The following is a 115,343-nucleotide window of genomic DNA, read 5'->3' as shown; positions in this document are numbered from 1 at the left end:
GAACCGACGAGTCGTTGCCGGTGATGTCGCTGCCGGTGATGTAGCTGCTGTCGATGTCGCTGCTGTCGATGTCACTGTGTCACCGCTTCTTCGTTGTCGCGCACCAGGAGTGCGACCGGGAGTGAGGCGAACATCTCGGCCACGGACACGGTGCCGGTGTGTTCGACGTCGGTGATCCGATCGCGCCATCGGCCGTCGGGCAGGGTCACGGTTGTCTCGCCCCAGCCCTGTTCGGACACCGCGAGCGAAAACCTGGTGGCCAGTGCGATGACGTCGGAGTTGCCCGGCAGCGGGCCACGTGCGAATCCGACGAGGTGCTCGGTTGCGGATCCGTCCGCGACGATGGGGGTGTAGCTTCCGCCGACGAAACTTTCGGGTCGCTCGCGTCGCACGTGCAGTGCGGAGCGAACGACGGCGAGCTTGGCAGCACCCGTATCGACCGAGAGCGCAGCGGAGTTCGACGCGGCGAGCATCGATCGACGGACCGAGTAGTCGACGGGCCTTCTGTTGTCGGGGTCGACGAGCGAGTCCTCCCACAACTCGGTGCCCTGGTAGACATCGGGGATGCCGGGTCCGGCCAAATTCAACAGTTTCTGACCCAGTGCGTCGGAATGGCCGTGCGGAGCGAGCTTCTCGACGAGCATCGACATCGACCGCGCGACGGCACCGTCGAAGATCGCGTCGAGCCAGCCGTGCACCGCGGACTCGAATTCCTCGTCCGGGTCGGTCCACGTCGTGCGAAGCGCCGCCTCGCGGATCGCCTTCTCCGCGTAGGCGTGGACGCGTTCACGCAACGAGGAGGTGACCACTCCGTCCGTCGGCCAGACTCCGAACAGGTTCTGCCACAGGAACATTCCAGTGGTGCCGTCGGGACTCGGGGCAATCTCTTCCCAGTCCGTGATGCAGCGGGCCCACAGTTCGGGAGTCTGCGACAGTACGCCGATGCGCGCCCGTACATCCTCGCCGCGTTTGGTGTCGTGAGTCGACAGGGTGGTCATCGCAGCCGGCCAGCGGCGCGCTCGATCGGCATTGGTCAGGTGGTAGTACGCTGTGCTGCAACCGAATCGGCTCGGGTCGCCGCCCACCTCTTGCAGGGAGATCAACCGGTTGGCGCGGTAGAACAGGCAGTCCTCTACGCCCTTGGCCGTGACGGCACCGCAGACCTGGTCGAAGCGGACCGGCGATTCTGCACCGGTGACGAGGGCGGTCGCCAGTGCGCCCAGGCCGCCGGCCAGGTCCGGCTGCTCCTCGCCGACAGCAGCGATCACGCCCGGCAGCACGCCGGCGAGCGGTGCATAGTCGGTTCGATAGACCGGGACGGCCGCGACGACGGCAACTATCGCGTCGATGATGGACTCGAGTTCGACGGTGGTGGCGGATTCGCGAACGACGGCACGCGCGAGGCGTCGTACCTCCGGGGACAGATCCCCGCGGGCGACACCGGTCTTGAGGTCGAGTTCCGTCTCGTGCAGCGTCTCGCTGTCGTAGGCGATGCCCGAGCGCACCTGGGACAACGCGGTGAGCGCGTGCACGCCCTCGGGGTCGACGAACACTCCGCCGACTGCGGCCAAGGCGTCGTACCCGGTCGTTCCGTCGACGGGGAGCGATTCGTCCAGTGGTTCGCCGTCGGCCAGGATCTTCTCGATGACCAGCCATCGGTCGGGTCCGAGCAGTCCGCGCAGTTCGGTGAGATAGCCGGCGGGGTCGGCCAGGCCGTCGGGATGGTCGACGCGAAGTCCGTCGATCAAGCCGTCCTCGATCCAACCGGCCACCTGGCGGTGGGAGTCGGTGAAGACGTCCAGGTCTTCCTGCCGAATTCCTGCCAGGCCGTTCACGGAGAAGAACCGTCGGTATCCGATCAGTCCGTCGGACCAGCTCACCAATCGGTAGGACTGACGGTCGTGCACGGCCTGCGCATCGTCACCATCGGTGCCGTCTGCGATGGGGAAGCGGTGCTCGTAGAACGCGAGCAGAGGCTGCTCCTCGGAGCGGTCGACGGTCAGCTCACCGACGTCGCTCGCGCTGCCGAGTACGGGGATCGCGATCTTGCCGTCGACGCCGTTGTCGGCTCCGAAGTCGATGTCGAAGTACGTCGCGTACTCGGAGTCACGACCGCGGCGTAGTACGTCCCACCACCACGCGTTCTGCCGCGGGTCCTCCACTCCGACGTGGTTGGGGACGATGTCGACGATGATCCCCATGCCCAGCTCTGCGGCACGAGAATGTAACTGCGTCAATGCTTCTCGGCCCCCCAGCGCGGCCGAGACCGTCGAGGTGTCGGTGACGTCGTACCCGTGCGTCGAGCCGTCCGTTGCCGTCAGGATGGGCGATAGATACAGGTGCGTGACCCCGAGGTCGTGGAGGTAACCGACCACGTCGGTGGCGTCGGCCAGGGTGAAGGCATCGCCCCGCAGTTGTAACCGGTATGTGCTGGTGGGCAGCGGCATGTGTCAGGCAGTCTTTCGTAGAACGAGTAGGGAACGAGCGGTGACTTCCACCGGTGTACCCGCTTCGATCGTTTTCTCACTTGTCCCGGTTCGCGACGCGGTGTTCAGCGCCACCGTCCACTCCTTGGCGTAGCCCCCGTCCGGGGTCACGAACTCGAGGGTCTCGTGATGGGCGTTGAAGCACAGCAGGAACGAGTCGTCCACCACGCGCTCGCCGCGCTGATTCGGTTCCGGGATGCCGTCACCGTTGAGGAACACCGTGAGCGACTTACCGAATCCGCTGTCCCAGTCCTCGGGAGTCATTTCCTCGCCCGCGGGGGTGAGCCACGCGATGTCTCGTGCCTGCTCGCCGGTGCGGATGGGGCGGCCCTCGAAGAACCGTCGACGCCGGAAGACCGGATGTTCGGCGCGCAGCGCGATGGTGTTGCGAGTGAACTCGATCAGTTCCGCATTGGTCTCGGCCAACGACCAGTCCATCCACGCCAGTTCGGAGTCCTGGCAGTAGACGTTGTTGTTGCCCTGCTGTGTTCGTGCCATCTCGTCGCCGTGGGCGATCATCGGCGTGCCCTGGCTGAGGAGCAGCGTTGCCATGATGTTGCGGATCTGGCGGGCACGCAGATCCAGGATCTCCGGATCGTCGGTGGGTCCCTCGACGCCGCAGTTCCAGGATCGGTTGTGACTCTCGCCGTCGTTGTTGCCTTCACCGTTCGCCTCGTTGTGCTTGTCGTTGTACGACACGAGATCGTTGAGGGTGAATCCGTCGTGGGCAATGACGAAGTTGATGCTGGCTCCGGGGCGACGACCGTTCGACTCGTACAGATCCGAGGATCCGGTCAACCGCGACGCGAACTCGCCCAGCGTCGCGGGCTCACCACGCCAGTAGTCACGCACGGTGTCGCGGTACTTGCCGTTCCATTCCGTCCACAGCCCGGGGAAGTTGCCGACCTGGTAGCCGCCCTCACCGATGTCCCAGGGCTCGGCGATCAGCTTCACCTGGCTGACGACCGGATCCTGTTGAACCAGATCGAAGAATGCGCTGAGGCGATCGACATCGTGCAGTTCGCGAGCCAACGTAGATGCGAGGTCGAATCGGAACCCGTCGACGTGCATCTCGGTCACCCAGTAGCGCAACGAGTCCATGATCAGCTGCAGCGTGTGCGGATGTCGCGCGTTGAGACTGTTGCCGGTACCGGTGTAGTCCATGTAGTGCTCGAGGTCGCCGTCGACGAGCCGGTAGTACGCCGCGTTGTCGATGCCGCGGAAGCTGATGGTCGGGCCCATGTGATTGCCCTCGGCGGTGTGGTTGTAGACCACGTCGAGTATCACCTCGATTCCCGCTGCGTGGAAAGCGCGAACCATGGCCTTGAACTCCGTGACCGCCGCGCCGGGGGACTGCAGTGAGGAGTATTCCGCGTGCGGGGCCAGGAAGCCGAACGTGTTGTAGCCCCAGTAGTTTCGCAGTCCATTGTCCAGCAGGACCTGATCCTGCATGAACTGGTGCACCGGCATCAACTCGATGGCCGTGACCCCGAGGTGGTTGAGGTGGTCGATGATCACCGGATGTGCCAGGCCCGCGTAGGTGCCGCGCTCGGCCTCGGGGATCTCTGGATGGTTGATCGTCATCCCCTTGACGTGGGCCTCGTAAATCACCGTCTCGTGATACGGGCGCTTGGGGGCGCGATCGGCCTGCCAGTCGAAGAACGGATTGATCACGACGGTGGTCATCGTGTGACCGAGCGAATCATGCTGAGGGAAATCGTTGTTCGGCACGTCGTCGTGCGCGATGGGAGCTTCCTCGATGATCTCGTCGTCGGGATCGGCGAGATCGGTGGCGTCCTCGAACGGGGCATCGGTCTCGAGCGAGTCCGCCGGTTCCTCGTCGGTGGGGACCTCTGGCTCGGCCTCTGCCTCGGGAGCCGGCGCGTCCATGTTGTAGGAGAACAGCGATCGGTCACCGTCGAACGATCCCTCGAACGCCTTGCCGTACGGGTCCACGAGCAGCTTGCTCGGGTCGCAGCGATGCCCGGCTGCCGGATCCCAGGGGCCGTGAACGCGGTAGCCGTAGCGCTGACCCGGTACCACCGTGGGCAGATATGCGTGCCAGACGTAGCCATCGGACTCTTCGAAACGAATGCGTGTCTCGGTGCCGTCCTCTGCGATCAGGCAGAGATCCACGGCCTCCGCGACCTCGGAAAACAGTGCGAAGTTGGTTCCTGCTCCGTCGTAGGTCGCGCCGAGCGGATAAGCGGATCCCGGCCATACTGCGATGGCAGGCGTGTCGTCGGAGGCTTCGTGCAGCATGGATCAACCCTACTGTGGCGGGTGGGCCCGGGCTTACCGAGCGCGAGCCGCTCGGCTCACGGTCCGGCCCACCAGCCGGTGGCCGTTCCGAGCTGCCGTCCCAGCTCGGAGGTCAGAGTTCGCACGTAGGTCGCGGTGAGATGATGCTCGTCACGGTAGATGAGCACGTTGCCTTGCTCGACGCGGCACACGGTGGTGTCGCAGACCGCATCGGACAGGTCGAGAGCGGAGAATCCGGGAAGCTGGAACGAGGCCGCGAGCGCCGGATTGACAGGGTCGAGTGCCTCGTCCCTCCATATGCCGCACGAGGTGGCATCGCCACCGTCGGCCAGGCAATCGATCGCCCGGTACGCCAGCCACGGAGTGTCCCGAACGCCCAGTATTCCGACACCGTCCGCAGCGAGTTGTCGCCAAACCTCGGTGTAGAAGGCGGGGGTGTAGTCGCCCGGGAACCCTTCCCGAGGTCGGGTGGCCGTGGTGAACACGTAGGCGGGTTTCATCGCCGCAACCTCGGCCAGCACGGTCTGCGTCCAGTCGAGGCAATCCGGGTATTCGTTGGCACCGAGCATCGGCATCGTGTCCACACTCAATGGACAACCCATTTTGAAGAACGTGACGACTTTGAACCCGTGCCTGCTCCCGAGCGGGTCGAGGGCCGACAACCAGTGTTCGGCGTGTGAGCCCCCCGCCAGCACAATGGTGCGGTTCGCGTCGAGGTCACCGTACGTACACGAGATCGCATCGCGAGTTTCGAAATCGGCGATGCACCCTTCGAGAGTGCTGGCGGGGAGATCCTCGGGAGCCGAGTACAGCGGGGGACTGAGGGCGGTCGGCTCGGCGCGAATGCCGTCGGTCAGTTCGAGTGCCCCCGGGTGGGTCATCTCGTCGACCGATCCATCGGCCTGTACCTCGGTGATCGACCGGCTGATGAAGGCGTTCCATCCGATCGAACTCGCCGTGACGGCGATCGCGGCGAACACGGCGCACGCGGTCACCGCGATACGTCCCGGGGTGAACGTCGTCGACTGCGTGGGTCTTTCGACCAGCCGGACGGTGAGGAACGCGAGTGCGATCGAGGCAACGACGATGCCGACGCCACCCGAGAGGTCGACCTGGGACCGACCGGTGGCCGAGAGGTAGAAGATCAGCAGCGGCCAATGCCACAGGTACAGCGGAAACGCGATCGATCCGAGCCAGGCGAAGAACCGATTGGAGAGCGTGGTCGCGACGGCGGTCTGTGAGCCGGCGACGATCAACGCGAGGGTGGCCAGCACCGGAATCAGGGCCAGGGGACCGGGAAAGGCAGCCACCCCGTCCACGAGAAATCCGCACGCCACGATGACCGCCATCCCGACACCGGCAAGGGCCCCGCGTGCCGTCGACCACGCTCGGGAGTCACGGGCCGACGGCTCGCCCGCCGGGTTGTTGCTCCGTGCGGCGAAGACGGCGGCAACGGCGGCTCCGAGCATGATCTCCCACAGTCGCGCCCCGGTGTCGTAGTAGTTCCACGCCTGGTTGCGTCGCACACCGTCCGCTGCGTACACGAAGGACAGCACTGCCATGAGCGCGAAGATCACCGCGAAGGTACGCGGCCGAAGACTTCGCGGTCCCTCCGGACGCGCGATGCGTCGGACCCAGGCGAGACCGAACACGACGGCAATGGCAAGCAGATAGAACTGGAACTGCACGGCCACCGACCACAGGTGCTGAACGGGACTCACCGAGGGGTCGGCCGCCAGGTAGTCGTTCGCTGTCGTCGCCAGCTGCCAGTTCACGTAGTAGAAGACACCGGACACCAACTGATCGCCCAGATCGGCCCATCGGGTGCGTGGGAGCAGGAATACCGATGCGACGCCCACTGCGAGCAGGGTGATCAGCAGGGGCGGCCCGAGTCTGCGCAGCACCCGGGTGATGCGAGTGATCGGGTTCAGGCTCGCGCCGGACTCGGCCGATCGCAGCAGGGATGCGGTGAAGAAGAAGCCGGACAGGGTGAGGAACACATCGACGCCGCCCGACACCCGACCCATCCAGATGTGGAAGACGACAACGAGGGCGATGGCGACGCCGCGCAGGCCGTTGAGATCGTGTCGCTGGGGTGGTCGGCTACGCCCGTCCGGCGGCGCAATGATGTGCCCCTGAACCGATACCGGGGCCGAGGTACCGGCGACCGAATCGGTGTCGGTGCTGCTCTGGGGTGCGTGCATGAAAGAGAGATGACTTCCCGGCTGTGTATCGACCACTCGGTCGGGGGTCGTGGACGGTGGTACCCGATTCCGGTGAGAACGGGATTCAGGGGCAAACAATACGTGTACGCGGGGTGAAGTACCCCTCGGAGTCTGCTTTGCAGTGATATGCCCAGTTCGGAGACGGTTTCGAGCGCCCGGCCGCAGCTACACCCGGCCCATCCGGGCCGGATCCGGCATCACCGTGCCGGCCGTGCTTGTTCTGTCGTTCGCGGCCGGTGTGCTGCGTCGCCTCGAACCGGGTTCGGTGTCGGGGGTAGGCCGGGTGAGCGCTGCAACCAGTGCTGCGGGATCGTCCATGTGCAGGCAGAAGGTGTGGGCGTTGCCGTCCAGCCGCCATTGCTGCAGTGGTGCCGGCACGGTAACCGTTGTAGCGCAGGATAATTGGACGTCGACGGTGGTACCGTCCTGATTCGGCAGCACGAGTCGGCCGCCGTCGAGAGTCGGTGAGACGACGCCGTACCGGCGGTGAATTCGGGCGGAGGCGATGGCCGATCGGTCCACCGTTGCGACGACCTTCCCCGAGGTTCGCAGCGTGAGCGTCGTCGGCGAGAGGACGTGCGGATGGACGTGGGCCAGCGCGACCGACGATGTGAGCGCCACCAGTGACGCCACCGACAGGGCCGCAACCACTGCGCTGATCCATGGCACCGGAATCAGCAGATGCAGCACGACCATCTCGATGACGGTGACGACGCCGAACATCACGGGCATCGCGCGAGTCCCGCGGACTGCTGTGAACATCACCGAGTCTGCGCCGATCGGTGCGTGTCGTCCCCGCGCCCACAGCAGCAGAGCGCGGCATCTCCCGACCTGGACCGGGGTGTCGACCGTCATCGAGTATCACCCGATCGGCTCGATTCGGTGGTCCGCAGCCGTGCGGTGGCACGGATGATCACTGCGCGCTGAGCGGGATCGGGCACGATGTCGTCGATACCGAACGGGCCGGAGCTCTCGGTATTCTGTCCTGCTGTGCCGAGGGACTCGATATCGAGCAACGACGTCAATTCTGCTGCGAGCGAGTCGATGTCACGTTCGGCAACGCCCGGGTCTCGACCTTCGAGCGCGCTGAATCTGCGCAGGATGCCCAGGTAGTTCTGCCGGCTGCCGGGATCGGCCAGCGTCGCTGTCATCGTCTCGAAGAACGACGTGGGGACGGTGCCCGAGATCGCCATCACCTCGAGCAGGTCACGCTCGCGGAGCAGTGTTTCTCGGTCGGTGTCGTCGGCGGCGTCGATCACAGCGGCCAGCGTGTCCGCCGCATCGCGCGGTAGGGCCGTCAGTGCACGATGCTCGACGGCGTCGTCGAGCAGGGCCGACAGTCGGGCATGTCTGTGCGCCAACGCTTTCTGCTCCGACTCGATTCCGGCCAGCAGTGCTCGCAGATCGGCGACCACGTCGCTGTCGTCCGTCGGGGACCGGTCGAGGGCGGCCGCTATCGCGCCGAGAGGCATTCCGGAGTCGGCGAGCCACCGGATTCTCATCAGTCGAATCACGTCGTCGATCGTGTACTCGCGATAGCCGTTGGACAGTCGGCGTGGCTCATCGAGCAGGCCGATCCGGTGGTAGTGACGCACGGTTCGGCGTGTCGTTCCGGCGGCGTCGGCCAGAGATCCGATTCTCATGCGTTCAGTGTGAACCCTGACGTTACGTCAAGGTCAAGACCGGCTGCCCGTGCTCGGCCGCACTCCGGTGCAAGGCGCCGCGTATTCTCGGTGGTGCGTGCGAGCCGACGTGGCTCGTACTGTTCGAGGAAGAGACCTGGCTGAAGATGGTCGACACCGATCGTTGGTATCGGGAGATGTTCGAGGCCAGCACAGTCGGATTGGCCCTTGCCGACGAGAATGGACTGTTGGTTCTCGCGAACGAGGCGTATGCAGCCGTTGTCGGTTGTCCACGCCATCTGTTGCCCGGCCGGTCCTCCCGTGAATTCACCCACCCCGACGATCTGGCGCAGCACGCCGCCATGGAACAGATCATGAACGACGCCAGGGCGCGTGGGGAAGCGGTCCACCTCGAGAAGCGTTACCTGCATCCGGACGGCACGGTCCGGTGGGGCTGGATCTCGGCCAGCGAGGTTCCCGGCCCCGACGGCATTCGGTGGACGATGGCCGTCGTGCACGACGTCACCGACCGGCGGCGGGTCGAGGACGATCTCCGGCAGGCCGCGCAGACCGATGCTCTCACCGGGTTGCTCAACCGACGTGGATGGCGAGATCGGTTGCATCAGTTGACGACACCGCGAGGTGCCGATGTCGCGTTGGCTCTGGCGATGGTCGACTTCGATCGGTTCAAGTCGTACAACGACCAGTACGGACACGGACGAGGGGATCGGCTGTTGGTTCAGTTCTCTGCTGCTGCCGTGGGCCTGCTCGGCGGGCGCGCGTCCATCGCGCGGTGGGGCGGCGAGGAGTTCGCCCTCGTGATGCCCGGTGTGGGTTCGACGACCATGTCGGCCGTGCTGGCCGAGTTGTCGGCGGTCGTGCCCGACGGCCAGACCTTCTCCGCGGGCTACACGACACTGCGTGCGGGGGAGTCCGTCGACGACTGCTTCGACCGTGCGGACATGTTGCTCTACCGAGCCAAACGCGACGGTGGTGCACGTTCCTACGGCGACGTGGACGCGATCCCGAGGTCGTGACCTCAGCTCTGCAGACGACCGAATCCGACGACCCCGGAGTCGGAAGCGTAGTGCAGCGTGTGCACTCTGATCTTGCCGGCTTCGTTGCCGCCGACGGTGACGGCCTCGTCGCCGTCGACCGCCACGATCACGTTGGTGTGTTGGCCGGCCCAGCTGGTGTTGTCGTAGAGCACCACATCGCCCACCGACGGCGTGTAGTCGCCGACGGTCTCGAATCGTCCCTGCTCCTGGTAGTACTCCTGCAGGGTGTAGACGCCCGGTATGCGCCACGAACCCGAATGGGGGTTCGACAGCGGCATGTCCGCCTCCTTCATGATCCAACTGACGAAGTCGGCGCACCAGGCTTCGTCGATCCCTTCGGCGTAGAACGTTCCCGGACGTTGCTGCTCGTGTTCGGTGCGCAACAGTTCCACCACCCGTGCCTGACCGGCGGTCAGTTCACCGGTGTTCACCTCGGGAAAGGCCTCGGTGTCCCAGGGGAGGTATCGGCTCGGTGCCAGCCACAGAACACCGACGGCTACGACGATGACAACGGCCGTGCACGCCGCTACCCGCAGCGGCCACCGCCGACGCGTGCGCGAGGTGGTCTCGATGCTCATGCGACCCACGGTAGCGCGACGTGGCACACCGCTCGGCACAATGACCGGGTGACCACTTCCGAGAATCCGTCGCCCGTTGTCGTTCCGAAGCCCGTCGTGGACTCCGCGCGAGAGGCATCGCGGATCACCGTACTCACCGGCGCAGGCATGTCTGCCGAGTCGGGGATCGCGACGTTCAGGGACGCGCAGAGCGGGTTGTGGAAGGACTTCGACCCCAAGGATCTCGCCAGCCCCGAGGGGTGGCTGGCCGACAGCGATCTGGTCTGGGGCTGGTATCGGTGGCGAGCGGAATTGGTCCGACGCTCCGAGCCCAACGCCGGACACGTCGCACTTGCGCGGTGGCAGCAACAGGCTCACGTCGATATCGCTACCCAGAATGTCGACGACCTCCACGAGAGAGCCGGAGCCGAGGTTCTCGCGCACGTGCACGGCAGTCTGTTCGAGCCGTATTGCAGCGACTGTGGGACGCGCACCCACCTCGATACCTCCGGCTGCACCGAGACCGACTCAGAGCAGCGAATACCGCCGCCGGAGTGTTCGCTGTGCGGTGGGCTCGTTCGGCCGGGGGCGGTGTGGTTCGGCGAATCGCTTCCCGAGGACGCCTGGGCGGCGGCCGAGGCGTCCGTCCGCGAGGCCGACCTCGTTCTCGTCGTCGGCACGTCGGGAGTCGTCTATCCGTTCGCAGGACTGCCCGCGATCGCTCGCAGCGCCGGAGCCACCGTCGTCGAGATCAACCCGGTCGAGACCGAGATCTCCGACATGGCCGATCACCGGTGGCGCACCACGGCCGCAGTGGGATTGCCTGCGTTGGTTGCGCAACTGTGATCCTGGTGGCTACCCGTCGCTTCGCAGGGTGACGGACCTGCCATCACGGCCGCAGTCTCGTGACCAGGAGGAGTGACAGTCCGCCGAAGAGGCCGGCGATCGCCAACGACAGACCGGTCTCGATCGCCTGGAATCGCCAGAACAATCGATCCTCGTGGTACTTCGTCTCGAAGGCCTCGGCACCCTGTCCGCGGACGCATTCGAGGATCATTCGAGCGTCCTCCGCGAAACGGCGGTCGGAGTACTCCTCGAACTCTGCGATCGTCTCGAATTCGCTCATGTCCCGGTAGTTGTCGTACCGCGTGCACTGCTGCAGTTCTATGGCTACGGCATCACCGTGTCGATCGACGTAGTCCGACGAGACGTTCCACCGCGGATAGATCCTGATCGAATCCGCCGGTAGATAGAAGTCCGGGGTTCCGCCGAACATGGAGCCCACTTTCTGCTCCACCGTTTGCCGCTCGACCTCGGGGCTCGCGTAATGCTCACGGATCTGCGTCGGCAGCAGCGCCAGGAACGCAGTGGACACGACGACGGTCGTGATCATTGCGGCGATCGTGTTCCTCATGGCCAACGCGCACGCTGCGCCGAGCATCAGTCCCACGGCCGTGTACGCGCCCGCTACGAACCCTGTTGCGCCGAAGGTGGGGAAGTCCAAGCGCGATTCGCCAGTACTCATGAAAGCGAACGACCCCGGAGAAGTCCGGTACTTTGCCCAATACAGCGCACATCCGAGTAGGGCCACGGCGAGCATCGTCGGAACGAACACGACAAGCACGCGCACTCCGTACCACCGTCGTCGGCTCACCGACTGGGTCAGACCCAGCACATGGGAACGGCGTTCGAGGTCGCGAGAGAACACGGTGACCCCGACGAAGGCCCCGAGCACGACCGGTAGCGCGATCGTGAGAAGAATCGCCATGGTCTGCGCGGTCTCCGCCGTGCAGTAGTCGTCTCCGATCCCGAGGCACCCCTGGAGCACCGGAATCGGTGCCACACCACCGTCGAGCAGAGTGATGGCAATCGTGATGGCCGCCACCAGCAGTGGGGTCAGCACCCCGAACAGAATCGTTGTGCGGAACTGTCTCCACGTCACCCAGATCATGCCGCCACCGCCGCGCCGAGGTGGGCGAGCACGACGTCGTCCAGGGTGGCGTCTTCGGCGGTCCAGCCCGGTCGCGTTGTCTTCGGTCGGGTGCCATGGACAACGAATGCCGCTGCGCTGGAGCCCGATACGTCGGAAACGATGGTTCCCTCGTCGACGGTGGGTTCGGCGTCGGTGCTACCGATGAGGAGGTAGTGCTCGGCCGTGATGGTGTCGAGTTCGCCGTCGAGTCGAATTCTGCCGTCGCGCAACAGGAGTAGTCGATCGGCGACGTCGACGAGTTCGGACAGCACATGCGAGGAAAGCACGATGGTGGTGCCGTTCTCTGCTGCGTCGCGCATCAGTGTTCGGGCCACGGCGCGTCGAGCGACCGGATCGAGGTCGGCGAGATGCTCGTCGAGCAGAAGTACTTCCGGGCGTCGTCCCAATGCGAGTGCGAGCGCGACGCGGGTGCGGTGACCGGGAGAGAGCGATTTGACTCGGGCGGAGACAGAGATTCCGGCCGCATCGACGAGTTCCGCCGCATAGGCGGGGTTGTGCGGCGATTGCCGAGCCGCAGCAGACCCGAGAGTTCTTTCGGCAGGGGCAGACCTACTACAGGTCGCGCGGAATCCACGGTGTTCGGGCCCGCGACATCGTCACCGAGGTAGAGGTGCCGGGTGTCTGGGTCGGGCATCTACTTCTGGAGAACCTCGACTCCGACGGTTCGCCGGTGGGAACCGAGCGCAATGCCTATCAGGTGGTGACAGCCGAGGACGGCACTCGTCGGATCGCGGTGACGACGCCCCTCGACGCCTAGGCCTGGGCGGAGCCGCACTCGGTACTGTGGGACCGAACGGTTCTTCTTTCTCAGGTAGGGATAACAGATGGCTTTGGGCTCCGACCGATTCTGGCGTGTACTCGGCCGCTCTGCGCAGAAGGCGCAGAGCACCTCGCGTCAGCGCGTCGACCGAGCCCAGGAGCATGCGGAGTGGGCAGCTGCTCTGACCGAGAGCGAATTGGTGACCGAGGCGACCGCGCTGCGCGTCGAGAATGCTGCGCGCCTCGACGTTCCGCGGTATCTGGCGCTGACGCGCGAGGCGAGCGAGCGTGCCCTGAAGCTCCGGCCCTTCGATGTGCAGCTGCACGGTGCCGTGCGCTTGCTCGCGGGCGACGTGGTGGAAATGGCGACCGGCGAGGGCAAGACGTTGGCCGGTGCCATCGCTGCCGTCGGATACGTGTTGTCCGGGCGTGCGGTGCATGTCATCTCGGTCAACGACTTTCTCGCCCAACGTGACGCGACATGGATGCAGCCGCTGTTCGAGTCCCTCGGCATCACCGTCGGTTCCATCGGCGAGTCGTCGACAGCACAGGAGCGTCGCGCCGCCTATGGCTGCGACATCACCTATGCCTCGGTCAACGAGATCGGTTTCGACGTTCTGCGTGATCATCTGGTGAACGACCGAGATGATCTGGTCGCGCCCGTGCCGGACGTCGCCCTGATCGACGAGGCCGATTCCGTGCTGGTCGACGAGGCGCTCGTTCCGCTGGTGTTGGCCGGTTCGGTCTCCGGCGACGTCTCCACATCGACGGTCATGGACGCAGTCCGGTTGTTGGACAGGGGTGCTCATTTCGACACCGATGCCGAAGGGCGCAACGTGTTCCTCACCGACGAGGGAGCGCTGCGGATCGAGAAGGAGCTCGGCGGCATCGACCTGTACTCCGAGCATCACGTCGGGACGACGTTGGTGGCGGTCAACGTGGCACTGCACGCCCAGGTGCTGGTGCAGCGCGACGTCGATTACATCGTCCGTGACGGACGGGTGCAGTTGATCAACGCCTCGCGTGGCCGCGTGGCCGAACTACAGCGCTGGCCGGACGGGTTGCAGGCCGCGGTCGAGATCAAGGAAGGCCTCGCCCCCACCGAAACGGGGGAAATTCTCGACACGATCACCGTGCAGGCGTTGATCAATCGGTACGCCACGGTGTCCGGTATGACCGGTACGGCCATGGCGGCGGGGGAGCAGCTTCGCACGTTCTACGGTCTCGGGGTCTCGGTCATCGCGCCCAATGTGCCGACGGTGCGCGTCGATGAGCCGGACCGCGTGTACGACACGACCGAGCACAAGAATGCAGCAATTGCCCTGCAGGTGAAAGAGATTCACGAGACCGGTCAGCCTGTTCTCATCGGGACCCACGATGTCGCCGAGTCCGAGGCGCTCGCCGAGACGCTCGTCGCGTCGGGCGTGGAGGTGGTGGTGCTCAACGCCAAGAACGACGCCGAGGAAGCGGCGGTCATCGCCGCGGCGGGTGTACATGGCGCGGTGACAGTATCGACGCAGATCGCCGGTCGCGGAACCGACATCAAGCTCGGCGGTCCCGACGGTGCCGATCGCGAACGAATCGCCGAGCTCGGTGGACTGTACGTTCTCGGCACCGGTCGCCACACCACCGAGCGACTCGACAACCAGCTTCGAGGACGAGCGGGTCGGCAGGGAGATCCCGGGCGCTCGCTGTTCTTCGGCAGCTGGGAGGACGACGTCGTCACGAACAACATCGGCGACAAGGATGCTCCGAAGGGCATCGACGAGAGCGGAATGTTCACCTCGTCTGCTGCGGCCGACCGCGTCGATCATGCGCAACGCATCGCCGAGGGGCAGATGCTCGAAATACACTCGCGCACGTGGCGTTACAACCAGCTGACGGCTCAGCATCGTGAGATCCTGGATCGCCGCAGGGCCACCCTGCTCGACTCCGACGAGGCGTTGACGCTGCTCGAGCAGCACGCACCGACGCGCTCGAAGGAATTGCGCGAGACCGTGTCCGAGGAGACTCTGGTCGAGGTCGCCCGCCAGATCGTCCTTTACCACCTCGATCGGTCGTGGTCGGACTACCTGGCGCACCTCGCCGATGTGCGCGAGAGCATTCACCTGCGCGCGCTGGGTCGCGAGAATCCGCTGGACGAGTATCACCGGATCGCGGTCGAGGCATTCAAGACGGTCGCCTCCAAGGCGATGGATCTCTCGCACGCTACGTTCGAGTCGGCCGAGATCACCTCGGACGGAATCGATCTGGACGAAGCCGGCTTGCGTCGACCGACGTCGACCTGGACGTACATGGTGCACGACAACCCGTTCGCGTCCCGCGGAAATGCCGGTGCGGCCGGTCTGGGGCCGATCTTCGGTGGCTGACGCGCGGCGCGCTCTGGTCGCTCTCGCATTCGGTGCGAGCGCGGTGGCGTCGGCGTGTGCCGACTCGTACGGCGAGTTCCCGGCCGACAAGACCTACTCGTCGATCGACGCACCAGACTCCTACACGCCGGTCGCCGGAACGACCGTCAAGCTCGAATTCGTCGACGACCGAATCTCGGCCGAGGCCGGGTGCAACAGATTGTTCGGCACCGTGGACACCTCGCAGGGCCGGATCACCATCGATTCTCTCGGGTCGACGCGGATGGCCTGCCCGGATGCGCTGATGGAGCAGGACCGGTGGCTGTCGGCGTTCCTGACCTCCACACCACAGTGGTCTCGGGACGACGGCACCATGACCCTGGACAACGGGAGCGAGCGCATCGTCTTCGAGGAATTCTGATCGACTAGTGGCGGATGCGGTCCGCGGCGGTGTGGCGTACTCCGTCGAGAAAGAGTTGCAGTCCGAATTCGAATCTGCTCGTCGGGTCGGGGCTCTCGAACAGGGGAGACGCGTCGGGGGTGAGGGCTCCCACGGAGTCCATCTGGAGCCGCGCCTGCTCGTCCACGGTCTGGCCGAGTATGTAATACAGCACCGTGTCGGCGGTGAGTTCCGCATCGCGACGCGGCAGTCCTGCTCGAATGCACACGGCAGCGATTCGTTCGCGAATGTGGTTGGTGGTCAGCCTCGACGCGTAGGTTGCGGCGACCAGTTCGGCACCGTCGCGTCGGGACAGTAGGGCGTCGCGCAGTCGGTGGGCGATCTGCCCGATCTGGGTGTCCCACGAGTCCTCGGTGGGCGGTGCATCGGCCCCGGAGAGTATGTGGTCGGCGATGGCACCGAGCAGCGTCTGCTTGTTGGGAAAGTGCCAGTACAGCGCGCCCGGCTGTACGTGCAGGGATGTTGCCAGGCGCCGCATCGTCAGGTCTGCCAGGCCGTACTCGTCGAGAATGGCGATCGCGCCGTCCAGGACGTCCTGCCTGTTCAGTTGCACTGCATCCCTCCTTCGGTCGACGCCTCGTCGCTTTGACAGTAGCCGAGCGTGGTGCCTAACGTGAACAACGTTCAACTTGAACGGTGTTCAATGACGATGCCGTTCGACTACGAGGGGACCGGAATGGACATTTTGCGCACGGCGCGTACACAGGTGCTCGACGACGGCATCGCGCTCGATCGATCTCAGGTTCTCGAGGTTCTCGAACTCGGCGACGACCGTCTCGAAGAAACGATGTTGTTGGCCCACGAGGTGCGGATGAAATGGTGCGGGCCCGAGGTCGAAGTCGAGGGAATCGTCAGCCTCAAAACCGGCGGATGCCCCGAGGACTGCCACTTCTGTTCGCAGTCAGGGCTTTTCGCTTCCCCGGTTCGTGCTGCGTGGCTCGATATCCCGTCGCTGGTCGAGGCAGCGAAGCAGACCGCGAAGACCGGAGCGACGGAATTCTGCATCGTGGCGGCGGTGCGCGGACCCGACGCCCGGCTGCTCGCGCAGGTTGCCGCCGGAATCGACGCCATCCGGAACGAGGTGGAGATCGATATCGCCTGCTCGCTGGGCATGCTCGATCAGGATCAGGTCGATCAGCTCGCGGCGATGGGCGTGCATCGCTACAACCACAACCTCGAGACCTCCCGCTCGTATTTTCCGAACGTGGTGACCACCCATACGTGGGAGGAACGGTGGAACACGCTGCGGATGGTGCGCGAGGCAGGAATGGAGGTGTGCTGCGGCGGAATCCTCGGCATGGGGGAGACACTCGGACAACGGGCCGAGTTCGCAGCCGACCTCACCGCACTCGAGCCCGACGAGGTGCCCCTCAACTTTCTCAATCCCAGACCGGGAACCCCGTTCGGAGACCTCGATGTGCTGCCCGCATCCGATGCTCTGCGAGCCGTCGCCGCGTTTCGTCTCGCGCTGCCACGCACGATTCTGAGGTTCGCCGGCGGCCGCGAGATCACTCTCGGTGATCTGGGTGCCGAGAAGGGAATTCTCGGCGGTATCAACGCGGTCATCGTCGGCAACTACCTGACGACGCTCGGTCGTCCGGCAGAACAGGATCTCGATCTTCTCGGGGAGCTTCGGATGCCGATCAAAGCGCTCGGCTCGACTATCTGATGGGCGTATTAGGGTGGGTCGAATGACGAGCGAGATCCACTACGACCCGTACACCGGTCGGCCTGTCGACGCCCGAGCCGAGGTGGGTACGGATTCGTTGTCGGTAGCCGTCCGCCTCGGGTTGGAGCCGCCGCGGTTCTGCGCCGAGTGCGGTCGCCGCATGGTGGTGCAGATCGTTCCCGACGGGTGGACGTCGGTGTGCTCTCGTCACGGCCTCGTCGATTCGGCCGCGACGAGTAGGCGCTAGGGCGTTATGTCGGAAGTTGTGGAAGTCCCACCGCGGAGCAGCACCGTCCGCGTGCTGTCGATGGTTGTCGGAATGTCGGTGGCTGTGTCGGCTCTGGGCGGGATGCTGTGGGGGTTCCTGGCACCGGCGCAGCACTTGCTCGTGGTGGCGCAGGACCGCGGGTCGGCCCTGACCGGGGAAAGTCTGCACCGCTTCGACGGCCTCGCGTTGTTCTCGTTCGTCTCCTTGGCTCTGGGGATCCTTCTCCCGATCGGGTGGTGGCTGTGGCGGTCGGAGCGAGGGCCGCGGCTGTTCGGTGCCGTCTTCGTCGGCGCTCTCGTCGGCTCGGTCGCGGCGATCCTGGTGGGGAACGGGATTGCCGCACTTCGATTTCCGAAGGCCACCGACCCTGCAGTCGGGTCCATCGTCACCGTTGCGCCCAGTATCGAGACTCCGCTGGTGTTGATCGTTCAGGCGCTGACGGCATCGCTGGTGATCTTGCTGCTGGCGGCGATGAACCCCAACGACAATCTGCAACACGCCGATCCCGACCCGGACGATCCGGAGGTCGAGTTCTTCCCACCGCCACCGCCACCGTCGTTCGACTCGAATCGAGCCGACTGACAGCAGTCGTTCACGCCTGTGGCGGGCGTAATGCGGCGAACTCGTCGGTGACTCGAATGCTGTTGTCGGCGAAGCGGAACAGAGCCGGCGGCCTGCCACCGGCCTTGCCCGACGGCGCTCGTCGTCCGGTGGGTTCGATGACGCCGCGTCGGCTCAACACGCGCTGCAGGTTGGTGGCATCGACCTGATAACCCAGTGCAGCACCATAGATTTCGCGCAGCGAGGAGATCGAGAACTCGACCGGCGCGAGTGCGAAGCCGATATTGGTGTACGAGAGTTTCGCGACCAATCGGTGTCTCGCGTGAGCGACGACTGTTCCGTGATCGAACGACATGGGGGGCAGGGCCGAGACAGGGTGCCACGTGGTGTCCCCGGGCAGTGTCGGCTCTGTCGAGATCGGTACCAGGCCGAGGAAGGTCGACGCGATGCGCCGGTCCCCGGGAACCCGGTCGGGTTCGCTGAATATCGACAGTTGTTCGAGATGCGCCACCGAGCGCACGTCGACCTTCTCGGCGAGTTGGCGACGTGCGGATGTCGCGAGATTCTCGTCGTCGCGCAGAGTGCCGCCGGGTAGCGACCACGTTCCGGCCTCGGGATCGAGTGCACGCTGCCACAGCAGCACCGCAAGTTCCGGGGAGTCGGGGTCGGAAAAGGCTCGAACTTGGAACACCGCAATGAGCACTTCATGGACGGTGCTACGATGAATCATGTTTTCGATCATAGGTCGAAAACTCCCTCGGAGGAAATTCGGTCACCGACGACCGGATGATCGGTGAAGGAGAACCGTCATGACCAGCAGCGCTACCCGGGTGAACATCCTGGACTCGGCTTTCGCCGGAGTTCGCGACATCGTCGACGGAGCCGGTGGCTACGGGGGAGTCGAGCCGACACCGGAATGGGCCGCCGAGGTTCGACGGCTCGCCGATCTGCGCGGTGCGACGCTGCTCGCGCACAACTACCAACTACCTGCGATCCAGGACGTCGCCGATCATGTCGGTGACTCTCTCGCGCTCTCTCGCATCGCCGCCGAGGTGTCCGAGGACACCATCGTGTTCTGCGGCGTCCACTTCATGGCCGAGACGGCGAAGATCCTGAGCCCGCAGAAGACGGTGTTGATCCCGGATCAGCGCGCCGGCTGCTCGCTCGCAGATTCCATCACCGCGGATCAACTCCTCGAATGGAAGGCCGACTTCCCGGAGGCCGTCGTCGTCTCCTACGTCAACACCACCGCCGAGATCAAAGCGCTGACCGACATCTGCTGCACCTCGTCGAACGCCGTCGAGGTCGTCGAGTCGATCGATCCGGGCCGCGACATCCTGTTCCTGCCCGATCAGTTCCTCGGCGCGCACGTCAAGCGCGTCACCGGGCGCGAGAACCTGCACATCTGGGCCGGAGAATGCCACGTGCACGCCGGAATCAACGGCGACGAGTTGGCCGAGAAGTCTCGCACCCACCCCGATGCAGAGCTGTACGTTCATCCCGAATGCGGTTGCGCCACATCGGCTCTGTATCTCGCAGGCGAAGGATTCGTACCCGCCGACAAGGTCAAGATTCTCTCCACCGGCGGCATGCTCGACGCCGCCCGCACCACCGCGTCCAAGCAGGTCCTGGTCGCGACCGAGATCGGCATGCTGCACCAGCTGCGGATGGCGGCACCAGACGTCGACTTCCTCGCCGTCAACGACCGCGCATCGTGCGGCTACATGAAGATGATCACCCCTGCGGCCCTGCTGCGCTGCCTCGTCGAAGGGCGGGACGAAGTGCACGTCGACCTCGAGACCGCGAACATCGCGAGCAAGTCGGTGCAGCGGATGATCGAGATCGGTACCCCCGGCGGCGGCGAGTGACCCCAACGGTCGCATGGGAGACCGCGGCTGATCTCGTCGTAATCGGTGGCGGAATCGCCGGACTCACCGCGGCCCGCACCGCGACGGCCCGCGGCCTGCGGGTGCTGACCGTGAGCAAGGGACGTTCCGCCGATACGGCGACTCAGTACGCTCAGGGCGGGATCGCGGTCGTCGGTCCCGAACTCGAGGATTCGATCGAATCTCATGTGGCCGACACCTGCGTTGCCGGTGCCGGCTTGTGCGACGAGGACGCGGTTCGCTCGATCGTCTCCGGCGGCCGCGCGGCGATCACCTCGCTCGAAGCTGCGGGCGCACAGTTCGACCTGGCGGCGGACGGCGCGGTTGCGCGGACCCGCGAGGGCGGCCACAGCGTTCGACGCATCATCCATGCCGGCGGAGACGCCACCGGGGCCGAGGTGCAGCGCACGTTGGACGCCTCCGTGCCCACGGTGCAGTTCGACACGACCGCGCTTCGGGTACTGACCACCGACGGCGAGGTCGTCGGTCTCCTCGTGCGCGGACCCCGCGGCATCGGCGTCGTTCATTGCCCGACGGTGCTGCTCGCCACCGGTGGACTGGGACAACTCTTCTCGTGCAGTACCAACCCGTCGGGCGCGACGGCCGACGGCATTGCGCTCGCACTCGACGCCGGTGCCCGGATCGCGGATCTGGAATTCGTGCAGTTCCATCCGACCGTGTTGTTCGCCGCCGGGTCCACGGGCCGCCGTCCGTTGATCAGCGAGGCAGTGCGGGGCGAAGGAGCCCGCCTGGTCGATCGCACCGGTCGTGCGTTCATGGAGGGCGTGCATCCGCTCGGTGACCTCGCGCCACGTGACGTGGTCTCCCGCGCCATCGCCGAATTGCTGCATGCCAGTGGCGACGACCACGTGCTGCTGGACGCCCGCCGCGTCGAGCATGTGCGCGAGCGGTTTCCGACCGTGACGGCATCGTGCCTCGAGGCCGGAATCGACCCGGCGACGGACCTGATTCCGGTGGCACCCGCAGCGCATTATTCGTGCGGGGGCGTGGCGACGGATACATCCGGGCGCACGTCGATTCCCGGTTTGCTCGCCGCAGGCGAAGTGGCGCGCACCGGCTTGCACGGTGCCAACAGGTTGGCATCGAACAGTCTGCTCGAGGGTCTCGTCGTCGGTGAGCGTGCGGCCCACGTGGCAGCCGAACGGGTCGGCCGAAACAGCAGCATTTCGGATGTCGCATTGCCCACGTATCGCCGTATCGACCGCGCGGTGCTGCAGCGCACCATGACCGCCGAGGTCGGCGTCGTGCGAGATGCAACGGGTCTTGATGCAGCGCAACGTATTCTGTCGCACGGCGTGGTATCGGAACCGCCCGTGGATGCGTCTGCAGTCGAGGACGCCGCGTTGACCGCCGCGGCGGAAGTGATCGTGCTGGCCGCGTCGGAGCGCCGTGAGAGCAGAGGGTGCCATACCCGACGCGATGTCCCGGGTAGCGTACCGGCGCAACGCCGAAGCCTGTTCATCGAACGAGATCTCGACGGACGGTTGGCGATCGTGAACGACGATGTGATGACGGGAGCACGCTGACATGACCGATACCCCGAACGAGGTGAACCCGGGCGTCGATCGCGCCGAGGTACTCGCTCTGATCCGGACCGCGCTCGACGAGGACCTGCGGTACGGACCCGACATCACCACGCTGGCAACGGTTCCCGAGTCTGCTGTTGCCACGGCCTCGGTGGTCTCGCGCCAGTTCGGCACGATCGCCGGGATCGATATCGGACTCCTGGTTCTCGACGAGGTGATCGGAACCGACGGGTACTCCGTCGTGCATCGCCTCCAAGACGGATCCGATGTCGAGCCGGGACACGCTGTTCTGACGGTCGAGGCTCCGACTCGGGGTTTGCTCACCGCCGAACGCACCATGCTCAACATCGTCTGCCATCTCTCGGGGATCGCTACCGCAACCGCAGGCTGGGTCGCCGAGGTCGCCGACACCGAGTGCAAGATCCGGGACAGTCGAAAGACATTGCCGGGGATGCGTTCTCTGCAGAAGTACGCAGTGCGCGCAGGTGGCGGCGTCAATCATCGGATGGGTCTGGGCGATGCCGCGCTGATCAAGGACAATCACGTCGCTGCGGCGGGTTCGGTCGTTGCTGCCCTGAATGCGGTGCGCGCTGCTGCCCCCGACATCGCCTGCGAGGTCGAGGTCGACAGCCTCGAGCAACTCGACCAGGTGCTGGCGGAGAACGTCGAACTGGTTCTGCTGGACAACTTCGCGCTGTGGCAGACGCAGATGGCCGTGCAACGTCGCGATACGGCCGCACCGCAGACGAAGTTGGAATCCTCGGGCGGGCTGACCGTCGATGTGGCACGGGACTACGCGCGCACGGGGGTCGACTTCCTCGCGGTGGGCGGTCTGACACACTCGGTGACAGTGCTCGATCTCGGCCTGGACATGTAGTCGAGCCTCGCAATGTGAGGAAATTCGTTCGAAAATGGAAGTTCAGAGTGTCCGTCTCGACAGTTGGATCTGGGCGGTCCGGTTGTTCAAGACGCGGTCTGCCGCTGCTGCTGCCTGCCGCGGCGGGCACGTCCGCGTCAACGGCACCCCTGCCAAGCCCGGCCATCGCATCGGTCCGGACGACGAAATCCGGCTTCGGGTCGAGGGTGTGGAGAAGATCGTCGTGGTGGTGCGAGCGATCACCAAGCGCGTCGGCGCATCCGTCGTGCCCGAGTGCATGATCGATCGCAGTCCACCGCCGCCACCGAAAGAAGTTCTGGCCTCCGTACCGAGGCGTGATCGAGGGGCAGGGAGACCGACCAAGCGCGATCGTCGTGAGATCGACAGACTGCGGGGCCTGGGCCTCTAGTGCGCCCGGCTCCTTTCAGTTACCTTCGGTAACGACAAGCAGTTCGTACGCGCAAGGGAGGTGGGAATGGACTCCGTCCTGTGGACTCCACGTTTCGCAGCAGTGTATTTCCTGGCTGCAGCGTTGCTGCTCATTCTGTTCTTGGCCATCGACGCTTCCCTTGCCATCGCCGCACCGCTTCTGTTGATGTCGGTGGGACTCGGAGTAGCTGTTCTGATTCACAATCGACAGCGTCACTCGGTTCGCTGAAGCATTCCGACGCGGGTGTAGGCAGGGCTGTGCCATGACACTGGTGTGGGTCGTCAGACGGGTTGTCGCAGTTCCTCGTCCCCGGGGTCGTCGTGCTGGTCGGGTGGGTACAGGACTTCCTCGGGGTGGTGTGCGTGATTGATGAGGCCGCGGCGTTTGGGATCCATCCCCGCCGGTGGGTGCCAGAGGGTGCGGCCTGGGTAGCGATGTGTTGCTGTGGTTTTGGTGGTGGCCCATGTGTTCGGTCCGGTGCCGACGAGTGCGTGGTGCATGTCGCAGCCTAAGGTCAATCCGTCGATGTCGGTGTAACCGCCGTCGACCCAGTCGGTCACATGATGGGCTTGGCACCAGGTCGCGGGACGGGTGCAGGACGGGAAGCTGCAGCCGCGGTCGCGGGCGATGAGCACGATGCGTTGGTCGGCGGAGGCTATGCGTTTCGATCGGCCGAGGTAGAGGGCTCTGCCGTGGTCGTCGAAGATGGTCAGGTAGTGGTGGGCGTGGGAGGCCATGCGGATGGCGTCGCGGATCGATACGCGTGATCCGGTGGCGGTCTTCGCGTATCCGCAGCCGGCTTCGAGGTCTTTCAGGGTCATGGTGACGATGGCGGTGACGGGTAGGCCGCGGTGGGTGCCGAGGGTGCCGGAGGCGAGCGTGTGTCGGAGCGCCAGTTTCAGGGCGTCGTGACGGCGTTCGTTCTGGGTGCGGATGTCACGCTGGGCTGCGGCCTCGCGCGTTGACGCCGTCGCCTCGTCCCGTGCCTCACGGCTCTCACCTTGCCCGGCGGTGTCCCCGCCAGCGCTACGCCCGGCAGCAGGGCCGTCGGAGGAAGTGTCCTCGGAGGAGGTGTCTTCGGAGTCTGTGCCGCAACCGCATTCGAGGCCACCTCCGCAGTCGTCACCGCAGTGGCCACCTCCGCAGTCGCCGCAAGGGCCGTCACCGCAAGAGCCGTCGCTGCAAGAGCCGTCACTGTCACATGGACCGTCGCCCCAGAGTCCTGCATCATCTCGCCACCCGTGTTTCGGCTCTGGTAGCGGTGGTGTCTCGACATTGGAGGTGTCACCCGATCCTGCATCACTCGCCCCTGCTTCGTGGGGCGTGGTTCCGGGCTGCGGTTGTGCGGCAGCATCCTCGCCGGAGGTCTTGTAGTCCTCGTCGCTGCTGGTCTCGTCGTCGGTGATCGGCTTGCCGTCGGCAGGGTTGTACATGCCGGGTTTCGCGGCTTTGGAGAACAGGGCTTCGAGGTAGGCGCGTAGTTCGGGGTCGACACAGAATTTGCCTTCCGACATCCCGTCTGCACCTTGTTCGCCGAGGTAGAAGAAGGCATCCCGTCGTTTGGACGGCTTCGGCGGTTTCCCGTCCTCGTCCTCGTCTTCGTCGTAATCGCCGTCTGGGTTGAGGATCGAGTCCAGGTTCGCCACCAACGGCGCAAAATCGTCGGGCCGCCTGGTCGACGCGTAACCCACCAACTGCTCCTCGGCGAGATCGCGGGTCTGCGGATCCACACTGGCAGGCAAGTGCTTGAAGAATTCGCGGATCATCTGCACATGCTTGGCATCGAGCAACCCGGCCCGTAATGCTTCGGCGGTGTGCGGCAGCAACGGCGGCAGAACCTCGCCCGACAGTGCGGTGCGATCCCCCAACTCCGCAGCCAGTCGCACTCGTGCTCCTGCTGTGCGTGGGGTGATCCGCAGCATCCACGCCACCGAGGACGGCACCGACCCCGGATACACATCGAGGCCGTGTTGGGTGATCAGTTCGTTGAGCCAGGTGTACGAGTAGGCAGTGACAGACCTGGTGAGCGTTTCCATCCGTTGGATCACCGCACGCCGGTCGGCATTGGTCCACGACACCGACGCCTGTTCCGCCAGCTCCGCGACCGCGGACTCCACACGATCCACCAGCACCGATAGGTCGGGATCGGACACCTCAGGGGCGGGCGGCACCGTCTCGATGCCGTCCACCCCTGATCCGCCGTCCCCCGAAAGCATGAACAGAATCTATCGCGACCCACCGACAAACTTTCGAACACACGTTCCCATGGACTGGGGCCGCGGGAGATGCAGACGTCAGCGACGCTTCCCGCTGCGTCGGGTATTGGTCTTCGTCTTGGCAACCGGGCGAGCAGGTTTCGAGGGGTGCGCTTTCTTCTTCTTGACCGGTGCCTCGTCCGAGGGTCCGCGTGAGCTGCGGGTCGAGCGGCCGCGGACGATGCCGATGAAGTCCTCGATACGGTCGTCCTCGCGTTCGGCTACCCAGGCCAGTGCAATCTGTGACTGCTCGACGTCGGTCACCGGGCGGTAGACGAGGTCCTTACGGGCGTTGAACCGGGCGACCGAGTGGGGCACGATCGCCACTCCCAGCCCGGCGGCCACGTACTCGAACGTCTCCGCGACGGAATTCATCGGCGGAAGTTCCGGGCGATTGCCGACCACGAGTTCCGTTGCGACCGCTGCCCATTCGGGCACCGCCGCGGGATCGGCCAGCAGATGTTCGTCGGCGAGATCGGCTGCGGTGACCGAATCGAACGCTGCGACCGCGTGGTCCTTCGGAACCACCACGACCTGCACTTCCTGATACAGACCGATGGCGTTGAGGCCCTCGCGATCGATCGGCGGACGAACGAAACTGACGTCGACCGTGCCGTCGTGCAGCGCAGACACCTGTGTCTGGGGCGTCGTCGCGACCACGGACAGCGCGGCGTCGGGGAACCGCTCCGCCCAGATCCGTGTCCACTTCGTCGTCGTCACTCCCTCGGCGTATCCGATGGTGAACGTCGTCGGCTCCGCTGCGGCAACCTGAGCGAGCTCCGACAGTCGATCGTCCTCAGCAATCTCCACCAGCGCCCGCTCGAGCAGGTCGCGGCCGTCCGCGGTGAGCTCGGTGGGGGATGCCCCCGGTACGAACAGGTCGACGCCGAGCTGTTCTTCGAGTTCCACCACCGTCTTGCTCAGGCGGATTCGCGAGATTCCGAGCGACTGAGCAGCGCGCGCGAAATGCAGTTGCTGCGCCACCGCCGAGTACCAGCGCAGTGTCTGCACATCGATGTTCACGGTGTCGAGCCTATGGGACGACGCGGGCCGCGAGCGACTGTGGCGTCGAGAGCTCTCATGGCCGGATAAGCTGTTCCGGTGAGCCCGGAGAACAAGCAGCAGACCATGAAGCCATTGACCGCGGCGAACAAGCTCGGCATCTACCTTCCCGCAACACCCGAGGAATTTCAGAACTCGATGGTCAGCAGGTCCGACCTGGACGCCTTGCGCAGCGATCCGCCGCAGTGGTTGACCGAACTGCAGACCAACGGACCCTTCCCCCGCGACGTCATCGCGAAGAAGCTCGGCGTGTCCATCGCAGGACTGGCCCGCGGAGGCGTTACCGAAGCGCTGACCACCGAAGCCATCGACGAGCTCATCGCGAGCCCGCCGCAGTGGCTCGTTCGCGAGCGTCGCACGCAGATCCAGGTGCGCAAGGACGCCGAGCGGATCAAGGAGAAGCAGGAAGCGCGTCGCACGGCGAGCAACCGGCCGACCAAGCTGCGCAACCTCTAGGCCGAGACGATCCCGTCGAGGTAGAGCCACCGGCCGTCCACTCGGACGAAGCGGCTCACCTCACTCATCGAGCCGGCCCCGTCGGGATGCTTGTATCGAGCTCGGAACTCGACGGTTCCCGCGTCGTCGAACAATCCACCGGCGTCGGTTGCGAGAATGTCGAGTCGATACCACCGCTGATCGGAGTCCAACTCCAGCTCGGCCGGCGCGGTGTCGGGATGCCACGACGCGCGTAGATAGTCCACATCTGCGACAGCGAACGCGGTGAACCGAGATCGCATCAGCTTCTCCGCCGTCGGCGCGCTCGCATCCCCGCGCAGATACGGCTCACAGCATGCGTCGAACGTGTCGCCACTCGAACACGGGCACCGTCCACTCACTCCGCCGCTTCCACTTCCACCGTGTAGGTACCGAGTTCATGTTCATCCCGCTTGCCGACATCCTGGATCCAGGTGTTGGCCTCGAGCAGAGTGTCGAACAATCCCAGCTGAATCGGGTCGCCGCCGAGGGCATTCTTCATGATCACGCGGTACTTCCTCACGGCGTCACGCGCCGAACGGTCGCGAGAAACGTTGCCGCAGCGAAAAACATCCCGGCGAACGTGCGATTCATCGTCTTCTGTTGACGCTGCGATTTCATCAGCCGCAGAACCCGCGATGCCAGCGAGGTGTATCCGGTCATCACCAGCATGTCGACCGCGACCATCGTGGCCGCGATCACGAGGTACTGAGTGAGCAGCGGTCGCGCTGGATCGAGGAACTGGGGAAGGACGGCGACCATGAACACGACGGCCTTCGGGTTGCTGGCGTTGACCAGGAATCCTCGGGCCAGCATCGTCGTTCCGCGATCGGCCACTGCCGGGGCGTCGGCGACATCGGTCGGGGCTGCACGCCACTGCCGGATGCCCAGGTAGACCAGGTACGCAACACCGAACCACTTGATGGCAGTGAATGCGAGGGCCGAGCTGGCCAGGACTGCACCCAGTCCGACGGCGACGATGCCGATCTGCAGGAGCAAACCGATCTGCAGACCGAAGATGTTCCAGTATCCGCGACGCAGGCCGTAGCGGAGCCCGGTGGACATCGACGCGATGGCACCGGCACCGGGGGAGAGACTGATGACGATGCTCGCACCGAGAAAGGCGAGCCACACTGACCAGGACATGCGTTCATTGAACTACGGCCGTCAACTCCGATTCGGTCCGGCCGTAGGTGTCGAACGTGCCGCGGCAGGGTAGGCCACCGAGATGGCAGACATCAGAAGTATCGACACCGGCCCTCAGCAGGTCACCCGCCAGACCGAAGTGCGGGCACCGGCGTCCGAACTGTTCGACATCGTGGCCGATCCCACCAGGCACGGCGAGCTCGACGGCTCAGGGACGGTCAAGGACACCGTCCGCGGTCCCGCTCGACTCAGCACCGGTGCGAAATTCTCTGTCGGCATGAAGCAATACGGCGTGCCCTACAAAATCACCAGCACCGTCACCGAGTTCGTCGACGCCGACAAGCACAAGGTCGTCGAGTGGCAGCACCCGATGGGACACAGCTGGCGTTGGGAGTTCGAGGAGAAGCAGCCGGGGCTGACCACGGTCACCGAGAGCTTCAAGTACGGCACCGCCAAGGTCCCGAAGGTGCTCGAGCTGTTCAAGATGCCGCAGAAGAACGCGCAGGGAATCAAGAGCACTCTGCACAACTTGGCCGCCCGCTACGCCTGACGGCCGTAGCGACAGCACTCGCTGTCCACAATTCGCGTTCGGACGCCGAATCGGATGTCTCCGACGCGAATTGTGGACACTCAGGTGAGTTGCCCTGATCTATTCTGACCGGCATGCCCATCGATCCCGACACCAAGAACTGGACCTGGGTACTCGAGCGAGCGTGCCCGGACTGCGGGTTCGACTCGAGTGCCGTCGATTACGACGACATCCCGGACCTGATCCGCGCCGACATCGAGCGATGGCATGCCGTTCTGCGGCGGGACGACGTTGCAGTCCGCCCCGACGACTCGACGTGGTCTGCGCTCGAATATGCCGCGCACGTACGTGACGCGCACCTCATCTTCCGCACCCGGCTGGCACTGGTGTTGACCGAGGACGATCCCGAGTTCGCGAACTGGGATCAGGATGCCACCGCGCTGGCCGAGAACTACAACGCACAGAATCCCGCGACAGTCGCATCGGAACTCGGTGACGCCGCACGCGCCCTCGCCGACGATTTCGCTGCCGTTCCGCCGGGGAATCGGCAGCGGACCGGTCGACGAAGCGACGGGTCGAACTTCTCGGTCGAATCACTCGCCGCCTACTACATTCACGACCCTGTCCATCATCTGTGGGACGTGCGGGGCTGAGCCGAATTCGGTGGAACTATCCTGGGTGTTCGGACAACACTGATTCGACCGAACCCCGGCACCGAACCGACTCCACGAAGGGGCCCATTATGCCTGCCCGCATCGAGCTCGCCCGCGTCGATCTACGCGGACGAACTCCATCCACCGCCGAACTACGCGGCGCACTTCCCCGAGGCGGAGTGGATGTCGATTCGGTGCTGCATCAGGTTCGACCCGTCGTCGAGGCCGTCAAGGAACGTGGCACCGACGCTGCGCTCGAGTTCAGTGAGAAGTTCGACGGCGTCCGGCCGGACCGCATTCGCGTCCCGCAGGAAGCGCTGCTCAAGGCCCTCGCCGAGCTCGACTCCGACGTCAGAGCCGCCCTCGAGGTCGCGATCGAACGAACCCGCCTCGTGCACTCGGACCAGCGCCGAACCGACCACACCACCCAGGTGGTACCCGGCGGCACCGTCACCGAACGCTGGATCCCGGTCGATCGCGTCGGTCTGTACGTGCCCGGCGGCAACGCCGTGTACCCATCGTCGGTGGTGATGAACGTCGTGCCCGCACAGATTGCAGGCGTCGGCTCCCTGGTGGTGGCCTCGCCGCCGCAGAAGAACTTCGGCGGACTGCCTCACCCCACCATCCTTGCTGCGGCGCAGCTGCTCGGCGTCGACGAGGTCTGGGCGGTCGGCGGCGGCCAGGGTGTGGCTCTCCTCACCTACGGCGGCGTCGACACCGACGGCGGCGAGCTGGCTCCGGTCGACCTGATCACCGGTCCCGGCAACATCTACGTCACGGCCGCGAAGCGTCTGTGTCGCTCGCTCGTCGGAATCGACTCCGAAGCGGGCCCCACCGAGATCGCGATTCTCGCCGACGCCACCGCGGACCCGATTCACGTGGCAGCGGACCTCATCAGCCAGGCCGAACACGACGTGATGGCGGCCAGCGTGTTGGTCACCGACAGCATCGAACTCGCCGATGCCGTGGATCAGGCCGTCAACGCACAGATGGCATCGACGCGACATGCAAAGCGTGTGGCGACCGCGCTGAACGGGAGCCAGTCCGGCATCGTGCTGGTCGACGACGTCACGCAAGGCTTGGCTGTGGTCAACGCCTACGCCGCCGAGCACCTCGAGATCCAGACGAAGGACGCCTCCGACGACGCAGCTCGGGTACGCAGTGCCGGTGCCGTGTTCGTCGGTGCGTGGTCACCGGTGAGCCTCGGTGACTACTGCGCCGGTTCCAACCACGTGCTCCCGACGGCCGGATGCGCACGGCACTCGTCCGGCCTGAGCGTGCAGACGTTCCTGCGCGGCATCCACGTGGTGGACTACAGCGAGTCCGCTCTGAAAGACGTTGCAGCGCATGTCATCGCGCTGGCCAACGCAGAGGATCTGCCGGCCCACGGCGAAGCGGTGCGGCTCCGGTTCGAGGGGCTGCGTACCGGTGATCCATCATGACCGATGCTCTGGGGCAGTCGATCTCGCTCGACGACCTCCCGCTGCGCGAGGCGCTGATCGGCAAGTCGCCGTACGGAGCCCCGCAGCTCACCGTGCCGGTCCAGCTGAACACCAACGAGAATCCGCACCCGCCGACCCAGGCGTTGATCGACGATGTGGCCGACTCCGTTCGCGTCGCGGCCGGTCAGCTGCACCGCTACCCGGATCGCGATGCGGACGAGTTGCGAGCAGACCTCGCGCGCTATCTGACCGAGCAGACAGGTTTCTCGGTCGACACTGCCAACGTGTGGGCGGCCAACGGCTCCAACGAGATTCTGCAGCAGTTGCTGCAGGCGTTCGGGGGACCGGATCGCACCGCACTGGGCTTCGTGCCGTCGTACTCGATGCACCCGATCATTTCTTCGGGGACGCAGACCGAATGGATCCCGGCGAAGCGTCGGGCAGATTTCTCGCTCGACGTCGAGTACGCGGTGCAGGCGATCGAGGAGCGTAAGCCCGACGTCGTGTTCGTCACCAGCCCCAACAATCCGACGGGCCACAGCATCGACGAGGCGGATTTGCGCCGAATCCTCGACGCCGCGCCGGGAATCGTGGTGGTCGACGAGGCCTACGCGGAATTCTCCTCGGCGGCAAGCGCGATCGGTTTGATCGAGAGTTACCCCAGCAAGATCGTGATCAGCCGAACCATGAGCAAGGCGTTCGCGTTCGCCGGCGGTCGGCTGGGATATCTGGTGGCCGCCCCGGCCGTCGTCGACGCAATGCTGTTGGTGCGCTTGCCCTATCACCTGTCGGTCGTCACGCAGGCCGCTGCGCGAGCAGCGTTGCGGCATGCCTCGGACACTCTCGGGAGCGTGGCCGAACTCTCCGCCGAACGAGATCGGGTGGCAGCGTCTCTCGGCCGCCAGGGCTACGACGTGGTGCCGTCCGACGCCAACTTCCTGCTTTTCGGCCGGTTCTCCGATGCGGCCGCCACCTGGCGGCGGTACCTGGACGACGGCGTGCTCATCCGGGACGTCGGAATTCCCGGATATCTACGCGTCACCATCGGACTGGCGCACGAGAACGACCGATTCCTCACCGTCAGCGCACAACTTGCATCGACCGAAACAGCAGAGGCACCGAAGTGACCACACCCGCTCCCCGTATTGCCAAGATCGAGCGCACCACCAAGGAATCCGACATCTCGGTCGAGTTGAACCTCGACGGCACCGGAATCGTCGACATCTCCACCGGCGTTCCGTTCTACGACCACATGCTCACCGCGCTCGGTACCCACGCTCGTTTCGACCTGACGGTGCGCGCGAAGGGCGACATCGAGATCGAGGCGCACCACACCGTCGAGGACACTGCGATCGTGCTCGGCCAGGCGCTCGGTCAGGCCCTCGGCGACAAGGCCGGCATCACCCGGTTCGGCGACTCGTTCATTCCGATGGACGAAACGCTCGTGCACGCCGCCGTCGACGTGTCCGGCCGTCCGTACTGCGTACACACCGGTGAGCCCGACTACATGGTGCACTCCGTCATCGGCGGCTACCCGGGCGTTCCGTACTCCACGGTGATCAACAAGCACGTGTTCGAGACGCTGGCGTCGAACGCTCGGATCGCACTGCACGTCCGGGTGATCTACGGCCGCGATCAGCATCACATCACCGAAGCCGAGTTCAAGGCAGTCGCTCGGGCACTGCGTCAGGCCACCGAGTACGACCCTCGCGTCAACGGTGTGCTGTCCACCAAGGGAAGTCTGTGATCGGTCGATCGGCGCTCGTGCTTTGAGTGGCCTGAGCTCCATCCGTGGTCTGCCGGCCGCGATGGCCATGGGCGCGGCCTCGTTCGGCGGCTGGGGTTTGCTGCTTCCGGTGGTTCCCCTCGCCGTGTCCCAGTCCGGGGCGTCCGACGCAGTGGCGGCTGCCAGCACCGCGATCTTCATGACCACCACGGTGATCACGCAGCTGTTCGTGCCACGAATGCTGATGCGAGTCGGCCACCGCGCAGTTCTCGGAGCGGGCTGCCTGCTTCTCGGAATGCCTGCGCTGTTGTTCATCGTCTCGGTCGAAGCCGTACCGGCGTTGGCCGTGTCCGCCTTGCGGGGTACAGGTTTCGGAATGTTGACCGTCGCCGGCGCCGCGATCGTCGCCGAGCTCGCTCCGACAGCGTTGCTCGGCCGGGCGACGGGGGCGCAGGGTATCGCCGTCGCCTTGGCTCAGATGGTCACTCTGCCACTGGGCCTGGTGATCTTCGCGGCGAGTCCGACGGCCGTATTCGTACTCGGTGCACTGGTGCCCGCAGCAGGCCTGATCGGCGTCGCGCTGTTGCCACCCACACGGCCCGCGCCGCAGCCGCCCAAGCTCGAGCGGGTTCGCCTCGACAAACGCCAATTTCTGGTGCCTTGTCTCGTCGTGGCCTCGGTGTCCGCTGCGTACGGCGGAATCACCAGTTTGCTGCCGATCGCCGAGTCGAACCGAGCCGCGATGATCGGCCTCGCACTGGCCGTCGTCAGCGCAGCGATGCTCGTCGGGCGTTACGCCGCGGGGTCGGTGGCGGATCGAGTAGGAATCGGGCGTTCTGTGGTTCCGGCACTGGTGTCGGCGGCCATCGGCATCGCTCTGTTCGCGCTCGCTGCGCTCGGCAACATGCCGGCGGCGCTGTTCTTCGTCGCAGCCGTCCTGTTCGGAGTCGGGTACGGAGCATGCCAGAACGACAGTCTCGTGATGGCGTTCGACGCAGCCGGACCCTCCCGCTACAGCAGCGCAAGCGCCGTCTGGAACATCAGTTTCGACGCCGGTACGGGGGCGGGCGCGCTTGCCCTCGGCGTCCTGGCGACCAGTGTGGGGTACACCGCGGGATTCACCGCAGCCGCAGCCACGGTTGTCGCCGTCGCGGCGGTGGCGCTCGTCGCGAGACCACGCCCCGATAGACTTCCCGCATGACTTCTGTGGTGTTGCTCGATTACGGCTCGGGCAATCTGCACTCGGCGAAGAGGGCACTCGCCCGGGTCGGTGCCGACGTGACCGTGACCTCGGACTTCGACGAGGCCCTGAATGCAGAAGCACTGGTCGTTCCCGGTGTCGGAGCGTTCGCCGCCTGCATGGAAGGTCTCCTGGCGGTGAAGGGCGACCGCATCATCGGTCGACGTCTGGCCGGCGGACGACCCGTGCTGGGCATCTGTGTCGGGATGCAGATCCTGTTCGATCGCGGGGTCGAGTTCGGTGTCGAGGCGAACGGGTGTGGGGAGTGGCCGGGAACGGTCGAGCGGCTGCAGGCCGAGGTGTTGCCGCACATGGGGTGGAACACCGTCGAGGCCCCGGAGAAGAGCGTGCTGTTCGACGGCATCGATCCCGAGACCCGGTTCTACTTCGTCCACTCCTACGCTGCACAACAGTGGGAACTCGAACCCAGCGACACCATCGCCGCCCCGTTGCTCACCTGGGCCGACCACGGCGGACGATTCCTCGCCGCGGTCGAGAACGGTGCACTCTCGGCCACTCAATTCCACCCGGAGAAGTCCGGTGACGCAGGTGCCGCACTTCTGGAGAACTGGGTTCGATCGGTGTGAGCGACCGCGAGTTCTCGCTCGGCCGGTTGGCTTTCAAGGCGTTGGGCGCGGCCGTGGTCGTGCTGGCCCTCGCCACGGCTGCAATAGCACTTCTGCGCCCGAGCGCCGGGGTGGCCCTGATCATCGCGTTGGCCGGTGTGATCGGAGCGATCGCGGCAATGGGAGTGGTGTCCACTCGCATCACGCGCCGGGAACTCGGCCCGGAGGATTGACCCGCCGTTCCTGCAGGCTCCACTCCCAGATCGATGGGTCCTTCCCGCAGGCTCCACTCCCGGCGACCCGTTTTGAGTTCACGCCCGCTCGGCCCGTAGCATAACCGCACGTGAGCCTGGTCTTATTGCCTGCTGTCGATGTCGCAGGCGGCGAAGCTGTCCGTCTCGTTCAAGGAGAAGCAGGAAGCGAAACGAAGTACGGGTCGCCTCGCGATGCCGCCCTCGCGTGGCAGAACGACGGAGCCGAGTGGGTGCATCTCGTGGACCTCGACGCTGCGTTCGGACGCGGATCCAATCGCGAGCTTCTGGCGTCGGTCGTCGGCGAGCTCGATGTCAAGGTGGAGCTCTCGGGCGGAATTCGTGACGACGAGTCGCTGCGCGCTGCACTCGCGACCGGGTGCGCGCGAGTCAATCTCGGCACCGCAGCCCTCGAGGATCCGCAGTGGTGCTCCCGCGCGATCGGCGAGTTCGGTGATCGCGTCGCCGTCGGTCTGGACGTGTTGATCGTGGACGGAGCACCGCGTTTGCGCGGGCGCGGCTGGGTCAGTGACGGCGGCGACCTGTGGGAGGTTCTCGAGCGGCTCGAGCGCGACGGGTGTTCGCGCTACGTGGTCACCGATGTCACCAAGGACGGCACGTTGACCGGGCCCAACCTCGAACTGCTCGCCGACGTCTGTGCCAAGACCGACAAGCCGGTCATCGCGTCGGGCGGCGTGTCCACGATTGAGGATCTGGAAGCGATCGCCGGACTGGTCGACCGCGGTGTCGAAGGTTCCATTGTCGGAAAGGCCCTGTACGCGGGACGTTTCACGCTTCCGGACGCCCTCGCTGCGGTGTCTCGGTAACCCAGGAATGACCCTTCCCGAGGAACCGACTCGTCTACTGGAGATCGCCGGTGGTCTGCTCGACGGCATCCACGATCGGTTCGTCGCGGGCGTCGGCGCACCGAGCGCAGTGCAGAAGGGCCCCGATGATTTTGCCACCGCTGTGGATCTCGAACTCGAGCGTCGGCTCGGTGCGGAATTGCACGAGGCCACCGGAATCGCCGTTCACGGTGAGGAGTTCGGAGGACCGGACCTGAACTCCGGACTCGTGTGGGTGCTCGACCCGATCGACGGCACCTTCAACTACTCGTCGGGATTGCCCTCGGCCGGAACGTTGTTGGCGCTGCTCGACGACGGTGAGCCGGTCCTCGGACTCACCTGGCTGCCCCTGGTGGATCAGCGTTTCGCCGCTGTGGCAGGCGGTCCGCTGTTGCTCAACGGCGTCGCGCTTCCGGCGCTACAGCCGAAGATGTTGCGTGAATCCATGATCGGGTTCGGTGCGTTCAACGTCGCCAGTCGCGGTTCGCTGCCGGGTCGGTTCCGATTCCGTATTCTCGAAGAGTTGTCGATGCACTCCTCACGACTGCGGATGCACGGTGCAACCGGAGTCGATCTGGCCTACACGGCCAGCGGAGTTCTCGGCGGCGCGGTGGTGTTCGGTCACCGTGCCTGGGACAACGCGGCAGGCGCACTGCTGGTGCGCGCGGCGGGCGGAATCGTCACCGATCTGACGGGCGAACCGTGGACCGTCGATTCGCCGTCCGTGCTGGCAGCCGGGCCGGGAGTGCACGACGAGTTGCTGAAGGTGATCACCGAACTCGGTGATCCCGTCGACTACCTGGAAGGACCTGGGCGATGAGCGTCGCGGTCAGAGTGATTCCGTGCCTCGACGTCGACGCCGGGCGCGTCGTCAAGGGAGTGAACTTCGAAAACCTCCGCGACGCAGGCGATCCGGTGGAGCTTGCGGCCGCCTACGACGCGCAGGGTGCCGACGAACTGACCTTCCTCGACGTCACCGCGTCGACGTCGGACCGAGGCACGATGCTCGACGTCGTCAGTCGCACCGCCGAGCAGGTGTTCATTCCGCTCACCGTCGGCGGGGGAGTGCGCACCGTCGCCGATGTGGATCGACTGTTGCGGGCAGGGGCCGACAAAGTCAGTGTCAACACCGCTGCGATCGCCCGGCCGGAGTTGCTGCGCGAGCTCAGCGAACGGTTCGGCTCGCAGTGCATCGTGCTCTCGGTCGACGCCAGAACAGTTCCCGACGGACAGCAGGACACCCCGTCGGGATGGGAGGTCACCACTCACGGTGGCAAACGTGGCACCGGCATCGACGCCGTCGAATGGGCGGTTCGTGGTGCAGAGCTGGGTGTCGGGGAGATCCTGCTCAATTCGATGGATGCCGACGGAACGAAAGCCGGATTCGATCTACCGATGATCGCTGCCGTGCGGTCTGCGGTGCACGTGCCGGTGATTGCCAGCGGTGGAGCAGGCGTCGTGGAGCATTTTCCGCCTGCTGTTCAGGCGGGTGCCGACGCCGTCCTCGCCGCGAGTGTCTTCCATTTCGGAGATCTCACCATCGGCCAGGTCAAAGACGCGATGCGCGCCGAACGCATCGTCGTCCGATAGCGAAAAGGATCAGCGATGACACTCGACCCGACGCTGTCCGCGCGTCTCAAGCGCAACGAGGCCGGACTGTTCAGCGCCGTCGTGCAGGAACGGTCGACCGGTCAGGTGCTCATGGTCGCCTGGATGGACGATGAGGCGCTCTCCCGAACTCTCGAAACCCGCAAGGGCACATACTATTCCAGGTCCAGGCAGCAGTACTGGGTCAAGGGCGAGACGTCGGGTCACACGCAGTACGTGCACGAGGTTCGGCTCGACTGCGACGGTGACACCGTGCTCTTGGTCGTCGACCAGGTCGGCGCGGCCTGCCACACCGGCGCTCACACCTGCTTCGATACCGACGTCCTGTTGAGCCCCGACGCTCAGGCGTGACCGGTTCCGGCCGCGATTCCCTTGTCCAACTGGGCCAGTAGAGTCGAACTCAGGGTCCCGAGCTGCTCGACCTCCGCGTCGGACAGACCCTCGAACACCAGCGACTGCACCGTGCCGACGTGACCGGGTGCCGCTTCCACGACCTTGGCCATGCCTGCGTCGGTCAGCACAGCGTAGGAACCGCGGCTACCCGGGATCGACTCGCGCTCGACCCACCCGGCCTTCTCGAGCTTGGTCACCACGTGTGACAGGCGCGAGAGCGAGGCATTGGCGTACTCGGCCAGATCGCGGAGCTGGATCCGTCGCTGTGGATTCTCGCTGACCGTCGCGAGGACGAAGTAGTCGAAGTGGGTCAGCTGCGAATCGCGCTGCAGCTGAGCGTCCAACGCTGCCGGAAGTCGAGTGACCAGAGCGACGAGCGATCGCCAGGCCTCCTGCTGACTCTCGGTGAGCCAACGGGGATCCACCGTGTGTTGCGGTGTCGCCGACGTATCCATCGCGGGGAACCTCTCGATCAAGTTAGTTGTTGCCTGCACATGATGCCTCGAGGTTCCCCCCACCCGAGGCATCGCGTCGGACAGTGCTCTAGGTGCGATGTGCCCGCAGGTACTCCAGAGCCTTGTCCGCATGGGCTTCGAACCGTACTTCGCTGGAGAAGGTCTCGAGGACCTTCCGGTCGGTGCCGATGACGAACGTCGCGCGCTTGACCGGGGACAGCTTGGCCAGCAGCCCGCGCTTGACGCCGAACGCGGTGGCGACGGTGCCGTCCTCGTCGGAGAGCAGCGGGTAGTCGAAGGACTTGGAGGCGGCGAACTCGGCCTGCTTGGCGACGGCATCGGCGCTGATGCCTACTCGGGTGGCTCCGACCTCGGCGAACTCCGAGGCGAGGTCCCGAAAATGGCACGCCTCGGCGGTGCAACCGGGGGTGAAGGCGGCGGGGTAGAAGAACAGCACTATCGGACCGTTCGACAGCAAGTCGGTCAGAGTTCGAGTCTTACCGGTCTGGTCCGGCAGGGAAAAATCGGGAACGAGCTCGCCTGGTTTCATGCTCGGCAGGTTACCGCGAGCGACGACCCTGCCGCCGGAGCGGAGCCTGCGGAGTGACCCGTTGTGTCGAACCTGGGAGGATGGAGCAATGCACGGCGAGACGACCACGGATCCCAGCCCCACTCCCGACACCGAGAACTCGGACTCGACCACCTCGCGTGAGGTGTTCCGGCATCTCGCCGCAGAGCACCGCGTGGTGCCGGTGACGCGAAAGGTGCTCGCCGACTCCGAGACTCCGCTGTCGGCGTACCGCAAGCTCGGTGCCGACCGACCCGGAACCTTCCTGCTCGAGTCCGCGCAGAACGGCAGTTCGTGGTCCAGGTGGTCGTTCATCGGTGCAGGCGCTCCGGCGTCGCTCACGGTCATCGACGGTGAGGCCGCATGGCGCGGCAACGTCCCCGCGGGGGTGCCGAGCGGGGGCGATCCTCTCGAAGTGCTGGCGCGGACATTGGAGCTGCTGCACTCGGAGCGGCTGCCCGGTCTGCCCCCGTTGACCGGCGGCATGGTGGGTTACCTCGGATACGACTCGGTGCGGCGCATCGAGAAGCTGCCCGAGCACGCGCAGGACGACCTCGGTGTGCCCGAGATGGTCATGCTGCTCGCGACCGATCTCGCGGCCGTCGACCACCACGAGGGCGCGATCACCCTGATCGCGAACGCGGTGAACTGGAACGGCACCGACGAGCACGTCGACGAGGCGTACGACGACGCGGTGCGTCGTCTGGATCGGATGTGTGCGGACCTTTCGAAGCCCGCCGACTCCACCGTTTCCACCGTGTCCAAGCCCGCGCCGCAGTTCCGCCGACAGCGCACGTCCGAGGGCTTCGGTGCCGACGTCGCTCGCCTGGTGGAGGAGATCGAAGCAGGTGAGGCGTTCCAGGTGGTGCTCTCACAGCGCTTCGAGATGGACACCGATGCATCGCCCCTCGACGTCTACCGAATGCTGCGAGCGTCCAATCCCAGCCCGTATATGTACCTGATGCACGTACCGGGGGAGAACGACGAGACGGCTTTCTCCATCGTCGGATCGAGCCCCGAGGCACTGGTGACGGTGGTCGACGGTCTCGCCACCACACATCCGATCGCGGGAACCCGCTGGCGCGGCGCGTCCGAGGAAGAGGACGTGCTGCTCGAGAAGGACCTGCTGGCCGACGAGAAGGAGAACGCCGAGCACCTGATGCTCGTCGATCTGGGCCGAAACGATCTCGGACGCGTCTGCGCTCCCGGCACGGTGCGAGTGAGCGACTACCGCCACATCGAGCGCTACAGCCACGTCATGCATCTGGTGTCGACGGTCACCGGACGGTTGGCCGAGGGCAAGCGCGCCCTCGACGCGGTCAAGGCCTGTTTCCCGGCAGGCACCCTGTCCGGGGCACCGAAGGTGCGCGCGATGGAGCTGATCGACGAGCTGGAGCCGACGCGACGCGGCATCTACGGCGGCATCGTCGGCTACCTCGATTTCGCGGGGGACGCCGACACTGCCATCTCGATTCGCACCGCTCTGATCAAGGACGGCACCGCATACGTTCAGGCCGGGGCAGGCGTCGTGGCCGACTCCGTTGCGGAATACGAGGACGACGAGGCGCGAAACAAGGCGATGGCGGTGCTGGGAGCCGTCGCCGCTGCGGAGTCGCTCCGTGAGGTGGGCGGCCGATGACCGAGCGATCCGGTCGCCGCGGGTCGGCCGCGCTACCCGTCGCCCTTCTCGTCGTTGCTGCGGCGTGCCTGTGGGGCGCGTCGAGAATGACATGGGTTCGGGTGACGTCGTTTGACGGTCTCGGAGAGAGCCGAACCGACGAGCTTCTCGGCAGCACCTGGGCTGCTGCCACGACGCCACTGGCACTGGTGTTGGTAGCGGCGATTGCAGCGTCCTTCGCGGTGCGGGGGTGGGCTTCTCGGGTGCTCGCCCTGCTGATCGGCGTGGTGGCCGTGGCGGCGGCAATTCCGGCCGTTCGACTGCTCACTGCCGGGGCATCCGACGCGGAGTCCGCGGCGCTCGCAGAGCTTCCTGCACGCGCGCAGGTCTCGATGACGGACGTCTCGGTCCTGCCGGCGATCGTCACCCTCGTCGGTGCGGTCTGCGCCCTCGCTGCGGCAGTGGTGTCGATTCGGAAAACGTTTGCCCCGCAGGTACTCTCGTCCAAGTACGACGCCCCGGCGGTGCGTCGCGACGAGGTCGCTCGGCGTGCGCGCACCACGGCATCCGGTGCCGGCGTGCAGGACGAGGGGGAGGACCTCACCGAGCGCATGATGTGGGACGCGCTCGACGCCGGTGAAGACCCTACCGACGAGTCCGGTACCCGGCGTTCGTCGGATTGAAACGGACCTCTACGCTAGATCCGACCCCGATGAGATTCCTCACATCGGACGTCGACGCTCAGAAAGGACTGGGGGCACCATGACTGTTCTCGACTCGATTCTCGACGGTGTACGAGCCGACGTGGCCGCGCGTGAATCGGTGGTCGATTTCGCCGCCGTGAAAGCAGCCGCGAAAGCAGCCCCGGCCCCCCTCGACGCGGCAGCTGCACTCCGCGAGGACGGCATCGGCGTCATCGCCGAAGTGAAGCGGGCCAGCCCGTCCAAGGGTGCGTTGGCCGACATCGGCGATCCGGCCGTTCTTGCCCGCGCGTACGAGCAGGGCGGCGCTCGCATCATCAGCGTTCTCACCGAGGAGCGTCGGTTCCGTGGGTCTCTCGCAGACCTCGACGCCGTCCGGGCCGCCGTCTCGATTCCCGTGCTGCGCAAGGACTTCATCGTCGGTCCGTACCAGATTCACGAGGCTCGGGCGCACGGTGCCGACGTCATCCTGCTGATCGTCGCGGCGCTCGAGCAGGACGCGTTGACGTCGTTGCTCGACCGCACCGAGTCGCTGGGTATGACGGCGCTGGTCGAGGTGCACACCGAGGCCGAGGCGGATCGCGCCCTCGAGGCCGGTGCCAGCGTCATCGGCATCAACGCCCGCAATCTCAAGACACTCGAGATCGATCGTGACAGCTTCGGCCGTATCGCGCCCGGGTTGCCCAGCGAGATCATTCGTATCGCGGAGTCCGGTGTGCGGGGCACAGCAGATCTGCTCGCTTACGCCGGTGCCGGTGCCGACGCGGTACTCGTCGGCGAGGGCTTGGTCACTGCAGGCGATCCGCGCACGGCCGTCTCGGACCTGGTGACGGCGGGAACGCATCCGTCGTGCCCCAAGCCCGCGCGCTGACCCAGCACCAGACCCGAGCGCGGCGACGGTCCGCCGTTGGGGCACACTGGACCGGTGAGCACCAGCAATTCTTCTTCCATCACGGACGCCCCAGCGGCAGTCCGTTTCAAGGGCGCTGATCTGCCGCAGAGCAGCATCGGCCTCACCGATCGCAGCGCGCACGAGCCCGATGTCGGCGGCCATTTCGGTGTCTACGGCGGCAGATTCGTGCCCGAGGCATTGATGGGTGTGATCGAGGAAGTCACCGCCGAGTACGAGAAGGTGCGCAGCGACAACGAGTTCCTCGGCGAACTCGACCGACTGCAGCGCGATTACACCGGTCGCCCCTCGCCGGTCTTCGAGGCGACGCGGTTGTCCGAGCATGCCGGTGGCGCTCGGATCCTGCTCAAGCGAGAAGACCTGAATCACACCGGTTCTCACAAGATCAACAACGTGCTCGGGCAAGTTCTGCTCGCGAAGCGAATGGGCAAGACCCGTGTCATCGCGGAGACCGGTGCCGGTCAGCACGGCGTCGCGACCGCCACTGCCTGTGCCCTGATGGGTCTCGACTGCGTCGTCTACATGGGTGAGGTCGACACCGAGCGTCAGGCCCTCAACGTCGCCCGGATGCGTTTGCTCGGGTCGGAAGTCGTCGCAGTGAAGTCCGGTTCACGCACGCTCAAGGACGCCATCAACGAGGCGCTGCGCGACTGGGTCACCAACGCGGACAACACGTACTACTGCTTCGGCACCGTCGCCGGGCCCCACCCGTTCCCGGTCATGGTGCGCGATTTCCAGCGCATCATCGGCCTCGAAGCGCGGCAGCAGGTGCTGGCGTCCACGGGCAGGTTGCCCGACGCCATCGCTGCCTGCGTCGGTGGTGGCTCCAACGCAATCGGCATCTTCCATGCCTTCATCGACGACGCCGACGTGCGACTGATCGGTTTCGAGGCGGCAGGCGACGGCGTCGAGACCGGTCGCCATGCGGCGACCATCAGCGGTGGAACCCCGGGAGCGCTGCACGGCGCGTACTCCTACCTGCTGCAGGACGAGGACGGTCAGACCGTCGACTCCCACTCCATCTCAGCAGGATTGGACTACCCGGGCGTGGGTCCGGAGCACTCGTACCTGCACGACATCGGGCGGGCCGAGTATCGCGGAATCACCGATACCGAAGCGATGAACGCCTTCAAGCTGCTGTGCCGTACCGAGGGCATCATCCCGGCCATCGAGTCCTCGCATGCCATCGCCGGCGCTTTAACCCTCGGGAAGGAATTGGGTGAAGGCGCGATCATTCTGGTCAACCTGTCTGGCCGTGGCGACAAGGATGTCGATACCGCAGCCGAATGGTTCGGTCTGATCGACGGAGCCGGCGAAGCGAACGTGGACGACGAAGCAGGTATCAAGCCATGAGCAACAACGACTCCCGCCTCTCGGGTACCTTCGCGCAGTGCCGTGCCGACGGCCGCGCAGCACTCGTCGGATACCTCCCCGCCGGCTTTCCGACGGTGCCGCGATCGGTCGAGGTGTTCAAGACGATGGTCGACGCCGGATGCGACATCGTCGAGGTGGGCATTCCGTATTCCGATCCGGTGATGGACGGTCCCACGATTCAGGCCGCAGCCGATGTGGCGCTGCGGGCCGGGGCCCGAGTCAAAGACGTCTTCGCTGTCACCGAGCAGGTCGCTGCAGCGGGCGGAAAAGCGGTCGTCATGACGTACTGGAACCTGGTGCTCAAGTACGGCATCGAGAACTTCGCTCGCGACCTCGCCAACGCGGGTGGGCTCGGAATCATCACCCCGGATCTCATTCCCGACGAGGCGAAGGAGTGGATCGAGGTTTCCAACCGCTACGAACTCGACCGAATCTTCCTCGTCGCCCCGTCGTCCACCGAGGAGCGGCTCGTCAGCACCGTCGAGGCCAGTAGCGGTTTCGTCTACGCGGCCTCGACCATGGGCGTCACCGGTGCCCGCGACGCGGTGTCCTCGATGGCACCCGCGTTGTCGGCGCGTATCCGCGAACACTCCGACATTCCGATCGGCGTGGGGCTCGGCGTTCGGTCGGGAGCTCAAGCTGCCGAGATCGCGAAGTATGCCGATGCGGTCATCGTCGGTTCGGCCCTGGTGACGGCCGTCGACAAGGGACTCGATGCCGTGCGCGACCTGACGACGGAACTCGCCGAGGGTGTCCGTTCCGCTAACGTAGCGTCGTGACTTCGACCGCGATCCTGGCCTACATTCCCAGCCCGCCGCAGGGGGTGTGGCACGTCGGACCGCTGGCTCTGCGGGCCTATGCCCTGTTCATCATCATCGGCATCGTCGTGGCGGTGGTGTGGGGTGACCGACGCTGGGTGGCCCGAGGTGGAACCAAGGGCACAGTGCTCGACGTCGCAGTCTGGGCCGTCCCGTTCGGCCTGCTGGGCGGGCGTCTCTACCACGTGGCAACCGACTGGAAGACGTACTTCGGTCCCGGCGGAAACCCGATCGAGGCGTTGTACGTCTGGAACGGCGGACTGGGGATCTGGGGGGCGGTGTTCCTCGGCGGCGTCGGTGCCTGGATCGCCTGTCGGCGACGCGGAATCCCGTTGCCTGCCTTCGGTGACGCCGTCGGCCCACCGATTCTGTTGGCCCAGGCGATCGGTCGTATCGGAAATTACTTCAACCAGGAACTGTACGGACGCGCCACCACGCAGCCGTGGGGACTGGAGATCTACGAGCGGGTCGACGCCGACGGACGGCTCGATCCACTCAACGGCGTCTCGACCGGGTTCGTGGAACGAGTCGTGCACCCGACGTTCCTGTACGAGCTGTTGTGGAGTGTCGCGATCGTCGTCCTGCTGGTTCTCGTGGACCGCAAGTACAGGATCGGCCACGGTCGGCTGTTCGCGCTGTACGTCGCCGGATACTGCGCCGGACGGTTCTGGGTGGAACTCATGCGCGACGATTTCGCCACCGAGATCGCCGGGATACGCATCAACAGCTTCACCTCCGCCATCATCTTCGTGCTGGCGCTGGCCTACGTCGTGATCGCAACCAAGGGCCGCGAAGAGCCTGCGACATTGAGGTCCAACGACGACGAGGATCGCACGAGCGAGGCGGCAGCCGAGGGCACGTCTGCGGATGGCTCACCCCGTACATCGGTCCACGACACCACGGACGCAGACGCCGTCGATGCGAAGCCCGTTCAGGCGTCCGACAAGAAAGCCGAGGAAGAAGGCAGTACGCGTGGTTGATTTCGACAAGACCCCTCATCCGGAGCCGGAACCGAGTTCCAGCTCTGCCGATTCGAGCGACAGCGAGACCGCGCCGACCGCATCGTTCGGCACGCCGTTCGATTACGACGCCACCGCCGAAGCATCGCTGTCGGAACCGCCCGGCACCTCGGAGTCCGCACCGTCACACGGCCCCACCGGCCCCACCGGCCCTGGCTGGGACACGTACTCCGGCGTCGGAAACGGACCCGGTTGGTCCAGCACGCCGAGCTACCCGGCCCCGAGCCCGGACGGCAGTACCGACAATCCGCTCGGTGGTTTTCCGGCACCCCCCGGTTACCCACAGCAGGGGTACAGCCAGCCGGGGTACGGCCAGCCGGGGTACGGTCAGCAGAGCTACGGCCAGCAGGGCTACCCGCAGCAAGGTTACGGCCAGCAGGGTTACGGCCAGCAAGGATACGGTCAGCAGGGTTATTCGCAGCCGAACTACGGGCAGCAGGGTTACGGGCAGCAGGGTTACGGCCAGCAGGGTTACGGCCAGCAGGGTTACGGCCAGTATGGCTACGGCGTACCCCCTGGCTACCAGGGTGGATCCGCGTACGGTGTAGGTCCCGATGCACCGTACGGGCGTGATCCGGTGACCGGCGAGCCGCTGTCGGACAAGTCCAAGATCGTCGGCGGCCTGTTGCAGATATTTCTCGGTTGGTTGGGTGTCGGTCGTTTTTACCTCGGCAGTATCGGCATCGGCGTCGCACAACTGCTGGTGTTCTTCTTCGGGGTGCTACTCACCGCAGTGTTCGGCCTCGGACTCATCGTGTTGTTCGGGCTGTTCGTCTGGCATCTCGTCGACGGCGTGCTGATACTGGTGGGCAATGTGACGGACCCTCAGGGGCGAAAGCTGAGAGACTGATCCCCCTGCTGGTACTGCATCGAAAGTAAGGGAGCTCGACGTGAGTGACTCCGGTACATCGTCTTCGGACGGATCGTCGAGCGACGGAACCCCTCCGTCGGAGCCGACCATCTCGTTCGACAAAGGCTCCGCCTCAGGACCGGGTCCCGTGTACGGCGCACCCGACCCGAACTACACCACCCCGAATTACGGCAACGACCAGGGTGGGCAGTTCGGATCCACTCCCGGCACCGGTTACCCACCGCCCGCCGATTCGAGCCAGTACGGTGCGCCACCGCCATATGCGGGCGGACAGTACGCAGGTCCCCCGTACGGCGGTCCGCAGTACCCAGGTCCCCAGTACGCAGGTGGGCCCGGATACATGGACCCGATGGCTCCGTACGGTCGGCACCCGGTCACCGGTGAGCCGTTCTCGGACAAGCAGAAGCTGACGGCAGGTCTGCTCGGCATCCTCTTGGGCGCGTTCGGAGCCGGCCGCTTCTATCTCGACCAGCCGGGCATCGCGGTGGCGCAGATCGCGGTCACGTGGCTCACCTGCGGTATCGGCGGAATCTGGCCGTTGATCGACGGCATCATGATGCTCACCGGCAGCGTGCGTGATCAGCACGGTCGACCGTTGCGCGACTGACGATCGCATTCGTCACAGCCGATATTCGTGATTGCATCGATGCAGTTGCCAGCTGCTACGATTTCGCCATCCGGGAGCGTTCCCGGATTCTTTCGCGGGCCAGAGCTGTCCCGGTGAATTCCCGATAGGCCGTTCGATTCGGCTCGTCCGACCGCTCCGGTCGACTCGAGCCGACCCGCCGGCGGGGTTGCCGAGACTCTCGGTGCAGGGTCGACGACACTGCGCCGCCTTCACGCACCCCACCGGCCTATGTGGAGGTGATCGTGGTGCTGTTTTCTCGGATGCCTGCGGAGCAAGGTCTGTACGACCCGAGCTCGGAGAAGGACTCCTGTGGCGTGGCGATGATCGCCGACATCGCGGGTCGCCGCTCCCACGCGATCGTCGCCGACGGGGTTCTGGCATTGGAGAACCTGGAACATCGTGGAGCTGCCGGTGCCGAGCCAAACAGTGGTGACGGTGCGGGAATTCTGATTCAGCTGCCCGTCGAACTCCTCGACTCCCTCGCACCGTTCGATCTGCCCGCGGCCGGTGCCGACGGTGACAACACGTTCGCAGCCGGAGTCTGTTTTCTCCCGCAGGGCATCCGTGAGCGAGCGATCGCGATCGAGCGCGTCGAATCGATTGCGGCGGAAGAGGGTCTGGACGTTCTGGGCTGGGTTCCCGTCGAGGTCGATCCCGATCGCGCCGACGTCGGCCTCACTGCCCTCGGCTGCATGCCGTACATGAGCTACCTCTACGTCACCGCCCCCGAGGTCGACGGCACGCGTCCGGCCGGTCTCGCCCTCGACCGTCTCGTGTACGGACTGCGCAAGCGTTCCGAGCGAGTCACCCCTGAGATCGAGGCCGAGGGGTCGGGGCTGTTCTTCCCGTCGTTGTCCTCGCGCACCATCGTCTACAAGGGCATGCTCACCACGATGCAGCTGCCGCTGTACTTCCCGGAACTGCGTAACCCATTGTGCAAGAGCGCCATTGCCATCGTGCACAGTCGCTTCTCGACCAACACGTTCCCGTCGTGGCCGCTGGCGCATCCGCATCGCTACGTTGCGCACAACGGCGAGATCAACACCGTCAAGGGCAACCGAAACCGGATGCGCGCCCGCGAAGCGCTGCTGTCGAGCGACCTTATCCCCGGCGACCTGGAACGTTTGTTCCCCATCTGCAACCCCGATGCCTCGGACTCGGTGTCCTTGGACGAGGTGCTCGAACTGCTGCACCTCGGTGGGCGCAGCGTGCCGCACGTGGTGATGATGATGGTGCCCGAGCCGTGGGAGAACCACCGCACGATGGATCCACGGGTACGGGCGTTCTACCAGTTCCATTCATCGATGATGGAGGCCTGGGACGGTCCGGCCTGCGTGACGTTCACCGACGGCAGCTATGTCGGAGCTGTGCTGGACCGCAACGGGCTTCGGCCCGGCCGCTGGTGGCAGACTGCGGACGGCCGCGTGATCCTCGCGAGTGAGGCAGGCGTGCTCGACGTGCCCCAATCCGAGGTCGTCGCCAAGGGTCGCCTCGAGCCCGGAAAGATGTTTCTGATCGACACCGTCGCCGGGCGTCTGGTGCTGGACGAGGAGATCAAACTCCAACTGGCAACCGAACATCCGTACCAGGAGTGGCTGCACGCCGGCCTGCTCGAGATCAAGAGCCTTCCCGAGCGTGCTCACATCCAGTACAACCACGACTCGGTGGTGCGCAGGCAGGTCGCCTTCGGATACACAGAAGAAGACCTACGCGTCGTATTGACGCCGATGGCCGCGTCCGGCGGCGAACCTCTGGGTTCGATGGGTACCGACACCCCTGCCGCGGTGATGTCGCAGCGGTCGCGTCAGCTCTACGACTACTTCATCGAACTGTTCGCCCAGGTCACCAACCCACCACTGGATTCGATCCGCGAGGAAATCGTGACCTCGCTCGCGCGGGTGATGGGTCCGGAGCAGAACCTGCTCGAGCCCACTGCGGCGTCGTGCAGGCAGATCGTGTTGCCGTGGCCGGTGCTCGACAACGACGAGCTCAACAAGATCATTCACATCAACGACGACGGAGACCATCCCGGACTGTCGGCGACGGTACTGCGGGGCCTGTACGAGGTCGAGCGCGGCGGCGAAGGTCTCGCCGAGGCCATCGAGGAGTTGCGCGCCCGGGCATCTGAGGCGATCGCTGCGGGTTACACGACGCTCATCATCTCCGATCGCGATTCGGATCACACTCGGGCCCCGATCCCGTCGTTGCTGGCCACCTCGGCCGTGCATCACCACCTGGTTCGCACGAAGGAACGCACCAAGATCGCGCTCGTCGTCGAATCCGGTGACGCGCGCGAGGTACACCACCTGGCGCTGCTGATCGGTTTCGGTGCCGCAGCCGTCAACCCGTATCTGGCGATGGAATCGATCGAGGATCTGGTCGGCGAGGGCGAACTGACCGGAGTCGAACCGACGATCGCCGTACGGAATTACCTGTACGGACTCGGTAAGGGCGTACTGAAGGTGATGTCGAAGATGGGCATCTCGACCGTCGGGTCCTACACCGGCGCACAGGTTTTCGAGGCCGTCGGTCTCGATCGCGAGGTCGTGCGCGAGTACTTCAAGGGCACGGTCAGCAAGCTCGGCGGCGTCGGTCTCGACGTGCTCGCCGAGGAGGTCAAACTGCGACACCGCAGGGCGTACCCCGAGAATCCGACCGACCGCGTCCATCGTCGGTTGGAGATCGGCGGCGAGTACCAGTTCCGCCGCGAAGGCGAGCTGCACCTGTTCACCCCCGAGACGGTGTTCCTGTTGCAGCATGCAACGCGTACCGGCCGATACGACGTGTTCCAGAAGTACACCGACGAGGTGGACCGGCTCGCTCGCGAAGGCGGTGCACTGCGCGGTCTGTTCGAGTTCAAGGACGGGGTGCGGCCGCCGGTTCCACTCGACGAGGTGGAATCGGTGGAGTCGATCGTCACGCGGTTCAACACCGGCGCGATGAGCTATGGATCCATCTCCGCCGAGGCGCACGAGACGATGGCCGTCGCGATGAACAACCTCGGCGGACGGTCCAACTCCGGCGAGGGCGGCGAGGATGTCGACCGGCTCTACGATCCGAGGCGGCGCAGTGCCGTCAAGCAGGTCGCCAGCGGTCGGTTCGGCGTCACCAGTGACTACCTGGTCAACGCCACGGACATCCAGATCAAGATGGCGCAGGGTGCCAAGCCCGGCGAGGGCGGTCAGCTGCCCGGATACAAGGTGTATCCGTGGGTGGCCAAGACCCGACACTCGACGCCGGGGGTCGGCCTGATCTCGCCGCCACCACACCACGACATCTACTCGATCGAGGATCTCGCCCAGCTGATCCACGATCTCAAGAATGCCAACGAGAACGCACGCGTCCACGTCAAACTCGTCAGCTCCGTCGGTGTCGGCACGGTGGCGACGGGTGTCAGCAAGGCGCACGCCGACGTAGTCCTCATCTCGGGCTACGACGGCGGAACCGGTGCGGCACCGTTGACCTCGCTCAAGCATGCAGGCGCTCCGTGGGAGATCGGCCTGGCCGACGCGCAGCAGACGTTGGTACTCAACGGACTTCGTGATCGCATCACCGTGCAGTGCGACGGCGGCATGCGCACCGGACGCGACGTCATCGTCGCGGCGCTGCTCGGCGCGGAGGAATTCGGATTCTCGACGGCCCCGCTGATCGTGGCGGGGTGCATCATGATGCGCGTCTGTCATCTCGACACCTGCCCGGTCGGTGTCGCGACCCAGAATCCTGAGCTGCGTAAGCGGTTCACCGGCAAGCCCGAGTTCCTCGAGGACTTCTTCAAGTTCATCGCCGAGGACGTGCGACAGTATCTCGCGCAGCTCGGTTTTCGGAGTATCGACGAGGCGGTCGGTCGCGCGGACGTGCTCGAGACCGCAGCCGGTGTGGCGCACTGGAAGAGCAAGGGCCTCGATCTCGCTCCCATCTTCGCGATGCCTGTCGACCGGCACGGCGCCCCGATGACGCAGCGTCGACGCCTCCGCGCGCAGGATCACGGTCTCGATCTCGCGCTGGATCGGACGCTGATCCAGCTGGCCGAGGGGGCGCTGGAGGATGCCCACCCGGTCACGTTGGAGCTACCGGTACGCAACGTCAATCGCACTGTCGGAACACTTCTGGGATCCGAGGTCACCCGGCGCTACGGCGCGGGCGGTCTGCCCGACGACACCATTCGCATCGCGTTCACCGGGTCGGCAGGCCAGTCGCTCGGGGCCTTCCTGCCGCCGGGAATCACTATCGACCTGGTGGGTGACGCCAACGACTACGTGGGCAAGGGATTGTCGGGTGGCCGAATCGTCGTGCGCCCCGCCGATGATGCACCGTTCGTCGCCGAGGACAACGTGATCGCAGGCAACACGATTCTGTACGGTGCGACATCGGGCGAGGTGTACCTGCGCGGTAAGGCGGGGGAGCGGTTCGCGGTCCGCAACTCGGGCGCGATCGCGGTCAACGAGGGCGTGGGCGATCACGCGTTCGAGTACATGACCGGCGGTCGTGTCGTGGTGCTCGGGCCCACCGGTCGCAACATGGCGGCGGGTATGTCCGGCGGCATCGCGTTCGTACTCGGTCTCGATCCGGCGGACGTGAACATGGCGATGGTCGAACTGCAGGTGCCCAACCCGGACGATCTGGTGTGGCTGCGCGAGACCGTCGAGAATCATCAGCGCTGGACCGGGTCCACCGTGGCTACCTCGCTGCTGGCCGACTGGCCCCGCCGGTCTGCGCTGTTCACCAAAGTCATGCCCGTCGACTACCAGCGGGTGCTGGAGGCGACTCGAATGGCGCGTGCCGAAGGGCGCGACGTCGATGCTGCGATCATGGAGGCTGCACGTGGCTGATCCACAGGGATTTCTGAAAGTCGTCAAGCGTGAGGCCGCCAAGCGTCCGATCGGCGAGCGCGTCAAGGACTGGAACGAGGTGTACTCGCACCAGCCCACGAGCGAACGGGCCGCCGAGGTCTCCGATCAGGCACGCCGCTGTATGGACTGCGGAATTCCGTTCTGTCACTCGGGAACGGCGGGCTGCCCGCTGGGAAATCTGATCCCCGAGTGGAACGACCTGGTGCGCCGCGACCGCTGGGATGCGGCCAGCGACCGACTGCATGCCACCAACAATTTTCCGGAGTTCACCGGGCGGGTGTGCCCGGCACCGTGCGAATCGGCCTGTGTTCTCTCGATTTCCGAGGCGGCCACCGGTGGCAGCGTCACGATCAAGCGCGTCGAGCAGACGATCGCGGATCTGGCCTGGGAGGGCGGCAGCGTCGTTCCGCAGCCACCGATGATCACCACCGGCAAGCGCGTCGCCGTCGTCGGATCGGGTCCTGCGGGATTGGCTGCAGCGCAACAGCTCACGCGCGCCGGGCATGACGTCACCGTGTACGAGCGAGACGATCGACTCGGCGGATTGCTCCGCTACGGCATCCCCGAGTTCAAGCTGGAGAAGTCGGTGCTCGATCAGCGCCTCATGCAGATGCGGGCTGAGGGAACGCATTTCGTCACCGATTGCGAGGTCGGGATCGACTTCACCGTCGAGCAGCTACGCGAATCGTTCGACGCGGTCGTCTTGGCGGTCGGAGCTCTACGGGCCCGCGACAATGCCGAGGTCATCGGTCGCGAACTCGACGGCATCCACCTGGCCATGGAGCATCTGGTGCCGTCGAACAAAGAATGCGAGGGCGACGGCCCCACCTCCATCTCCGCTGCGGACAAGCACGTGGTCATCATCGGCGGCGGTGACACCGGAGCAGACTGCCTGGGAACGGCCCACCGACAGGGTGCTGCATCGGTCACGCAACTCGACTACAACCCCGCGCTGCCCGGGGCTCGCGACGACGGTCTCTCACCGTGGCCGTCGTGGCCGCTGGTGCTGCGCACCTCACCCGCGCACGCCGAGGGTGGCGTCGTGCGTCATCAGGTCGCGGTCCAGCGATTCCTCGGTGACGAGCGCGGGCACGTTCGGGCCATGGTGCTCGCCGAGGTCGAGGTCCAGCGCGACGCGGACGGTCGACGCATCGTCACGCCCATCGGGGAGGAGGTCGAATTGCCCTGCGATCTGGCGTTGTTCGCCATCGGTTTCGAAGGCGTGGAGCTCGGTCCGTTGCTCGACGAGTACGGCCTGACACCGACCAAGCGGGGCGCGCTCTCGTGTGGTCCCGACTGGCAGACCACGGCACCCGGGGTATTCGTGTGCGGGGATGCGCACCGCGGTGCGTCGTTGGTCGTGTGGGCGATTGCGGAGGGTCGATCGGCGGCCCACGGAGTCGACGCTTTTCTGACCGGACACTCGGAATTGCCGTCGCCGGTACACCCGACCGCACTGCCCCTGGCGGTCGTGTGACCTCTGTCTCTGAACCGGTACAGACCCTCTCAGCAGCAAGGTAGCGTGGCTACCGATCGGTAGTATTCCGGTGGAGTCGTCTGCGATAGAGAACGCGGCGTCCAGCGGCTAGGCTCGCTTTCGTGAGCCGACGTACGAAGATTGTCTGCACCCTTGGACCCGCAACCGCAACCACAGAGCGCATCCGTGAACTCGTCGAGAGTGGCATGGATGTCGCACGACTGAACTTCAGCCATGGTGATCACCCCGATCATCAGGCCAACTACGAGAGGGTTCGCGCAGCATCGGACGCCACCGGCAAAGCCGTGGGCATTCTGGCCGACCTGCAGGGACCGAAAATTCGTCTCGGGCGTTTCGCCGAGGGCTCGACCACCTGGGCGGCCGGCGAGCTGATCCGCATCACCGTCGAAGAGTGCGAGGGCACTCACGACCGGGTGTCGACCACGTACAAGGAGCTGGCCCAGGACGCCAGGGAAGGCGACCGCCTCCTCGTCGACGACGGCAAGGTCGGCCTCGTGGTCACCGGTGTCGAAGGAAACGACGTGTTGTGCCGTGTCACCGAAGGTGGACCGGTCAGCAACAACAAGGGCGTGTCCCTGCCGGGCATGGACGTCTCCGTTCCCGCCATGAGCGAGAAGGACATCGCGGACCTCGAATTCGCCCTCGCTCTGGGATGCGACTTCATCGCGCTGTCGTTCGTTCGCTCGCCTGCGGACGTCGAACTCGTGCACGCCGTCATGGATCGTGTCGGCCGCCGAGTTCCCGTCATCGCCAAGCTCGAGAAGCCCGAAGCCGTCGACAATCTCGAAGCCATCGTGCTCGCCTTCGACGCGATCATGGTCGCCCGCGGTGACCTCGGTGTCGAGTTGCCCCTCGAGCAGGTTCCGCTGGTGCAGAAGCGCGCCATCCAGATCGCCCGCGCCAACGCCAAGCCCGTCATCGTCGCGACCCAGATGCTCGAGTCGATGATCGAGAACTCCCGCCCGACGCGCGCCGAGGCGTCCGACGTCGCCAATGCCGTGCTCGACGGTACCGACGCGGTCATGCTGTCCGGTGAGACTTCGGTGGGCAAGTACGTGATGGAAACAGTGCGGACCATGGCCCGCATCGTCGAGACGGTCGAGACCGAGGGTGACAGCGTTCCTCCGCTGACCCACGTGCCGCGCACCAAGCGTGGAGTCATCTCCTACGCCGCCCGTGACATCGGCGAGCGTCTGGACGCGAAGGCTCTCGTTGCCTTCACGCAGTCGGGAGACACCGTTCGACGGTTGGCTCGCCTGCACACCAAGCTTCCTCTGCTCGCCTTCACCTCCATCTCCGAGGTTCGCAGTCAGCTGTCGCTGAGCTGGGGCACCGAGACGTTCCTGGTCCCCGATGTGGGCTCGACGGACGCGATGGTCAAAGAGGTCGACAAGGCGCTGCTCGAACTCGGTCGGTACAACAAGGGCGATCAGGTCGTGATCGTGGCCGGTGCCCCTCCCGGCACAGTAGGCTCGACCAACTTGATCCATGTGCACCGAATCGGAGAAGAGGACCGGTAAGTGGTCGAAGCGGGGGGAACCGGCGTCAGCGAAAGCGCGTCGAGCAGTACAGCTGTACGAAGGACCGATCTCGAGAAGCTCCTCGATCTCCTTGTACTCGAGGAGATCGAGGAGGACGTGTTCGTCGGTGTTCATCCCGAACAGGTGGGGAGCCGAACGTTCGGGGGGCAACTGGTTGCACAGGGGCTGATCGCGGCCGGACGCACCGTCTCCGGCACCTCTCGCGACGTGCACGCGATCAACGCCCACTTCATCCGCGGCGGTGATGTCAAGAAGCCCATCGAGTACCGGGTCTCCAGGCAACGCGACGGACGAGCCTTCGCCAACCGCCAGGTCACCGCCGTGCAGGACGGTAACGAGCTGTTCGTCATGCTCGCTGCCTTCCAGGATTTCGGCAAGGGACTCGAGCACAGCGTCGAGGTGCCCGAGGTTCCGTACCCCGACGCACTGCCTCCGCTCGGCGATCACTTCGTCGGTTACGAGGACCGGCTGCAGATGTTCGTCGACGCCCTCAAGCCGATCGACATGCGCTACGCGAACGACCCGGCGTGGATCATGCAGGGCACCGGCGAGAAGCTCAACCACAATCGGGTCTGGATGAAGGCCGACGGCGATCTGCCGGACGAGTCGATCTTTCATGCCGCGACCATGGGGTACGCGTCGGACACGACGGTGCTCGATTCGATCATCACCACCCACGGTCTCTCGTGGGGACTCGATCGCATCGTGGCGGCGACGGTCAATCACTCCATCTGGTTCCACCGCCCGTTCCGATTCGACGAGTGGGCTCTCTACGCCACCGAATCACCGGTCGCAGCCGGGTCCCGTGGACTGGCCACCGGACGGTTCTTCTCGATGGACGGTCTGTTGCTGGCCACCGTCGTGCAGGAAGGTCTCATTCGACATTTCCCGAAGCGGGTCCGGGCCTGAGTGCATCCGACCACGCGCGCGTCTTTGCATCCAGGTTCAGTGAGGCGTGCGCAGGACTGGTCGACGGTAGTCGAGTGAACGTCACGTGGGGCGTCACCGCCGTCGCGTGACGACGGTAGCTCTCGTCGGCCTTGGCACCGTTGAAGAGCACCCTGTCGATGCCGGGATTCTCGGCGAACAGTGTCTCGAAATCGTTTGCCACGATGGAGGATTCGATGATCGCCGAGTCCAGGCTTCCTTTGCGCGTGCACAGCTTCAGTACATCCCACACCGCGACGCCATTTCTGCGCAGACGCTCGGTTCGTTCGTCGTAGAGAAGTTCGGGGCCCGCATCGAACAGTGCTCCCATGATCGGCCAGAACGCATTTCGCGGATGCGCGTAGTACTGCTGGGCGGCCAGCGACGCGACGCCGGGCATCGATCCCAGAATCAGGGTGGTTGCGCCTCGGCCGAGAATCGGCTCGAAACTGTGCACCACGGTCATTGCGTGATTACAGCAAATCCCCGCGGGGGCACCGGACGGGGGACCACAATGGACGTCATGTTGGATCCACGCGTACTCGACAACAACGAACTCGAAGCCGAACTCGCCGCACTGCGCCGGGGGCGTGACGCCGCGATGGACGAAGGCGCGCGGGACGTCTCGACCGCGGACACCGACCACCTGATAGCGCGGTTCGAAGAAGAAATCCGTAAGCGACACCAGGATTCGGTGTCCGATCAGCCCAGCGTCGATCTGCCCTGACCTGCAATCAGGGCCGCGCAGGCCGCGGTTGCGGCAATCGTTCTGACGTTGTTCCATCGCGTCCATTTGTCGGCGAAGTTCTGCCACACCTGGTCTCCTGCGGGGCTGCCCGGGTCGACTCCGGCCAACGCGTCGTTGAGCGGAACGTTGAGGGCCATCGTGATCGCGACGCAGCCGACCACGTAGAGAACGGCACCGCTCACGACGAGCAGGGGTGAACCCCGATCGGTCGACATGGCGAGAATCGCTGCGAGAGTGCACGATACGGCCGTTCCGAAGAACAGGCAGAGAAACATCGGGTTGAGAATCGCCGCATTGAATCTCTGCATGGCGGCGATGGCGTCGGGTACCGGCAGTGTTGCCAGGCCGGGGAGCACGCTGATGGAGAAGGCGAGCAGCACTCCTGCGACCAGCCCGCATCCGATCGCGGACACGAGGGTGGCGACCGAGGACGCCCGCTCCATCACGACGGGTCTGTTCGGTTGATGTTCACGGTCGGTGATCCTTTCGACGGGGATTTGTCCTGTCGTCCACTGTCGCTCGGAACAGCAGGATGATCAATGCTCGAAACGCCGGATTCGATGTCCGATCGTCCAAGTGATGCAACAATCGATCGATGCGTGGACTCGACCCCTGGAAGTCGCCCGATCCGCTCGGTGAGGCCCTGCACTTTCTGCGGTTGACCGGATCGTTCTACGTACGATCCGAGATGAGCGGTTCGTGGGGTCTCGACCTGCCCGCCATGGAGGACGCGCTGTGGTTTCACACGGTGGTGGACGGTCGGTGCCTGCTGTCGGTTCCCGATGAGCCGACGCGTGAGCTGGTGCCCGGCGATTTCGCATTGGTCCCGCATGGGCGAGGTCACGTTCTCGCCGCCGACGAGGATGCGGCGACACGAGCGGCGAGTGTGTACGACCTCCCGCACGAGTACGTCAGCGACCGATACGCGGTGATCACTCACGGTGAGGGAGCAGGACCGGCCGCCACCCTGGTGTGCGGAGCGGTGCGGCTGGATCACCCTGCGGCGCAACAGCTCGTCCGTCTGCTGCCTGCTGTGGTGTTCGTCGATGCAGAGCCCGGACCGAAACAAGCGAGGATGCAGAACGTCCTGGCGATGGTGGCGGACGAAGCCCGAGTCCTCGAGCCCGGGGGAGAGGCGGTCATCACCCGGCTGTCCGACATTCTGGTGATCCTCGCACTGCGGTCATGGATCGCCAGCAGTCCGCGAGCGCAGTCCGGGTGGCTCGGAGCGTTGCAGGACGACCGAATCGGAGCTGCGTTGGCTCTGATTCATCGACATCCCCACGAGCGGTGGACCGTTGCGGCTCTGGCGTCGAGCGCCAACATGTCGCGTTCGGCGTTCTCGGCGCGTTTCACCGAACTGGTCGGCGAATCGGTGATGAGCTACCTGGCGACGTGGCGAATGCAGGTCGCGTATCAGACCTTGCGTTCCGAGGACGTCGTGCTGTCCGAATTGGCCCGACGCAGTGGGTATCTCTCGGAGGCGGCATTCGGTAAGGCCTTCAAACGGGCGATGGGGGTTTCCCCGGGAAGTGTGCGTCGCCGTCGTGAGGTGTCGATGGCCGACGGTCAGTCGAGCAGATGACGGAGATAGCTGTTCGGGTCCTCGAGGTAGCGACGCCAGTGCTGTACCAATTCGAGTTCGTCCCAGGTACTTCGGCGTAGACCGTGTTCGCCGACTTCGACGATGTCCGCACCGGGGGTCGACGCCAGAATCGGTGAGTGGGTGGCGCAGACGATCTGCGCGCCCTCGTTGCCCAGCTCGGACATCAGTGCAACGAGCTGCAGGCACGCGGTGAACGACAGGGCCGATTCCGGCTCGTCCAGAACGTAGAAACCGGGTTCGGCCAACATGGAGCCGAACATGGCCAGAAAGCCCTCACCATGACTCATCTCGGCGGTGTTCTCGTCCCAGAACCCCGGCATACCGCCGAGGTTCTCGGCCATGTCGAACGCGGTCTCGGCGCGGAGAAAGAACCCGCGCTTGTTCAGTCTCGGGCCACGAAGCATTCGAGAACCCCGCGGCGTGGTCTCGAGTTCGAGTACCTCGCCCAGCGCGCTGGTCACCTCGTCGAGTCGACGAGATTGTTGCGCTGCCCGTCCGCCACGGGCATCGATACCGAAACCCTCGGCGATCGCCTCGACGAGGGTCGACTTACCGGAACCGTTGTCGCCGACCAGAATTGTGACCGGTGCCAGGAACTCGAGTCCCTCGCGAGCGAGGTCGGCGACAGCAGGCACGGTGAAGGGCCAGTCCGATCCGACATCGTCGGCGTGGACGTAGGCGCGTTCTACGAACATGATTCAGGCAGTCACCAAGCGATCGACGTAACCGGTCTCGTGGGCGGTGTCGGCGCTGCAGGTGTAGTAGACCCACTCCGCCGACCGATCCGCCGAATCTCCGAACCGATGGTCGACCTTCGCTGCGCACAAACTGCCCGCACTGGTGTCATGGCAACGAAGACTGCTGGGTATGTACATCGCTCCACTGTAGGCGTGATCGGCGCAGACCATTACCGACGTCGCGAACGGGAATGCATTCACGTGGTGCCCTCGGTGAGACTCGAACTCACACTGGACGGGTTTTGAATCCGTTTCCTCTGCCAATTGGGATACGAGGGCTGGCGTCTTTCAAGCAACGATTGACGAGTTTAGAAGATGCGCTTTCGGCCTCGCGCACCGGTACCCTTCAGATGCTCGACGGCCCTGATGGGCGATGACTGTCAAAGGAGACCGATACAGATGAATGCTCCTGGTGCGAACGGTACTGGCAAGCCCCCGCTTCGCGTGGTTGTGGCAGAGGACGAATCCCTGATCCGACTCGACCTCGTGGAGATGCTCCGGGAGGAGGGCTACGACGTGGTCGGTGAAGCGGCCGACGGTCAGCAGGCGGTGGAGCTGGCCGTCGAACTGCGTCCCGATCTGGTCATCATGGACGTCAAGATGCCGCGTCGGGACGGAATCGATGCGGCCTCGGAGATCGCCGAGAAGCGCATCGCGCCCGTGGTCATTCTCACCGCGTTCAGTCAGCGCGAACTGGTGGAGAAGGCGCGCGATGCCGGGGCCATGGCCTACCTCGTCAAGCCGTTCACCAAAGCCGATCTGATGCCCGCGGTGGAGTTGGCGGCCAGTCGCTTCGGCGAGATTTCCGCCCTCGAATCCGAGATTGCCGATCTGCAGGATCGGCTCGAGACACGCAAGTTGATCGAGAAGGCCAAGGGGATCCTGATGACCTCGCAGTCGCTCACAGAACCACAGGCGTTCAAGTGGATTCAACGCGCCGCGATGGACCGCAGGACCACGATGAAAGCGGTCGCCGAAGTAGTGATCGAGACACTCGGTACTCCTGCGAACAAGCCTGCGGCAGAGGGATGATCGGCCCGCGAAAGCTACGGCCACGTAAAACTTCGACTCCCTAGGTCACAGTCAGGTCACGAGCCTCGTTCTAGGCCTTGCGAATCGGTTCCGAGCGTTAGCGTCTGATCCACACGTGAGCCACATGCAACTCAGGTGCGCTTCAACGACGAGCAATTTCAAGGAGAACCTAGATGGCAATTCGGACCTATGTCCGCACGGCTGCGGTGCTGAGCGTCACCTCGCTCGCACTGTTCGGCTGTTCGTCGAGCGACGACTCGGGCTCGACCGACTCCACCACTGCCGGCGGCGGCACTGCAGCCGCGGAAACGACCGTCTCCACCGATTGCGAGCCCGAGCAGGCCACAGCAGGGGCCACGCCCGTCACCGATCCTCTGGTCGTCGGAACCTTGCTGCCCAACACCGGCAGCCTGGCCTTCCTCGGACCGCCCGAGGTCGCCGGTGTGCAGCTCGCCGTCAACGACATCAATGCGGCCGGCGGCGTCCTGGATCAGCCGGTCACGCTCATTCCCGGCGACTCCGGTGACACCACCACCGACACCGCCAACACCACCGTCGACCGACTGCTCGCAGGCGGTGCCGACGTCATCGTCGGTGCCGCGTCCTCCGCGGTCTCCCTTCAGGTCATCGACAAGATCACCAGCGCGGGCGTCGTGCAGATCTCGCCGGCCAACACGTCCGACCAGTTCGTCTGCTACCCGGACAGCGGCCTCTACTTCCGCACTGCTCCCACCGATGTGCTGCAGGCTCAGGCCCTCGCGGATCTCATCGCCCAGGACGGTGCGCAGCGGGTGTCCATCCTCGCCCTGAACGACCCGTACGGAACGGGCCTGGCCAACAACACGGTCGAGAACCTCGAAGCCGCCGGGATCGCGTCCGATCAGCTCCAGACGATCATCTACGACCCCAACGCTCAGTCGTACAACGCCGAGATCGACGACGTGAACAACTTCGCGCCCGATGCCGTCGCGGTGATCGGATTCGACGAGTCCGCTCGCATCATCACCCGTATGCACGAGCTCGGAATCGGACCGTCCGACGGCACGTTGGTCTACGGCGTCGACGGCAACATGGGCAATGCACTCGGCGAGTCGATGGCTCCGGGTCTGCTCGACACGATGCGGGGCACCACGCCGCTGACCGACGTCGGCACCGCGTTCCAGGACCGACTCAAGACCGTCGATCCCGCGCTGGTCGACTTCAACTATGCGGGTGAGTCCTACGACGCCGTGGTCATTCCTGCCCTGGCCGCCGTTCAGGCCGGATCGACTGCGGGCGTGGATATCGCGGCCAACATCAACAGTGTCACCAAGGACGGCGAGAAGTGCACGACGTTCGAGGAATGCCTTCCGCTGCTGCAGGCCGGCACCGACATCGACTACGACGGTGTCACCGGTGCGCTCAACTTCAGTGACGCAGGCGAACCGGCAACCGGTTCGTACGGCAACCTGGTCTTCGGCCCGGACAACACCCTCACCACGGACGGATACATCGTCGTCGGTGAGTGATCGATAGACGCTCGTACACGAAGGCCCGAGTCCGGAACACGGACTCGGGCCTTCGTGTGTCCCGGACGATCGGCACGGGCACACGAAACAGCCCCGGTTCGGACCACACCGAACCGGGGCTGCACGTCTCGAGGAGCTGCTACTTCTTCTCTTTGCTTCCCGCCAGAGTGCCGAGGTAGAGCTCGATCACCTTCGGGTCGTTCATCAACGCCGGTCCGGTGTCGGTGTATGCGTTGCGGCCCTGATCGAGAACGTAGCCGCGGTCGCAGATCTGCAGGCATCGACGGGCATTCTGCTCGACCATGATGATCGAGACACCGGCCGCGTTGATCTTCTTGCAGCGGATGAACACCTCGTCCTGAAACATCGGAGACAAACCGGCCGACGGCTCGTCGAGCAGCAGTACCGATGGTTCCATCATCAGCGCGCGGCCCATGGCCACCATCTGGCGCTCACCGCCCGAGAGCGCGCCCGCTTTGACCTTGCGGCGATCGCTCAGAAGCGGAAAGAGCTCGCTGACGAAGTCGAAGCGTTCGTTGAACTTCTTGGGACGCAGATAGATTCCCATTTCGAGGTTCTCTTCGATGGTGAGCGACGGGAACACATTCTGCGTCTGCGGGACGTAGCCGACGCCTTTCGTCACCAGTACGTGTGCTTCCGCGGACGTGATGGTGTCGCCGCGCAGTTTGACGCTGCCCTCCCGAACGGCAACGAGCCCGAACAGCGTTTTCAGCAGCGTCGACTTGCCTGCCCCGTTGGGTCCGATGATCCCGACGATCTCGCCGTCGTTGAGGAAGAAGTTGCACTCACTGAGGATGTTCACACCGGGGATGTACCCGGCGACCAAGCCGTCGGCGCGGAGCAGAGCACCTTCGGCGAGGCGGGCGTGTTCCCCGGGGGTGGCCGCGAACTCCGCGGGTGTCAGTTGCTGCTTCTCGGTGGTCGGTTCGCTCATCAGTTGACCTCCTTGGCCCGGTGGGATCCACCGTCGGTGGTGTCGGGCTTCACGAACTCCGGTTCTGACAAGTCGCCACCGGCCGCAAGTTCCTCGACTTCGGCTTTCTTCAGCGCCTCTGCCAGTTCCGCCGTCGCGCCGACGGGATTGCCGTCGGCGTCGAACTCCAGCGCCTGATCGTGATGGCTACCGAGGTACGCATCGACGACGGCACCGTTGTTGGACAGTTCCTCCGGCGTCGACTCGGCGATCACGCTGCCCTGTGCCATCACCACTACCCAGTCGCTGATGTCTCGGATGACGTCCATGTCGTGTTCGACGAAGACCACTGTCATGCCGTCGTCGCGCAGTGACTTGATGTGCCCCAGAAGGGATTGCGTCAGCGCGGGATTGACCCCGGCCATCGGCTCGTCGAGCATCACCACGGACGGGTCCGTCATCAGCGCGCGGGCCATCTCGAGCAGTTTGCGCTGGCCACCGGACAGTGAGCCGGCGAGGTCGTCGGCCTTGGCGTCGAGTTTGAAGCGGGCGAGCAACTCGTTGGCGCGCTCGGTGACCTCGCGCTCCTGGGCTTTCCACGTCCAGGGCAGAAATGTGTTCAGAATTTTCTCGCCGCGCTGCCCGGTGGCACCGAGGCGAACGTTGTCCAGCACGGTGAGTTTCGACAGTGCTTTGGTGAGCTGGAACGTTCTGACGACACCCTTGCGGGCCACCTGATGCGGATGCATCTTGCCGAGTTCCTGACCGTCCATCGACCAGGTGCCGGTGTCGGGGCGATCGAACCCGGTGAGCAGATTGAAGAGCGTCGTCTTGCCGGCACCGTTCGGCCCGATCAGACCGGTGATGCAGCCGCGTTGAATCTCCAGATGCGCGACATCGACGGCCTTGAGCCCGCCGAACGTGCGCGAGATGCCATCCACGACGAGAGTCGGATCGGGTTTCGGCGACCCGGGTTCGCCTGCTACTCCGGCGAACAGCGCCGCACGCTGATCGGCGTCGAGAGCCATGGCAGCCCGAGATTCGAGGGTGCTGGAATTCTTGTTCGGCGAGTTCTTCGCGTCAGGCATTGAGCTGAACCTCTCGCTTGTTGCCGAGAATGCCCTGAGGCCTGAACACCATCAGTAGTGCGATCAGGATTCCCAGGAGGACGAAACGGGTGGCACCGACCTGCTGCTCGGTGAGATCGAGCAGCGGATCGGGCCCCGAGATGGCTTGACGCAGAATGGCGTCCGGGATCGAAAGCAGGAACCAGAAGAGCATGGCTCCGACGACAGGGCCGAACACAGTGGCCGCGCCGCCGAGAATCAGCGCTCCGAAGGCGAAGAACGTCTGCGCCGTGGAGTAGAAGTCGGGGTTGATCGACTTGGTCTGCAGGGCGTTGAACACGCCGCCCATGCCGCCGATCACGCCACCGAGCACGAGCGCTTGCATCTTGTAGACGAAGACGTTCTTACCGAGCGAACGCGCAGCATCCTCGTCTTCGCGCACTGCCTTCAGGACGCGGCCCCACGGGCTGTGTGTCAGGAGATAGACGACGCCGCAGAGGATGAGGACCAGCGACCAGCCGACGACCATGGCCCACAGATCGTCACCGTAGAACTTCACCCCGACGAAGTCGTATTGCTTGCCCGAATCGAATGGGCTGAGCGAGGTGAACGGATCGGCAAATCCGAAGAGGCCGTTGGTCGATGCGGTCACCGAGTCGCTGGCGGTGGATCTGAACACGAGACGAAGGATTTCCGACGCGGCAATCGTCACGATGGCCAGATAGTCGGCGCGCAGTCGTAGCGTGGGGATGCCGAGCACCAGAGCCAACAGACCGGCCGCACCGAGGCCGACCAGAATGCCCAACCACAGCGGCTGCTCGTAGGTGATGGTCATGATGCCCACGCCGTAGCCGCCGAGCAGCGCGAAGCCGATCTGACCGAAGTTGAGCAGGCCGGCGTAGCCGAAGTGCAGGTTCAAGCCGATGGCGAGCAGCGCATAGAAGATCGCGGACGGCCCGACGAGCTGAGCGAGGGAAACCTGGAGTGCTCCGAGAATATCCATGAGGTCACCCGATCCTTTGCCGCGAGCCGAGTATGCCCTGCGGCCTGACGATGAGGATGAGTATCAAGACGAGCAGTCCTCCGATGTACTTGAGATCGGGATTGATTACCAGCGTCGACCACTGCACGAGCAGACCCACGATGACGCAGCCGAGGAATGCCCCGTACGCGGTTCCCAGTCCGCCCAAGGTGATTCCGGCGAACATCAGCAGTAGAAGCTTGAAGCCCATCTCCCATTGCACGCGACCGGCGAGTTCGGAGAGTCCGAACAGAACACCGCCGAGGGCGGCGAGACCGCCGCCGAGGCACCATACGAACGTCACTACGCGCTCGACGTTGATGCCAGAGGATGCGGCGAGGTCGCGATTGTCGGCGACGGCACGCATGGCCTTGCCGATTCGAGTGCGCTGCAACATGAGTGCGACACCGACGAGAACGACGATGCTGATGATGATGCATGCCAGGTTGACGTTGGTGATGGCGAACGGACCCCATTCGTTTTGGGTCTGCGCCTGGTAGTCGGCGAAGGGCTCGGCGCGATCGGAGAAGAAGATGAGGATGAGGTAGCGCAGGGCGATCGCGAGTCCGATCGACACCACGAGCTGCGCGATGAGGCCGGTTCGACGTTTTCGCAGCGGTTTCCAGATGGCCGCGTTGTTGAGCCAGCCGATGGCGACGCCGACGATGATCGCGAGGATCGTGGCCGGGATGAGTTGGATGCCCATCGTCACGTTGAAGACCCAGGCGGCAACCGCGCCGAGCGTGACCAGCTCACCGTGCGCGAAGTTGGTCAGTCCGGTGGTTCCGAAGATCAGGCTCAGTCCGACGGCCGCCAGTGCGATGACGAGTCCGAACCGAAAGCCGTCCACCGTCGTTCGCAGGAACTGCTCCCAGACCGGGACGCTGGTGGCGGTTCTGGCCTCACCGAACGAGAAGATGACGGTGTTGGAACGCCCGGCCTCCACATCGCGCTGGACCTCGCCCTGGACGCTGACGCCGTCGGGGAGCGTTTCCTGAACTACCTGGAATGTGTATGTGCCGGGAGACAATTCGATGGTCCATCGGCCGCCGGTCTCACTGGTGGTGCGGGCGACCTCCGAGCCGGACGCGTCGAGCGCCGCCACGTCGACGCCCACGAGGCGCTCGCCACCGTTGTTCAGGGATCCGGCGACGCTGACGGCGTCTGCGGGCGGTGCCTGTTCGGCGCTGGTCCCCGGTGCTGCCGGGGGAGTGGGGGAAGGTTCCTGGGCCAATGCCGGCGCACTGAACAGCAGCGCGGCAATGGAACTCAGAACGGCGAGTAGGAGTGTTCGCTGGAAGAGCCGAACGGCAGATCTTGCGCGCAACCTCGGCGGTTGCACCTTTCTGGTCCATCGAACATTTGGAGCCACGCACGTCCTCCGGACGGTTGTCGTTGTGCCACGGGTATGTGGGTTTCCTGCAATTGTCGGACTCTATCCGCTGAAACGACGCAAAATCGGCGACTGAGATTTCCGGAAAGTATCGGTTGTGTTTCGCGGTGCGCGACGGCCGCCGTGAGTGCGATCGCGTCGTGGCTCGTGCATCCGGCTACGAGTTGTCGGACCGGCTCCCTAGACTGGTCAACCGTGAGCCCAGTAACGGAGAAAAGTGCAGCGCCCGCAGCCGAGACCGATGCGAAAGCGGGCGGGGAGCGGCCCACGTTGCTGCTCATCGACGGCCACTCGATGGCGTTCCGGGCCTTCTTCGCGTTGCCCGCGGACAACTTCAAGACCACCAGCGGTCAGTCCACCAACGCCGTGTACGGGTTCACCTCGATGTTGATCAATCTGTTGCGAGACGAGAAACCGACGCACATCGCGGCCGCGTTCGACGTCTCGCGGCAGACCTTCCGCGCCGAGCGGTTCCCCGAGTACAAGGCCAACCGCAGCAAGACGCCGGACGAGTTCGCCGGCCAGGTCGACATCACCAAGGACGTACTCGGTGCCATGGGCATCCCGGTGATGGCAGAGGCGGGCTTCGAGGCGGACGACATCATCGCCACTCTGGTGACCCAGGCAGAAGCGCTCGGTTACCGCGTCCTCGTGGTCACCGGTGACCGGGATGCGCTGCAGCTCGTGACCGACAACGTCACGGTGCTGTATCCGCGTAAGGGCGTCTCGGACCTGACTCGGTTCACCCCCGACGAGGTCGCCACCAAGTACGGATTGACGCCGTCGCAGTATCCGGATTTCGCGGCCCTGCGCGGCGACCCGAGCGACAATCTTCCCGGCATTCCTGGGGTCGGCGAGAAGACGGCGACCAAGTGGATCATCGAATACGGCTCCCTCACAGCTCTCGTGGACAATGTGGACAAGGTCAAGGGCAAGGTGGGGGAAGCTCTGCGCGCCAACCTGTCGAGTGTGGTGCTCAACCGGGAGCTCACCGAGATGGTGCGCGACGTGCCGTTGCCCTTCACTCCCGATCAGCTCGAACTGGCTCCGTGGGATCGCGAGAAGATCCACGCCTTGTTCGACGATCTGGAGTTCCGCATTCTGCGGGACCGGTTGTTCGAGACTCTCGCGTCGGTCGAACCCGAGGCGGAGGAAGGTTTCGATGTCCGCGGCGGCATCGTCGCGCCGGGCGAACTCGCCGCATGGTTGGCAGAACACGCATCCGACGGCCGACGCAGCGGGCTGTCGATCCTCGGTCCGCGCCGGCCCTTCGACAGCGACGCGACCTCGGTGGCGATCGCTGCGGCCGACGGTGAGGGGGCGTTCGTCACGACGACCGCTCTGGACGAATCCGACGAGCAGGCACTCGCCGCCTGGCTCGCCGATCCTGCGCAACCCAAGGCGCTGCACGAGGCCAAGTGGGCTCTGCACGCCGTGCGCGGGCGGGGCTGGACCCTCGGTGGGTTGACCACCGACACCGCCCTGGCGGCGTACCTGGTTCGGCCCGGCCAGCGATCGTTCAATCTCGACGACCTGTCGTTGCGCTACCTCAAACGCGAACTCCGGGTGGAGGATACGGGTGAAGGTCAGATGTCGTTGCTCGATGCCGAGGACACCGCCGATGCGGCGTTCGCAGAGGGCGAGATCCTCAAGGCGCGGGCCGTCATCGACCTGGCCGATGCGCTGGACTCCGAGCTCGCCGCCATCGAGTCGACCACCCTGCTCTCCGAGATGGAGCTGCCTCTGCTGACAGTGTTGGCCGATGTCGAGGCAACGGGTATCGCCGTGAACGGTGATCATCTCCGCGCACTGCAGTCCGGATTCGCGGCACAGGTCGACGAGGCCGCGAACGCCGCCTACGGCGTGATCGACAAGCAGATCAACCTCGGGTCACCGAAGCAGCTGCAGGTGGTGCTGTTCGAGGAACTCGACATGCCCAAGACGAAGAAGACCAAGACCGGGTACACCACCGATGCCGATGCGCTGCAAGGGTTGTTCGAGAAGACCGAGCACCCGTTCCTGAAATTCCTGCTCGATCACCGCGACGCGACGCGGATGAAGGTCACTGTCGATGGCCTGCTGAAATCCGTTGCCGACGACGGACGCATTCACACCACGTTCAATCAGACGGTGGCGGCCACCGGACGGCTGTCGTCCACCGAGCCGAACCTCCAGAACATTCCGGTGCGCAACGAGGCGGGTCGCCACATCCGTGACGGCTTCGTCGTCGGGGCCGGGTACGACACCCTGCTCACCGCCGACTACAGCCAGATCGAGATGCGCATCATGGCGCACGTCTCGGGCGACGAAGGGCTGATCGAGGCGTTCAACACCGGCGAGGACCTGCACAGTTTCGTCGGTGCCCGGGCGTTCGGCGTGCCGATCGAGGAGGTCACCCCCGAATTGCGTCGTCGGGTCAAGGCGATGTCGTACGGATTGGCCTACGGACTGAGCGCATTCGGTCTCGCAGCGCAGCTCAAGATCTCCACCGACGAGGCGAAACAGCAGATGGAGGCGTACTTCGCGCGGTTCGGTGGCGTCCGCGACTACCTGCGCAACGCCGTCGAGGAAGCACGCAAGGTGGGGTACACCTCCACGCTGTACGGCAGGCGTCGCTACTTGCCCGATCTCAACAGTGACAATCGTCAGCGCCGCGAGGTCGCCGAGCGGGCCGCACTCAACGCCCCGATCCAGGGCACCGCCGCAGACATCATCAAGGTCGCGATGATCGACGTGCACCGATCGCTGGCGGAGTCGACGCTGAAGTCACGAATGCTGTTGCAGGTGCACGACGAACTGGTACTCGAGGTCGTCGAATCCGAGCGTGAGGAAGTCGAGGCGCTGGTACGCGACAAGATGTCCTCGGCCATCGAACTGTCGGTGCCGCTGGAAGTCTCGGTCGGCACCGGCCGCAGCTGGGACGCCGCTGCACACTGATTCGAGAGCGCACTGACTCGAGGCGGCGCAGGAAAGAACGACGAAGGGCCGCTCACCGAATTCGGTGAGCGGCCCTTCGTACGTGTACAGCGACCAGAAACTACTCGGCCTCGGGAGCCTGCTCGGCGATCTGCTGGCGAACGACGTCCATGTCGAGTGCCTTGATCTGACCGACGAGGTCCTCGAGCGCCGGTGCAGGCAGTGCGCCTGGCTGTGCGTACACGAGAATGCCTTCGCGGAACGCCATGATCGTCGGAATCGACTGGATCTGCGCTGCGGCTGCCAGGCCCTGCTCGGCCTCGGTGTCCACCTTGGCGTGCACGACGTCGGGGTGTGCGTCGGACGACTTCTCGAAGGTGGGAGCGAACTGGCGGCACGGTCCGCACCAGGACGCCCAGAAATCGACCAACACCACGTCGTTGCTCGTCACGATCTCGTCGAAATTCTGCTGGGTCAAAGTCTGAGTGGCCACGCGGTCCCTTTCGTTTGATTGCGCTTCTGGTGTGTCTCAACGCCGGTACTCGCCGGAATCATCCCGGCTGCGTCGGAGAGCCGTGTGTCAGGCGGGCAAGGGTGCGGCGCGGAACGTCCGGCGGTACGAGTTCGGGGTGGTGCACCGCAACCGCACGAAGTGCTGCCGCAGAGCGGCGGCATTTCCGAAGCCGACCACCTCGGCGATCGAATCCATCGGCAGATCCGAGTTCTCCAACAGCTGCTGAGCTGCCAGCACACGTTGGTCGTTGAGCCACCGCGCGGGTGTCGTTCCGGTCTCGGCGGCGAACTTGCGAGCGAATGTGCGCGCCGACATGTTCACCCGCGCCGCCAATCGACCGATGGTCAGTTCGGAGTCCAGATTCTCGGTCATCCAGTCCAGCAGCGGTGCCAATGTCTCGGTGCGAGTGGCGGGCAGGGGACTGGTGACGAATTGAGCCTGGCCGCCGTCACGATGCGGAGGAACCACCATCCTGCGGGCGATCCCGTTCGCCACGACGCTGCCCTGGTACTTGCGCACGATGTGCAGGCACAGATCGATACCGGCCGCCGTGCCTGCGCTAGTCAGCACGTTTCCGTCGTCGACGTAGAGGACGTTCGGATCGACCTGCGCGAGTGGGTATTTCGCGGCCAGCACAGCGGAATGCCGCCAATGCGTCGTACAGGGGCGGCCGTCGAGCAGCCCGGCCTTGCCCAGAACGAAGGCACCGTTGCACAGGCTGGCGACCATGGCACCCCGGTCGACGGCTGCGCGAAGTTTGGCCAGTAGTGGCTCGATCGACGAGTCGTATCCGACCCCGCAGACGTAGGTGCCGTCTTCGGCGGCTTCGGTGCCACCGGCCGGAATGATGATCAGATCGGCGCTGTCGAGACTGTCGAGATCGTGTGGCACGTCGATGGCGTACCCGAAACGGGTGCGGATCGGTTGGGGGACACCTGCGATCAAGGAGAAGTCGTAGGTGGGTAGGCCCTCGTCCGAGCGATCGAATCCGAACACCTCGCAGGCGACGCCCAGCTCGAACTGTTCGGTCAACGGCATCAGCGCGACGACCACTCGTTTCAGCATGCACAGAAGTATGGCAGAAATTCGTCGAAGTGTGGCGTTACTGCCACTCGTGCACTGTCTTCGCAGGTTGGAAGCTAACGGAATGACAATTGTATTGGTGGTTGTGCTGATGTTCCTGGCCCTCGACGCCGTCGTGCTCGCTGGCTTCGCTCCCGATACTCATGCGGAGGTGACTCAATTCGGTGATTTCCGGTTCTAGGGTGCCGGCGGTCAGCCGATTCGCCACTCGCGTTTGCCCTCGCCGTCCCATCGGCGCAGCGCAACCGCAGATCCGACCAGATCGTCGACGTCGGCCGAGAGCAGGCGCACCGCTGCTCCTGCCTCCTCGGGCGTCAATCGCCGGGCCAGCGTCAGGTGGGGTGTCCATCGGCCGGGTTCGAGGTGCTCCAGCGAACGATCGACCACGGCCTCGAACAGCCGGGCGTGCAGATCGAGCAACTCGCTCGACGGAACGACCAGTCGCGCCAACGTGATCGTTCGACCACCGAACACGACGAGCCCGCCGAGACGCACATCGAACGGATCGAAGCGGACAGCATCACCGTCGTCCACCGCGGCCGGCATCGACGACGCCACCGCGACGGTGACGTGCGGACGGTTCGATTCACCGCGGTGCCGGTTCTGACTCGGGAGGCCTGCTTCGGACAGTGCCGACCACTCGCGGCGAACCGCTGCGTCGAGGCCGGAGTCGAGGAGAAGTTCTGCGGACTGCACCATGGAGGCCATGATGTCGCAGACGGACGGTCGGAACGCAACGGCGCTACGGATCGGGGCCATGACCGGCGACGGGATCGGCCACGAGATCGTGCCCGCAACGATTCGGGTGGTCGACGCCGCCCTCGTGGCCGCCGATGGACCGGCAGTCGACTGGGTGCACCTGCCGATAGGGCTCGGTGCCATCGACGAGCACGGGACGCCCATGCCCGATTCCACGCTCGCGACGTTGGGCGAGCTCGAAAGCTGGATTCTCGGACCACACGACAGCGCGTCCTATCCGGACCCCTTCCGGTCACAGCTGACTCCGGGCGGACGGATTCGCAAGGAGTTCGACCTGTTCGCCAACATCCGGCCCGCGAGGGCGCTACCGGGTGTGCGGGCCGTGTCCCCGCGGATGGATCTGGTGGTCGTGCGGGAGAACACCGAGGGGTTCTACGCCGATCGCAACATGTTCGTCGGCAGCGGAGAGTTCATGCCCACCCCCGATGTCGCACTGGCGGTCGGAGTGTTCACGCGCGCGGCCTGCGAACGCATTGCCCGCGAGGCCTTCTCTCTGGCGGAGCGACGCAGCCGCAAGCTCGCGATCGTGCACAAGACCAACGTGCTGGCCATGACCACGGGGCTGTTTCGCGATGCGTGCCGCGCAGTGGGCGAACAATTTCCGCACGTCGAGGTCGCCGAGGAACACGTCGACGCGCTCGCGGCGCATCTGGTTCGACGAGGCGAGGATTACGACGTCATCGTGGCCGAGAACATGTTCGGCGACATTCTGTCGGATCTGACGGGCGAGCTGTCCGGGTCGCTCGGCACCGCGCCGTCGCTCAATTCCTCGGAAACTCAGGCCATGGCGCAGGCCTCCCACGGTTCGGCTCCGGACATCGCGGGCAAGAACCGTGCCAACCCGACTGCCCTCTTCCTGTCCGCCGCGATGCTGCTCGAGTGGCTCGCCCCGCGGCATCGGGACGAGCGGCTCGCCGCAGCCGCACGCCGCATCCGACATGCCGTCGAGGCCACGGTCGAATCCGGGGTAGCGACCGCGGACCTCGGCGGACAGGCGTCGACCAGTGCCTTCACCGAAGCCGTCGAAGCCCGGGTGCACCGGCGCTGATCGAGGCGCTCTCGGTCAGTTCGGTTTGCGGCTGCTGAAGATCGCGGTGCCCGGGAAGAGCTGGCCGCGCAGTGGGCTCCACTGACCCCACTCGCGGTCGAGCCACTCCGGCCAGTCCGGCTCGACGATGTCGCGAACCTCCAGCCCTGCGGCGACCAGCTCGCGCACGCGGTCACCGATCGTGCGGTGATGCTCTACGTAGTTGGGGGTCCCGTCGGCGTCGTACTCGACGTACGGGGTTCGGTCGAAATACGGAATCGTCGCGGTCAAACCGCCCACCCCGGGATCGTCGGGGAAGATCCAGCGCATCGGATGATTGACCGCGAACACCCAGATCCCGCCCGGCCGCAGTACCCGCGCGACTTCCTTCATCACATTGGCGGAGTCCGCGACGAACGGCACCGCACCGAAGGCCGAGCAGACGATGTCGAATCGCTCGTCGGCGAACGGCAAGGACTCCGCACTGGCCTGTACCAGGGGAACCGTCGATCCGCCGGTGGTCATGGCGTCGACGCCGCGCTGCAGCATGGCCATCGAGATGTCGAGACCGATCGCGCGCGCTCCCTGAGACCCGAGCCAGCGTGCGCACGGTGCACTGCCGCAGCCCACCTCGAGAACGTCCTTGTCCGCGACGTCGCCCAGTAGATGCACGTCGCCCTCGTGCAGCCCCTCCGGGCACCAGACGAACTCTCCGGATTCGGTCGCCACTCCCAGAAACGCGCCATGGGTCCGGTGATAGTTCTCGGCGTCGGAATCCCACCAGAGACGACTCGCACGGTCGCTCGCGACCGAGTCGATTCGGCCGCGGCCGGGCGTGGACGCTGTGGAAAGATCGGTCACACGCCGACTCTAACCGGGTTTGTGCTGGTACTGCGGCATCGCGTACCCTGTTCAACGCGAGTGTGTTCATGCTGCGCTCGAGTCGGGTTCGCCCGTCGTCGACGCATGCGGACCCGGCAACGGATCGCCGAAGACGCTCGTGCTGCACACGTTTCACCTGGTCCGACCGAACATCCATCAACCGATACCCAACCCGTCCGGAGCAACTCAACACATGCCCTCAACCACAACCTCACCGCAGGTAGCCGTCAACGATATCGGCTCCGCAGAGGATTTTCTCGCCGCCATCGACGCCACGATCAAGTACTTCAACGATGGTGACATCGTCGAGGGCACCATCGTCAAGGTCGATCGTGACGAGGTTCTACTCGACATCGGTTACAAGACCGAAGGCGTCATCCCTTCCCGCGAGCTCTCCATCAAGCACGATGTCGACCCCAACGAGGTCGTCTCCGTGGGAGATGAGATCGAAGCACTCGTCCTCACCAAGGAGGACAAGGAAGGCCGTCTGATCCTGTCCAAGAAGCGAGCTCAGTACGAGCGCGCTTGGGGCACGATCGAGGAGCTCAAGGAGAAGGACGAGGCCGTCAAGGGCACCGTCATCGAGGTCGTCAAGGGTGGACTCATCCTCGACATCGGTCTTCGTGGCTTCCTTCCCGCCTCGCTCGTCGAGATGCGTCGCGTTCGCGACCTCCAGCCGTACGTCGGCAAGGAGATCGAGGCCAAGATCATCGAGCTCGACAAGAACCGCAACAACGTGGTCCTGTCGCGCCGCGCATGGCTCGAGCAGACCCAGTCCGAGGTCCGCAGCGAGTTCCTGCACCAGCTCCAGAAGGGCCAGGTCCGCAAGGGCGTCGTGTCCTCCATCGTCAACTTCGGTGCCTTCGTGGACCTGGGTGGCGTCGACGGCCTGGTGCACGTCTCCGAGCTGTCCTGGAAGCACATCGATCACCCCTCCGAGGTTGTCGAGGTCGGCACCGAGGTCACCGTCGAGGTTCTCGACGTCGACCTGGACCGCGAGCGTGTTTCCCTCTCGCTCAAGGCAACTCAGGAAGATCCGTGGCGCCAGTTCGCTCGCACCCACGCGATCGGCCAGATCGTGCCCGGCAAGGTCACCAAGCTGGTTCCCTTCGGTGCATTCGTGCGCGTCGAAGAGGGCATCGAGGGCCTCGTGCACATCTCCGAGCTGGCCGAGCGCCACGTGGAGGTTCCGGACCAGGTCGTGGGTGTCGGCGACGACGCACTCGTCAAGGTCATCGACATCGATCTCGAGCGTCGCCGGATTTCGTTGAGCCTCAAGCAGGCCAACGAGGACTACGCAGAAGAGTTCGATCCGTCCAAGTACGGCATGGCCGACTCGTACGACGAGGGTGGCAACTACATCTTCCCCGAGGGCTTCGACTCCGAGACCAACGAATGGCTCGAAGGCTACGAGAAGCAGCGTGAAGAGTGGGAAGGTCGCTACGCCGAGGCAGAGCGTCGCCACAAGATGCACACCGCTCAGATGGAGAAGACGGCCAAGGACGAAGCTGCCGAAGCCGCCAACACCAACTACTCCTCCGAGTCGGGTCAGGCCCCCGCCGATGCAGAAGGCGACGCTCCCGCAGCGTCGGCTCCGGCCTCGACCGGTGGATCGCTGGCCAGCGATGCGCAGCTCGCTGCACTTCGCGAGAAGCTGTCGGGCAACGCCTGATAGAAGTGGTCCACCCGTGAGGGTGTGACACCGAGCCCCGGTTCTCCCTGTGAGAACCGGGGCTTTCTCGTTCGAATCAGGTGAGCAGAGTGCTTGCGGACATGACAATGGACCCGGTTCGGATGAACCGGGCCCATGTATGAGGGGGAGTGCGAACTACGCGGCGGTGGCTGGACTCCACTGGCCGACGGTCGCCGTGCGCTTGCGCATGGTGGCGAAGCTGTGGCGGGCGGGGGTCAGAAGGTTGGTGAACCAGTTACGCCGATGGTCGGCCAACGCCGAGGCTACTTCAGGAATGAGAATGCAATGAACGCCTGCATCCATGCCAAGGCGGTGCCGACCCGGTTGGATCTGATTGCTTCGCATGGGTGTCCTTTTCAATAGCAGTGGGTCGGCACATCGAGGTCGCGCTCGTCGAAGATAACCGACCGACTCCCCAAACCGGTGCATTTGAGGCTGGTGTGCTTCGGCGTGTTCGAGTGTCAGACTGGGTGCATGCTGAGATTGGGACTGACCGGTGGAATAGGTGCCGGAAAATCGACCGTTGCCAAGGTGCTGACCGAACTCGGGGGAGTGCTCGTCGACTCCGATGTACTTGCCCGTGAAGTCGTGGAGCCGGGAACACCTGGGCTGCAACGACTGACGGATACCTTCGGAGCCGACATTCTCGCACCCGACGGCTCGCTCGACCGGCCGGCATTGGCGGCCAAGGCATTCGGCGACGAGGAATCCCGCAAGAAACTCAACGCCATCGTTCATCCGTTGGTCGGCGAACGCACCGCCGAGATCATCGACGGAGCAGCGCCGGATGCGGTAGTGGTGCAGGACATTCCGCTTCTCGTCGAAGGATCGATGGGGCCGTTCTTTCACCTCGTGGTCATCGTGTGGGTCGACGCCGAGGAACGGGTACGTCGTCTCACGGGACAGCGAGGCATGCCCGAGGCCGACGCTCGCGCGCGGATCGCAGCGCAGGCAACCGATGATGCGCGCCGAGCCGCGGCAGACGTGTGGATCGACAACACCGGCGCGCCGGGCAGCGTCGACGACGAAGTCCGAGCGTTGTGGAACGACCGTCTGATTCCCTTCGAGCGCAACATCAGGGAGGGGATCATCGCGCGTGTTCATCCGGAACAGGTGACAGCCGACCCCACGTGGGAATTGCAGGCGCGACGCATCATCTCGCGCCTGGCCCTTGCCTGCGCCGACAAGGCAGTCCGAATCGACCACATCGGCTCCACCGCAGTGCCCGGCCTCGACGCCAAGGATGTCATCGACATTCAGATCACGGTTCGCAGCCTCGACGACGCCGATTCGGTAGCCGAGCAGTTGCGCGCGTCAGGCTTCCCTCGGCGGGAGGCGAGCAACTTCGATCACCCGAAGCCTGCATATGGAATCGGCGGCGAAGCCGATCCGGCCTTGTGGTCCAAGCGTTTTCACGGCAGTGCGGATCCAGGCCGGCCGGCGAACGTACACATCCGGGTGGACGGCTGGCCCAATCAGACGTTCGCACTGTTGTTTCGTGACTGGTTGCGGGCGGACGACAGCATCACCACCGAGTATTCCGGCATCAAGCGACGCGCCTCCGAGGCCGCAGCCGGAATCACGGACTTCCGATCGGCGATCGAGGCCTACGAGAACGCGAAAGCCCCGTGGTTCGACGTGGCATACCGTCGGGCATGGCAGTGGGCGGAGGAGACGAACTGGACTGCGTGAACCGAGGGCGGTGAATCAGGACGGTTTGCCGTTCCACTCGGTCGGCATGCCGACGGACGCGAGCCACGCGTTCAGGTCGTAGTCGTGGCGCGACAGTCCTTCGATGGCCGTGATCGATCTGGTGAGCGCGAGTTCGGCTGTGGCGGTGTCGAGGTGTTGCGCCACCCGTGCGTCGAACAACTCGTCGACGTCCAGCAGGTCGTAATCGCGGCCGGTACGGACGCTGAGGTCGAGGTAGTGGTCGATGGATGTCCATCGGGTGGCGCCGGCGGTGTACTCGCCGATGTCGACGTAGTAGTCCTGATCCCGGGCGTGCGCCGGGAGATAGTGGAACACCGAGGCCCGGAGCCCGAGAGCGGGCAGCAACCAGGACTCCAGGTAGTCGAAATGGGCGTGATCCGACGGGCGGGCCATGTACAGCCCCCACGGCTCGACGCGGTATTCGTCGACGACACGGACGAACCCCTTGGGATCCACGTTCGTCTTGGCGACGAGGTCGAACGTCTCGTGCTTGGGGGCATGAACGACGGTGTGCGCACCGGCTGACGTGTGAGCGACCATGCCTGTAGAAGCTACCGGGAACCGGCCTTCGGAGTCTGCCCGACGGAACTTGTCGGTGGTCGCGTCTAGGCTTGTGAAATGGCGTTTGCATCCGAACATCCCGTCGTCGCGCACTCCGAACACCGACCGGTGGGCGCGATCGAGCGCACCGGTCCGGCATTCGAGGTCGTCAGCGAACACACGCCGGCCGGTGATCAGCCGACCGCCATCGCCGAGCTCGAACGGCGGATCAAGGCAGACGAGAAGGACGTCGTTCTGCTCGGTGCCACCGGTACCGGTAAGTCGGCCACCACTGCCTGGCTCATCGAGAAGCTGCAGCGCCCCACTCTGGTGATGGCACCGAACAAGACGTTGGCGGCGCAGTTGGCGAACGAGCTGCGAGATATGTTGCCCAACAACGCAGTCGAGTACTTCGTCTCGTACTACGACTACTACCAGCCCGAGGCGTACATCGCCCAGACCGATACCTACATCGAGAAGGACTCGTCCATCAACGACGATGTCGAGCGTCTGCGGCACTCGGCGACGGCATCTCTGCTCTCGCGACGTGACGTGGTCGTGGTGGCGTCGGTGTCGTGCATCTACGGTCTCGGTACCCCGCAGTCGTACGTCGATCGGTCGATCGAGCTGGAGGTCAACGTCGAGGTGCAGCGTGACGCGCTGCTGCGGCTGCTGGTGGACGTGCAGTACACCCGCAACGACATGGCCTTCACCCGCGGATCGTTCCGCGTTCGCGGTGACACCGTCGAGATCATCCCGTCCTACGAGGAGCTGGCGATTCGCATCGAGTTCTTCGGTGACGAGATCGAAGCGCTGTACTACCTCCATCCGCTCACCGGAGACATCGTTCGGCAGGTCGACTCGGTGCGCATCTTCCCGGCCACGCACTACGTTGCCGGTCCGGAGCGGATGGAACGAGCCGTCAAGGACATAGAGGCCGAACTCGAAGGTCGGCTCTCCGAACTGGAGAGCAAGGGAAAGCTGCTGGAGGCGCAGCGGCTACGGATGCGGACGCAATACGACCTGGAGATGATCAAGCAGGTCGGGTTCTGCTCGGGTATCGAGAACTACTCGCGGCACATCGACGGCCGAGGTGCAGGTACTGCGCCCGCCACGTTGATCGACTACTTTCCCGAGGACTTTCTGCTCGTCATCGACGAGTCTCATGTGACGGTGCCGCAGATCGGGGCCATGTACGAGGGCGACATGTCGCGTAAGCGCAACCTCGTCGACTTCGGCTTTCGTCTGCCGTCCGCGACCGACAACCGACCGTTGACGTGGGAGGAATTCACCCAGCGAATCGGTCAGACGGTCTACCTCTCGGCAACACCGGGGAAGTACGAGCTGGGACAGACCGGGGGTGAGTTCGTCGAGCAGGTGATCCGTCCGACCGGGCTCGTCGATCCCCAGGTCGTCATCAAACCGACCAAGGGCCAGATCGACGACCTGGTCCATCAGATCCGAGAACGCGCGGAGAAGGACGAGCGTGTGCTGGTGACCACGCTGACGAAGAAGATGTCGGAGGATCTGACCGACTACCTGCTCGAACTGGGTATTCGTGTCCGCTACCTGCACTCCGACATCGACACGCTGCGCCGCGTCGAACTGCTTCGGCAACTTCGGCTGGGGGAGTACGACGTGCTGGTGGGCATCAACCTGCTCCGTGAGGGTCTCGACCTGCCCGAGGTCTCGTTGGTGGCGATTCTCGACGCCGACAAGGAAGGCTTCCTCCGTAGCGGTACCAGCCTCATCCAGACCATCGGCCGTGCCGCGCGAAACGTGTCCGGCGAGGTGCACATGTACGCCGACAAGATGACCGACTCCATGACCTATGCGATCGAGGAAACCGAGCGTCGGCGTGAGAAGCAGATCGCGTACAACAAGGAGAGAGGCGTCGATCCTCAGCCGCTGCGTAAGAAGATCGCCGACATCCTCGACCAGGTGTACCAGGAAGCCGAGGACACCGAGTCCGTCGTCGAGATCGGTGGGTCCGGTCGAAACGCGAGCCGTGGGCGGCGAGCGCAGGGCGAGGCGGGCAGATCCGTCAGCACCGGGGTGTACGAGGGGCAGGACGTGTCGTCGATGCCGCGCGCCGAGCTGGCCGATCTGATCAAGAACATGACCGACCAGATGATGAACGCGGCACGCGAGTTGAAGTTCGAGCTCGCGGGCCGACTGCGCGACGAAATCCAGGATCTGAAGAAGGAACTGCGCGGAATGGACGCGGCCGGCCTCAAATAGAGCAGGCTAGAGGCGCGCGAGTGAAGCCTGCGGAATGAGCCGGAGACGCGAGTGAAGCCTGCGGAATGAGCCGGAGACGCGAGTGGAGCCTGCGAATGAGCCGAAATGGTTCGGATACGGTTCAACGATGGACGCAACCACCGCCGGCCGCACCTCTCGCGCTCTCGAACTGATTCACTCGATGACCTATTTCCTTCCGGAGACGCAGGACGCTCTGGTCGCGGCTGGGTTGCCGCCGCGGGCCTGCTATTTCGCGGGCCGGGCGGCACCTCTGGGGCGGGTCGGCGCAGGTGTCGTCACCGCCACGTTCTACAACTTCAACCGGGAATTGGTGGCACCGCTCGTACCCGCCGCCTGGGACATCGCCTCGCCCGATGAGATCATGGCCATCCGATACGCCACTCTCGATGCCGCCTTCGGTCGACTGCTCGGCTCCGAGGTTCTGGCGTCCGCGGATATGGCCGAGGCCGCCGACCTGGCGTCGATCGCGGCCCGGGGAATTCCCGGTGACGACGGTCGACCCTTGTACGCCGCGTACGCCGAGCTCGACTGGCCCACAGCTCCGCACCTCGTGCTGTGGCACGCCCTGACGCTGATTCGCGAATACCGCGGCGACGGTCACATTGCGGCGCTGCAAACGGCGGGCTTGAACGGTCTCGAGGCCCTCATCACCCACACTGCCACCGGCTACGGCTTCGAGAAGGAGTTCGCGCGCAAGCGTCGTGGATGGTCGACGGAGCAATGGGACGCAGCGGTCGCATCTCTGTCCGACCGCGAGCTGCTCTCGTCCGACGAAGCGTTGACTCAGGACGGCACGGATCTGCGCACGTTGGTCGAGGACATCACCAACGACCTTGCCGTTGCGCCGTGGGCCGCCCTCGGCGAGGACGGTGCCGCTCGGCTGGTCTCGCTCGCGACGCCGTGGCGCGAAACGATCGTCGGCCAGGGCACCATTCCCGAGGGCGTCTTCGGACCAGCGATCAAAAAGAAGTAGTCCGTCTCAGCTGGTGATGTCCTTGGTGCCGAAACGTCGCCACGCGATCAGCCCGAACAGAGCCGCGTATGCGATGGCCGAGAACGAGCCGACCACCATGTCGTTCCAGTCGATGCTCGTGCCGAATGCGTCGATCCACGAATTGGCGTAGTGCCCGGGTAGGTAGTTGCGCAGTGATCCGAGTGCGGTGATCTGATCGAGAATCTGCATCAGAATCGACGTCATCACGGCGCCGCCGACGGCCCCGAGAGGGGCGTCGGTGAGCACCGACAGCAGCATCGCCAGGCCGGCCACCCAGAGCAGGTTGATGCCGATGTACGCGACCGCGATCAGTAGCCGCACCAGCGAGGTTCCGTACGACAGTCCCTCACCCAGCGGGGTGATGAGCGACTCCGCGCCGTACATCACGGTGCCGATCAACAGCGACACCCCGACGAGCACCACGATCGCAGCACTGGACAGGGTGGCCGACACCAAGGCCTTCTGCGTCAGCAGTCGACTCCGGGGCACGGGAATGGCCAGCAGGTATCGCAGGCTCGACCACGAAGCTTCGCTTGCCACCGAGTCGCCGAAGAACAGGGCCACCACCACGATCAGCAGAAATCCCACGGACATGAACAGAGCGAAGACGGTGAAGTTCATGCCTCCGCGAGTGCCGAGCTCGATGAGCCCATCGGCATCGGAGTCCGCACTCGAGCTACCGACGGTGAAGGCGATGGCCAGGATCACCGGAAGTAGGGCCAGGAAGCCGATGGCCAGCTGAGTGCGGCGACGTCCCAGTTGCCTGCGCAACTCGGTACGGAACGGCAAGGTGCTGCCGCCGGTGTACCCGGCAGCGCGCCCGTCTGCGTGTGTGGTGCTCATGAGCGATCCTTGCTGGTGTCGGACCCTGGGTTGTCCCGGTGGACGAGGTCGAGGAACACGTCTTCGAGGCGCGTCGATTGCGAGAATCCGCGCACCGAAATCCCTGCGGTGACCAGCTCTCTGATCACGACGGCGGAGTCGGCGTCGGTCAGGTCGACGGTCACCGTGCCGTCGTCGACGATCACCGCGCCGTCGTGGCCGGAGGCACCGAGCACGGACTGCGCGCGCGTGGCGTCGTCGACCCTGATCTCCGTCTGTCCGCCGGCCGCGGTCAGTTCGCGGACCGTACCGGAACTGATCACCGATCCGCGATTCATGACGACCACATGGGTGCAGGTCTGCTCCACTTCGGCGAGCAGATGGCTCGACACCAACACGGTTCGTCCGGTCTTCGCGTAGTTGATCAGCACGTCACGCATCGTCCTGATCTGCGGTGGGTCGAGTCCGTTGGTCGGTTCGTCGAGGACCATCAGATCCGGCAGCCCCAGCATGGCCTGGGCGATCGCCAGCCGCTGCCGCATCCCCTGGCTGTACGACTTGACCTTGCGTTCGATCGCGGTGCCGAGGTCGGCGATCTCGAGGGCTTCCTCGAGGTGGGCGTCCTCGATCGGACGACCGGTCGCTTCCCAGTACAGCCGCAGGTTCTGCGTTCCGGTCAGGTGCGGCAGGAAGCCGGATCCTTCGACGAACGAGCCCAACCTGGACAGCACCGGGGCACCGGGCGTCACCTTGTGGCCGAAGACTCGAATGTCGCCGCCGGTGGGAGTGATCAGGCCCATCAACATCCGCAGGGTGGTGGTCTTTCCTGCGCCGTTGGGACCGAGGAGACCCAGAACCTGGCCCTGCTTCACCTCGAAGCTCACGCCGTCGACGGCGCGGAAGCCGTTGGAGTACGTCTTGGCCAGATCGGTGATCACCAGCGGAGTGTCGACGAGGTCCTCGTCCACTTCGGCGACTGCGCGACGTCTGGTTCGCACCACTCCGGCCACGATCGCACCCGCGACCGCGAGCAGGACGACTCCGATGCCGATCAGCGGTGCCACCGGGACCGTGCTGTTCGCACTCGCCACGGCGGCGACGGTCGGCAATGCGATGGTGTTGTCGGTCATGGCGACGCTGAACTGTGCGGGTTCGAGCGGAACGGCGTAGGCCTGATCAGTGGTGGAGATACTCAGCTCGAGGCGATGACCCTGCTGGACGGTGTAGCTGATGCCAGGCAGCGCAACGGTGACGTCGACGGGGTCGATGCCCTCGGTGGCCGGCAGGCGGATCGCCGAGACCGCACCACCCGGAAGTGTTCTCGTGCCGTTCGGCGCGACGTCGTAGAGTTTCGCGAACAGAACGGCTTGATCGGGTCCGGCCAGAGACGCCACGCGCAGGTTCACTCGCGGGGCACCGGTGATCGTCACGGACGTATCGACGGGGTCGCTGGTGAACGTTGCCGACTGGCCCGGCAGGTCCGCGGTCAGGGCTGCTCCGGCCCCGGTCGATCCGAGAGTCGAGAGCACCGAGCCCAAACCGGGTACCGACGAGATCGCCGACGGTGACGCTCCGGGCGGACGAATGATCGACTGGTTCTCCGCTGTGGGTGCGAACGTCACCGACCTGGTTTCCGTGGGGTCGGATGCAGGGGTCAGTCCTGGGTAGGCGGGAGCTGTCATTCGGCGGTCGCGGTCGCCGCCGCGCTCGTCGGCTGCCCGCTGAGTGGAGTACACGAACGGCTCGGTACCGGTGTCGGTCTCCGTGTCCGTGTCACGCAACGTCGTGTCGAAGAAGTCTGCGATGGCTCGATCGCTCGTGTCGTCGGTTCCGCCTGCGTCGTGGCCGCCGTCGAACCACCGCACGGTGACGTTCCCACCGGCCGCCGCGATCTGACGCGCCGTCGCGTCGGCCTGATCCAGGCCGAAGAGAGTGTCCTGAGAGCCCTGGACCAGAAGAGTCGGTGCAGTGATGTTCGACGCCACCGCGACCGGCGAGTGGGCAGTCAGCAGATCGAGCAGCTGTTGGCTGGGGATACCGGTCACGGCGGATTGGGCGTAGGCGTCGCAGAACTCGGGTGCGAACCTTCCGCACGCCGACGTGCCGACGTCGGCGCTGGACTCGCCGTCGCCCTCGCCGCCGGGCACTGCACTCGATGCGCCGACGCCGAAGAACACTCCGGCCCAGCCGCGCTTGAGTACGCCGGGGCCGCCGTACTCGGTGGCTGCAGGAGAAGCGATGTCGCCGAGGGCTTCTCGGCCCTCGGCGGAGGTGACCCCGAAGTTGGGGAACAGCGCCTGACCCAGGTCGTTCCAGGTGATCGCTGCGGCTATCGAATCGATCCTGGGGTCGGTACCACCGGCGCTCAATGCCAGTGCGCCGCCGTACGATCCGCCGGCGACGCCGATGTGGGGGTCGCCGGGAGCGTCGAGTTCCACCTCCGGTTGTTCGGCGAGCCAGTCGATGAGTCCGCGCGCGTCGGCGACCTCGCGATCGGGGTCGTTGATCGAGATCGAACCCGTGCTGTCGCCGAACCCGCGTGCGCTGTACGCGAGGACGGTGTATCCGCGTGCCGCGAGGTCGCGCGCCTCACCGTCGACCGAGTCCTTGCTGCCGCCGAAGCCGTGGGCGAGCAGCACAGTCGGCGCTGGTGTGACAGCAGGTGCGTAGAGCCGTGCGTCGATGTCGACGGTGCCCGTCGACCCGGGGCTGTCCGGTAGCGTGATGCGCGCATCACGCGTGGAAGTGTCGGCGCTCGAATCCTGGGGGAGGACTACGAATGCGAGAGCGGCTACCGCCAGAACTGCGATCACGGCGGCAACGACGGTCATGGCCCGTCTCGACAGTGGCGGGCGGGGAATCGGCATGGAAACCAATGTATGTGAGTGGCGCGGATCGTGTTGTTCCCCAAGTTCACGTGCCGATCGGCCGGTTCCGGCTAATGTCAGCGCATCAGTCCCCGGACCACGTCTTTCGGTCCTGTGACTTGCACCAATCGAGTTCGACCAGAAGTGTCACATCTGTGTGTGACCGACAAATGGAGGAATGAATGAGCGCCTACCGCACCGTCGTCGTCGGGACCGATGGCTCCGAATCGTCACTGCGGGCAGTGGAAAAGGCCGCGGCTCTGGCGGGAGACGCCGAAGCCACCCTGGTGATCGCTTGCGCGTACTACCCGGCCGATCCGAAGGACACGTCCGCTGCCGCCGACGCATTGCGCGAGGACGCCTACCAGATCACCGGATCGGCCCCGACGCGTGAGATTCTGCGCACTGCGCGTGAACACGCCACCAAGGCCGGTGCGAAGAACATCGAGGAGAAGGCGATCGTCGGTGCCCCCGTCGAGTCGCTGCTGGCACTCGTGGACGAGGTGAAGGGCGATCTGCTCGTCGTCGGTAACCGCGGTCTGAACTCGTTGACCGGTCGCCTGTTGGGTTCGGTTCCGTCGGACGCCGCTCGCAAGTCCACCTGCGATGTTCTGATCGTGCACACCGTCCGCTGATCCAACCCCCACTCGGCAACGGCCCGCTCCATGGGATCGACGGAGCGGGCCGTTGGCATGTGCGTTCTCTAGACCTCCGGCTCGAACGGCTGCAGCGCCGAGAGTTCCCCCGGTAGTGCGTCGACGTGCACCACACCGAGGCGTTGCGTGGCTCGGGTGAGTGCCACGTACAGATCGTTCATGCCCTTGATGGACTCGGCCACGATTGCGGCCGGTTCGACGATCAGGACCGAGTCGAATTCGAGTCCCTTGGCATCCTTGACCGTCGATACGGTGACCGATTCCGTTGCCAGATGGCGGAATCGGTCGACGTGGCCCGCGGGAACCAGCACGGCGCTCAGGCCTGGGCGCGGGTGATCGGCAACTCGCTTCTCCACCGCGGTGACCAGATCCGCTGCTGCCACTCGTTGGGCCCACGGTCGTGTTCCGGTGCTGCGAATGGATCGTGGCTCGGACTGCTCGGGATCGATGGCAGCCAACACGTCGTGTGCAACGACCATGATCTCGGACGGTGTTCGGTAGTTCACCGTCAGTTCGGTTCGCTTCCACCGCTTGGCCACGTACGGTTCGAGAACCGAACCCCAAGACGATGTTCCGGCGGGATCACCGGTCTGGGCAGTATCGCCCACCAGCGTCATCCACCGATTCGGTATGCGCCGCATCACCATTCGCCACGCCATCGCAGAGAGTTCCTGCGCCTCGTCGACGATCACGTGCCCGTAGGTCCACGTTCGGTCACCGGCGGCTCGTTCGGCCGTGGTGAGTCGTTGACCCGAATTCTGGCGTCGCGCAAGCTGATCGGCATCGATGAGGTCGTACGCCATCAGAATCTCCGGATCGAGTTCGTCCTCGAGGTCCTGTGGTGCCGAACCGGTCAGGATGTCCAGTGCGCCCTGGGCATCGGCTATCTGACCTCGCCATTGGCGTTGCGCCTGTTCACGTTCGGCCGCGTCGTCGACGCCGAGCAGCTCGGCGAGTTCGTCGAGCAGGGGAGCGTCGGCCGACGAGAAGCCGTGGCCCCGACGAACGAGAGCCTCCCGCTCCGCCTCGTTCAGTGCAGGCGCGGCCGCGGCGATCTTCTCGGGCGATGCGAAGAGGTCGCGGAGTACCTGCTGAGGAGACAGATCGGGCCACAGCTCGTCGACGGCGGCCATGACGTCCTGGTCCTCGCGCATCTCGTCGCGCATGTCCGCGATGTCGTCGGCGCTGAGCAGGCTGGACCCGTCGACGAGGTTCTGCCCGAGTTTCGCCGCCAATTGGTTCGCCAACTGGTCGATGACCGAGGACACGAACAGCGGCCGAGCCAGGTTGTGCGGTCGCCGGGACGAGCGGGCGCGTCCGCGAGCCCGAGTGACGATCTTGCGATCGAGCGTGATGTCGTAGGTGTCGAACTTCAGACGACGGGGTTGGGCGGGAACTTCCTGACGGTCGCGTACCGCCTGAGTCAGTACCTCGACCATCGACAGTCTGCCCTTGACCTCGGTCGCCAGAGCCGTGTCCTCGCGTTGCGCACGGACTCCCGGGTAGAGGTCGCCGATCGTGGACAGCAGCACACCCGTCTCGCCGAGTGACGGCAGTACCTGCCCGATGTAATCGAGGAACGTGGCGTTGGGTCCGATGATCAGCACACCGCTCTTACCGAGCTGCTGGCGGTAGGTGTAGAGCAGGTACGCGGCGCGGTGCAGTGCGACGGCTGTCTTACCGGTACCCGGTCCGCCCTGAACCACCAGCACACTGCGGTGCTGCGATCGGATGATCGCGTCCTGTTCGCTCTGGATCGTCTCGACGATGTCGTTCATCTGACCGGTACGTGCGGCATCGAGTGCCGAGAGCAGCGCACCTTCGCTCGCCACTCCGCCTGCCACGGCGGCATCGCTCGACGATCGAGCGGACTTCAGGTCGAGGAATTCGTCGGCGATCGATGTCACTCGGCGGCCACGAGTGCGAATGTGCCTGCGCCGCAGCACGTTCTCCGGGGCAGCCGGAGTCGCAAGGTAGAACGGTCGGGCCATTGGGGCGCGCCAGTCCAGCAGCAGCGTTTCGTAATCGTTCTTGTCGTCGAGAATTCCGACGCGGCCGATGTAGCGCTCGGGCCGGTCGTCGACCTTCGGGTCGAGGGACTCGGGGTCGAGGTCGATGCGCCCGAAACACAGTCCGTTCTCGGCGGCGTCGTACTTGGCGATGTCCTCGGTGTACATCTGGTTGAACGATTCGCGTTCACTGCGAGCCTGCGGGGTACCGCCGGTCTCCAACAGCACCGCACGCAATCGGTTCGCGGCGTACTCGCGGAGTGCGTCGAGCTGGGTGTACAGCCGCGTCAGGTGCGCCTGCTCGATGTCTTCTTCGATCGGCACATCGGAGTTTCTCGATGTGTGGCCGTCGTCCGGCAAAGGGTCTCCTCGGGAGTTCGGCCGAGGCGAAGATATCGCCTCGAAATCAGCCAGAGCAGTCTACGTCGCACAACGGCCCTGCCGCAGAACCGCTGGTTCCGGGGCAGGGCCGCGTCTGTTGCTGTGTTCTCGGCGAGAACTACTTCGCGTACTGCTGCAGCTTCTTGTCCAAGTTCTTCTGAGCCTTGGCAACTCGCTTCTCGAGCTTGGCGCGAGCCTGCTCGGTCACCTTCTCGAGTTCCTTGCTCTGCTTCTCCGCACGCTTGCGGGCCCGCTTGCTCAACGTCTCCACGCGATCGGACGCCAGATCGGCCCAGGTGACTCCGCGCTTCTGCGCTTCGTCGGCCAGGACCGAACCCCTCTCGGCAGCCAGATCGGCGAGCTTGGAGGCGCGCTTCTGGGCTACATCGGTCAATTCGTGGCGACGATCAGCGGCAACGTCGACGAGCTTGGATCCGCGCTTCTGCGCGATCTCTGCCAGGTCGGTTCCGCGGTGCGCAGCTTTGTCGGCAAGCTTGGAGCCGCGCTTCTGCGCCTCGTCGGCCAAGTCGCTACCGCGGTCGGCGGCGAGTTCGGCGAGCTTGGATCCACGCTTCTGTGCTTCGTCGGCGAGGACGGAACCCTTGTCGGCGGCCACGTGAGCCCAGCGGTTCAGTGCCGGCTGAGCGACCTCGGCCAGCTCCGAGCCCTTTTCTGTGGCGATGTCGGCGAGCTTGGCCAACTTGGGCTGGGCGGCGTCGGCGAACTTGGCCAGCTTCGGCTGTGCGGCCTCGGCGAGATCGGCGCTGCGGCTCGCGGCGACGGCTGCGATTTCCTTGACCCGCTCACCGGTCTCGTGGGTGGAGTGACCCGGCAGTGACGAGACGACGGTCTCCTGCGCGCGGCGTGCTGCGCGCTTGCTACGCCATGCGACGGACGGCTTGCCCTCGGTGTCGACGGCTGCGATGAGCAGTCCACCGAGCAGGCTCAGGTTCTTGAAGAAGTGGATACGCTGGGCAGCCTTTGCCTCCGGATCCGTCTCGTTCCAGAAGGCGTGCCCGGCGAGTGTCGTCGGTACGAGACTTCCGGCGAGAGCGATCGAGGCGATGCGCGGTGCCTTGCCGGTGGCCAACAGAATTCCTCCCGCGACCTGAATTCCGCCGTTGACACGAACGAGAGTCTCCGGGTCGCTCGGCACGTTCGCGGTGACGTCGTTGGGAAGGGCGTCCTTGCCCTGCTCGATCAGCGGAGTGGCGACCTGCGCCTTGCCGGTGGGATTACGGAGTGCGTCGACGCCCCCTGCGATGAAAATCGTAGACATCAGCGGACGGGCGATACGGCGGACCAGCATTGACAGCCTCCTGCGTAGTTTCTCGTGTCATCGGCGGTGGAACCAGGACAGCACTGCGGTCGGAAAACCTACCGCTGCGCGTCCTTTTGTCACACTATTCATACCCCGGGATTCACGGTCTCAAGCGCGCCGACCGTCACCAACCCCGTTCGCGCCATTCGGCCAGGTGAGGGCGCTCGGCACCGAGTGTGGTGTCCTTTCCGTGGCCCGGGTAGACGACGGTGTCGTCTCCGTACCGGTCGAACAGTTTCTCTGTCACGTCGTCGAGCAGGCGGGCGAAATCCTCGGGGCTTCCCGTTTTGCCGACGCCACCGGGAAAGAGCGAATCCCCGGTGAAGAGGTGGGTGCGCGTGCCGTCGGTATCGGTCAGAGCGAGTGCGATGGAGCCGGGAGTGTGTCCGGTCAGGTGCACCACATCGAACGTGAGCGCGCCCACCGATACTGTGTCCCGATCGGCGAGCAGACGGTCAGGAGTCACCGGGAGGGGCTCGGCGTCGAGTTCGTGGGCCGCGGTCGGAGAGTCCGTACCGCCGGCGATGTCGGCCAGGGCCTGCCAGTGGTCGGCGTGCTGGTGAGTCGTCACGATGAGTGACAGGGTCGGCGCGTTCTCGTCGATGAGCAACGAGATGCGGTCGGCCTCGTTGGCGGCGTCGATCAGCACCGAGTGACCTGTTGCGGAACAGACGACAAGGTAGGTGTTGTTGTCCATGGGGCCGACCGACATCTTTGTGATCGTCGCTCCGGGAATCGTCCGCCGTTGCGGTTGCGAACCCTGGGCGACGACGCCGGTGTAATTGTCGTCGATGGCCATGAGGTGCTCGTCCATTTCGAGGACGCTACCGTCGTCGGCGGCACGAGGGGCGGTGGGGTCGCGCACGTGGAAAAGTGTGTCGGTGCCTGGATCTACCATTGCTACTGCGTGAGGTTCGTCCCTCACCACAACAGGTTTTCGACGTGGGGTCCACGGTTACACGACGTGTGACCGGTGCGTCGGCATCACACGTCATCACGCGACTCGAACGTCGTGCACTGCTGCGTCGTGCAGCAACTCGACTGGACGTGCTCGTTCGGAAAGAAGGGAACACAGTGGCGGATCGCCTGATAGTGCGAGGTGCACGGGAGCACAATCTGCGGGGAGTCGACATCGACCTGCCTCGGGACGCGCTGATCGTGTTCACGGGTCTGTCCGGCTCGGGCAAGTCGTCCCTCGCCTTCGACACGATCTTCGCCGAAGGTCAGCGTCGCTATGTGGAGTCGCTGTCCGCGTACGCGCGTCAGTTCCTCGGCCAGATGGACAAGCCGGACGTCGATTTCATCGAGGGCCTCTCGCCTGCGGTCTCCATCGATCAGAAGTCGACCAACCGCAATCCGCGATCGACGGTGGGCACCATCACCGAGGTCTACGACTACCTCCGCCTGTTGTACGCGCGTGCAGGAACGGCTCATTGCCCGGTGTGCGGCGAACAGATCGCGAAGCAGACTCCGCAGCAGATCGTCGATCAGGTGCTGGACATGGAGGAGGGCCTGAAGTTCCAGGTACTCGCCCCAGTGGTGCGCACTCGCAAGGGCGAGTTCGTCGACCTGTTCGACTCTCTCAACACTCAGGGCTACTCGCGTGTTCGGGTCGACGGCGTCGTCCATCAGCTCACGAGCCCGCCGGTGCTCAAGAAGCAGGAAAAGCACGACATCGAGGTCGTCGTAGACCGTCTGACCGTCAAGTCGAGCTCGAAGCAGCGTCTGACCGACTCGGTCGAAACCGCACTTCGACTGGCCGACGGCATCGTTGTGCTCGATTTCGTCGACCGGGACGAGAATGCATCGGACCGTGAGCGCCGGTTCTCCGAGAAGCTCGCGTGCCCCAACGGCCACCCCTTGTCCATCGACGATCTCGAACCGCGGTCGTTCTCCTTCAACTCGCCGTACGGTGCGTGCCCGGATTGCGTCGGGCTCGGCGTGCGCAAGGAGGTCGACCCGGAGCTGGTCGTTCCCGACGGCGATCTCAGCCTCGCGGACGGTGCCATCGCACCGTGGTCGATGGGCCAGACATCGGAGTATTTCGGTCGACTGTTGTCCGGGCTCGCCGACGCCATGGGGTTCGACCTGAACGCGCCGTGGAACAAGTTGCCCGCCAAGGTCAAGCGTGCGGTCCTCGAGGGCAGCGATCACCAGGTACACGTGAAGTACAAGAACCGCTACGGCCGCACGCGGTCGTACTACGCCGAGTTCGAGGGTGTGATGCCGTTCTTGCATCGTCGACTCGAGCAGACCGAGTCCGAGCAGATGAAGGAACGCTACGACGGCTACATGCGCGACGTGCCGTGTCCCACCTGCAACGGTGCCAGGCTGCGGCCCGAGATCCTGTCGGTGACGATCGCAGCGGGCGATTTCGGGCCGAAGTCGATCGCCGAGGTGTGCGAGTTGTCGATTGCCGACACCGCGAACTTCTTGAACAGTCTCACCCTCGGTCGCCGCGAGGAAGCGATCGCTGGGCAGGTCCTCAAGGAGGTTCAGGCTCGACTCGGCTTCCTCCTCGACGTCGGTCTGGAATACCTGTCACTGGCCAGGACCGCCGGCTCGCTGTCCGGCGGGGAGGCCCAGCGCATCCGGCTCGCCACCCAGATCGGGTCGGGACTCGTCGGCGTTCTCTACGTCCTCGACGAGCCGTCCATCGGACTGCACCAACGAGACAACCGCCGTCTGATCGACACGTTGACGCGGTTGCGCGATCTCGGAAACACACTGATCGTCGTCGAGCACGACGAGGACACCATCCGCACGTCCGATTGGATCGTCGACATCGGTCCGCTGGCGGGTGAGCACGGCGGACGCGTCGTGCACAGCGGTTCGTACGAGGACCTGTTGACCAACCAGGAATCGCTGACCGGTGCGTATCTGTCCGGGCGGATGGAGATTCCGCTTCCCGACACCCGTCGTGTCGTGGACAAGAAGCGTCAGGTCACCGTGGTCGGTGCCCGCGAGCACAATCTTCGCGGCATCGACGTCAGCTTCCCGCTCGGCGTGCTGACCTCGGTCACCGGAGTGTCGGGTTCGGGTAAGTCCACGCTCGTCAACGACATCCTCGCGACGGTGATGGCCAACAAGCTCAACGGTGCCCGTCAGGTTCCCGGTCGGCACACGCGTATCAACGGACTCGATCAGCTCGACAAGCTCGTACGGGTGGATCAGTCGCCCATCGGCCGCACCCCACGCTCGAACGCTGCCACCTACACCGGGGTATTCGACAAGATCCGCACGCTGTTCGCGGCGACCACCGAGGCCAAGGTGCGCGGCTACCAGCCCGGTCGATTCTCGTTCAACGTCAAGGGCGGCCGGTGTGAGGCCTGCTCAGGAGACGGCACACTCAAGATCGAGATGAACTTCCTGCCGGACGTCTACGTTCCGTGCGAGGTCTGTGAGGGCGCCCGGTACAACCGCGAGACACTCGAAGTCCACTACAAGGGCAAGACCATCGCCGAGGTTCTGGATATGCCGATCGAGGAGGCTGCCGACTTCTTCGAGGCCATCACCTCGATCCACCGCTACCTGAAGACGCTCGTCGAGGTCGGTCTCGGGTACGTGCGGCTCGGCCAACCGGCAACGACGTTGTCCGGCGGCGAGGCGCAACGCGTCAAGCTGGCAGCGGAACTGCAGAAGCGGTCCACCGGCCGCACGGTCTACATCCTCGACGAACCGACCACCGGCCTGCACTTCGAGGACATTCGCAAGCTGCTCGGCGTCGTGAACGGCCTCGTGGACAAGGGCAACACGGTGATCGTGATCGAGCACAATCTCGACGTCATCAAGGTTTCGGACTGGGTCATCGACATGGGACCCGAAGGTGGTTCCGGCGGTGGAACGCTTGTGGCACAAGGTAATCCGGAAGCCGTAGCAGCGGTACCCGAAAGCTACACCGGAAAATTCCTGCAGGAGGCGCTCTCCCGCGAGTCCGTCGTGGCCCCGCCGGTGAAAGCTGCTCCGAAGAAGCGCAGGCCACGCAAGGTCGCTGCTGTCTGACTCATGTCCCGGTAACCACGAAGCCGCACTCGGTATCGACCGGGTGCGGCTTCGTGGGTATGCAGCTGTCGTCGTCGAAGGTCCTGCTCAGTGCACCGGACCGGTGTACTTCTCGCCTGGACCCTTTCCTGGCTCGTCCGGGTGGGCAGATGCTTCCCGAAATGCGCGCTGCAGTGCCTGCAACCCGTCGCGAATGGGTCCGGCATGGGGACCGAGGTATTCCACCGACGCGGTGACCAGGCCTGCCAGCGCGGTGATGACGCGTCGTGCCTCGTCGAGGTCGAGATATGGGCTCTCGGCGGGATCCGGCTCGGACAGTCCCAGCTTCTCGGCTGCGGAACTCATCAGCATGACCGCAGCGCGGCTGATGACCTCGACCGCGGGGACCTCGGCGAGTTCACGGACTTCGGGCTCGGCACCCAGGGGGTCGGCACCTGCGGCATCGTCGTGATTGGGGGAGCTGGTCATGCCTACGAGAATCCCACGCCGCCTACTGTCGGGAGAATCGGGTGCCGACGAGTCCGGGTGCGATCGGGCTCGATTGTCGGTTTCTCGAATCTGCTGGTAGTGTGACTCGACGACCGTCTTCGGCGTGCGCTTCTCGATGGAGTGCACCGCACGGAGGCAGCAAGTGGAGCCCGACTCCCACCGGCACGTAGGCATCGACACGCTACTTCCGGTCCGGTCGCACGATGGTTCACCCTCTCGGGTAGCCAGCGTGCTTCCTCTCAGTGAGGAGACTGTACGACGTCATGTCATGCGGGTCGACCGGTCGACATCGGGCCCTGCTATCGGTTCACACCGGGAGCAGGGTTTTTTCGTTGCAGCGATTCGCATCGCTGCGGGGAATGTCGAGGATCGACGGCGACGGGCTGTGCCAGTGGCAGGCGGTCGGGTTACACACCACACCGCACTACCTAGGAGGCCCCATCAGCACTGAGACCCGCATCAACGATCGCATCCGAGTTCCCGAGGTCCGGCTTGTCGGACCGGGCGGTGAACAGGTGGGGATCGTGCGTGTTGAAGATGCACTCCGCTTGGCTCTCGAAGCCGACCTCGATCTTGTCGAAGTAGCTCCCGACGCGCGTCCGCCGGTCTGCAAGATCATGGACTACGGGAAGTTCAAGTACGAGGCTGCGCAGAAGGCGCGCGAATCGCGCAAGAACCAGACGCTCACCGTCATCAAGGAGCAGAAGCTCCGCCCCAAGATCGACGCGCACGACTACGAGACCAAGAAGCGCAACGTCGTTCGCTTCCTCGAAGCGGGCTCGAAGGTCAAGGTCACCATCATGTTCCGCGGTCGCGAGCAGTCGCGACCCGAACTCGGTTTCCGTCTGCTGCAGCGCCTGGGCGCGGACGTCGCGGAGCTCGGCTTCGTGGAGACCTCGGCCAAGCAGGACGGCCGCAACATGACGATGGTGTTGGCACCGCACAAGGGTGCCAAGACTCGCGTCAAGGCACAGGAGAGCGCAGCGGCACCGCCCGCGCAACGCGCACCGGCTCCCGCGCCGGCACAGCCCGCCGATGCAGCCCCGGCTGCCGAGGCACCGGCCGCAGCAGCTCCGGCTACTCCGGCGCAGACCAACTGAGCCTCGTGCTCTACCAGTAAGACAGCCCTACACCCGCTTCGGTGCACAGTTTTTCCGTTGCGTCGTACGGCTGTGCCATGCAACACCGAAGAGCGATTACAGAAGAAGAGGATTTCATGCCCAAGCAGAAGACCCACAGTGGTGCCAAGAAGCGATTCAAGGTGTCCGGCAGCGGCAAGATCCTGCGCCAGAAGGCCGGCCGTCGCCACCTGCTCGAGCACAAGCCCACCAAGGTGACTCGTCGCCTCGATGGTGTTGCCGTCGTCAAGAAGCCCGACGTACCGCGGATCAAGCGCCTGCTCGGCATCTGATCTGGACCGGCCGCCGACTGATACCGGTCGGCTTCATCCCTTTACCATTCGGGGTTTCACAAGCCCCCAGATCGACAGGATTTACCAGTGGCACGCGTAAAAAGGGCCGTCAACGCCCAGAAGAAGCGCCGTTCGATTCTCGAAGCGTCCAAGGGATACCGCGGACAGCGCTCACGTCTGTACACCAAGGCCAAGGAGCAGCAGCTCCACTCGCTGACCTACGCGTACCGGGACCGCCGCGCACGCAAGGGTGACTTCCGCAAGCTGTGGATCACGCGTATCAACGCTGCAGCTCGGGCCAACGACATCACGTACAACCGCTTCGTCCAGGGCCTCAAGGCCGCGGGCGTCGAGGTCGACCGCAAGATCCTTGCGGAGCTCGCGGTGTCGGATGCTGCGGCATTCGCAAGCCTGGTCGCCATCGCCAAGGCTGCACTGCCTGCCGATGTCAACGCTCCGGCCGGAGAAGCAGCCTGAGCGAGTCGACGTACGACGACTCAACACCGAAACGGCCCGTGGATTCGCTGACCGAGCGAACTCCGCGGGTCGTTTCGGCCGTCAAGCTCGCGCGAGCCGCGGAACGCAAGAAGTCCGGGCTCTTCCTCGCCGAAGGCTTCAACGCGGTGTCCGAGGCGGCGCAGTCCCGGTTGGTTCGTGAGCTGTTCTTCACCCCGGATGCTCTCGAGCGCCACCACGACCTCATTGCGTCCGTCGAGGCCGCTGGCGCACGAGTTTTTCCGATCACAGACCGCGCTGCGAAGGCATTGTCCGACACCGTGACGCCGCAGGGTCTCATCGCAGTCACCGAGTTGATCGTCGTCCCGCTCGACCGTGCGTTGGCCGGAACACCGCGGTTGGTCGCCGTACCGGTGGAAACTGCCGAGCCGGGCAATGCCGGGACGGTCATTCGCGTCGCCGACGCGGCTGGAGCGGATTCGATTGTCTTGCTGGGTGACTCGGTGGACCCCCATAACGGAAAGTGCGTCCGCGCCTCGGCGGGCAGCGTGTTCCACCTGCCCATCGCTCGGGAGCGATCGATCGAGTCCGGAATCGACGCGTTGCGCAGGGCGGGTCTGACCATCGTCGCCACGGCCGCCGACGGCGAAGTGGACTTGGACGACGCCGACGAGTTGCTCACGCAACCGACCGCGTGGTTGTTCGGCAACGAGGCGCACGGGCTCCCCGAGTCGGTGACGCGCGATGCCGATCACCGTATTCGAATCCCGATCCACGGCCGCGCCGAGAGCCTCAACCTCGCGACTGCAGCGGCGATCTGCCTGTACGCGAGTGCTCGGGCACAGCGACGCTCCGGAACCTCGTGAGCGCGGTCGCCTAGGATCGATACCTGTCTGCTCCGCGCAGGAGTGAAGCCTGCGCAACGACCCTTGTTGCGCAGGAGTGAAGCCTGAGCAACGACCCTTCGTGGCAGACACCGACTATTACTCGAGGAGTGCAGCTGTCGTGGCGAAGAAAGATGTCGCAACCGAGCCGGTGGATCCGAGCGTTCTCGAGGAGTCTGCGCTCGGAACCGCAGTGGACTCGGCCGAGCAGGCGTTCGCGGACGCGTCGGACCTCGATGCTCTGACCAAGGTCAAGATCGATCACGTGGGCGGCAAGGCTCCGTTGGCGCTGGCGCAGCGCGCCCTCGGTGCGATCCCGGGGGACCAGAAGGCGGACGCGGGCAAACGCGTCAAGGCAGCGCGCGATCGAGTGCAGAAGGCCTTCGACGAACGACGCGCCGTGCTGTCGGCCGAGCGTGACGCCGCCATCCTGGTCGCCGAGACCATCGATGTGACACTGCCGACCGACCGAGCTCCCGCCGGCGCCCGGCACCCCATCACGATCATTTCCGAACAGGTCGCCGACGTGTTCGTCGCAATGGGCTGGGAAGTCGAAGAAGGCCCCGAGGTCGAGACCGAGCACTTCAACTTCGATGCGCTCAACTTCTTACCCGACCACCCTGCGCGCACGATGCAGGACACTTTTCACATCGCGCCCGAGGGTTCGCGGCAGGTGCTGCGCACGCACACTTCGCCGGTTCAGGTCCGGTCGATGCTCTCGCGTGAGGTTCCGATCTACGTCGTCTGCCCAGGCCGGACGTTTCGCACGGACGAACTCGACACGACGCACACTCCGGTCTTCCATCAGGTCGAGGGTCTTGCCATCGACAAGGGCCTGACCATGGCGCACCTGCGCGGCACGCTGGATGCGTTCGCGAAGGCACTGTTCGGCAACGACACCCGTACTCGCATGCGCCCCAACTACTTCCCGTTCACCGAGCCGTCGGCCGAGGTCGACGTGTGGTTCCCGAAGAAGAAGGGCGGCGCCGGTTGGGTCGAGTGGGGTGGCTGCGGAATGGTCAACCCGAAGGTGTTGCAGGCCAGCGGCATCGACCCCGAGGTCTACACCGGATTCGCGTTCGGAATGGGTCTCGAGCGGACGCTCCAGTTCCGCAACGACATCCCGGACATGCGCGACATCGTCGAGGGCGACATCAGGTTCACCTTGCCCTTCGGTGTTCAGGCCTGACGGACGTTCTTCACCCGCCCCACTTCTTCTCGGATACAAGAAAGAGCTGAGCACACGTGCGAGTCCCACAATCCTGGCTGACCGAGGTCCTACACGCGGGGACTCCCGACTGGGCCGTGTCGCCCGAGGAGCTCGACGCCGGTTTCGTACGGGTCGGGTTCGAGGTCGAGGAACTCGAGTCGCTGGACAACGTGACCGGCCCTCTGGTCGTCGGTCGGGTGAGTTCGATCGAGGAGCTGACCGAGTTCAAGAAGCCGATTCGCTTCTGCCTCGTGGACGTCGGAGCCGCCGAGCCTCAGGAAATCGTCTGCGGCGCCAGGAACTTCGCCGAGGGCGACCTCATCGTGGCCGCGCTGCCGGGCAGCGTCCTGCCCGGGGGATTCGCCATCGCGTCGCGCAAGACCTACGGCCGCAACTCCAACGGCATGATCTGCTCGACGCTCGAACTCGGGTTGGGTAAGGATCACTCCGGAATTCTGGTGCTGCCCGAGGGCACGGCCGCTCCGGGCGACGACGCCAGAGCCGTTCTCGGTCTGCTGGACTCGGTCATCGAGCTCAACGTGACCCCGGATCGCGGCTACGCCTTCTCGGTCCGCGGCCTCGCCCGCGAACTGGCCTGCAGTTTCGACCTTCCGTTCGTGGATCCGGCGCGCACGGTCCCCACCGAGGTCACCGGTGACGCCTGGTCGGTCACCGTCGAACCGAAGTCGGGCGCATCGCGATTCGCGTTGCGCAAGATCGTCGGAATCGATCCGACGGCGACGACGCCTTGGTGGATGCAGCGTCGACTGCTGCTGGCCGGCGTACGCCCGATCTCGGCGGCCGTCGATGTCACCAACTACGTGCTGCACGAACTCGGCCAGCCGCTGCACGCGTTCGATGCGGCCAAGCTCGACGGCGATCTCGTCGTCCGCCGCGCGAATGAGGGGGAGAAGCTGACCACTCTGGACGGCGTCGAGCGGTCGCTCGATGCCGAGGACGTCGTCATCGCCGACGGGTCGGGAGCCATCTCGTTGGCCGGTGTCATGGGCGGCGCGTCCACCGAAGTGGACGACTCGACCACCGAGGTCGTACTCGAAGCTGCATCGTTCGATCCGCTCGCGGTGTTCCGCACCGGGCGTCGCCACAAGCTCTCCAGCGAGGCCAGCAAGCGTTTCGAGCGGACAGTCGATTCTGCTCTTCCGGTCGCAGCGCTGGATCGAGCAGCACAGTTGCTGGTCGAGATCGCCGGTGGTCGGATCGAGCCCGTGTTGACCGATATCGGCGAAGCCGCCGAATATCCGACGGTCACGATGGACTTCGACCTACCGGATCGAATCGCCGGAGTGCAGTACCCCAATGGAACCGCTGCCCGACGGTTGACGCAGATCGGCTGCGGCGTCGAGGTGTCTGTCGGCGACGGCGGACACGGCCAGCTCATCGTCACCCCGCCGTCCTGGCGACCGGACCTGGTGCAGCGCGCCGACCTGGTGGAAGAGGTGCTGCGGCTCGAAGGGCTCGAACAGATTCCGTCGGTGCTGCCGTCGGCCCCGGGAGGTCGCGGCCTCACCGCCGAACAGAAGCGCAGGCGCGCCGTCGGTAAGGCACTCGCGTTCTCCGGATACGTCGAGGTGTTGCCTCCGGTGTTTCTGCCCAAGGGTGTGTTCGATACATGGGGTCTCGACGCGGACGATCCGCGGCGCGCGACCACCTCGGTGCTCAATCCACTCGAGGCCGACCGTCCCGAGCTCGCGACCACCGTCCTTCCGGGTTTGCTCGAGATGTTGAGCAGGAACATCGCCCGCGGCCAGCGAGACGTCTCGTTGTTCGGCATTGCACAGGTGGTGCTGCGGCACGACGCCACCGCCGCCGTGGACGCGTTGCCGGTCGATCGTCGTCCCACCGACGACCAGATCGCGATGCTTCGCGGTTCGTTGCCGGCGCAGCCGGTGCACGTGGGCATGGTGCTCACCGGTCAGCGTGAGTTGTCGGGCCCGTGGGGTCCCGGCCGCGCCGCCGAGGCCGCCGATGCGTTCGCTGCGGTGCGCACTGTTGCCGAGGCGTCCGGAGTGCACGTCGATCTTCGGGCGGCACAACATCTTCCGTGGCATCCAGGTCGGTGCGCGGAGGTCCTGCTCGACGGCGAGGTCGTCGGATACGCGGGCGAGCTGCATCCGGCGGTGCTCGAGCGGGCGGGCTTGCCGCCGCGTACGTGCGCCGTGGAGTTGAGCCTGAGCGCTCTGCCCGTGGTCGAATCGCTGCCTGCCCCCGAGGTGTCGCCCTATCCGGCGGTGCTGCAGGACGTGGCCGTGGTGGTCGACGCCTCCGTCCCGGCGGCGTCGGTGGAAGCCGCTCTCACGATCGGTGGTGGCGATCTGCTCGAGTCGATTCGACTGTTCGACGTCTACGAGGGTGAACAGGTCGGCGAGGGGCGCAAGTCGCTGGCGTTCGCGTTGCGCTTCCGCGGTGCCGACGGCACCTTGACCGAGGATCAGGCTACGGCTGCCCGCGATGCTGCGGTCGAAGCGGCATCGAAGGCCGTCGGAGCGCAGTTGCGCAGTTGAACCAGCGCAGCTCCGCAGTTGAATCAGTGCAGCCGCGCAGTTGATCCGTCCACGGCCGGGCTCGCGTGTCCGTAGCGTGGAGTCACGAGTGGCCACGGGTGACGGGAGCAGCGCATGAGTGAGTTCGAGAAAGACGGCACGCCGACGGATCTTCGGGTGGTCGAGGAGATTCTGGCCGCCGTGGCGGGTCGCCCGCGCCTGGCCCCGGTGGCAGCTGCCGCGTCGGCTCTGGCGGCCGAGCTGAGCACCGCAGAACCGGAGCCGATCGGTCCCGATCGCGGAGCGCCACCCGGAACCGTTCCCGATGTCGACGTTCCGCAGGTGACCAAGCCGCGGATCGATCAGCCGCTCGGGGACCCACCGCCGGGGGCTCCGCTCGGCGGAACCGTGCCGGGGATCGTCGACGCGGAGCTGGTGGAGGACCTGCCCGCCGGCACCGGATACGGTGCGGGGTCGGCGAGCGCGCCGATCGGTGACTTCACCGATTCGGGGGTGCCCACCTGGGACGGTGTGCGCGACAAGGTCGAACAGCGATCGGGCACAGCCGTCGGTGCAGAGGAGTTGGACCGAGAATCGGCGGCGGGCCGTGACCTCGACGAGCAGTGGAACGAGCGGCAGGAAGCCGGCCGCAGGAAGCTCGACGAGATCCGCAAGTCCATGGGTGGACGGTGACACACCGGACCCATTCATGAATGAGCTTGCATGATGCTGCATAATAAACCGCATGACTATTTCGGAGGCCACGCCGAGGCGCATCGCGGTGGCGGGCGCAAGCGGATACGCCGGTGGTGAGATTCTTCGACTGCTCCTCGGGCACCCGGGGGTGCGCGACGGTTCGTTGGTCATCGGCTCTCTGACCGCGGGCGGCAATGCCGGTGCGACGCTGGGTGAATTCCATCCCCACCTGTTGCCACTCGCAGACCGCGTTCTCGCCCCGACCACCGTCGACGAACTCGCCGGGCACGACGTCGTGTTCCTGGGGCTCCCGCACGGCAAGTCCGCCGAGCTCGCGCTGCAGCTGCCCGAGTCCGTGGTGATCATCGACTGCGGGGCCGACTTCCGCCTCACCGATGGTGCGGCCTGGGAGAAGTACTACAAGAGTCCTCATGCGGGTAGTTGGCCGTACGGATTGCCGGAGTTGCCGGGCTGCCGTGAAAGGTTGATCGGTGCCACTCGCATCGCGGTTCCCGGGTGCTACCCGACGGTGTCGTCCCTCGCGCTCGCACCTGCCGTCGCCGCAGGCATCATCGAGCCCCGCGTCAATATCGTTGCCGTCACCGGTAGTTCGGGTGCCGGTCGCGCTCCCAAGGCCGATCTTCTCGGTTCGGAGGTGATGGGTTCGGTTCGGGCGTACGCGGTTGCGGGCGCACACCGTCACACTCCCGAGATCGTGCAGAACCTCTCGGCCGTCGCCGGTAGTGCTGTATCGGTGTCCTTCACGCCGGTTCTCGCACCGATGCCTCGCGGAATCCTGGCCACCTGCACCGCGGTCACCACCGCAACGCAGACGCAGGCCGTCGAGATCTACGAGAGGGCCTACGCCGCAGAGCCGTTCGTGCACGTGCTTCCGGCCGGTCGGCTTCCGCAGACCGGTTCGGTCATCGGGTCGAACGCCGTGCAGATGAGCGTGTCGGTCGACGCGGACGCCGGCTTGCTCGTCGTGATCGCGGCCATCGACAACCTGGCCAAGGGCACGGCGGGTGCCGCAGTCCAATCCATGAACCTTGCACTGGGAATCACCGAGACCGAGGGTCTCTCTACCGTAGGAGTAGCGCCATGAGCAGCGTCGAGAGCGAGGCGAAGGCCGTCGGCATGGTTGCGGGAAAGCTCGTGCGCACGCAGGGTGTCACCTGTCCCGCGGGGTTCCGCGCCGCCGGTATTCCGGCCGGTATCAAGGCGAGTGGCAAGTCCGATCTGGCCTTGGTGTTCAACGAGGGTCCCGATTTCGCTGCGGCGGGTGTGTTCACCCGCAACAAGGTCAAGGCTGCTCCGGTCTTGTGGTCGCAGCAGGTGCTCTCCACCGGACGGCTGCGCGCAGTGATTCTCAACTCCGGTGGTGCCAATGCCTGCACGGGTGCGCCTGGCTTCCAGGATTCACACCGTACGGCCGAGGAAGTGGCGTCCGCCCTGAGCAATTGGGGTTCCGAGACCGGGGCGATCGAGGTTGCCGTGTGCTCGACGGGTCTCATCGGTGATCGGCTCCCGATGGACAAGCTGCTGCCCGGCGTGACCGAGGTGGTACACGAACTCGCAGGCGGTATTTCGGGTGGCACGGATGCGGCGTACGCGATCATGACCACCGACACCGTGCCCAAGCAGGCGGCTGTTCACCATGCCGACAAATGGAACGTCGGCGGCATGGCCAAGGGTGCGGGCATGTTGGCACCGTCGTTGGCCACGATGCTCAGCGTCATCACCACCGATGCCGTTGCCACCGCAGAACAACTGGACAAGGCGCTGCGCGCGGCGACTCGATTGTCCTACGACCGGCTCGACGTCGACGGCGCGTCCTCGACCAACGACACCGTGCTACTGCTCTCCTCCGGGGCCAGCGGAGTGGCACCGTCGCAGGAAGAACTCGACGCTGCGGTCCTGGCGGTGTGCGACGATCTGGCCGACCAGATGATGGCGGACGCCGAGGGCGTTACCAAGCGGGTGCGGATCACCGTGTCGGGTGCGATGAACGAGGACGACGCCCTGATCGGCGCGCGCACTGTCGCCAGGGACTCGCTGGTGAAGACAGCTCTGTTCGGGTCGGATCCCAACTGGGGTCGAGTGCTCGCGGCAATCGGTATCGCCCCGATCGAGCTCGATCCGGATCGAATTGCAGTGGCCTTCAACGGTGATCCGGTGTGCATCGACGGCGTGGGAGCGCCGGGGGCTCGGGAGGTCGACCTGTCCGGTGTCGACATCGCGGTGACCATCGATCTCGGTCTCGGCGCAGGGTCGGCCACCATCCGCACCACCGATCTCTCGCACGCGTACGTCGAAGAGAATTCGGCGTACTCGTCATGACCTCGGCGGCACTGCAGTTGACGGCCGCGCAGAAGGCCTTCACTCTCGCCGAGGCTCTGCCCTGGCTGCAACGATTCTCGGGCAAGATCGTCGTCGTGAAGTACGGCGGAAACGCCATGGTCGACGACGATCTGAAGCGGGCTTTCGCGGCCGACATGGTATTTCTGCGCACCGTCGGAATACACCCGGTCGTCGTTCACGGCGGCGGGCCGCAGATCTCGGCCATGCTGACCAGACTCGGCCTGACAGGTGAATTCCGCGGCGGATTCCGCGTCACCACGCCGGAGGTCATGGACGTCGCGAGGATGGTGTTGTTCGGGCAGGTCGGGCGCGAGCTGGTCGGATTGATCAACGGTCACGGTCCGTACGCCGTGGGAATCTCCGGTGAGGACGCGCACCTGTTCACCGCGACGCGTCGTACCGTGCTGGTCGACGGCACCGAGACCGATATCGGCCTCGTCGGCGACGTCACCTCGGTGAACCCTGCAGCGGTCTTCGATCTCATTGCAGCAGGACGCATTCCGGTGGTGTCCACCATCGCTCCCGACCGCGATGGCGTCGTACACAACATCAACGCCGACACTGCGGCAGCGGCTCTTGCCAGTGCCATCGGTGCCGAGAAGATGGTGGTGCTCACCGATGTCGAAGGCCTGTACACCGATTGGCCCGATCGCAGCTCGTTGACCTCCGAGATCGACGCGTCCACGCTCGAGGCGTTGCTGCCCTCGCTCGACGCCGGGATGGTGCCGAAGATGGAAGCCTGCCTGCGTGCGGTTCGATCGGGTGTTCCGTCGGCGCATGTCATCGACGGTCGCGTCGAACATTCCGTTCTGGTGGAGCTGTTCACCGGTGAGGGAATCGGCACCATGGTCACCCCCGATCATTCTTCTACGTCAGGAGTCACGCCATGACCGGCACCGAGTCCACCCTCGATCTGCAACAGCGGTGGTCGAATTCGTTGATGGACAACTACGGTGTTCCGCGCGTGGCGCTCGTCCGCGGCGAGGGCGCGGTGGTGACGGACGCCGATGGCAAGCAGTATCTGGATCTGCTCGCGGGTATTGCCGTGAACATCCTCGGACATGCCCATCCGGCGGTGATCGAGGCGGTCACCACTCAGCTGTCCACCCTTGGGCACACCTCGAATCTGTATGCGACAGAACCAGGTATCGCGTTGGCCGAGCAATTGCTCGCGCACCTCGGTGCCGGTGCCACCGGCCGGGTGTTCCTGTGTAATTCGGGAACCGAGGCCAACGAGGCGGCGTTCAAGATCGCTCGCCTGACCGGCCGCCCCAACATCGTGGCAGCCGAGAAGTCCTTTCACGGACGGACGATGGGTGCTCTCGCGCTGACCGGTCAGCCGGACAAGCGGATCCCGTTCGAGCCGATGCCTGCAGGCGTGCACCACGTGCCGTACGGCGATGTGGCCGCGCTGGAAGCCGTGGTCGATTCCGACACCGCCGCAGTCTTTCTCGAACCGATCATGGGCGAGGGCGGTGTCGTGGTTCCGCCCGAGGGATACCTCCTCGCTGCGCGCGAGATCACCGCAAAGCACGGTGCACTGCTGGTCCTGGACGAGGTGCAGACCGGTATCGGCCGAACGGGATGGTTCTACGCCCACCAGTCGGTCGGCATTGTGCCCGACGTGATCACGCTCGCCAAGGGTCTGGGCGGCGGACTGCCCATCGGCGCATGCATCGGCATCGGAGCGGCGGGGGAGTTGCTGCATCCGGGCAAGCACGGCACCACGTTCGGTGGTAATCCGGTCTGCGCAGCTGCCGCGCTGGCGGTGTTGCGGACCATTGCCGACGAGGATCTGCTCTCGCATGCAGACAGCATCGGCAAGACCATCGCGCACTCCATCGAGGGTCTCGATCACCCTCTGGTGAGCCATGTCAGGGGTTCGGGTCTGCTACTGGGCGTGGTGCTGACCGCGGCTGTCGCACCGGCGGCCGAAGCGGCTGCGCGCGAGGCAGGCTTCCTCCTCAATGCGGCGCAGCCCGACGTGTTGAGACTCGCACCGCCACTGATCATCACCGAAGAGCAAGCCGCGTCGTTCGTGACGGCGTTACCGGCAATTCTCGACGCAGCACAGGAGGCTCATCAGCCATGACCGTTCAGCACTTCCTCCGGGACGACGACATCACGCCACAGCAACAGGGCGAAATCCTCGCTCTGGCAGCAGAGCTCAAGCGTGCACCGTTCTCGAAGCGTCCGCTCGAGGGCCCCAAGGGAATAGGTGTGATTTTCGAGAAGAACTCGACACGCACTCGCTTCTCGTTCGAGATGGGCATCGCGCAGTTGGGTGGTCATGCCGTGGTGGTGACCGGCCGCGACACCCAGCTGGGTCGCGAGGAGACGCTGCAGGACACGGGGCGGGTTCTTTCGCGCTATGTCGAGGCGGTGGTGTGGCGTACGTTCGGGCAGAAGCGGCTCGAGCAGATGGCCACCGGCGCAACGATTCCGATCGTCAACGCCCTCTCCAACGAGTTCCACCCCTGCCAGGTTCTGGCGGATCTGCAGACCCTGATCGAGCACAAGGGAAATCTGCAGGGTCGCACCTTGGCCTACTTCGGTGACGGTGCCAACAACATGGCGCACTCGCTGCTCATCGGCGGAGTGACGGCCGGGCTGAACGTGCGGATCGCCGCGCCCAAGGATTTCGCGCCGCTCGGCTACGTTCTCGACGCGGCCCATGCACGCGCGGAGGAAACCGGTGCCACCATCACCATCACCGAGGACCCGGTCGAGGCCGCTACCGGTGCCGACGCGCTCGTCACCGACACCTGGACGTCGATGGGCCAGGAGAACGACGGTCTCGATCGCGTCGCTCCGTTCCGGCCGTATCGCATCGATTCCGATCTGCTCTCGAAGGCGCAGTCGGACGCCGTCGTGCTGCACTGCCTCCCCGCACATCGCGGCGAGGAGATCACCGACGAGGTGCTCGACGGTCCCCAGAGTGTGGTCTGGGACGAGGCCGAGAACCGCTTGCACGCGCAGAAGGCACTGCTGGTGTGGCTCCTCGAGCAGGCCCGCCGACCATGAGCGAGGACGTCACTGCGGTGCCGTTGACCGCGTCGACCCGCGCGGGCAGGCAGGCACGGATCATCGCGTTGCTGGCCACGCATCAGGTGCGCAGTCAACCGCAGCTGGCGTCGCTGCTCGCGGCCGAGGGAATCGACACCACTCAGGCCACGCTGTCGCGGGACCTCGAGGAATTGGGTGCCGTGAAACTCCGCGCACCCGACGGTGGAGTGGGGGTGTACGTCGTGCCCGAGGACGGCAGCCCGGTCCGCGGAGTGTCCGGCGGCACCGACCGCCTCCTGAAGTTGCTGGGGGAGTTGTTGGTGTCAACCGATCACAGCGGGAACCAGGCCGTACTCCGAACGCCACCCGGCGCGGCGCACTACCTGGCCAGCGCTCTGGATCGTGCTGCGATGCCCGAGATCGTCGGGACCATCGCCGGCGACGACACGATTCTGTTGATTGCCCGCGAGCCACATACCGGTGGCGAGGTCGCGGACAAGATCGAAAAGCTTGCTCGACGCGGTAACTGAGATCCGGTTACCCATCATGCGCAACACGAACAACGAAGGAGCTTGAACACCATGGCCGAACGCGTCATCCTCGCCTACTCCGGCGGACTCGACACCTCCGTCGCCATCAGCTGGATCGGGAGGGAGACGGGCAAGGAGGTCGTTGCCGTCGCCATCGATCTGGGCCAGGGCGGCGAGGACATGGACGTCGTGCGTCAGCGCGCACTCGACTGCGGCGCAGTCGAATCCGTCGTCGTCGACGCCAGGGACGAGTTCGCCGACGAGTACTGCTTGCCGACGGTGCAGTCCAACGCGCTGTACATGGATCGATACCCGCTCGTGTCGGCCATCAGCCGTCCATTGATCGTCAAGCACCTCGTGGAGAACGCGCGGGCGCACGGCGGAACCGTTGTCGCACACGGGTGCACGGGTAAGGGCAACGATCAGGTTCGGTTCGAGGTCGGCTTCAACACGCTGGCCCCCGAGCTCGAGGTGTTGGCACCGGTTCGCGACTACGCGTGGACGCGCGAGAAGGCGATCAAGTTCGCCGAGGAGAACGACATCCCGATCAACGTGACCACCAAGTCGCCGTTCTCGATCGACCAGAACGTTTGGGGGCGCGCGGTGGAGACCGGTTTCCTCGAAGACCTGTGGAACGCGCCGACCAAGGATGTCTACGACTACACCGAGGATCCGACGGTCAACTTCCAGGCTCCGGACGAGCTCGTCGTCTCGTTCGACAAGGGTCGTCCCGTCGCGATCGACGGCCGTCCGGTCTCGGTACTCGAAGCGATCCAGGAGCTCAACACTCGTGCGGGTGCTCAGGGTGTCGGGCGTTTGGACGTGGTGGAGGATCGGCTCGTCGGCATCAAGAGTCGCGAGATCTACGAGGCACCCGGTGCCATGGTGCTCATCCGCGCCCACGAGGAGCTCGAGCACGTGACCCTCGAGCGCGAGCTCGGTCGCTACAAGCGCCATACCGACCAGAAGTGGGCCGAACTGGTGTACGACGGACTGTGGTACTCCCCGCTCAAAGGTGCTCTCGACACGTTCGTGCAGCACACGCAGGAGCACGTCTCCGGCGATATCCGCCTGGTTCTGCACGCGGGCGGGATCATCGTCAACGGACGCCGCAGCGGCGAGTCGCTCTACGACTTCAATCTCGCCACCTACGACGAGGGCGACACGTTCGACCAGTCCGCGGCCAAGGGGTTCGTTCAGCTGCACGGACTCTCGTCGAAGATCGCCGCGAAGAGGGACCTGGGCCTGTGACGAATTCGGAGACCTCGCACGGAACCAACGAAGGTTCGCTCTGGGGCGGCAGATTCGCATCCGGGCCTGCCGCCGCCATGGCGGCGTTGAGCAAGTCGACACACTTCGACTGGGTGCTCGCGCCGTACGACATCCGCGCATCCATGGCACACGCTCGCGTGCTGAACGGCGCCGGACTACTCACCCCGCAGGACCTCGAGACCATGCTCGACGGTTTGCAGCGCCTCGCCGACGACGTCTCCTCGGGAGCGTTCGTGGCAGCCGAGTCGGACGAGGACGTCCACGGCGCTCTCGAACGCGGGTTGATCGATCGGGTCGGACCCGAGGTCGGTGGTCGGTTGCGCGCAGGCCGGTCCCGCAACGACCAGGTGGCCACGCTGTTCCGGATGTGGCTGCGCGACGCCGTCCGCCGGGTGTCGGTCGGCGTTCTCGACGTGGTCGACGCGTTGGCCACCCAGGCAGCGGCGCATCCGACGGCCGTCATGCCGGGCAAGACGCATTCGCAGGCCGCACAGCCGGTGTTGCTGGCGCATCATCTGCTCGCGCACACCCATCCGCTGCTGCGCGATGTTCAGCGCTTCGCGGATTTCGACACGCGAGCAGCGGTGTCGCCGTACGGTTCCGGTGCTCTTGCCGGATCGTCGCTCGGGCTCAGTCCGGAGAAGATCGCAGCCGAGCTCGGGTTCGACTCGTCGGCCGAGAACTCGATCGACGCCACCTCCTCGCGTGACTTCGCCGCCGAAGCGGCCTTCGTGTTGGCGATGACGGCGGTCGATCTGTCGCGATTCGCCGAGGAGGTCATCTCGTGGAGCACTCCCGAGTACGGCTACGTGACGTTGGCCGACGCGTGGTCCACCGGTAGTTCGATCATGCCGCAGAAGAAGAACCCGGACGTCGCGGAGCTGACCCGAGGAAAGACCGGCCGTTTGATCGGAAATCTGACCGGCCTGCTGGCCACGTTGAAGGCGCAACCGTTGGCCTACAACCGTGATCTTCAGGAAGACAAGGAGCCGGTGTTCGATTCGGTGGCGCAGCTCGAGCTGTTGCTGCCAGCGCTCACCGGTTTGACGGCGACCCTGGAGTTCGACACCGAACGCATGGCCGAGCTGGCACCGGCCGGGTTCACACTCGCAACCGACATCGCCGAATGGATGGTGCGGCAGGGGATTGCGTTCCGTGTTGCTCACGAGGCTGCAGGAGCCTGCGTGCGGGCGGCCGAGGCGCGAGGCGTCGGGTTGGTGGGTCTGACCGACGACGAGCTGGCCGCGATCGATCCGTCCCTCACTCCGGCCGTTCGTGAGGTGCTCACGGTGGAGGGTTCCATCTCGTCGCGGGATGCGCGCGGTGGCACGGCGGCCGTGCAGGTTGCGCATCAGCTGGGGGGCGTGCGGGCGACTGCCGGGACCCTGCGTGCATGGGCCGAGGAACCGGTGTTGCGGCACTGAGTGCGCAATCGATATCCATGCCGGTTCCCCGAGTGTGATGTGAGAAGCTTTCGTCACGCGAAGATCGATGCCGGTCGTTCCGTCGGGGCCGAACGCAGGAGTGTATTTGTGGGACTGAATGCAGACGCCGTACGCGGTCCACTGCGCCGAGCCATCGCCACGGCGCAGAACGGTCTCGAGGTCATCCGTCTGGGTGGTCTCGAAACCGAGGTGGATCCGTCGCCGTTTCGGGTGATGGACCGCGAGCCGATGTATCGGCTTCGGCGTTACTTCCCCGACGATGTGCCCGCGGACAGTCCGCCGGTGGTGCTCATTCCGCCGATGATGGTCTCGGCCGATGTCTACGACGTCACCACCGACCAAGGCGCGGCCGGAATCCTGCACGGTATGGGTCTCGATCCGTGGGTTGTCGATTTCGGATCGCCCGATACCGAAGAAGGCGGGTGGGGCCGCACGCTCGCCGACCACGTCGTGGCGATCAGCGAGGTCGTCGACAAGGTGCACGAGTACACCGGACGCGACGTCCACCTGGGCGGCTACTCCCAGGGCGGAATGTTCTGCTACCAGGCAGCCGCGTACCGAGGCGGCCGAAATCTGGCCAGCCTCATCACATTCGGGGCCCCGGTCGACACTTTGGCCGGATTGCCTCTCGGAATCCCTGCCGGGGTGGCCACGCGGGGTGCCGAGTTTCTCGCGGACCACGTCTTCACCCGGCTCGCGGTGTCGGGTTGGATGGCCCGGACGGGATTTCAGCTGCTCGATCCGGCGAAGACTGTGCGGTCACGCCTGGATTTCCTTCGCCAGTTGCACGACCGCGAGGCACTGTTGCCGCGGGAGCCGCAGCGACGATTCCTGGCGATGGACGGGTGGGTGGCCTGGTCCGGCCCGGCCGTGGCGGAATTGTTGAAGCAGTTCGTCGTTCACAATCGCATGATGACCGGTGGGTTCGTCATCAAGGACAGGTTGCTGACGCTCGCCGAACTCACGGTTCCGGTCCTGGCCTTCGTCGGCGAGGTCGACGACATCGGTCAACCGTTGGCCGTGCGCGGCATTCAGCGCGCTGCACCGCGCGCCCAGGTCTTCGAGACGACGTTGCGCGCCGGCCACTTCGGGTTGGTCGTCGGCAGTACCGCTGCTGCGCAGACATGGCCGACGACCGGAAACTGGATCCGATGGCGAGAGGATCTCGGACCGAAGCCCGAGGCGGTCCGCGTGATGGAGCGCGAGGACCACAGCGACTTCGACAGCGGGGTCTCCATCACCAATCGTCTGATCCATACCGCTGCCTCCATTGCCGAGGTGGGCGTCGGCGTCGGGCGCGGGCTGGCATCGGCGGCGACCGGTGCAGTGCGCGGTACGCGAGAGATCTCGTCCGAGGCAGTACGTACCTTGCCGCGGCTCGCGCGACTCGGTCAGATGCAGCCACACAGTCGCGTGTCTCTGGGTCGCTTGATCGCCGAGCAGGGCCGTAAGTCTCCGAACGGGGAGTGCTTCCTGTTCGACGACAGGGTGCACACCTACGATGCGGTCAACGTGCGCATCGACAATGTCGTGCGGGGCCTGATCAGCGTCGGAGTGCGACCGTCGTCGCGCGTCGGAGTGTTGATGGAGACTCGGCCCAGCGCGCTGGCCGCGATGGCCGCGCTGTCGCGGATCGGGGCAGTGCCGGTTCTGCTGCAACCGGGCAGCGACCTGACTGCAGCCCTACGGACCGTCGACGTCGACACGGTGATCGCCGATCCGGACAACGTGGCGTCCGCAGTTCCGGTGGCACCGAACGTCCTGGTGCTCGGCGGCGGAGACAGTCGACGACTCGACATCCCAGCCGGCTACGAGGTCACCGACCTCGAGGCCATCGATCCCGATGCGGTGCGTCTGCCTCAGTGGTACGAGCCCGATCCGGGTCGTGCTCGCGAGCTTGCGATGATCCTGTTCACGACAACCGACCGTGGTCTCGAGCCGCGGTACATCACCAATCATCGGTGGGCACTGTCTGCCTTCGGTACTGCCACCACGGCCGCGCTCGGTCCCGGTGACACCGTCTATTGCCTTGCTCCGCTTCATCATTCGGCCGGGATTCTCGTCACGATCGGTGGTGCACTCGCAGGCGGATCGCGAATTGCACTCTCGCGTGGTCTCGAGCCCGAGCGGTTCAGCGAAGAGGTCTACCGCTACGGCGTCACCGTCGTGAGTTACACGTGGACGATGATGCGGCAGATCCTCGACGACGGCCGGTTCCCGGTCGACTCCGGTCACCCGGTGCGTCTGTTCATCGGCTCCGGCATGCCGGTGGGGCTGTGGCGTCGCACGTTGGCGCGGTTCAGCCCGGCTCGGGTGCTCGAGTTCTACGCATCCACCGAGAACGATGTGATTCTGGCCAATGTGGCGGGCTCGAAGATCGGCTCCAAAGGCCGTCCGCTGCCCGGTAGTGCACGGGTTGCGCTGGCGGCCTACGACCCGATCACCGGCCGCCTCGAAGAGGACGACGACGGCTTCGTACGGCAGTGCCGAGACGACGAGATCGGACTGCTCCTCGGCCGACCGAGCGGAGACGGCGAAGCCACCAGTCCCGTCATGCGCGGAGTATTCGAGCCCACAGACGCCTGGATCCCGACCGAAAACCTGTTCCGTCGCGATTCCGATGGCGATTACTGGCTCGTCGACCGCAAGGACACAGTGGTGCGTTCGGCGTGCGGTCCCGTGTACACCCAGCCGATCGTCGACGCCGTGGGAGACCTCGATCAGATCGATTCGGCCGTGGTCTACGGGGTGCGGGTGACTGCCGATCGGCCGCGGTCGGTGCGCGTCGAGGCGTCCGCCGTCGAGGTAGCGGTCTGTGCCATCTCGCTGCAGCCGGAAGCGGTCATCACCGCTCGTGCGTTGACGGACGCGCTCGGGGTTCTGCTTCCTGCCGAGCGTCCGGCGATCGTGCACGTGGTGCCCGAGATTCCGGTGGGGCGCGCGTACCGCCCGACCGCAACGGCATTGAAGAAGTCCGGAATTCCGACGCCGAGTGCGCGGTCGTGGTACTACGACTCGGAGTCGAACAGTTACCGCAGGTTGACGAAAGCTGTTGTGGCCGAACGATTCATCGGACGCGAGGCGATCGTCGAGCAGTCGTCGTAGGAGTGGAGCCTGCTGGGAAATGGCAGGTTCGGTAGCGTAAGCGAGTACACCACTTCGGTTCGACCGGAGCAGAGCGAAGGACACCCGTGGCAATCGATTCGACACTGCTTTCCATTCTCGCGTGCCCAGTGGACAAGGGTCCGCTGCTGTTGGTCGAAGGGGAATTGCTCTACAACCCGCGTCTGCGGCGTGCGTATCCGATCGAGAACGGTATTCCGGTGTTGCTCGCCGACGACGCCCGAGATGTCGACGACGCCGAGCACGAGTCGATCCTGGCTCGCGCCACCTCCTAGATCTGTCACGGGGTTCGGCGACGTAATGTCGCGGCCGCCCCGCTCAGTGCGGCAACGGTGAACCCCGCGACCACGGCGATGTCGGTCCACATGCCCCCGGTGACTCCGGGGTACCGGGATATCTCCTGGAGCGCGTCGACCAGGTAGCTCAACGGCAGAAGATTGCTGATCGTGCTCAGCCAATTCGGCATCTGGTCACGCGGCACCAGAAGTCCGCACAGAAACAGCTGTGGAATCACGACGACCGGCATGAACTGGACGGCTTGAAATTCGGTGCGAGCGAATGCGCTGCACAGCAGACCGATGGCGACGCCGAGCATCGCTCCCAGGACTGCGATCGCCAGAACCCAACCGACCGAGCCCTCGATGTCGAGCCCGAGAAGTCCGAACGCGACGGTGCATGCGAGTAGCGCCTGCGCGACAGCGGCGAGCGAGAAGGCGGACCCGTAGCTCGCGAGCAGGTCCAGTTTGGACATGGGAGTGGTCAGCAGACGTTCGAGCGTTCCCGAGGTGCGTTCACGCTGCATCGAGATCGACGTGATCAGGAACATGACGACGAACGGCAGGATGCCGAGCATCGTGATGGCGATCCGATCGAACAACGGCTGCTGGTTCGGCTGGGTCGGCACGTCTTCGTACAGGAAGTACAGCAACACCATCAACAGGGACGGAACGAGCAGAACCATGGCCGCCGATCGGTGGTCGGCTCTGAGCTGTCGCAGTATGCGGACGGTGCCCGCGGCGTAGATTCGCGCGTTCACGGTGTCTGTTCCGTAGATCTGATGAGAGACAGGAATGCGCGATCGAGAGTCGTTTCGTTTGTGCGCGCGAGTAGCGCCTCCGGGCTCGATTGAGCCAGCACGGTGCCGTCGCGCATCAGAACGAGACGGCTGCAGTGCTCCGCCTCCTCCATCACATGGCTCGAGACCAGCACTGTTGTGCCGCGTGCCGCGCTATCGGCGAAACGCGACCACAGCTCCGAGCGCAGTACGGGATCCAAGCCGACGGTCGGTTCGTCGAGGACGATCAGCTCGGGTTCGGCAACCAGCGCGCTGGCCAGGGAGACCCTCCCCAGTTGGCCACCCGAGAGTTCGCCGGCCCGTGACGACGCGTGGTCGGCCAGTCCGACCGACTCGATGGCGGACACCACGTCCGCACGTCGGCGGCCGTACAGCGACCCGAAGTACTGCACGTTCTCGCGAACGGTGAGGTCTCGGTACACGCTCGGTGCCTGGGTCACGTACCCGACCGTGCGGCGCAACGGTGCCGAACCGGCCGGAGTTCCGAGAACGGTCACGGTTCCGCTGTGCAGAATCTGAGTACCGACGATCGCACGCATCAGAGTCGTCTTGCCGCAGCCCGACGGACCGAGAAGTCCGGTGATGGCACCACGAGGGATCGTCAGAGACAGAGTGCGCAGCACTGTTCGCTTGCCGCGACGAACCGTCAGCCCCGTGATCTCGACGGCATGTTGCCCGGTGAACGCCATACTGGCCTCCAGACGCATCGGATGTCGAAGTCATAGCCCCGTCGGCACCCGGTCGTCAAGGGCGAAGCATCATGGGATGAATGAATGTCGCTGACTTGGAGATCGGGGAGCCCGACGACGCAGCCCGACGCATCCTCGGTGGAACCGTCACCGTGGGCGACGTGTCCGTGCGCATCGTGGAGGTCGAGGCCTACGGTGGTCCGCTCGATGGTCCGTGGCCCGATCCGGCTGCACATTCCTTCCGGGGGCCGACTCCTCGCAACGAGGTGATGTTCGGTCCCGCAGGGCGTCTGTACGTCTACCTGAGTTACGGGATGCACCTCTGCATGAACGTCAGCTGCGGCCCGGACGGTACGGCCGCTGCGGTGTTGCTGCGAGCGGGTGAAGTGGTGGCGGGTCACGACGTCGTCGAGAGCAGGCGCGCCGGCCGCGGTCCACGATCGCCGCGGGTCGAGGCCGGTTGGGCCCGTGGACCGGGCAATCTCGGTCGAGCACTGGGAGTCGCGCTGGCGGACAACGGTACGGAGCTGTTCGACGCGTCGTCCGCTGTCACCCTGCAACTGCTCGACCGTCCGCTGCCGGGCACGGCTCTTGTGTCCGGACCACGGGTCGGGGTGAGTCTGGCACCCGATCGTCCGTGGCGCTTCTGGATCCGCGGATCGTCGGCGGTATCGAGCTACAAACGCAGTCCTCGCGCCGACGCTCCCGGTGGCTCGGAGGCCTGACCGCCAGCTGGATGCGTCCATGCGGGAGGATCGACGTCGTGAGCGAGAACATCATCGACGAAATGACCTGGCGTGGACTGATCGCGCAGTCCACCGACGTGGACGCGCTGAGGGAGGCGACTTCCGAGGGTCCGATCACGCTGTATTCCGGTTTCGATCCGACCGGTCCGTCGCTGCATGCAGGGCACTTGGTGCCGTTGCTCGCGCTCAAGCGGTTCCAGCGGGCCGGACATCGGCCGATCATTCTCGCCGGCGGTGCGACGGGGCTCATCGGTGACCCTCGCGACGTGGGGGAGCGCACCATGAATTCCCCTGAAGTTGTCACCGAGTGGGCGTCGCGCATCCGTGGTCAGCTCGAGCGGTTCGTCGACCTGGACGAGAGCCCGACGGGTGCAGTGGTGGTGAACAATCTGTCGTGGACGGGGGAGCTGTCCGCGATCGATTTTCTGCGCGACATCGGCAAGCACTTCTCCATCAACGTGATGCTTGCTCGCGAGACGGTGAAGAACAGGCTCGAAAGCGACGGAATGTCGTACACCGAGTTCAGCTACATGCTGCTGCAGGCGAACGACTACGTGCAGCTTCGCAGGCAGTACGGCTGCAGTCTCCAGATCGGTGGTTCCGATCAGTGGGGAAACATCATCGCGGGGGTGGAGCTGAACCGGCGCCAGGACGCCGAGTCGGTCCACGCGATGACGGTTCCTCTGGTCACGTCCGCCGACGGCAAGAAGTTCGGCAAGTCCACCGGAGGCGGCAGCCTGTGGCTCGACCCGGAAATGACGAGCCCCTATGCCTGGTACCAGTACTTCGTGAATACCGGTGACGCGGACGTGGTGAAGTACCTGCGCTGGTTCACTTTCCTGTCCAAGGACGAGTTGGCAGAACTCGAGTTGGCGACCACCGAGCGTCCGCATGCGCGCGAAGCGCAGAAGCGCCTTGCCGCCGAGATGACCACGCTCGTCCACGGTGAAGCGGCGACGCGATCGGTCGAACTCGCCAGCCAGGCCCTGTTCGGGCGGGCGGAACTGACGGAGCTCGATGAAAAGACGCTCGCTGCCGCGCTGCAAGAAGCGTCGGTGGCGGACATCGAGGCCGGTGCACCGAACACCATCGTCGATTTGCTGGTCGCTACCGGATTGAGCGAAAGCAAGGGGGCTGCTCGGCGCGCGGTCAAGGAGGGCGGCGCATCGGTCAACAACGTCAAGATCTCCGACGAGGACTGGACGCCCGGCGCGGCCGATCTACTGCACGGCCGGTGGTTGGTGGTCCGACGCGGAAAGCGGAACTTCGCCGGCGCGCGAATCACCGGTTAGTTCTCCTCGGTTGGCAGTGGGCGGAGTCACATCCATGTAATTTGGTTACGACGCCCGTCAGTTGGGTAAGTGACCGGTTGCGACCAGGCTGTTCACACGAATCACGCGTGAACGACCTGGGGATTTGACGCGTTGTTATCCGGGGCGTAACTTTGTCCAGGTCAGAGCGACACGGACGCCAGCCCAGACCGCAAGGCCTGAGCAACGCGGAGTTCGCTTCCGACACAACGAAGGTGGTGAGCCGCGAGGCTTGACTCCTTCACGGATGAGAAGCGCAGTTTGACTGTGTTCGATCGTCTGATCTAATCTGGAACGGTTGCCCCGGACATCTACGAGCTTCAGCTCGCTGGTGAATGGTGTGTGCGTGTTCTTTGAGAACTCAACAGTGTGTCGATGAATGTCAGTGCCGAATTTTATTTGGTGAAAGCATTCGATGTATCAGCCATTCGCTTGTGGTGGTTGTTGTCGGGTGTTGTTTTGAATATGCTAGTTGAGTTTTTTTGCTAGTGATTTGACTTGATGTCTTTGACTGATTCGCAGCCCTTTTCGGGGGTTGTTGTTTCGCAGGTCTTTTACGGAGAGTTTGATCCTGGCTCAGGACGAACGCTGGCGGCGTGCTTAACACATGCAAGTCGAGCGGTAAGGCCTTTCGGGGTACACGAGCGGCGAACGGGTGAGTAACACGTGGGTGATC

106 protein-coding genes, 1 tRNA gene, 1 rRNA gene and 3 pseudogenes (1 of these 111 running past the window's edge) are annotated in these 115,343 nt (G+C 65.1%); 70 read left to right on the top strand and 41 right to left on the bottom strand.

The genetic code is table 11. From position 1 onward, the window contains the following. From treZ to MTX35_RS10935, 6 genes and pseudogenes are all read right to left on the bottom strand, one after another. Positions 1-3, bottom strand: a pseudogene (gene treZ / locus MTX35_RS10960) (malto-oligosyltrehalose trehalohydrolase) (its annotated part extends 1,716 nt beyond the left edge of the window); the annotation flags it as partial. A 68-nt stretch (positions 4-71) separates the two neighbouring features. Then, positions 72-2,447: a malto-oligosyltrehalose synthase gene (gene treY / locus MTX35_RS10955; RefSeq protein ID WP_243594974.1), complete on the bottom strand. Its 2,376-nt coding sequence runs from the start codon at positions 2,445-2,447 to the stop codon at positions 72-74. Positions 2,448-2,450: 3 nt separating this feature from the next. Then, positions 2,451-4,748 carry a glycogen debranching protein GlgX gene (gene glgX, locus MTX35_RS10950; RefSeq protein ID WP_243594973.1) on the bottom strand — a complete coding sequence of 766 codons (2,298 nt, stop codon included), beginning with the start codon at positions 4,746-4,748 and terminating at the stop codon, positions 2,451-2,453. A 56-nt stretch (positions 4,749-4,804) separates the two neighbouring features. After that, positions 4,805-6,952: an acyltransferase family protein gene (locus tag MTX35_RS10945; protein ID WP_243594972.1), complete on the bottom strand. Its 2,148-nt coding sequence runs from the start codon at positions 6,950-6,952 to the stop codon at positions 4,805-4,807. Between the two features lie 186 nt (positions 6,953-7,138). Continuing rightward, the gene (locus tag MTX35_RS10940) at positions 7,139-7,828 is read right to left on the bottom strand and encodes a hypothetical protein (RefSeq protein ID WP_243594971.1); all 690 of its coding nucleotides are present in this window, start codon (positions 7,826-7,828) and stop codon (positions 7,139-7,141) included. Beyond that, positions 7,825-8,616 carry a MerR family transcriptional regulator gene (locus MTX35_RS10935; RefSeq protein WP_243594970.1) on the bottom strand — a complete coding sequence of 264 codons (792 nt, stop codon included), beginning with the start codon at positions 8,614-8,616 and terminating at the stop codon, positions 7,825-7,827. Before MTX35_RS10935 ends, MTX35_RS10940 begins: the two co-directional genes overlap by 4 nt. Before the next feature lie 146 nt (positions 8,617-8,762). Here MTX35_RS10935 and MTX35_RS10930 point away from each other — a divergent pair, with 146 nt between their 5' ends. Continuing rightward, entirely contained in the window at positions 8,763-9,632 is an 870-nt protein-coding gene (locus tag MTX35_RS10930) for a sensor domain-containing diguanylate cyclase (protein WP_243594969.1), read from the top strand. 2 nt (positions 9,633-9,634) lie between these two features. On the opposite strand, the gene MTX35_RS10925 is transcribed toward MTX35_RS10930, so the two are convergent. Next, positions 9,635-10,231, bottom strand: coding sequence for a CHAP domain-containing protein (locus tag MTX35_RS10925; protein WP_243594968.1), 597 nt, complete (start codon positions 10,229-10,231; stop codon positions 9,635-9,637). 48 nt (positions 10,232-10,279) lie between these two features. On the opposite strand from MTX35_RS10925, the gene MTX35_RS10920 reads away from it, so the two are divergent. Next, positions 10,280-11,056: an NAD-dependent deacylase gene (locus MTX35_RS10920; protein WP_308198120.1), complete on the top strand. Its 777-nt coding sequence runs from the start codon at positions 10,280-10,282 to the stop codon at positions 11,054-11,056. Positions 11,057-11,099: 43 nt separating this feature from the next. On the opposite strand, the gene MTX35_RS10915 is transcribed toward MTX35_RS10920, so the two are convergent. Further along, on the bottom strand, positions 11,100-12,161 hold the full coding sequence (locus tag MTX35_RS10915; RefSeq protein WP_243594967.1) for an ABC transporter permease: 1,062 nt from the start codon (positions 12,159-12,161) through the stop codon (positions 11,100-11,102). Continuing rightward, positions 12,158-12,688 (bottom strand): annotated as a pseudogene (locus tag MTX35_RS10910) (ATP-binding cassette domain-containing protein); the annotation flags it as partial. The pseudogene MTX35_RS10910 and the gene MTX35_RS10915, both read right to left, overlap by 4 nt. Positions 12,689-12,813: 125 nt before the next feature. On the opposite strand from MTX35_RS10910, the gene MTX35_RS10900 reads away from it, so the two are divergent. The 3 genes from MTX35_RS10900 to MTX35_RS10890 all read left to right on the top strand — a co-directional run bounded on the left by MTX35_RS10900 (position 12,814) and on the right by MTX35_RS10890 (position 15,731). Further along, positions 12,814-12,960, top strand: a complete 147-nt coding sequence (locus MTX35_RS10900) for a hypothetical protein (RefSeq protein ID WP_243594965.1) — start codon at positions 12,814-12,816, stop codon at positions 12,958-12,960. Between the two features lie 67 nt (positions 12,961-13,027). After that, positions 13,028-15,331 carry an accessory Sec system translocase SecA2 gene (gene secA2 / locus MTX35_RS10895; protein WP_243594964.1) on the top strand — a complete coding sequence of 768 codons (2,304 nt, stop codon included), beginning with the start codon at positions 13,028-13,030 and terminating at the stop codon, positions 15,329-15,331. Then, the gene (locus tag MTX35_RS10890) at positions 15,324-15,731 is read left to right on the top strand and encodes an META domain-containing protein (RefSeq protein ID WP_243594963.1); all 408 of its coding nucleotides are present in this window, start codon (positions 15,324-15,326) and stop codon (positions 15,729-15,731) included. Before secA2 ends, MTX35_RS10890 begins: the two co-directional genes overlap by 8 nt. A 4-nt stretch (positions 15,732-15,735) precedes the next feature. On the opposite strand, the gene MTX35_RS10885 is transcribed toward MTX35_RS10890, so the two are convergent. Beyond that, positions 15,736-16,323, bottom strand: coding sequence for a TetR/AcrR family transcriptional regulator C-terminal domain-containing protein (locus MTX35_RS10885; RefSeq protein WP_243594962.1), 588 nt, complete (start codon positions 16,321-16,323; stop codon positions 15,736-15,738). A 96-nt stretch (positions 16,324-16,419) separates the two neighbouring features. On the opposite strand from MTX35_RS10885, the gene bioB reads away from it, so the two are divergent. The 3 genes from bioB (at position 16,420) to MTX35_RS10870 (ending at position 18,289) form a co-directional block, all read left to right on the top strand. Beyond that, on the top strand, positions 16,420-17,439 hold the full coding sequence (gene bioB / locus MTX35_RS10880) for a biotin synthase BioB (RefSeq protein WP_243595095.1): 1,020 nt from the start codon (positions 16,420-16,422) through the stop codon (positions 17,437-17,439). A gap of 22 nt (positions 17,440-17,461) precedes the next feature. Further along, entirely contained in the window at positions 17,462-17,686 is a 225-nt protein-coding gene (locus tag MTX35_RS10875; protein WP_243594961.1) for a hypothetical protein, read from the top strand. A gap of 72 nt (positions 17,687-17,758) precedes the next feature. Beyond that, entirely contained in the window at positions 17,759-18,289 is a 531-nt protein-coding gene (locus tag MTX35_RS10870; protein ID WP_243594960.1) for a DUF2567 domain-containing protein, read from the top strand. Positions 18,290-18,299: 10 nt separating this feature from the next. Here MTX35_RS10870 and MTX35_RS10865 read toward each other — a convergent pair whose 3' ends face one another. Beyond that, on the bottom strand, positions 18,300-18,998 hold the full coding sequence (locus MTX35_RS10865) for an NUDIX domain-containing protein (protein ID WP_279393350.1): 699 nt from the start codon (positions 18,996-18,998) through the stop codon (positions 18,300-18,302). 79 nt (positions 18,999-19,077) lie between these two features. Here MTX35_RS10865 and nadA point away from each other — a divergent pair, with 79 nt between their 5' ends. The 5 genes from nadA to MTX35_RS10840 all read left to right on the top strand — a co-directional run bounded on the left by nadA (position 19,078) and on the right by MTX35_RS10840 (position 23,236). After that, positions 19,078-20,136 carry a quinolinate synthase NadA gene (gene nadA, locus MTX35_RS10860; protein ID WP_243594959.1) on the top strand — a complete coding sequence of 353 codons (1,059 nt, stop codon included), beginning with the start codon at positions 19,078-19,080 and terminating at the stop codon, positions 20,134-20,136. Next, positions 20,133-21,701: an L-aspartate oxidase gene (locus MTX35_RS10855; RefSeq protein WP_243594958.1), complete on the top strand. Its 1,569-nt coding sequence runs from the start codon at positions 20,133-20,135 to the stop codon at positions 21,699-21,701. Before nadA ends, MTX35_RS10855 begins: the two co-directional genes overlap by 4 nt. Position 21,702: 1 nt before the next feature. Continuing rightward, the gene (gene nadC, locus MTX35_RS10850) at positions 21,703-22,578 is read left to right on the top strand and encodes a carboxylating nicotinate-nucleotide diphosphorylase (RefSeq protein WP_243594957.1); all 876 of its coding nucleotides are present in this window, start codon (positions 21,703-21,705) and stop codon (positions 22,576-22,578) included. Between the two features lie 34 nt (positions 22,579-22,612). Next, positions 22,613-22,987, top strand: a complete 375-nt coding sequence (locus MTX35_RS10845) for an RNA-binding S4 domain-containing protein (protein WP_243594956.1) — start codon at positions 22,613-22,615, stop codon at positions 22,985-22,987. Between the two features lie 66 nt (positions 22,988-23,053). Next, a complete protein-coding gene (locus tag MTX35_RS10840) occupies positions 23,054-23,236 on the top strand; it encodes a hypothetical protein (RefSeq protein ID WP_243594955.1) in 183 nt (60 codons plus the stop codon). 53 nt (positions 23,237-23,289) lie between these two features. Here the strand turns inward: MTX35_RS10840 and MTX35_RS10835 are convergent, their stop codons facing one another. Further along, positions 23,290-25,224: an HNH endonuclease signature motif containing protein gene (locus tag MTX35_RS10835; RefSeq protein WP_243594954.1), complete on the bottom strand. Its 1,935-nt coding sequence runs from the start codon at positions 25,222-25,224 to the stop codon at positions 23,290-23,292. Positions 25,225-25,302: 78 nt separating this feature from the next. Then, positions 25,303-26,286: a LysR family transcriptional regulator gene (locus tag MTX35_RS10830; RefSeq protein ID WP_243594953.1), complete on the bottom strand. Its 984-nt coding sequence runs from the start codon at positions 26,284-26,286 to the stop codon at positions 25,303-25,305. Positions 26,287-26,364: 78 nt separating this feature from the next. Between MTX35_RS10830 and MTX35_RS10825 the strand changes: the two genes are divergently transcribed. Next, on the top strand, positions 26,365-26,781 hold the full coding sequence (locus MTX35_RS10825) for a DUF5997 family protein (RefSeq protein ID WP_374230274.1): 417 nt from the start codon (positions 26,365-26,367) through the stop codon (positions 26,779-26,781). Here the strand turns inward: MTX35_RS10825 and MTX35_RS10820 are convergent. The 3 genes from MTX35_RS10820 to rhtB are packed head-to-tail and all read right to left on the bottom strand — an operon-like array spanning position 26,778 to position 27,945. Then, the gene (locus MTX35_RS10820) at positions 26,778-27,161 is read right to left on the bottom strand and encodes a YchJ family protein (protein WP_243594952.1); all 384 of its coding nucleotides are present in this window, start codon (positions 27,159-27,161) and stop codon (positions 26,778-26,780) included. The two genes, MTX35_RS10825 and MTX35_RS10820, sit on opposite strands and share 4 nt — an antisense overlap. Beyond that, complete coding sequence (locus MTX35_RS10815; protein ID WP_243595112.1) at positions 27,158-27,307, bottom strand: hypothetical protein; 150 nt, start codon at positions 27,305-27,307, stop codon at positions 27,158-27,160. Before MTX35_RS10815 ends, MTX35_RS10820 begins: the two co-directional genes overlap by 4 nt. A gap of 11 nt (positions 27,308-27,318) precedes the next feature. Continuing rightward, the gene (gene rhtB, locus MTX35_RS10810) at positions 27,319-27,945 is read right to left on the bottom strand and encodes a homoserine/homoserine lactone efflux protein (RefSeq protein WP_243594951.1); all 627 of its coding nucleotides are present in this window, start codon (positions 27,943-27,945) and stop codon (positions 27,319-27,321) included. Between the two features lie 82 nt (positions 27,946-28,027). Here rhtB and MTX35_RS10805 point away from each other — a divergent pair, with 82 nt between their 5' ends. From MTX35_RS10805 to hisI, 12 genes are all read left to right on the top strand, one after another. Next, a complete protein-coding gene (locus tag MTX35_RS10805; protein ID WP_243594950.1) occupies positions 28,028-28,495 on the top strand; it encodes an SRPBCC family protein in 468 nt (155 codons plus the stop codon). Positions 28,496-28,608: 113 nt separating this feature from the next. Beyond that, positions 28,609-29,127, top strand: a complete 519-nt coding sequence (locus MTX35_RS10800; RefSeq protein ID WP_243594949.1) for a DinB family protein — start codon at positions 28,609-28,611, stop codon at positions 29,125-29,127. 89 nt (positions 29,128-29,216) lie between these two features. Further along, entirely contained in the window at positions 29,217-30,569 is a 1,353-nt protein-coding gene (gene hisD, locus MTX35_RS10795; RefSeq protein ID WP_243594948.1) for a histidinol dehydrogenase, read from the top strand. Beyond that, entirely contained in the window at positions 30,566-31,696 is a 1,131-nt protein-coding gene (locus MTX35_RS10790; RefSeq protein WP_243594947.1) for a histidinol-phosphate transaminase, read from the top strand. Before hisD ends, MTX35_RS10790 begins: the two co-directional genes overlap by 4 nt. Beyond that, positions 31,693-32,316, top strand: a complete 624-nt coding sequence (gene hisB, locus MTX35_RS10785) for an imidazoleglycerol-phosphate dehydratase HisB (RefSeq protein ID WP_243594946.1) — start codon at positions 31,693-31,695, stop codon at positions 32,314-32,316. The genes MTX35_RS10790 and hisB overlap by 4 nt, the downstream gene beginning before the upstream one ends. A gap of 61 nt (positions 32,317-32,377) precedes the next feature. Continuing rightward, positions 32,378-33,496 (top strand): MFS transporter, encoded by a 1,119-nt coding sequence (locus MTX35_RS10780; protein WP_243595092.1) that lies wholly within the window; start codon positions 32,378-32,380, stop codon positions 33,494-33,496. Next, positions 33,493-34,122 carry an imidazole glycerol phosphate synthase subunit HisH gene (gene hisH / locus MTX35_RS10775; RefSeq protein WP_037192708.1) on the top strand — a complete coding sequence of 210 codons (630 nt, stop codon included), beginning with the start codon at positions 33,493-33,495 and terminating at the stop codon, positions 34,120-34,122. Before MTX35_RS10780 ends, hisH begins: the two co-directional genes overlap by 4 nt. Continuing rightward, entirely contained in the window at positions 34,119-34,334 is a 216-nt protein-coding gene (locus tag MTX35_RS10770) for a hypothetical protein (protein WP_243594945.1), read from the top strand. Before hisH ends, MTX35_RS10770 begins: the two co-directional genes overlap by 4 nt. A gap of 110 nt (positions 34,335-34,444) precedes the next feature. Continuing rightward, positions 34,445-35,179 carry a bifunctional 1-(5-phosphoribosyl)-5-((5-phosphoribosylamino)methylideneamino)imidazole-4-carboxamide isomerase/phosphoribosylanthranilate isomerase PriA gene (priA, locus tag MTX35_RS10765; protein ID WP_243594944.1) on the top strand — a complete coding sequence of 245 codons (735 nt, stop codon included), beginning with the start codon at positions 34,445-34,447 and terminating at the stop codon, positions 35,177-35,179. Between the two features lie 7 nt (positions 35,180-35,186). Next, the gene (locus tag MTX35_RS10760; protein ID WP_243594943.1) at positions 35,187-36,017 is read left to right on the top strand and encodes an inositol monophosphatase family protein; all 831 of its coding nucleotides are present in this window, start codon (positions 35,187-35,189) and stop codon (positions 36,015-36,017) included. Further along, complete coding sequence (gene hisF / locus MTX35_RS10755) at positions 36,014-36,787, top strand: imidazole glycerol phosphate synthase subunit HisF (RefSeq protein WP_243594942.1); 774 nt, start codon at positions 36,014-36,016, stop codon at positions 36,785-36,787. The genes MTX35_RS10760 and hisF overlap by 4 nt, the downstream gene beginning before the upstream one ends. 15 nt (positions 36,788-36,802) lie before the next feature. Then, the gene (gene hisI, locus MTX35_RS10750) at positions 36,803-37,156 is read left to right on the top strand and encodes a phosphoribosyl-AMP cyclohydrolase (protein WP_243594941.1); all 354 of its coding nucleotides are present in this window, start codon (positions 36,803-36,805) and stop codon (positions 37,154-37,156) included. Here the strand turns inward: hisI and MTX35_RS10745 are convergent. After that, positions 37,147-37,653: a MarR family winged helix-turn-helix transcriptional regulator gene (locus MTX35_RS10745; RefSeq protein ID WP_243594940.1), complete on the bottom strand. Its 507-nt coding sequence runs from the start codon at positions 37,651-37,653 to the stop codon at positions 37,147-37,149. The genes hisI and MTX35_RS10745 overlap by 10 nt on opposite strands. Positions 37,654-37,741: 88 nt before the next feature. Further along, positions 37,742-38,203, bottom strand: a complete 462-nt coding sequence (locus MTX35_RS10740; RefSeq protein WP_243594939.1) for a peroxiredoxin — start codon at positions 38,201-38,203, stop codon at positions 37,742-37,744. A gap of 88 nt (positions 38,204-38,291) precedes the next feature. Between MTX35_RS10740 and MTX35_RS10735 the strand changes: the two genes are divergently transcribed. The 12 genes and pseudogenes from MTX35_RS10735 to MTX35_RS10680 all read left to right on the top strand — a co-directional run bounded on the left by MTX35_RS10735 (position 38,292) and on the right by MTX35_RS10680 (position 54,958). Then, on the top strand, positions 38,292-39,860 hold the full coding sequence (locus MTX35_RS10735; protein ID WP_243594938.1) for an anthranilate synthase component I: 1,569 nt from the start codon (positions 38,292-38,294) through the stop codon (positions 39,858-39,860). Further along, positions 39,857-40,522, top strand: coding sequence for a TIGR02234 family membrane protein (locus MTX35_RS10730; protein WP_243594937.1), 666 nt, complete (start codon positions 39,857-39,859; stop codon positions 40,520-40,522). Before MTX35_RS10735 ends, MTX35_RS10730 begins: the two co-directional genes overlap by 4 nt. Positions 40,523-40,601: 79 nt before the next feature. Next, on the top strand, positions 40,602-41,411 hold the full coding sequence (trpC, locus tag MTX35_RS10725) for an indole-3-glycerol phosphate synthase TrpC (RefSeq protein WP_243594936.1): 810 nt from the start codon (positions 40,602-40,604) through the stop codon (positions 41,409-41,411). A gap of 120 nt (positions 41,412-41,531) precedes the next feature. After that, a complete protein-coding gene (gene trpB, locus MTX35_RS10720) occupies positions 41,532-42,803 on the top strand; it encodes a tryptophan synthase subunit beta (RefSeq protein ID WP_279395849.1) in 1,272 nt (423 codons plus the stop codon). Next, complete coding sequence (trpA, locus tag MTX35_RS10715; RefSeq protein WP_243594934.1) at positions 42,800-43,603, top strand: tryptophan synthase subunit alpha; 804 nt, start codon at positions 42,800-42,802, stop codon at positions 43,601-43,603. Before trpB ends, trpA begins: the two co-directional genes overlap by 4 nt. Continuing rightward, positions 43,600-44,622, top strand: coding sequence for a prolipoprotein diacylglyceryl transferase (gene lgt, locus MTX35_RS10710; protein ID WP_243594933.1), 1,023 nt, complete (start codon positions 43,600-43,602; stop codon positions 44,620-44,622). The genes trpA and lgt overlap by 4 nt, the downstream gene beginning before the upstream one ends. After that, a complete protein-coding gene (locus MTX35_RS10705; RefSeq protein ID WP_243594932.1) occupies positions 44,615-45,511 on the top strand; it encodes a TM2 domain-containing protein in 897 nt (298 codons plus the stop codon). The genes lgt and MTX35_RS10705 overlap by 8 nt, the downstream gene beginning before the upstream one ends. Before the next feature lie 43 nt (positions 45,512-45,554). Continuing rightward, positions 45,555-46,139: pseudogene (locus MTX35_RS26260) on the top strand (NINE protein); the annotation flags it as partial. A 266-nt stretch (positions 46,140-46,405) separates the two neighbouring features. Then, entirely contained in the window at positions 46,406-50,989 is a 4,584-nt protein-coding gene (gene gltB / locus MTX35_RS10695) for a glutamate synthase large subunit (RefSeq protein WP_243595091.1), read from the top strand. After that, on the top strand, positions 50,982-52,487 hold the full coding sequence (locus MTX35_RS10690; RefSeq protein WP_243594931.1) for a glutamate synthase subunit beta: 1,506 nt from the start codon (positions 50,982-50,984) through the stop codon (positions 52,485-52,487). Before gltB ends, MTX35_RS10690 begins: the two co-directional genes overlap by 8 nt. Positions 52,488-52,609: 122 nt before the next feature. Further along, on the top strand, positions 52,610-54,028 hold the full coding sequence (gene pyk, locus MTX35_RS10685) for a pyruvate kinase (protein WP_243594930.1): 1,419 nt from the start codon (positions 52,610-52,612) through the stop codon (positions 54,026-54,028). Positions 54,029-54,133: 105 nt separating this feature from the next. After that, the gene (locus MTX35_RS10680) at positions 54,134-54,958 is read left to right on the top strand and encodes an acyl-CoA thioesterase II (protein ID WP_243595090.1); all 825 of its coding nucleotides are present in this window, start codon (positions 54,134-54,136) and stop codon (positions 54,956-54,958) included. Here MTX35_RS10680 and MTX35_RS10675 read toward each other — a convergent pair. Next, positions 54,924-55,442 (bottom strand): DNA-deoxyinosine glycosylase, encoded by a 519-nt coding sequence (locus MTX35_RS10675; protein WP_243594929.1) that lies wholly within the window; start codon positions 55,440-55,442, stop codon positions 54,924-54,926. The genes MTX35_RS10680 and MTX35_RS10675 overlap by 35 nt on opposite strands. A 57-nt stretch (positions 55,443-55,499) precedes the next feature. Between MTX35_RS10675 and MTX35_RS10670 the strand changes: the two genes are divergently transcribed. After that, on the top strand, positions 55,500-55,703 hold the full coding sequence (locus MTX35_RS10670) for a hypothetical protein (protein WP_243594928.1): 204 nt from the start codon (positions 55,500-55,502) through the stop codon (positions 55,701-55,703). On the opposite strand, the gene MTX35_RS10665 is transcribed toward MTX35_RS10670, so the two are convergent. Then, positions 55,679-56,167: a DUF1772 domain-containing protein gene (locus MTX35_RS10665; protein ID WP_243595089.1), complete on the bottom strand. Its 489-nt coding sequence runs from the start codon at positions 56,165-56,167 to the stop codon at positions 55,679-55,681. The genes MTX35_RS10670 and MTX35_RS10665 overlap by 25 nt on opposite strands. Before the next feature lie 152 nt (positions 56,168-56,319). Between MTX35_RS10665 and MTX35_RS10660 the strand changes: the two genes are divergently transcribed. Beyond that, positions 56,320-57,309 carry an AraC family transcriptional regulator gene (locus tag MTX35_RS10660; RefSeq protein ID WP_243594927.1) on the top strand — a complete coding sequence of 330 codons (990 nt, stop codon included), beginning with the start codon at positions 56,320-56,322 and terminating at the stop codon, positions 57,307-57,309. Here the strand turns inward: MTX35_RS10660 and MTX35_RS10655 are convergent. From MTX35_RS10655 to MTX35_RS10645, 3 genes are all read right to left on the bottom strand, one after another. After that, complete coding sequence (locus tag MTX35_RS10655) at positions 57,294-58,025, bottom strand: AAA family ATPase (protein ID WP_243594926.1); 732 nt, start codon at positions 58,023-58,025, stop codon at positions 57,294-57,296. The genes MTX35_RS10660 and MTX35_RS10655 overlap by 16 nt on opposite strands. Before the next feature lie 3 nt (positions 58,026-58,028). Further along, positions 58,029-58,205: a hypothetical protein gene (locus MTX35_RS10650; protein WP_170945993.1), complete on the bottom strand. Its 177-nt coding sequence runs from the start codon at positions 58,203-58,205 to the stop codon at positions 58,029-58,031. A gap of 64 nt (positions 58,206-58,269) precedes the next feature. After that, positions 58,270-58,346 (bottom strand) — tRNA-Leu (locus MTX35_RS10645). A gap of 120 nt (positions 58,347-58,466) precedes the next feature. On the opposite strand from MTX35_RS10645, the gene MTX35_RS10640 reads away from it, so the two are divergent. Both MTX35_RS10640 and MTX35_RS10635 read left to right on the top strand, forming a co-directional pair. After that, on the top strand, positions 58,467-59,099 hold the full coding sequence (locus MTX35_RS10640) for an ANTAR domain-containing response regulator (RefSeq protein ID WP_243594925.1): 633 nt from the start codon (positions 58,467-58,469) through the stop codon (positions 59,097-59,099). Positions 59,100-59,272: 173 nt separating this feature from the next. Then, entirely contained in the window at positions 59,273-60,607 is a 1,335-nt protein-coding gene (locus tag MTX35_RS10635; RefSeq protein ID WP_243594924.1) for an ABC transporter substrate-binding protein, read from the top strand. A gap of 139 nt (positions 60,608-60,746) precedes the next feature. Here the strand turns inward: MTX35_RS10635 and MTX35_RS10630 are convergent, their stop codons facing one another. Genes MTX35_RS10630 through MTX35_RS10615 form a run of 4 tightly spaced genes read right to left on the bottom strand, consistent with a single transcriptional unit; the run spans position 60,747 to position 64,956 of the window. Continuing rightward, positions 60,747-61,562: an ABC transporter ATP-binding protein gene (locus MTX35_RS10630; protein WP_121869703.1), complete on the bottom strand. Its 816-nt coding sequence runs from the start codon at positions 61,560-61,562 to the stop codon at positions 60,747-60,749. Continuing rightward, positions 61,562-62,569 carry an ABC transporter ATP-binding protein gene (locus MTX35_RS10625; protein ID WP_243595088.1) on the bottom strand — a complete coding sequence of 336 codons (1,008 nt, stop codon included), beginning with the start codon at positions 62,567-62,569 and terminating at the stop codon, positions 61,562-61,564. Before MTX35_RS10625 ends, MTX35_RS10630 begins: the two co-directional genes overlap by 1 nt. 52 nt (positions 62,570-62,621) lie before the next feature. Then, positions 62,622-63,611, bottom strand: coding sequence for a branched-chain amino acid ABC transporter permease (locus tag MTX35_RS10620; protein ID WP_121869704.1), 990 nt, complete (start codon positions 63,609-63,611; stop codon positions 62,622-62,624). Between the two features lie 4 nt (positions 63,612-63,615). Then, entirely contained in the window at positions 63,616-64,956 is a 1,341-nt protein-coding gene (locus MTX35_RS10615) for a branched-chain amino acid ABC transporter permease (protein WP_243594923.1), read from the bottom strand. A gap of 261 nt (positions 64,957-65,217) precedes the next feature. Here MTX35_RS10615 and polA point away from each other — a divergent pair, with 261 nt between their 5' ends. Continuing rightward, entirely contained in the window at positions 65,218-67,959 is a 2,742-nt protein-coding gene (gene polA / locus MTX35_RS10610; RefSeq protein WP_243594922.1) for a DNA polymerase I, read from the top strand. A 100-nt stretch (positions 67,960-68,059) separates the two neighbouring features. On the opposite strand, the gene trxA is transcribed toward polA, so the two are convergent. The 3 genes from trxA to MTX35_RS10595 form a co-directional block, all read right to left on the bottom strand. Then, positions 68,060-68,431: a thioredoxin gene (gene trxA / locus MTX35_RS10605; protein WP_243594921.1), complete on the bottom strand. Its 372-nt coding sequence runs from the start codon at positions 68,429-68,431 to the stop codon at positions 68,060-68,062. Between the two features lie 87 nt (positions 68,432-68,518). Continuing rightward, entirely contained in the window at positions 68,519-69,517 is a 999-nt protein-coding gene (locus MTX35_RS10600) for a helix-turn-helix domain-containing protein (protein WP_243594920.1), read from the bottom strand. Positions 69,518-69,727: 210 nt separating this feature from the next. Continuing rightward, positions 69,728-70,234 (bottom strand): 2'-5' RNA ligase family protein, encoded by a 507-nt coding sequence (locus MTX35_RS10595; protein WP_243594919.1) that lies wholly within the window; start codon positions 70,232-70,234, stop codon positions 69,728-69,730. A gap of 10 nt (positions 70,235-70,244) precedes the next feature. On the opposite strand from MTX35_RS10595, the gene MTX35_RS10590 reads away from it, so the two are divergent. Next, on the top strand, positions 70,245-71,342 hold the full coding sequence (locus tag MTX35_RS10590) for an isocitrate/isopropylmalate dehydrogenase family protein (protein ID WP_243595087.1): 1,098 nt from the start codon (positions 70,245-70,247) through the stop codon (positions 71,340-71,342). A gap of 15 nt (positions 71,343-71,357) precedes the next feature. Here the strand turns inward: MTX35_RS10590 and MTX35_RS10585 are convergent, their stop codons facing one another. Next, positions 71,358-72,182, bottom strand: coding sequence for a class I SAM-dependent methyltransferase (locus tag MTX35_RS10585; protein WP_243594918.1), 825 nt, complete (start codon positions 72,180-72,182; stop codon positions 71,358-71,360). A gap of 214 nt (positions 72,183-72,396) precedes the next feature. On the opposite strand from MTX35_RS10585, the gene rpsA reads away from it, so the two are divergent. Then, the gene (rpsA, locus tag MTX35_RS10580; protein WP_027497255.1) at positions 72,397-73,875 is read left to right on the top strand and encodes a 30S ribosomal protein S1; all 1,479 of its coding nucleotides are present in this window, start codon (positions 72,397-72,399) and stop codon (positions 73,873-73,875) included. A gap of 156 nt (positions 73,876-74,031) precedes the next feature. On the opposite strand, the gene MTX35_RS10575 is transcribed toward rpsA, so the two are convergent. Then, positions 74,032-74,241, bottom strand: a complete 210-nt coding sequence (locus MTX35_RS10575) for a hypothetical protein (RefSeq protein ID WP_243594917.1) — start codon at positions 74,239-74,241, stop codon at positions 74,032-74,034. Positions 74,242-74,370: 129 nt separating this feature from the next. Between MTX35_RS10575 and coaE the strand changes: the two genes are divergently transcribed. After that, positions 74,371-75,588 (top strand): dephospho-CoA kinase, encoded by a 1,218-nt coding sequence (gene coaE / locus MTX35_RS10570; RefSeq protein WP_243594916.1) that lies wholly within the window; start codon positions 74,371-74,373, stop codon positions 75,586-75,588. A 15-nt stretch (positions 75,589-75,603) separates the two neighbouring features. On the opposite strand, the gene MTX35_RS10565 is transcribed toward coaE, so the two are convergent. Further along, positions 75,604-76,149 carry a DUF402 domain-containing protein gene (locus MTX35_RS10565; protein WP_243594915.1) on the bottom strand — a complete coding sequence of 182 codons (546 nt, stop codon included), beginning with the start codon at positions 76,147-76,149 and terminating at the stop codon, positions 75,604-75,606. A gap of 78 nt (positions 76,150-76,227) precedes the next feature. On the opposite strand from MTX35_RS10565, the gene uvrB reads away from it, so the two are divergent. Continuing rightward, the gene (uvrB, locus tag MTX35_RS10560; protein ID WP_243594914.1) at positions 76,228-78,390 is read left to right on the top strand and encodes an excinuclease ABC subunit UvrB; all 2,163 of its coding nucleotides are present in this window, start codon (positions 76,228-76,230) and stop codon (positions 78,388-78,390) included. A gap of 127 nt (positions 78,391-78,517) precedes the next feature. After that, entirely contained in the window at positions 78,518-79,384 is an 867-nt protein-coding gene (locus MTX35_RS10555; protein ID WP_243594913.1) for a hypothetical protein, read from the top strand. 6 nt (positions 79,385-79,390) lie between these two features. Here MTX35_RS10555 and MTX35_RS10550 read toward each other — a convergent pair whose 3' ends face one another. Together MTX35_RS10550 and MTX35_RS10545 are read right to left on the bottom strand one after the other, a co-directional pair. Continuing rightward, positions 79,391-80,248, bottom strand: a complete 858-nt coding sequence (locus tag MTX35_RS10550; protein WP_243594912.1) for an ABC transporter permease — start codon at positions 80,246-80,248, stop codon at positions 79,391-79,393. Continuing rightward, positions 80,245-83,094 (bottom strand): alpha/beta fold hydrolase, encoded by a 2,850-nt coding sequence (locus MTX35_RS10545; RefSeq protein WP_243594911.1) that lies wholly within the window; start codon positions 83,092-83,094, stop codon positions 80,245-80,247. Before MTX35_RS10545 ends, MTX35_RS10550 begins: the two co-directional genes overlap by 4 nt. Positions 83,095-83,276: 182 nt before the next feature. Here MTX35_RS10545 and MTX35_RS10540 point away from each other — a divergent pair, with 182 nt between their 5' ends. Continuing rightward, the gene (locus tag MTX35_RS10540; protein WP_243594910.1) at positions 83,277-83,729 is read left to right on the top strand and encodes a universal stress protein; all 453 of its coding nucleotides are present in this window, start codon (positions 83,277-83,279) and stop codon (positions 83,727-83,729) included. Between the two features lie 68 nt (positions 83,730-83,797). Here the strand turns inward: MTX35_RS10540 and MTX35_RS10535 are convergent, their stop codons facing one another. From MTX35_RS10535 to MTX35_RS10525, 3 genes are all read right to left on the bottom strand, one after another. Beyond that, positions 83,798-86,119, bottom strand: coding sequence for an ATP-binding domain-containing protein (locus tag MTX35_RS10535; RefSeq protein WP_243594909.1), 2,322 nt, complete (start codon positions 86,117-86,119; stop codon positions 83,798-83,800). Positions 86,120-86,258: 139 nt separating this feature from the next. Further along, entirely contained in the window at positions 86,259-87,449 is a 1,191-nt protein-coding gene (locus MTX35_RS10530) for a DoxX family protein (RefSeq protein WP_279395839.1), read from the bottom strand. A 136-nt stretch (positions 87,450-87,585) separates the two neighbouring features. Next, positions 87,586-88,275 carry an MBL fold metallo-hydrolase gene (locus tag MTX35_RS10525; protein ID WP_243595086.1) on the bottom strand — a complete coding sequence of 230 codons (690 nt, stop codon included), beginning with the start codon at positions 88,273-88,275 and terminating at the stop codon, positions 87,586-87,588. A 260-nt stretch (positions 88,276-88,535) separates the two neighbouring features. Between MTX35_RS10525 and uvrA the strand changes: the two genes are divergently transcribed. After that, positions 88,536-91,463: an excinuclease ABC subunit UvrA gene (gene uvrA / locus MTX35_RS10520; protein WP_243595085.1), complete on the top strand. Its 2,928-nt coding sequence runs from the start codon at positions 88,536-88,538 to the stop codon at positions 91,461-91,463. Positions 91,464-91,550: 87 nt separating this feature from the next. Here the strand turns inward: uvrA and MTX35_RS10515 are convergent, their stop codons facing one another. Continuing rightward, a complete protein-coding gene (locus MTX35_RS10515) occupies positions 91,551-91,931 on the bottom strand; it encodes a DUF1844 domain-containing protein (protein ID WP_243594907.1) in 381 nt (126 codons plus the stop codon). 380 nt (positions 91,932-92,311) lie between these two features. Here MTX35_RS10515 and infC point away from each other — a divergent pair, with 380 nt between their 5' ends. The 17 genes from infC (at position 92,312) to MTX35_RS10430 (ending at position 111,122) form a co-directional block, all read left to right on the top strand. Continuing rightward, the gene (gene infC / locus MTX35_RS10510; protein ID WP_279393398.1) at positions 92,312-93,052 is read left to right on the top strand and encodes a translation initiation factor IF-3; all 741 of its coding nucleotides are present in this window, start codon (positions 92,312-92,314) and stop codon (positions 93,050-93,052) included. Positions 93,053-93,168: 116 nt separating this feature from the next. Further along, complete coding sequence (gene rpmI / locus MTX35_RS10505) at positions 93,169-93,363, top strand: 50S ribosomal protein L35 (RefSeq protein WP_032394297.1); 195 nt, start codon at positions 93,169-93,171, stop codon at positions 93,361-93,363. Between the two features lie 87 nt (positions 93,364-93,450). Next, positions 93,451-93,840 carry a 50S ribosomal protein L20 gene (gene rplT / locus MTX35_RS10500; RefSeq protein WP_032378959.1) on the top strand — a complete coding sequence of 130 codons (390 nt, stop codon included), beginning with the start codon at positions 93,451-93,453 and terminating at the stop codon, positions 93,838-93,840. A 38-nt stretch (positions 93,841-93,878) separates the two neighbouring features. Next, a complete protein-coding gene (locus MTX35_RS10495) occupies positions 93,879-94,685 on the top strand; it encodes an RNA methyltransferase (protein ID WP_243594906.1) in 807 nt (268 codons plus the stop codon). Positions 94,686-94,824: 139 nt separating this feature from the next. Then, on the top strand, positions 94,825-95,892 hold the full coding sequence (gene pheS / locus MTX35_RS10490; RefSeq protein WP_243594905.1) for a phenylalanine--tRNA ligase subunit alpha: 1,068 nt from the start codon (positions 94,825-94,827) through the stop codon (positions 95,890-95,892). 56 nt (positions 95,893-95,948) lie between these two features. Next, positions 95,949-98,435, top strand: a complete 2,487-nt coding sequence (pheT, locus tag MTX35_RS10485; RefSeq protein ID WP_243594904.1) for a phenylalanine--tRNA ligase subunit beta — start codon at positions 95,949-95,951, stop codon at positions 98,433-98,435. 114 nt (positions 98,436-98,549) lie between these two features. Then, positions 98,550-99,107 (top strand): hypothetical protein, encoded by a 558-nt coding sequence (locus tag MTX35_RS10480; RefSeq protein WP_243594903.1) that lies wholly within the window; start codon positions 98,550-98,552, stop codon positions 99,105-99,107. A 52-nt stretch (positions 99,108-99,159) separates the two neighbouring features. After that, positions 99,160-100,215 (top strand): N-acetyl-gamma-glutamyl-phosphate reductase, encoded by a 1,056-nt coding sequence (argC, locus tag MTX35_RS10475; RefSeq protein ID WP_243594902.1) that lies wholly within the window; start codon positions 99,160-99,162, stop codon positions 100,213-100,215. Positions 100,216-100,247: 32 nt separating this feature from the next. Continuing rightward, the gene (gene argJ, locus MTX35_RS10470) at positions 100,248-101,450 is read left to right on the top strand and encodes a bifunctional glutamate N-acetyltransferase/amino-acid acetyltransferase ArgJ (RefSeq protein WP_243595083.1); all 1,203 of its coding nucleotides are present in this window, start codon (positions 100,248-100,250) and stop codon (positions 101,448-101,450) included. Next, positions 101,447-102,361 carry an acetylglutamate kinase gene (gene argB / locus MTX35_RS10465; RefSeq protein WP_243594901.1) on the top strand — a complete coding sequence of 305 codons (915 nt, stop codon included), beginning with the start codon at positions 101,447-101,449 and terminating at the stop codon, positions 102,359-102,361. Before argJ ends, argB begins: the two co-directional genes overlap by 4 nt. Then, positions 102,358-103,563, top strand: a complete 1,206-nt coding sequence (locus MTX35_RS10460) for an acetylornithine transaminase (protein WP_243594900.1) — start codon at positions 102,358-102,360, stop codon at positions 103,561-103,563. The genes argB and MTX35_RS10460 overlap by 4 nt, the downstream gene beginning before the upstream one ends. After that, positions 103,560-104,495, top strand: a complete 936-nt coding sequence (gene argF, locus MTX35_RS10455) for an ornithine carbamoyltransferase (protein WP_243594899.1) — start codon at positions 103,560-103,562, stop codon at positions 104,493-104,495. The genes MTX35_RS10460 and argF overlap by 4 nt, the downstream gene beginning before the upstream one ends. Beyond that, positions 104,492-105,007, top strand: a complete 516-nt coding sequence (locus MTX35_RS10450) for an arginine repressor (protein ID WP_037192611.1) — start codon at positions 104,492-104,494, stop codon at positions 105,005-105,007. The genes argF and MTX35_RS10450 overlap by 4 nt, the downstream gene beginning before the upstream one ends. A gap of 51 nt (positions 105,008-105,058) precedes the next feature. Continuing rightward, complete coding sequence (locus tag MTX35_RS10445) at positions 105,059-106,258, top strand: argininosuccinate synthase (RefSeq protein ID WP_094612580.1); 1,200 nt, start codon at positions 105,059-105,061, stop codon at positions 106,256-106,258. Next, positions 106,255-107,703 carry an argininosuccinate lyase gene (argH, locus tag MTX35_RS10440; protein WP_243594898.1) on the top strand — a complete coding sequence of 483 codons (1,449 nt, stop codon included), beginning with the start codon at positions 106,255-106,257 and terminating at the stop codon, positions 107,701-107,703. The genes MTX35_RS10445 and argH overlap by 4 nt, the downstream gene beginning before the upstream one ends. Before the next feature lie 108 nt (positions 107,704-107,811). Continuing rightward, positions 107,812-110,829, top strand: coding sequence for an AMP-binding protein (locus MTX35_RS10435; RefSeq protein ID WP_243594897.1), 3,018 nt, complete (start codon positions 107,812-107,814; stop codon positions 110,827-110,829). Positions 110,830-110,915: 86 nt separating this feature from the next. Further along, positions 110,916-111,122 (top strand): Trm112 family protein, encoded by a 207-nt coding sequence (locus MTX35_RS10430; RefSeq protein ID WP_243594896.1) that lies wholly within the window; start codon positions 110,916-110,918, stop codon positions 111,120-111,122. 5 nt (positions 111,123-111,127) lie between these two features. Here MTX35_RS10430 and MTX35_RS10425 read toward each other — a convergent pair whose 3' ends face one another. Further along, positions 111,128-111,883: an ABC transporter permease gene (locus MTX35_RS10425; protein WP_243594895.1), complete on the bottom strand. Its 756-nt coding sequence runs from the start codon at positions 111,881-111,883 to the stop codon at positions 111,128-111,130. Further along, positions 111,880-112,611 carry an ABC transporter ATP-binding protein gene (locus tag MTX35_RS10420; protein ID WP_243594894.1) on the bottom strand — a complete coding sequence of 244 codons (732 nt, stop codon included), beginning with the start codon at positions 112,609-112,611 and terminating at the stop codon, positions 111,880-111,882. Before MTX35_RS10420 ends, MTX35_RS10425 begins: the two co-directional genes overlap by 4 nt. Positions 112,612-112,691: 80 nt before the next feature. On the opposite strand from MTX35_RS10420, the gene MTX35_RS10415 reads away from it, so the two are divergent. The 3 genes from MTX35_RS10415 to MTX35_RS10405 all read left to right on the top strand — a co-directional run. Continuing rightward, positions 112,692-113,336: a DNA-3-methyladenine glycosylase gene (locus MTX35_RS10415; RefSeq protein WP_243594893.1), complete on the top strand. Its 645-nt coding sequence runs from the start codon at positions 112,692-112,694 to the stop codon at positions 113,334-113,336. A gap of 38 nt (positions 113,337-113,374) precedes the next feature. Next, positions 113,375-114,649, top strand: a complete 1,275-nt coding sequence (tyrS, locus tag MTX35_RS10410; protein WP_243594892.1) for a tyrosine--tRNA ligase — start codon at positions 113,375-113,377, stop codon at positions 114,647-114,649. 571 nt (positions 114,650-115,220) lie between these two features. Further along, positions 115,221-115,343 (top strand): 16S ribosomal RNA (locus MTX35_RS10405); the annotation flags it as partial.

This window comes from Rhodococcus sp. ARC_M12 (genome assembly GCF_022810385.1).
In the GTDB taxonomy this organism is placed as follows: Bacteria; Actinomycetota; Actinomycetes; order Mycobacteriales; family Mycobacteriaceae; genus Rhodococcoides; species Rhodococcoides navarretei.
Note: the sequence above shows the minus strand (reverse complement) of the source record. Positions and strands in the feature narration are given on the sequence as shown.

Excerpts from the sequence above, each read along its gene's own strand:
- MTX35_RS10675 (WP_243594929.1), bottom strand. The coding sequence starts at position 55,442 with ATGACCGTGGTGCACAGTTTCGAGCCGATTCTCGGCCGAGGCGCAACC.
- MTX35_RS10790 (WP_243594947.1), top strand. The coding sequence starts at position 30,566 with ATGACCGATGCTCTGGGGCAGTCGATCTCGCTCGACGACCTCCCGCTG.
- MTX35_RS10640 (WP_243594925.1), top strand. The coding sequence starts at position 58,467 with ATGAATGCTCCTGGTGCGAACGGTACTGGCAAGCCCCCGCTTCGCGTG.
- nadA (WP_243594959.1), top strand. The coding sequence starts at position 19,078 with ATGACCAGCAGCGCTACCCGGGTGAACATCCTGGACTCGGCTTTCGCC.
- MTX35_RS10600 (WP_243594920.1), bottom strand. The coding sequence starts at position 69,517 with ATGCTGAAACGAGTGGTCGTCGCGCTGATGCCGTTGACCGAACAGTTC.
- MTX35_RS10590 (WP_243595087.1), top strand. The coding sequence starts at position 70,245 with ATGTCGCAGACGGACGGTCGGAACGCAACGGCGCTACGGATCGGGGCC.
- MTX35_RS10915 (WP_243594967.1), bottom strand. The coding sequence starts at position 12,161 with ATGATCTGGGTGACGTGGAGACAGTTCCGCACAACGATTCTGTTCGGG.
- MTX35_RS10840 (WP_243594955.1), top strand. The coding sequence starts at position 23,054 with ATGGACTCCGTCCTGTGGACTCCACGTTTCGCAGCAGTGTATTTCCTG.
- MTX35_RS10460 (WP_243594900.1), top strand. The coding sequence starts at position 102,358 with ATGACCGGCACCGAGTCCACCCTCGATCTGCAACAGCGGTGGTCGAAT.
- MTX35_RS10450 (WP_037192611.1), top strand. The coding sequence starts at position 104,492 with ATGAGCGAGGACGTCACTGCGGTGCCGTTGACCGCGTCGACCCGCGCG.
- MTX35_RS10935 (WP_243594970.1), bottom strand. The coding sequence starts at position 8,616 with ATGAGAATCGGATCTCTGGCCGACGCCGCCGGAACGACACGCCGAACC.
- secA2 (WP_243594964.1), top strand. The coding sequence starts at position 13,028 with ATGGCTTTGGGCTCCGACCGATTCTGGCGTGTACTCGGCCGCTCTGCG.
- MTX35_RS10655 (WP_243594926.1), bottom strand. The coding sequence starts at position 58,025 with ATGTTCGTAGAACGCGCCTACGTCCACGCCGACGATGTCGGATCGGAC.
- glgX (WP_243594973.1), bottom strand. The coding sequence starts at position 4,748 with ATGCTGCACGAAGCCTCCGACGACACGCCTGCCATCGCAGTATGGCCG.
- rpsA (WP_027497255.1), top strand. The coding sequence starts at position 72,397 with ATGCCCTCAACCACAACCTCACCGCAGGTAGCCGTCAACGATATCGGC.
- MTX35_RS10445 (WP_094612580.1), top strand. The coding sequence starts at position 105,059 with ATGGCCGAACGCGTCATCCTCGCCTACTCCGGCGGACTCGACACCTCC.
- MTX35_RS10420 (WP_243594894.1), bottom strand. The coding sequence starts at position 112,611 with ATGGCGTTCACCGGGCAACATGCCGTCGAGATCACGGGGCTGACGGTT.
- MTX35_RS10575 (WP_243594917.1), bottom strand. The coding sequence starts at position 74,241 with ATGCGAAGCAATCAGATCCAACCGGGTCGGCACCGCCTTGGCATGGAT.
- MTX35_RS10805 (WP_243594950.1), top strand. The coding sequence starts at position 28,028 with ATGGCAGACATCAGAAGTATCGACACCGGCCCTCAGCAGGTCACCCGC.
- MTX35_RS10415 (WP_243594893.1), top strand. The coding sequence starts at position 112,692 with ATGAATGTCGCTGACTTGGAGATCGGGGAGCCCGACGACGCAGCCCGA.
- MTX35_RS10845 (WP_243594956.1), top strand. The coding sequence starts at position 22,613 with ATGGAAGTTCAGAGTGTCCGTCTCGACAGTTGGATCTGGGCGGTCCGG.
- bioB (WP_243595095.1), top strand. The coding sequence starts at position 16,420 with ATGCCGTTCGACTACGAGGGGACCGGAATGGACATTTTGCGCACGGCG.
- MTX35_RS10945 (WP_243594972.1), bottom strand. The coding sequence starts at position 6,952 with ATGCACGCACCCCAGAGCAGCACCGACACCGATTCGGTCGCCGGTACC.
- MTX35_RS10740 (WP_243594939.1), bottom strand. The coding sequence starts at position 38,203 with ATGAAACCAGGCGAGCTCGTTCCCGATTTTTCCCTGCCGGACCAGACC.
- infC (WP_279393398.1), top strand. The coding sequence starts at position 92,312 with ATGTCGAGGATCGACGGCGACGGGCTGTGCCAGTGGCAGGCGGTCGGG.
- MTX35_RS10595 (WP_243594919.1), bottom strand. The coding sequence starts at position 70,234 with ATGGTGCAGTCCGCAGAACTTCTCCTCGACTCCGGCCTCGACGCAGCG.
- MTX35_RS10480 (WP_243594903.1), top strand. The coding sequence starts at position 98,550 with ATGAGTGAGTTCGAGAAAGACGGCACGCCGACGGATCTTCGGGTGGTC.
- MTX35_RS10865 (WP_279393350.1), bottom strand. The coding sequence starts at position 18,998 with ATGATTCATCGTAGCACCGTCCATGAAGTGCTCATTGCGGTGTTCCAA.
- MTX35_RS10630 (WP_121869703.1), bottom strand. The coding sequence starts at position 61,562 with ATGAGCGAACCGACCACCGAGAAGCAGCAACTGACACCCGCGGAGTTC.
- MTX35_RS10660 (WP_243594927.1), top strand. The coding sequence starts at position 56,320 with ATGCGTGGACTCGACCCCTGGAAGTCGCCCGATCCGCTCGGTGAGGCC.
- treY (WP_243594974.1), bottom strand. The coding sequence starts at position 2,447 with ATGCCGCTGCCCACCAGCACATACCGGTTACAACTGCGGGGCGATGCC.
- argJ (WP_243595083.1), top strand. The coding sequence starts at position 100,248 with ATGGTTGCGGGAAAGCTCGTGCGCACGCAGGGTGTCACCTGTCCCGCG.
- MTX35_RS10735 (WP_243594938.1), top strand. The coding sequence starts at position 38,292 with ATGCACGGCGAGACGACCACGGATCCCAGCCCCACTCCCGACACCGAG.
- hisI (WP_243594941.1), top strand. The coding sequence starts at position 36,803 with ATGACACTCGACCCGACGCTGTCCGCGCGTCTCAAGCGCAACGAGGCC.
- hisF (WP_243594942.1), top strand. The coding sequence starts at position 36,014 with ATGAGCGTCGCGGTCAGAGTGATTCCGTGCCTCGACGTCGACGCCGGG.
- hisD (WP_243594948.1), top strand. The coding sequence starts at position 29,217 with ATGCCTGCCCGCATCGAGCTCGCCCGCGTCGATCTACGCGGACGAACT.
- MTX35_RS10835 (WP_243594954.1), bottom strand. The coding sequence starts at position 25,224 with ATGCTTTCGGGGGACGGCGGATCAGGGGTGGACGGCATCGAGACGGTG.
- argC (WP_243594902.1), top strand. The coding sequence starts at position 99,160 with ATGACTATTTCGGAGGCCACGCCGAGGCGCATCGCGGTGGCGGGCGCA.
- argB (WP_243594901.1), top strand. The coding sequence starts at position 101,447 with ATGACCTCGGCGGCACTGCAGTTGACGGCCGCGCAGAAGGCCTTCACT.
- MTX35_RS10625 (WP_243595088.1), bottom strand. The coding sequence starts at position 62,569 with ATGGCTCTCGACGCCGATCAGCGTGCGGCGCTGTTCGCCGGAGTAGCA.
- MTX35_RS10620 (WP_121869704.1), bottom strand. The coding sequence starts at position 63,611 with ATGGATATTCTCGGAGCACTCCAGGTTTCCCTCGCTCAGCTCGTCGGG.
- MTX35_RS10800 (WP_243594949.1), top strand. The coding sequence starts at position 28,609 with ATGCCCATCGATCCCGACACCAAGAACTGGACCTGGGTACTCGAGCGA.
- rhtB (WP_243594951.1), bottom strand. The coding sequence starts at position 27,945 with ATGTCCTGGTCAGTGTGGCTCGCCTTTCTCGGTGCGAGCATCGTCATC.
- MTX35_RS10730 (WP_243594937.1), top strand. The coding sequence starts at position 39,857 with ATGACCGAGCGATCCGGTCGCCGCGGGTCGGCCGCGCTACCCGTCGCC.
- MTX35_RS10925 (WP_243594968.1), bottom strand. The coding sequence starts at position 10,231 with ATGAGCATCGAGACCACCTCGCGCACGCGTCGGCGGTGGCCGCTGCGG.
- MTX35_RS10540 (WP_243594910.1), top strand. The coding sequence starts at position 83,277 with ATGAGCGCCTACCGCACCGTCGTCGTCGGGACCGATGGCTCCGAATCG.
- nadC (WP_243594957.1), top strand. The coding sequence starts at position 21,703 with ATGACCGATACCCCGAACGAGGTGAACCCGGGCGTCGATCGCGCCGAG.
- trpA (WP_243594934.1), top strand. The coding sequence starts at position 42,800 with ATGAGCAACAACGACTCCCGCCTCTCGGGTACCTTCGCGCAGTGCCGT.
- MTX35_RS10930 (WP_243594969.1), top strand. The coding sequence starts at position 8,763 with ATGGTCGACACCGATCGTTGGTATCGGGAGATGTTCGAGGCCAGCACA.
- MTX35_RS10555 (WP_243594913.1), top strand. The coding sequence starts at position 78,518 with ATGGACGCAACCACCGCCGGCCGCACCTCTCGCGCTCTCGAACTGATT.
- MTX35_RS10760 (WP_243594943.1), top strand. The coding sequence starts at position 35,187 with ATGACCCTTCCCGAGGAACCGACTCGTCTACTGGAGATCGCCGGTGGT.
- MTX35_RS10780 (WP_243595092.1), top strand. The coding sequence starts at position 32,378 with ATGGCCATGGGCGCGGCCTCGTTCGGCGGCTGGGGTTTGCTGCTTCCG.
- MTX35_RS10650 (WP_170945993.1), bottom strand. The coding sequence starts at position 58,205 with ATGTACATACCCAGCAGTCTTCGTTGCCATGACACCAGTGCGGGCAGT.
- argF (WP_243594899.1), top strand. The coding sequence starts at position 103,560 with ATGACCGTTCAGCACTTCCTCCGGGACGACGACATCACGCCACAGCAA.
- trpC (WP_243594936.1), top strand. The coding sequence starts at position 40,602 with ATGACTGTTCTCGACTCGATTCTCGACGGTGTACGAGCCGACGTGGCC.
- MTX35_RS10550 (WP_243594912.1), bottom strand. The coding sequence starts at position 80,248 with ATGAGCACCACACACGCAGACGGGCGCGCTGCCGGGTACACCGGCGGC.
- rpmI (WP_032394297.1), top strand. The coding sequence starts at position 93,169 with ATGCCCAAGCAGAAGACCCACAGTGGTGCCAAGAAGCGATTCAAGGTG.
- uvrB (WP_243594914.1), top strand. The coding sequence starts at position 76,228 with ATGGCGTTTGCATCCGAACATCCCGTCGTCGCGCACTCCGAACACCGA.
- MTX35_RS10530 (WP_279395839.1), bottom strand. The coding sequence starts at position 87,449 with ATGCTGGTCCGCCGTATCGCCCGTCCGCTGATGTCTACGATTTTCATC.
- coaE (WP_243594916.1), top strand. The coding sequence starts at position 74,371 with ATGCTGAGATTGGGACTGACCGGTGGAATAGGTGCCGGAAAATCGACC.
- MTX35_RS10565 (WP_243594915.1), bottom strand. The coding sequence starts at position 76,149 with ATGGTCGCTCACACGTCAGCCGGTGCGCACACCGTCGTTCATGCCCCC.
- MTX35_RS10665 (WP_243595089.1), bottom strand. The coding sequence starts at position 56,167 with ATGGAGCGGGCGTCCTCGGTCGCCACCCTCGTGTCCGCGATCGGATGC.
- MTX35_RS10940 (WP_243594971.1), bottom strand. The coding sequence starts at position 7,828 with ATGACGGTCGACACCCCGGTCCAGGTCGGGAGATGCCGCGCTCTGCTG.
- MTX35_RS10635 (WP_243594924.1), top strand. The coding sequence starts at position 59,273 with ATGGCAATTCGGACCTATGTCCGCACGGCTGCGGTGCTGAGCGTCACC.
- MTX35_RS10875 (WP_243594961.1), top strand. The coding sequence starts at position 17,462 with ATGACGAGCGAGATCCACTACGACCCGTACACCGGTCGGCCTGTCGAC.
- MTX35_RS10545 (WP_243594911.1), bottom strand. The coding sequence starts at position 83,094 with ATGCCGATTCCCCGCCCGCCACTGTCGAGACGGGCCATGACCGTCGTT.
- MTX35_RS10870 (WP_243594960.1), top strand. The coding sequence starts at position 17,759 with ATGTCGGTGGCTGTGTCGGCTCTGGGCGGGATGCTGTGGGGGTTCCTG.
- hisH (WP_037192708.1), top strand. The coding sequence starts at position 33,493 with ATGACTTCTGTGGTGTTGCTCGATTACGGCTCGGGCAATCTGCACTCG.
- MTX35_RS10515 (WP_243594907.1), bottom strand. The coding sequence starts at position 91,931 with ATGACCAGCTCCCCCAATCACGACGATGCCGCAGGTGCCGACCCCCTG.
- MTX35_RS10525 (WP_243595086.1), bottom strand. The coding sequence starts at position 88,275 with ATGGACGAGCACCTCATGGCCATCGACGACAATTACACCGGCGTCGTC.
- MTX35_RS10670 (WP_243594928.1), top strand. The coding sequence starts at position 55,500 with ATGTTGGATCCACGCGTACTCGACAACAACGAACTCGAAGCCGAACTC.
- MTX35_RS10745 (WP_243594940.1), bottom strand. The coding sequence starts at position 37,653 with ATGGATACGTCGGCGACACCGCAACACACGGTGGATCCCCGTTGGCTC.